The organism is Pseudomonas sp. HN8-3 (assembly GCF_020790195.1).
GTDB lineage: Bacteria > Pseudomonadota > Gammaproteobacteria > Pseudomonadales > Pseudomonadaceae > Aquipseudomonas > Aquipseudomonas synxantha_A.
Map to the genome: position 1 here is coordinate 3,431,419 of NZ_CP086206.1, position 106,908 is coordinate 3,538,326.

Annotated in this window: 137 protein-coding genes and 1 tRNA gene; 50 read left to right on the forward strand and 88 right to left on the reverse strand. The window is 58.1% G+C overall.

Annotation, left to right across the window (positions count from 1 at the left end; genetic code table 11):
* Positions 1 to 2 precede the first annotated feature (2 nt).
* The 8 genes from LJX92_RS14890 to LJX92_RS14925 form a co-directional block, all read right to left on the reverse strand.
* Positions 3 to 278 (reverse strand): type II toxin-antitoxin system RelE/ParE family toxin, encoded by a 276-nt coding sequence (locus LJX92_RS14890; RefSeq protein WP_032880728.1) that lies wholly within the window; start codon positions 276 to 278, stop codon positions 3 to 5.
* On the reverse strand, positions 278 to 472 hold the full coding sequence (locus tag LJX92_RS14895) for a stability determinant (RefSeq protein ID WP_228308503.1): 195 nt from the start codon (positions 470 to 472) through the stop codon (positions 278 to 280). Before LJX92_RS14895 ends, LJX92_RS14890 begins: the two co-directional genes overlap by 1 nt.
* A gap of 148 nt (positions 473 to 620) precedes the next feature.
* Positions 621 to 2,363 carry an ABC transporter substrate-binding protein gene (locus LJX92_RS14900; protein ID WP_003192009.1) on the reverse strand — a complete coding sequence of 581 codons (1,743 nt, stop codon included), beginning with the start codon at positions 2,361 to 2,363 and terminating at the stop codon, positions 621 to 623.
* A 32-nt stretch (positions 2,364 to 2,395) separates the two neighbouring features.
* Entirely contained in the window at positions 2,396 to 2,668 is a 273-nt protein-coding gene (locus tag LJX92_RS14905) for a DUF2160 domain-containing protein (RefSeq protein ID WP_003192011.1), read from the reverse strand.
* Positions 2,669 to 2,679: 11 nt separating this feature from the next.
* A complete protein-coding gene (locus LJX92_RS14910) occupies positions 2,680 to 3,480 on the reverse strand; it encodes a carbohydrate ABC transporter permease (RefSeq protein WP_003232361.1) in 801 nt (266 codons plus the stop codon).
* Between the two features lie 10 nt (positions 3,481 to 3,490).
* The gene (locus LJX92_RS14915) at positions 3,491 to 4,357 is read right to left on the reverse strand and encodes a carbohydrate ABC transporter permease (RefSeq protein ID WP_005789024.1); all 867 of its coding nucleotides are present in this window, start codon (positions 4,355 to 4,357) and stop codon (positions 3,491 to 3,493) included.
* Positions 4,354 to 5,451 carry an ABC transporter ATP-binding protein gene (locus LJX92_RS14920; RefSeq protein ID WP_148853871.1) on the reverse strand — a complete coding sequence of 366 codons (1,098 nt, stop codon included), beginning with the start codon at positions 5,449 to 5,451 and terminating at the stop codon, positions 4,354 to 4,356. Before LJX92_RS14920 ends, LJX92_RS14915 begins: the two co-directional genes overlap by 4 nt.
* Complete coding sequence (locus LJX92_RS14925; RefSeq protein WP_057703149.1) at positions 5,451 to 6,545, reverse strand: ABC transporter ATP-binding protein; 1,095 nt, start codon at positions 6,543 to 6,545, stop codon at positions 5,451 to 5,453. Before LJX92_RS14925 ends, LJX92_RS14920 begins: the two co-directional genes overlap by 1 nt.
* Before the next feature lie 366 nt (positions 6,546 to 6,911).
* Between LJX92_RS14925 and LJX92_RS14930 the strand changes: the two genes are divergently transcribed.
* Positions 6,912 to 8,726 carry a sigma-54-dependent Fis family transcriptional regulator gene (locus LJX92_RS14930; RefSeq protein WP_148853870.1) on the forward strand — a complete coding sequence of 605 codons (1,815 nt, stop codon included), beginning with the start codon at positions 6,912 to 6,914 and terminating at the stop codon, positions 8,724 to 8,726.
* Position 8,727: 1 nt separating this feature from the next.
* Here the strand turns inward: LJX92_RS14930 and LJX92_RS14935 are convergent, their stop codons facing one another.
* From LJX92_RS14935 to LJX92_RS14950, 4 genes are all read right to left on the reverse strand, one after another.
* Positions 8,728 to 10,845, reverse strand: coding sequence for a TonB-dependent receptor family protein (locus LJX92_RS14935; protein WP_228308504.1), 2,118 nt, complete (start codon positions 10,843 to 10,845; stop codon positions 8,728 to 8,730).
* Between the two features lie 135 nt (positions 10,846 to 10,980).
* Entirely contained in the window at positions 10,981 to 11,250 is a 270-nt protein-coding gene (locus LJX92_RS14940; protein WP_050549417.1) for a hypothetical protein, read from the reverse strand.
* Positions 11,251 to 11,382: 132 nt separating this feature from the next.
* The gene (locus LJX92_RS14945) at positions 11,383 to 12,123 is read right to left on the reverse strand and encodes a hypothetical protein (protein ID WP_005789034.1); all 741 of its coding nucleotides are present in this window, start codon (positions 12,121 to 12,123) and stop codon (positions 11,383 to 11,385) included.
* 601 nt (positions 12,124 to 12,724) lie between these two features.
* Positions 12,725 to 13,141 (reverse strand): Ivy family c-type lysozyme inhibitor, encoded by a 417-nt coding sequence (locus LJX92_RS14950; protein ID WP_228308505.1) that lies wholly within the window; start codon positions 13,139 to 13,141, stop codon positions 12,725 to 12,727.
* Positions 13,142 to 13,415: 274 nt separating this feature from the next.
* Here LJX92_RS14950 and LJX92_RS14955 point away from each other — a divergent pair, with 274 nt between their 5' ends.
* The 3 genes from LJX92_RS14955 to LJX92_RS14965 all read left to right on the forward strand — a co-directional run bounded on the left by LJX92_RS14955 (position 13,416) and on the right by LJX92_RS14965 (position 15,062).
* A complete protein-coding gene (locus tag LJX92_RS14955; protein WP_148853867.1) occupies positions 13,416 to 14,192 on the forward strand; it encodes a hypothetical protein in 777 nt (258 codons plus the stop codon).
* 376 nt (positions 14,193 to 14,568) lie between these two features.
* Complete coding sequence (locus LJX92_RS14960) at positions 14,569 to 14,745, forward strand: DUF3606 domain-containing protein (protein WP_065952667.1); 177 nt, start codon at positions 14,569 to 14,571, stop codon at positions 14,743 to 14,745.
* A gap of 107 nt (positions 14,746 to 14,852) precedes the next feature.
* On the forward strand, positions 14,853 to 15,062 hold the full coding sequence (locus tag LJX92_RS14965; RefSeq protein WP_032880719.1) for a hypothetical protein: 210 nt from the start codon (positions 14,853 to 14,855) through the stop codon (positions 15,060 to 15,062).
* A gap of 3 nt (positions 15,063 to 15,065) precedes the next feature.
* Here the strand turns inward: LJX92_RS14965 and umuC are convergent, their stop codons facing one another.
* The 3 genes from umuC to LJX92_RS14980 all read right to left on the reverse strand — a co-directional run bounded on the left by umuC (position 15,066) and on the right by LJX92_RS14980 (position 17,064).
* Positions 15,066 to 16,340, reverse strand: a complete 1,275-nt coding sequence (gene umuC, locus LJX92_RS14970; RefSeq protein ID WP_228308506.1) for a translesion error-prone DNA polymerase V subunit UmuC — start codon at positions 16,338 to 16,340, stop codon at positions 15,066 to 15,068.
* Entirely contained in the window at positions 16,333 to 16,758 is a 426-nt protein-coding gene (locus LJX92_RS14975) for a LexA family protein (protein WP_032880717.1), read from the reverse strand. Before LJX92_RS14975 ends, umuC begins: the two co-directional genes overlap by 8 nt.
* Positions 16,759 to 16,854: 96 nt before the next feature.
* Positions 16,855 to 17,064 (reverse strand): hypothetical protein, encoded by a 210-nt coding sequence (locus LJX92_RS14980; protein ID WP_032880716.1) that lies wholly within the window; start codon positions 17,062 to 17,064, stop codon positions 16,855 to 16,857.
* Positions 17,065 to 17,147: 83 nt separating this feature from the next.
* Between LJX92_RS14980 and LJX92_RS14985 the strand changes: the two genes are divergently transcribed.
* Positions 17,148 to 17,831, forward strand: a complete 684-nt coding sequence (locus LJX92_RS14985; protein ID WP_228308507.1) for an SOS response-associated peptidase family protein — start codon at positions 17,148 to 17,150, stop codon at positions 17,829 to 17,831.
* A 321-nt stretch (positions 17,832 to 18,152) separates the two neighbouring features.
* Positions 18,153 to 18,932, forward strand: a complete 780-nt coding sequence (locus LJX92_RS14990; protein ID WP_228308508.1) for a hypothetical protein — start codon at positions 18,153 to 18,155, stop codon at positions 18,930 to 18,932.
* 46 nt (positions 18,933 to 18,978) lie between these two features.
* Here the strand turns inward: LJX92_RS14990 and LJX92_RS14995 are convergent, their stop codons facing one another.
* From LJX92_RS14995 to LJX92_RS15015, 5 genes are all read right to left on the reverse strand, one after another.
* The gene (locus tag LJX92_RS14995; protein WP_228308509.1) at positions 18,979 to 19,503 is read right to left on the reverse strand and encodes a lysis system i-spanin subunit Rz; all 525 of its coding nucleotides are present in this window, start codon (positions 19,501 to 19,503) and stop codon (positions 18,979 to 18,981) included.
* The gene (locus tag LJX92_RS15000; protein WP_228308510.1) at positions 19,500 to 19,925 is read right to left on the reverse strand and encodes a structural protein; all 426 of its coding nucleotides are present in this window, start codon (positions 19,923 to 19,925) and stop codon (positions 19,500 to 19,502) included. The genes LJX92_RS14995 and LJX92_RS15000 overlap by 4 nt, the downstream gene beginning before the upstream one ends.
* Before the next feature lie 43 nt (positions 19,926 to 19,968).
* Entirely contained in the window at positions 19,969 to 20,976 is a 1,008-nt protein-coding gene (locus LJX92_RS15005; RefSeq protein ID WP_228308511.1) for a hypothetical protein, read from the reverse strand.
* 28 nt (positions 20,977 to 21,004) lie between these two features.
* The gene (locus LJX92_RS15010) at positions 21,005 to 21,652 is read right to left on the reverse strand and encodes a hypothetical protein (protein WP_228308512.1); all 648 of its coding nucleotides are present in this window, start codon (positions 21,650 to 21,652) and stop codon (positions 21,005 to 21,007) included.
* 331 nt (positions 21,653 to 21,983) lie between these two features.
* Positions 21,984 to 25,817: a phage tail protein gene (locus LJX92_RS15015; RefSeq protein WP_228308513.1), complete on the reverse strand. Its 3,834-nt coding sequence runs from the start codon at positions 25,815 to 25,817 to the stop codon at positions 21,984 to 21,986.
* A 78-nt stretch (positions 25,818 to 25,895) separates the two neighbouring features.
* On the opposite strand from LJX92_RS15015, the gene LJX92_RS15020 reads away from it, so the two are divergent.
* Complete coding sequence (locus LJX92_RS15020) at positions 25,896 to 26,234, forward strand: YceK/YidQ family lipoprotein (protein WP_228308514.1); 339 nt, start codon at positions 25,896 to 25,898, stop codon at positions 26,232 to 26,234.
* 48 nt (positions 26,235 to 26,282) lie between these two features.
* On the opposite strand, the gene LJX92_RS15025 is transcribed toward LJX92_RS15020, so the two are convergent.
* From LJX92_RS15025 to LJX92_RS15060, 8 genes are all read right to left on the reverse strand, one after another.
* Positions 26,283 to 26,876 (reverse strand): tail assembly protein, encoded by a 594-nt coding sequence (locus LJX92_RS15025; RefSeq protein WP_228308515.1) that lies wholly within the window; start codon positions 26,874 to 26,876, stop codon positions 26,283 to 26,285.
* A 54-nt stretch (positions 26,877 to 26,930) separates the two neighbouring features.
* Complete coding sequence (locus LJX92_RS15030; protein ID WP_228308516.1) at positions 26,931 to 27,353, reverse strand: hypothetical protein; 423 nt, start codon at positions 27,351 to 27,353, stop codon at positions 26,931 to 26,933.
* A gap of 188 nt (positions 27,354 to 27,541) precedes the next feature.
* A complete protein-coding gene (locus LJX92_RS15035; protein ID WP_103733770.1) occupies positions 27,542 to 28,366 on the reverse strand; it encodes a methyltransferase domain-containing protein in 825 nt (274 codons plus the stop codon).
* Between the two features lie 16 nt (positions 28,367 to 28,382).
* On the reverse strand, positions 28,383 to 28,775 hold the full coding sequence (locus LJX92_RS15040; RefSeq protein WP_228308517.1) for a hypothetical protein: 393 nt from the start codon (positions 28,773 to 28,775) through the stop codon (positions 28,383 to 28,385).
* Positions 28,776 to 28,801: 26 nt separating this feature from the next.
* Positions 28,802 to 29,992 carry an NAD(P)/FAD-dependent oxidoreductase gene (locus LJX92_RS15045; protein ID WP_228308518.1) on the reverse strand — a complete coding sequence of 397 codons (1,191 nt, stop codon included), beginning with the start codon at positions 29,990 to 29,992 and terminating at the stop codon, positions 28,802 to 28,804.
* 240 nt (positions 29,993 to 30,232) lie between these two features.
* On the reverse strand, positions 30,233 to 30,616 hold the full coding sequence (locus tag LJX92_RS15050; RefSeq protein ID WP_228308519.1) for a Rap1a/Tai family immunity protein: 384 nt from the start codon (positions 30,614 to 30,616) through the stop codon (positions 30,233 to 30,235).
* A 122-nt stretch (positions 30,617 to 30,738) separates the two neighbouring features.
* Complete coding sequence (locus LJX92_RS15055) at positions 30,739 to 30,918, reverse strand: hypothetical protein (RefSeq protein ID WP_228308520.1); 180 nt, start codon at positions 30,916 to 30,918, stop codon at positions 30,739 to 30,741.
* Positions 30,919 to 30,983: 65 nt separating this feature from the next.
* Positions 30,984 to 31,307: a DUF2388 domain-containing protein gene (locus LJX92_RS15060; RefSeq protein WP_228308521.1), complete on the reverse strand. Its 324-nt coding sequence runs from the start codon at positions 31,305 to 31,307 to the stop codon at positions 30,984 to 30,986.
* A gap of 582 nt (positions 31,308 to 31,889) precedes the next feature.
* On the opposite strand from LJX92_RS15060, the gene LJX92_RS15065 reads away from it, so the two are divergent.
* Positions 31,890 to 32,264: a hypothetical protein gene (locus LJX92_RS15065; RefSeq protein WP_228308522.1), complete on the forward strand. Its 375-nt coding sequence runs from the start codon at positions 31,890 to 31,892 to the stop codon at positions 32,262 to 32,264.
* 162 nt (positions 32,265 to 32,426) lie between these two features.
* Here LJX92_RS15065 and LJX92_RS15070 read toward each other — a convergent pair whose 3' ends face one another.
* From LJX92_RS15070 to LJX92_RS15145, 16 genes are all read right to left on the reverse strand, one after another.
* Positions 32,427 to 33,191 carry a C40 family peptidase gene (locus LJX92_RS15070; protein ID WP_228308523.1) on the reverse strand — a complete coding sequence of 255 codons (765 nt, stop codon included), beginning with the start codon at positions 33,189 to 33,191 and terminating at the stop codon, positions 32,427 to 32,429.
* 3 nt (positions 33,192 to 33,194) lie between these two features.
* On the reverse strand, positions 33,195 to 33,947 hold the full coding sequence (locus LJX92_RS15075) for a phage minor tail protein L (RefSeq protein ID WP_228308524.1): 753 nt from the start codon (positions 33,945 to 33,947) through the stop codon (positions 33,195 to 33,197).
* Positions 33,948 to 33,956: 9 nt separating this feature from the next.
* Complete coding sequence (locus tag LJX92_RS15080; protein WP_034136297.1) at positions 33,957 to 34,295, reverse strand: phage tail protein; 339 nt, start codon at positions 34,293 to 34,295, stop codon at positions 33,957 to 33,959.
* Positions 34,295 to 37,630 carry a phage tail tape measure protein gene (locus LJX92_RS15085; protein ID WP_228308525.1) on the reverse strand — a complete coding sequence of 1,112 codons (3,336 nt, stop codon included), beginning with the start codon at positions 37,628 to 37,630 and terminating at the stop codon, positions 34,295 to 34,297. Before LJX92_RS15085 ends, LJX92_RS15080 begins: the two co-directional genes overlap by 1 nt.
* Positions 37,627 to 37,896, reverse strand: coding sequence for a DUF1799 domain-containing protein (locus LJX92_RS15090; RefSeq protein ID WP_103734558.1), 270 nt, complete (start codon positions 37,894 to 37,896; stop codon positions 37,627 to 37,629). Before LJX92_RS15090 ends, LJX92_RS15085 begins: the two co-directional genes overlap by 4 nt.
* A 47-nt stretch (positions 37,897 to 37,943) precedes the next feature.
* Positions 37,944 to 38,324, reverse strand: a complete 381-nt coding sequence (locus LJX92_RS15095) for a phage tail assembly chaperone (RefSeq protein WP_228308526.1) — start codon at positions 38,322 to 38,324, stop codon at positions 37,944 to 37,946.
* A 3-nt stretch (positions 38,325 to 38,327) separates the two neighbouring features.
* On the reverse strand, positions 38,328 to 38,987 hold the full coding sequence (locus LJX92_RS15100) for a phage tail protein (RefSeq protein WP_228308527.1): 660 nt from the start codon (positions 38,985 to 38,987) through the stop codon (positions 38,328 to 38,330).
* Positions 38,988 to 39,059: 72 nt separating this feature from the next.
* The gene (locus LJX92_RS15105) at positions 39,060 to 39,479 is read right to left on the reverse strand and encodes a phage tail terminator-like protein (protein WP_228308528.1); all 420 of its coding nucleotides are present in this window, start codon (positions 39,477 to 39,479) and stop codon (positions 39,060 to 39,062) included.
* Positions 39,476 to 40,132: a hypothetical protein gene (locus LJX92_RS15110; protein WP_228308529.1), complete on the reverse strand. Its 657-nt coding sequence runs from the start codon at positions 40,130 to 40,132 to the stop codon at positions 39,476 to 39,478. Before LJX92_RS15110 ends, LJX92_RS15105 begins: the two co-directional genes overlap by 4 nt.
* Position 40,133: 1 nt before the next feature.
* Positions 40,134 to 40,526 (reverse strand): hypothetical protein, encoded by a 393-nt coding sequence (locus LJX92_RS15115; RefSeq protein WP_228309910.1) that lies wholly within the window; start codon positions 40,524 to 40,526, stop codon positions 40,134 to 40,136.
* A 2-nt stretch (positions 40,527 to 40,528) separates the two neighbouring features.
* Positions 40,529 to 40,906 (reverse strand): DnaT-like ssDNA-binding protein, encoded by a 378-nt coding sequence (locus LJX92_RS15120; protein WP_228308530.1) that lies wholly within the window; start codon positions 40,904 to 40,906, stop codon positions 40,529 to 40,531.
* Positions 40,907 to 40,916: 10 nt separating this feature from the next.
* Positions 40,917 to 41,222 (reverse strand): HeH/LEM domain-containing protein, encoded by a 306-nt coding sequence (locus LJX92_RS15125; protein WP_228308531.1) that lies wholly within the window; start codon positions 41,220 to 41,222, stop codon positions 40,917 to 40,919.
* Positions 41,223 to 41,277: 55 nt separating this feature from the next.
* Positions 41,278 to 42,255 (reverse strand): major capsid protein, encoded by a 978-nt coding sequence (locus LJX92_RS15130; protein ID WP_228308532.1) that lies wholly within the window; start codon positions 42,253 to 42,255, stop codon positions 41,278 to 41,280.
* Between the two features lie 3 nt (positions 42,256 to 42,258).
* The gene (locus LJX92_RS15135) at positions 42,259 to 42,996 is read right to left on the reverse strand and encodes a hypothetical protein (protein ID WP_228308533.1); all 738 of its coding nucleotides are present in this window, start codon (positions 42,994 to 42,996) and stop codon (positions 42,259 to 42,261) included.
* Between the two features lie 89 nt (positions 42,997 to 43,085).
* Entirely contained in the window at positions 43,086 to 43,436 is a 351-nt protein-coding gene (locus LJX92_RS15140; RefSeq protein WP_228308534.1) for a DNA-directed RNA polymerase subunit alpha C-terminal domain-containing protein, read from the reverse strand.
* Positions 43,437 to 43,521: 85 nt separating this feature from the next.
* Entirely contained in the window at positions 43,522 to 43,971 is a 450-nt protein-coding gene (locus LJX92_RS15145; RefSeq protein ID WP_228308535.1) for a DnaT-like ssDNA-binding protein, read from the reverse strand.
* Positions 43,972 to 44,067: 96 nt separating this feature from the next.
* Between LJX92_RS15145 and LJX92_RS15150 the strand changes: the two genes are divergently transcribed.
* Complete coding sequence (locus tag LJX92_RS15150) at positions 44,068 to 44,433, forward strand: hypothetical protein (protein ID WP_228308536.1); 366 nt, start codon at positions 44,068 to 44,070, stop codon at positions 44,431 to 44,433.
* 3 nt (positions 44,434 to 44,436) lie between these two features.
* Here LJX92_RS15150 and LJX92_RS15155 read toward each other — a convergent pair whose 3' ends face one another.
* From LJX92_RS15155 to LJX92_RS15240, 19 genes are all read right to left on the reverse strand, one after another.
* Complete coding sequence (locus LJX92_RS15155) at positions 44,437 to 45,528, reverse strand: minor capsid protein (RefSeq protein WP_416309118.1); 1,092 nt, start codon at positions 45,526 to 45,528, stop codon at positions 44,437 to 44,439.
* Positions 45,446 to 46,903, reverse strand: a complete 1,458-nt coding sequence (locus tag LJX92_RS15160; protein ID WP_228308537.1) for a DUF4055 domain-containing protein — start codon at positions 46,901 to 46,903, stop codon at positions 45,446 to 45,448. The genes LJX92_RS15155 and LJX92_RS15160 overlap by 83 nt, the downstream gene beginning before the upstream one ends.
* A complete protein-coding gene (locus LJX92_RS15165) occupies positions 46,903 to 48,393 on the reverse strand; it encodes a terminase (RefSeq protein ID WP_228308538.1) in 1,491 nt (496 codons plus the stop codon). The genes LJX92_RS15160 and LJX92_RS15165 overlap by 1 nt, the downstream gene beginning before the upstream one ends.
* Position 48,394: 1 nt before the next feature.
* Positions 48,395 to 49,003 (reverse strand): hypothetical protein, encoded by a 609-nt coding sequence (locus LJX92_RS15170; protein WP_228308539.1) that lies wholly within the window; start codon positions 49,001 to 49,003, stop codon positions 48,395 to 48,397.
* A 9-nt stretch (positions 49,004 to 49,012) separates the two neighbouring features.
* Positions 49,013 to 49,264, reverse strand: coding sequence for a hypothetical protein (locus LJX92_RS15175; RefSeq protein ID WP_008431846.1), 252 nt, complete (start codon positions 49,262 to 49,264; stop codon positions 49,013 to 49,015).
* Entirely contained in the window at positions 49,261 to 49,449 is a 189-nt protein-coding gene (locus LJX92_RS15180; RefSeq protein WP_228308540.1) for a hypothetical protein, read from the reverse strand. Before LJX92_RS15180 ends, LJX92_RS15175 begins: the two co-directional genes overlap by 4 nt.
* Positions 49,446 to 49,637 (reverse strand): hypothetical protein, encoded by a 192-nt coding sequence (locus tag LJX92_RS15185; RefSeq protein WP_228308541.1) that lies wholly within the window; start codon positions 49,635 to 49,637, stop codon positions 49,446 to 49,448. Before LJX92_RS15185 ends, LJX92_RS15180 begins: the two co-directional genes overlap by 4 nt.
* Positions 49,638 to 49,686: 49 nt before the next feature.
* On the reverse strand, positions 49,687 to 50,004 hold the full coding sequence (locus LJX92_RS15190) for a hypothetical protein (RefSeq protein ID WP_228308542.1): 318 nt from the start codon (positions 50,002 to 50,004) through the stop codon (positions 49,687 to 49,689).
* Positions 50,004 to 50,375, reverse strand: coding sequence for a chemotaxis protein (locus LJX92_RS15195; RefSeq protein ID WP_025856073.1), 372 nt, complete (start codon positions 50,373 to 50,375; stop codon positions 50,004 to 50,006). The genes LJX92_RS15190 and LJX92_RS15195 overlap by 1 nt, the downstream gene beginning before the upstream one ends.
* A 923-nt stretch (positions 50,376 to 51,298) precedes the next feature.
* Positions 51,299 to 51,844, reverse strand: a complete 546-nt coding sequence (locus LJX92_RS15200) for a hypothetical protein (protein ID WP_228308543.1) — start codon at positions 51,842 to 51,844, stop codon at positions 51,299 to 51,301.
* Complete coding sequence (locus tag LJX92_RS15205) at positions 51,841 to 52,512, reverse strand: recombination protein NinG (RefSeq protein WP_228308544.1); 672 nt, start codon at positions 52,510 to 52,512, stop codon at positions 51,841 to 51,843. Before LJX92_RS15205 ends, LJX92_RS15200 begins: the two co-directional genes overlap by 4 nt.
* Positions 52,509 to 52,640 carry a hypothetical protein gene (locus LJX92_RS27000; RefSeq protein ID WP_256575927.1) on the reverse strand — a complete coding sequence of 44 codons (132 nt, stop codon included), beginning with the start codon at positions 52,638 to 52,640 and terminating at the stop codon, positions 52,509 to 52,511. The genes LJX92_RS15205 and LJX92_RS27000 overlap by 4 nt, the downstream gene beginning before the upstream one ends.
* Before the next feature lie 47 nt (positions 52,641 to 52,687).
* Positions 52,688 to 53,203 (reverse strand): hypothetical protein, encoded by a 516-nt coding sequence (locus tag LJX92_RS15210; RefSeq protein WP_228308545.1) that lies wholly within the window; start codon positions 53,201 to 53,203, stop codon positions 52,688 to 52,690.
* Entirely contained in the window at positions 53,200 to 53,400 is a 201-nt protein-coding gene (locus LJX92_RS15215; RefSeq protein ID WP_228308546.1) for a hypothetical protein, read from the reverse strand. Before LJX92_RS15215 ends, LJX92_RS15210 begins: the two co-directional genes overlap by 4 nt.
* Positions 53,397 to 53,804, reverse strand: a complete 408-nt coding sequence (locus LJX92_RS15220) for a hypothetical protein (RefSeq protein ID WP_228308547.1) — start codon at positions 53,802 to 53,804, stop codon at positions 53,397 to 53,399. The genes LJX92_RS15215 and LJX92_RS15220 overlap by 4 nt, the downstream gene beginning before the upstream one ends.
* Positions 53,801 to 53,989: a DUF1382 family protein gene (locus LJX92_RS15225; RefSeq protein ID WP_228308548.1), complete on the reverse strand. Its 189-nt coding sequence runs from the start codon at positions 53,987 to 53,989 to the stop codon at positions 53,801 to 53,803. The genes LJX92_RS15220 and LJX92_RS15225 overlap by 4 nt, the downstream gene beginning before the upstream one ends.
* Positions 53,989 to 54,795, reverse strand: a complete 807-nt coding sequence (locus LJX92_RS15230) for an ATP-binding protein (protein ID WP_228308549.1) — start codon at positions 54,793 to 54,795, stop codon at positions 53,989 to 53,991. The genes LJX92_RS15225 and LJX92_RS15230 overlap by 1 nt, the downstream gene beginning before the upstream one ends.
* Positions 54,785 to 55,585, reverse strand: a complete 801-nt coding sequence (locus tag LJX92_RS15235) for a replication protein (RefSeq protein WP_416309119.1) — start codon at positions 55,583 to 55,585, stop codon at positions 54,785 to 54,787. Before LJX92_RS15235 ends, LJX92_RS15230 begins: the two co-directional genes overlap by 11 nt.
* A 110-nt stretch (positions 55,586 to 55,695) precedes the next feature.
* Entirely contained in the window at positions 55,696 to 56,313 is a 618-nt protein-coding gene (locus LJX92_RS15240) for a hypothetical protein (protein ID WP_228308551.1), read from the reverse strand.
* A gap of 387 nt (positions 56,314 to 56,700) precedes the next feature.
* Here LJX92_RS15240 and LJX92_RS15250 point away from each other — a divergent pair, with 387 nt between their 5' ends.
* From LJX92_RS15250 to LJX92_RS15295, 10 genes are all read left to right on the forward strand, one after another.
* Positions 56,701 to 57,435, forward strand: a complete 735-nt coding sequence (locus tag LJX92_RS15250; protein WP_228308552.1) for a S24 family peptidase — start codon at positions 56,701 to 56,703, stop codon at positions 57,433 to 57,435.
* Between the two features lie 9 nt (positions 57,436 to 57,444).
* On the forward strand, positions 57,445 to 57,672 hold the full coding sequence (locus tag LJX92_RS15255; protein WP_228308553.1) for a hypothetical protein: 228 nt from the start codon (positions 57,445 to 57,447) through the stop codon (positions 57,670 to 57,672).
* Positions 57,673 to 57,749: 77 nt separating this feature from the next.
* A complete protein-coding gene (locus LJX92_RS15260) occupies positions 57,750 to 58,058 on the forward strand; it encodes a hypothetical protein (protein ID WP_228308554.1) in 309 nt (102 codons plus the stop codon).
* Positions 58,059 to 58,080: 22 nt separating this feature from the next.
* Complete coding sequence (locus LJX92_RS15265) at positions 58,081 to 58,299, forward strand: hypothetical protein (RefSeq protein ID WP_228309912.1); 219 nt, start codon at positions 58,081 to 58,083, stop codon at positions 58,297 to 58,299.
* Positions 58,300 to 58,442: 143 nt separating this feature from the next.
* On the forward strand, positions 58,443 to 59,366 hold the full coding sequence (locus LJX92_RS15270; protein WP_228308555.1) for a hypothetical protein: 924 nt from the start codon (positions 58,443 to 58,445) through the stop codon (positions 59,364 to 59,366).
* 811 nt (positions 59,367 to 60,177) lie between these two features.
* Positions 60,178 to 60,369 (forward strand): hypothetical protein, encoded by a 192-nt coding sequence (locus LJX92_RS15275; protein WP_228308556.1) that lies wholly within the window; start codon positions 60,178 to 60,180, stop codon positions 60,367 to 60,369.
* 72 nt (positions 60,370 to 60,441) lie between these two features.
* Positions 60,442 to 60,615 carry a hypothetical protein gene (locus LJX92_RS15280; RefSeq protein WP_228308557.1) on the forward strand — a complete coding sequence of 58 codons (174 nt, stop codon included), beginning with the start codon at positions 60,442 to 60,444 and terminating at the stop codon, positions 60,613 to 60,615.
* A 491-nt stretch (positions 60,616 to 61,106) separates the two neighbouring features.
* Positions 61,107 to 61,529, forward strand: coding sequence for a hypothetical protein (locus tag LJX92_RS15285; protein WP_228308558.1), 423 nt, complete (start codon positions 61,107 to 61,109; stop codon positions 61,527 to 61,529).
* A complete protein-coding gene (locus LJX92_RS15290; RefSeq protein ID WP_228308559.1) occupies positions 61,526 to 61,717 on the forward strand; it encodes a hypothetical protein in 192 nt (63 codons plus the stop codon). Before LJX92_RS15285 ends, LJX92_RS15290 begins: the two co-directional genes overlap by 4 nt.
* Entirely contained in the window at positions 61,714 to 61,905 is a 192-nt protein-coding gene (locus LJX92_RS15295; RefSeq protein ID WP_228308560.1) for a hypothetical protein, read from the forward strand. Before LJX92_RS15290 ends, LJX92_RS15295 begins: the two co-directional genes overlap by 4 nt.
* Here LJX92_RS15295 and ykgO read toward each other — a convergent pair whose 3' ends face one another.
* Positions 61,906 to 62,061, reverse strand: a complete 156-nt coding sequence (ykgO, locus tag LJX92_RS15300) for a type B 50S ribosomal protein L36 (RefSeq protein ID WP_019816741.1) — start codon at positions 62,059 to 62,061, stop codon at positions 61,906 to 61,908.
* 125 nt (positions 62,062 to 62,186) lie between these two features.
* Here ykgO and LJX92_RS15305 point away from each other — a divergent pair, with 125 nt between their 5' ends.
* The 5 genes from LJX92_RS15305 (at position 62,187) to LJX92_RS15325 (ending at position 64,612) form a co-directional block, all read left to right on the forward strand.
* A complete protein-coding gene (locus LJX92_RS15305) occupies positions 62,187 to 62,930 on the forward strand; it encodes a hypothetical protein (RefSeq protein ID WP_194438046.1) in 744 nt (247 codons plus the stop codon).
* Complete coding sequence (locus LJX92_RS15310) at positions 62,927 to 63,490, forward strand: siphovirus Gp157 family protein (RefSeq protein WP_194438044.1); 564 nt, start codon at positions 62,927 to 62,929, stop codon at positions 63,488 to 63,490. Before LJX92_RS15305 ends, LJX92_RS15310 begins: the two co-directional genes overlap by 4 nt.
* 7 nt (positions 63,491 to 63,497) lie before the next feature.
* Positions 63,498 to 63,740 (forward strand): hypothetical protein, encoded by a 243-nt coding sequence (locus LJX92_RS15315; RefSeq protein ID WP_194438042.1) that lies wholly within the window; start codon positions 63,498 to 63,500, stop codon positions 63,738 to 63,740.
* The gene (locus LJX92_RS15320; protein WP_194438040.1) at positions 63,737 to 64,207 is read left to right on the forward strand and encodes a hypothetical protein; all 471 of its coding nucleotides are present in this window, start codon (positions 63,737 to 63,739) and stop codon (positions 64,205 to 64,207) included. Before LJX92_RS15315 ends, LJX92_RS15320 begins: the two co-directional genes overlap by 4 nt.
* Before the next feature lie 69 nt (positions 64,208 to 64,276).
* Positions 64,277 to 64,612 carry a hypothetical protein gene (locus LJX92_RS15325; RefSeq protein ID WP_228308561.1) on the forward strand — a complete coding sequence of 112 codons (336 nt, stop codon included), beginning with the start codon at positions 64,277 to 64,279 and terminating at the stop codon, positions 64,610 to 64,612.
* Here LJX92_RS15325 and LJX92_RS15330 read toward each other — a convergent pair.
* Together LJX92_RS15330 and LJX92_RS15335 are read right to left on the reverse strand one after the other, a co-directional pair.
* Positions 64,567 to 65,136 (reverse strand): hypothetical protein, encoded by a 570-nt coding sequence (locus tag LJX92_RS15330; RefSeq protein WP_194438036.1) that lies wholly within the window; start codon positions 65,134 to 65,136, stop codon positions 64,567 to 64,569. The genes LJX92_RS15325 and LJX92_RS15330 overlap by 46 nt on opposite strands.
* Before the next feature lie 69 nt (positions 65,137 to 65,205).
* Entirely contained in the window at positions 65,206 to 65,778 is a 573-nt protein-coding gene (locus LJX92_RS15335) for a riboflavin synthase subunit alpha (RefSeq protein ID WP_242462670.1), read from the reverse strand.
* Between the two features lie 432 nt (positions 65,779 to 66,210).
* On the opposite strand from LJX92_RS15335, the gene LJX92_RS15340 reads away from it, so the two are divergent.
* The 3 genes from LJX92_RS15340 (at position 66,211) to LJX92_RS15350 (ending at position 69,449) form a co-directional block, all read left to right on the forward strand.
* On the forward strand, positions 66,211 to 68,271 hold the full coding sequence (locus tag LJX92_RS15340) for a DNA cytosine methyltransferase (RefSeq protein ID WP_228308562.1): 2,061 nt from the start codon (positions 66,211 to 66,213) through the stop codon (positions 68,269 to 68,271).
* A 255-nt stretch (positions 68,272 to 68,526) separates the two neighbouring features.
* A complete protein-coding gene (locus LJX92_RS15345; RefSeq protein WP_228308563.1) occupies positions 68,527 to 69,123 on the forward strand; it encodes a hypothetical protein in 597 nt (198 codons plus the stop codon).
* On the forward strand, positions 69,120 to 69,449 hold the full coding sequence (locus LJX92_RS15350) for a DUF4406 domain-containing protein (protein WP_228308564.1): 330 nt from the start codon (positions 69,120 to 69,122) through the stop codon (positions 69,447 to 69,449). Before LJX92_RS15345 ends, LJX92_RS15350 begins: the two co-directional genes overlap by 4 nt.
* Before the next feature lie 13 nt (positions 69,450 to 69,462).
* Here the strand turns inward: LJX92_RS15350 and LJX92_RS15355 are convergent, their stop codons facing one another.
* Positions 69,463 to 70,266 (reverse strand): hypothetical protein, encoded by an 804-nt coding sequence (locus LJX92_RS15355; RefSeq protein WP_228308565.1) that lies wholly within the window; start codon positions 70,264 to 70,266, stop codon positions 69,463 to 69,465.
* A 144-nt stretch (positions 70,267 to 70,410) separates the two neighbouring features.
* Between LJX92_RS15355 and LJX92_RS15360 the strand changes: the two genes are divergently transcribed.
* From LJX92_RS15360 to LJX92_RS15385, 6 genes are read left to right on the forward strand one after another with little or no spacing between them, the layout of a single operon-like run.
* On the forward strand, positions 70,411 to 70,599 hold the full coding sequence (locus LJX92_RS15360; protein ID WP_228308566.1) for a hypothetical protein: 189 nt from the start codon (positions 70,411 to 70,413) through the stop codon (positions 70,597 to 70,599).
* Positions 70,600 to 70,648: 49 nt separating this feature from the next.
* The gene (locus LJX92_RS15365) at positions 70,649 to 71,071 is read left to right on the forward strand and encodes a hypothetical protein (protein WP_228308567.1); all 423 of its coding nucleotides are present in this window, start codon (positions 70,649 to 70,651) and stop codon (positions 71,069 to 71,071) included.
* Positions 71,072 to 71,120: 49 nt separating this feature from the next.
* The gene (locus LJX92_RS15370; RefSeq protein WP_228308568.1) at positions 71,121 to 71,552 is read left to right on the forward strand and encodes a hypothetical protein; all 432 of its coding nucleotides are present in this window, start codon (positions 71,121 to 71,123) and stop codon (positions 71,550 to 71,552) included.
* A 41-nt stretch (positions 71,553 to 71,593) separates the two neighbouring features.
* Entirely contained in the window at positions 71,594 to 71,815 is a 222-nt protein-coding gene (locus tag LJX92_RS15375; RefSeq protein WP_228308569.1) for a hypothetical protein, read from the forward strand.
* 2 nt (positions 71,816 to 71,817) lie between these two features.
* The gene (locus LJX92_RS15380; protein WP_060773012.1) at positions 71,818 to 72,060 is read left to right on the forward strand and encodes a DUF4224 domain-containing protein; all 243 of its coding nucleotides are present in this window, start codon (positions 71,818 to 71,820) and stop codon (positions 72,058 to 72,060) included.
* Position 72,061: 1 nt separating this feature from the next.
* Positions 72,062 to 73,111 (forward strand): tyrosine-type recombinase/integrase, encoded by a 1,050-nt coding sequence (locus LJX92_RS15385; RefSeq protein ID WP_228308570.1) that lies wholly within the window; start codon positions 72,062 to 72,064, stop codon positions 73,109 to 73,111.
* Positions 73,112 to 73,227: 116 nt separating this feature from the next.
* Here LJX92_RS15385 and LJX92_RS15390 read toward each other — a convergent pair.
* A tRNA-Ser gene (locus tag LJX92_RS15390) sits at positions 73,228 to 73,318 on the reverse strand.
* A gap of 152 nt (positions 73,319 to 73,470) precedes the next feature.
* Here LJX92_RS15390 and LJX92_RS15395 point away from each other — a divergent pair.
* Positions 73,471 to 74,142 carry a Bax inhibitor-1/YccA family protein gene (locus tag LJX92_RS15395; protein ID WP_003192030.1) on the forward strand — a complete coding sequence of 224 codons (672 nt, stop codon included), beginning with the start codon at positions 73,471 to 73,473 and terminating at the stop codon, positions 74,140 to 74,142.
* Positions 74,143 to 74,211: 69 nt separating this feature from the next.
* Here LJX92_RS15395 and murB read toward each other — a convergent pair whose 3' ends face one another.
* From murB to LJX92_RS15435, 8 genes are all read right to left on the reverse strand, one after another.
* Positions 74,212 to 75,231 (reverse strand): UDP-N-acetylmuramate dehydrogenase, encoded by a 1,020-nt coding sequence (gene murB, locus LJX92_RS15400; RefSeq protein WP_228308571.1) that lies wholly within the window; start codon positions 75,229 to 75,231, stop codon positions 74,212 to 74,214.
* Entirely contained in the window at positions 75,228 to 75,692 is a 465-nt protein-coding gene (locus LJX92_RS15405) for a low molecular weight protein-tyrosine-phosphatase (RefSeq protein ID WP_078821648.1), read from the reverse strand. Before LJX92_RS15405 ends, murB begins: the two co-directional genes overlap by 4 nt.
* Positions 75,692 to 76,456, reverse strand: a complete 765-nt coding sequence (gene kdsB, locus LJX92_RS15410; protein WP_032880648.1) for a 3-deoxy-manno-octulosonate cytidylyltransferase — start codon at positions 76,454 to 76,456, stop codon at positions 75,692 to 75,694. Before kdsB ends, LJX92_RS15405 begins: the two co-directional genes overlap by 1 nt.
* Positions 76,453 to 76,638, reverse strand: a complete 186-nt coding sequence (locus LJX92_RS15415) for a Trm112 family protein (RefSeq protein WP_003174668.1) — start codon at positions 76,636 to 76,638, stop codon at positions 76,453 to 76,455. Before LJX92_RS15415 ends, kdsB begins: the two co-directional genes overlap by 4 nt.
* Before the next feature lie 22 nt (positions 76,639 to 76,660).
* Entirely contained in the window at positions 76,661 to 77,671 is a 1,011-nt protein-coding gene (gene lpxK, locus LJX92_RS15420) for a tetraacyldisaccharide 4'-kinase (RefSeq protein WP_228308572.1), read from the reverse strand.
* On the reverse strand, positions 77,671 to 78,099 hold the full coding sequence (locus LJX92_RS15425) for an ExbD/TolR family protein (protein WP_032880645.1): 429 nt from the start codon (positions 78,097 to 78,099) through the stop codon (positions 77,671 to 77,673). The genes lpxK and LJX92_RS15425 overlap by 1 nt, the downstream gene beginning before the upstream one ends.
* A complete protein-coding gene (locus LJX92_RS15430; RefSeq protein WP_005789055.1) occupies positions 78,096 to 78,731 on the reverse strand; it encodes a MotA/TolQ/ExbB proton channel family protein in 636 nt (211 codons plus the stop codon). The genes LJX92_RS15425 and LJX92_RS15430 overlap by 4 nt, the downstream gene beginning before the upstream one ends.
* A gap of 109 nt (positions 78,732 to 78,840) precedes the next feature.
* Entirely contained in the window at positions 78,841 to 81,066 is a 2,226-nt protein-coding gene (locus LJX92_RS15435) for a DNA internalization-related competence protein ComEC/Rec2 (protein ID WP_228308573.1), read from the reverse strand.
* 135 nt (positions 81,067 to 81,201) lie between these two features.
* Between LJX92_RS15435 and LJX92_RS15440 the strand changes: the two genes are divergently transcribed.
* On the forward strand, positions 81,202 to 81,717 hold the full coding sequence (locus tag LJX92_RS15440) for a DUF2062 domain-containing protein (RefSeq protein ID WP_005789057.1): 516 nt from the start codon (positions 81,202 to 81,204) through the stop codon (positions 81,715 to 81,717).
* 3 nt (positions 81,718 to 81,720) lie between these two features.
* Here the strand turns inward: LJX92_RS15440 and LJX92_RS15445 are convergent, their stop codons facing one another.
* Both LJX92_RS15445 and LJX92_RS15450 read right to left on the reverse strand, forming a co-directional pair.
* On the reverse strand, positions 81,721 to 83,079 hold the full coding sequence (locus tag LJX92_RS15445; protein ID WP_078821650.1) for a sensor histidine kinase: 1,359 nt from the start codon (positions 83,077 to 83,079) through the stop codon (positions 81,721 to 81,723).
* Positions 83,066 to 83,794 carry a response regulator transcription factor gene (locus LJX92_RS15450; protein WP_005789059.1) on the reverse strand — a complete coding sequence of 243 codons (729 nt, stop codon included), beginning with the start codon at positions 83,792 to 83,794 and terminating at the stop codon, positions 83,066 to 83,068. Before LJX92_RS15450 ends, LJX92_RS15445 begins: the two co-directional genes overlap by 14 nt.
* 205 nt (positions 83,795 to 83,999) lie before the next feature.
* On the opposite strand from LJX92_RS15450, the gene LJX92_RS15455 reads away from it, so the two are divergent.
* From LJX92_RS15455 to LJX92_RS15470, 4 genes are all read left to right on the forward strand, one after another.
* Entirely contained in the window at positions 84,000 to 86,753 is a 2,754-nt protein-coding gene (locus tag LJX92_RS15455; RefSeq protein ID WP_032880641.1) for a response regulator, read from the forward strand.
* 97 nt (positions 86,754 to 86,850) lie between these two features.
* Positions 86,851 to 87,840: a 2-hydroxyacid dehydrogenase gene (locus LJX92_RS15460; protein WP_032880640.1), complete on the forward strand. Its 990-nt coding sequence runs from the start codon at positions 86,851 to 86,853 to the stop codon at positions 87,838 to 87,840.
* 71 nt (positions 87,841 to 87,911) lie between these two features.
* A complete protein-coding gene (locus LJX92_RS15465; RefSeq protein WP_078821651.1) occupies positions 87,912 to 88,352 on the forward strand; it encodes a hypothetical protein in 441 nt (146 codons plus the stop codon).
* The gene (locus LJX92_RS15470) at positions 88,349 to 88,753 is read left to right on the forward strand and encodes an META domain-containing protein (RefSeq protein ID WP_228308574.1); all 405 of its coding nucleotides are present in this window, start codon (positions 88,349 to 88,351) and stop codon (positions 88,751 to 88,753) included. The genes LJX92_RS15465 and LJX92_RS15470 overlap by 4 nt, the downstream gene beginning before the upstream one ends.
* A 141-nt stretch (positions 88,754 to 88,894) precedes the next feature.
* On the opposite strand, the gene LJX92_RS15475 is transcribed toward LJX92_RS15470, so the two are convergent.
* A complete protein-coding gene (locus tag LJX92_RS15475; protein WP_005789064.1) occupies positions 88,895 to 89,356 on the reverse strand; it encodes a TlpA disulfide reductase family protein in 462 nt (153 codons plus the stop codon).
* A 115-nt stretch (positions 89,357 to 89,471) separates the two neighbouring features.
* Between LJX92_RS15475 and arsC the strand changes: the two genes are divergently transcribed.
* From arsC to LJX92_RS15490, 3 genes are read left to right on the forward strand one after another with little or no spacing between them, the layout of a single operon-like run.
* Positions 89,472 to 89,825, forward strand: a complete 354-nt coding sequence (gene arsC / locus LJX92_RS15480) for an arsenate reductase (glutaredoxin) (protein ID WP_228308575.1) — start codon at positions 89,472 to 89,474, stop codon at positions 89,823 to 89,825.
* The gene (gene wrbA / locus LJX92_RS15485) at positions 89,822 to 90,436 is read left to right on the forward strand and encodes an NAD(P)H:quinone oxidoreductase (RefSeq protein WP_032880636.1); all 615 of its coding nucleotides are present in this window, start codon (positions 89,822 to 89,824) and stop codon (positions 90,434 to 90,436) included. The genes arsC and wrbA overlap by 4 nt, the downstream gene beginning before the upstream one ends.
* Positions 90,420 to 90,839, forward strand: a complete 420-nt coding sequence (locus tag LJX92_RS15490; protein ID WP_032880635.1) for a DUF2069 domain-containing protein — start codon at positions 90,420 to 90,422, stop codon at positions 90,837 to 90,839. The genes wrbA and LJX92_RS15490 overlap by 17 nt, the downstream gene beginning before the upstream one ends.
* A 95-nt stretch (positions 90,840 to 90,934) precedes the next feature.
* On the opposite strand, the gene LJX92_RS15495 is transcribed toward LJX92_RS15490, so the two are convergent.
* Together LJX92_RS15495 and ttcA are read right to left on the reverse strand one after the other, a co-directional pair.
* Positions 90,935 to 91,606, reverse strand: a complete 672-nt coding sequence (locus tag LJX92_RS15495) for a DNA-3-methyladenine glycosylase I (protein WP_228308576.1) — start codon at positions 91,604 to 91,606, stop codon at positions 90,935 to 90,937.
* Positions 91,607 to 91,673: 67 nt separating this feature from the next.
* Positions 91,674 to 92,498 (reverse strand): tRNA 2-thiocytidine(32) synthetase TtcA, encoded by an 825-nt coding sequence (gene ttcA, locus LJX92_RS15500; RefSeq protein WP_044274647.1) that lies wholly within the window; start codon positions 92,496 to 92,498, stop codon positions 91,674 to 91,676.
* A gap of 348 nt (positions 92,499 to 92,846) precedes the next feature.
* Between ttcA and LJX92_RS15505 the strand changes: the two genes are divergently transcribed.
* Both LJX92_RS15505 and LJX92_RS15510 read left to right on the forward strand, forming a co-directional pair.
* Entirely contained in the window at positions 92,847 to 93,449 is a 603-nt protein-coding gene (locus LJX92_RS15505; protein ID WP_005789070.1) for a Yip1 family protein, read from the forward strand.
* Between the two features lie 128 nt (positions 93,450 to 93,577).
* Complete coding sequence (locus LJX92_RS15510; RefSeq protein ID WP_003192067.1) at positions 93,578 to 94,072, forward strand: SprT family zinc-dependent metalloprotease; 495 nt, start codon at positions 93,578 to 93,580, stop codon at positions 94,070 to 94,072.
* Between the two features lie 93 nt (positions 94,073 to 94,165).
* Here LJX92_RS15510 and LJX92_RS15515 read toward each other — a convergent pair whose 3' ends face one another.
* Positions 94,166 to 95,341 (reverse strand): CaiB/BaiF CoA transferase family protein, encoded by a 1,176-nt coding sequence (locus tag LJX92_RS15515; RefSeq protein WP_228308577.1) that lies wholly within the window; start codon positions 95,339 to 95,341, stop codon positions 94,166 to 94,168.
* Between the two features lie 157 nt (positions 95,342 to 95,498).
* Here LJX92_RS15515 and tusD point away from each other — a divergent pair, with 157 nt between their 5' ends.
* The 6 genes from tusD (at position 95,499) to LJX92_RS15545 (ending at position 98,935) form a co-directional block, all read left to right on the forward strand.
* Positions 95,499 to 95,891 (forward strand): sulfurtransferase complex subunit TusD, encoded by a 393-nt coding sequence (gene tusD / locus LJX92_RS15520; RefSeq protein WP_005789072.1) that lies wholly within the window; start codon positions 95,499 to 95,501, stop codon positions 95,889 to 95,891.
* Position 95,892: 1 nt separating this feature from the next.
* Entirely contained in the window at positions 95,893 to 96,243 is a 351-nt protein-coding gene (tusC, locus tag LJX92_RS15525) for a sulfurtransferase complex subunit TusC (RefSeq protein WP_228308578.1), read from the forward strand.
* The gene (gene tusB, locus LJX92_RS15530) at positions 96,243 to 96,521 is read left to right on the forward strand and encodes a sulfurtransferase complex subunit TusB (protein ID WP_005789074.1); all 279 of its coding nucleotides are present in this window, start codon (positions 96,243 to 96,245) and stop codon (positions 96,519 to 96,521) included. The genes tusC and tusB overlap by 1 nt, the downstream gene beginning before the upstream one ends.
* Positions 96,518 to 96,853 (forward strand): TusE/DsrC/DsvC family sulfur relay protein, encoded by a 336-nt coding sequence (locus tag LJX92_RS15535; protein WP_032880630.1) that lies wholly within the window; start codon positions 96,518 to 96,520, stop codon positions 96,851 to 96,853. Before tusB ends, LJX92_RS15535 begins: the two co-directional genes overlap by 4 nt.
* Positions 96,850 to 97,851, forward strand: coding sequence for a glycosyl transferase family protein (locus LJX92_RS15540; protein WP_032880629.1), 1,002 nt, complete (start codon positions 96,850 to 96,852; stop codon positions 97,849 to 97,851). The genes LJX92_RS15535 and LJX92_RS15540 overlap by 4 nt, the downstream gene beginning before the upstream one ends.
* A gap of 88 nt (positions 97,852 to 97,939) precedes the next feature.
* A complete protein-coding gene (locus tag LJX92_RS15545; RefSeq protein WP_148853505.1) occupies positions 97,940 to 98,935 on the forward strand; it encodes a glutathione S-transferase family protein in 996 nt (331 codons plus the stop codon).
* Between the two features lie 114 nt (positions 98,936 to 99,049).
* Here LJX92_RS15545 and cysG read toward each other — a convergent pair whose 3' ends face one another.
* Genes cysG through LJX92_RS15575 form a run of 6 tightly spaced genes read right to left on the reverse strand, consistent with a single transcriptional unit; the run spans position 99,050 to position 106,553 of the window.
* Positions 99,050 to 100,444, reverse strand: coding sequence for a siroheme synthase CysG (cysG, locus tag LJX92_RS15550; protein ID WP_032880627.1), 1,395 nt, complete (start codon positions 100,442 to 100,444; stop codon positions 99,050 to 99,052).
* Positions 100,445 to 101,725 carry a serine--tRNA ligase gene (gene serS / locus LJX92_RS15555; protein ID WP_228308579.1) on the reverse strand — a complete coding sequence of 427 codons (1,281 nt, stop codon included), beginning with the start codon at positions 101,723 to 101,725 and terminating at the stop codon, positions 100,445 to 100,447. It abuts the gene before it with no gap.
* Between the two features lie 15 nt (positions 101,726 to 101,740).
* Complete coding sequence (crcB, locus tag LJX92_RS15560; RefSeq protein ID WP_005789082.1) at positions 101,741 to 102,115, reverse strand: fluoride efflux transporter CrcB; 375 nt, start codon at positions 102,113 to 102,115, stop codon at positions 101,741 to 101,743.
* Complete coding sequence (locus LJX92_RS15565) at positions 102,115 to 103,437, reverse strand: replication-associated recombination protein A (RefSeq protein WP_032880626.1); 1,323 nt, start codon at positions 103,435 to 103,437, stop codon at positions 102,115 to 102,117. Before LJX92_RS15565 ends, crcB begins: the two co-directional genes overlap by 1 nt.
* 27 nt (positions 103,438 to 103,464) lie before the next feature.
* Positions 103,465 to 104,088, reverse strand: a complete 624-nt coding sequence (gene lolA / locus LJX92_RS15570) for an outer membrane lipoprotein chaperone LolA (protein WP_223018501.1) — start codon at positions 104,086 to 104,088, stop codon at positions 103,465 to 103,467.
* A 56-nt stretch (positions 104,089 to 104,144) separates the two neighbouring features.
* Positions 104,145 to 106,553 carry a DNA translocase FtsK gene (locus LJX92_RS15575; protein ID WP_005789085.1) on the reverse strand — a complete coding sequence of 803 codons (2,409 nt, stop codon included), beginning with the start codon at positions 106,551 to 106,553 and terminating at the stop codon, positions 104,145 to 104,147.
* Positions 106,554 to 106,908 lie beyond the last annotated feature (355 nt).

The window sequence follows — 106,908 nt, forward strand, 5'->3', positions numbered from 1 at the left end:
GCTCAGGGATATTCTTGCCGGGCGTGCAATACGTTGACTATTTCGATCCGCTCAGCAGTCACTCTATACACCAGCACATAATTGGGATGTACAACCACCTCACGAGTACCTGGGACCCGGCCGCACGGATACAGATAGGGGTGCTCAGCCAATGGTAGAGGCGCGCCTTCCAGGCGGGTCTTGATGCGTCGTGCAGCGCCGGGGTTTTCTGCTGCGATAAAAGTCACGATATCAATCAGGTCGCCGATGGCTTCGTCAAGCCAAACAACGGCCAACATCAAGCCTTGGCCCGCTGCTCAAGCTCTGCTTTCAGAATAATCGCCTCAACTCGTGCCATGACCTCGTCATGAGGTACACCGGGGCCGGGGTTGGCCAAGCTTTTTTCGACTTTTTTACGAAACCAGAGATCATGACTACTCGCCTGCTCTTCGGTTTCAAACTCGGAAACAATTGGGGAAAGTGGAACACCCATCAGATAACCTCCTGTATGAATGCTCAGCAGTTTAGTCGTAACCTGGCAGGCTGTCTCGAACCACCGGATGAAATGCAGGGTGTCGCACTTCAAGCTTCAAACAAAACGGCACGTAAACGTGCCGTTGCGTCGTACTCACTCAGCGCTGTTACTTGCGCGCCGCCTCCCACTGTTTAAGCAGATCGTTGTAGTTCACGGTTTCACCCTTGGGCTTCTCGTTTGCCAGTTTCGGCTTCGGCGCGCCCGGCTGGTCGAACCAGTATTGCGCGTCACGCTCGGGGTTCATTTTCGGGCCGCACACCGGTTGCACCTTGGAGCGTTCCAGGCGCGTCATGATCGCGTCCTGCTCCTTGGCCAGATTGTCCAGCGCCTGTTGCGGGGTTTTCTCGCCGCTGGCGGCGGCGGCGATGTTGCTCCACCACAATTGCGCCAGGCGTGGGTAGTCCGGCACGTTGGTGCCGGTTGGCGACCACTCGGTGCGCGCCGGGCTGCGGTAGAACTCCACCAGGCCACCGAGCTTGGGCGCCATGTCGGTCATGGCTTGGGAGTTGATATCAGACTCCCGAATCGGCGTCAGGCCAACGATGGTCTTCTTCAGCGACACGGTTTTGGAGGTCACGAACTGCGCGTACAGCCAGGCCGCGAGTTTCTGTTTTTCAGGCGTGGACTTGAGGAAGGTCCAGGAGCCTACGTCCTGATAGCCCTTCTTCATGCCCTTTTCCCAGTACGGCCCGACCGGCGACGGCGCCATGCGCCATTTCGGCGTACCGTCGGCATTCACCACCGGCAAGCCCGGCTTGACCATGTCGGCGGTAAACGCGGTGTACCAGAAGATCTGCTGGGCAATGTTGCCCTGGGACGGCACCGGGCCGGATTCGGAGAAGGTCATGCCCGCCGCTTCCGGCGGCGCGTAGGCTTTCATCCAATCCACATATTTTTGTGTGGCGAACACCGCCGCCGGGCCGTTGGTGTCGCCGCCGCGGGTCACGCTGGAACCCACCGGGTGGCAGTCCTCCACACGAATGCCCCACTCGTCCACCGGCAAGCCGTTGGGCAAACCCTTGTCACCGCCGCCGGCCATGGAAAACCACGCATCGGTAAAGCGCCAGCCCAGGGACGGGTCTTTCTTGCCGTAGTCCATGTGCCCGTAGATGCGCTTTCCGTCGATTTCCTTGACGTCTTCGCTGAAGAATTTGGCGATGTCTTCATAGGCCGACCAGTTCACCGGGACGCCGAGGTCGTAGCCGTATTTTTCCTTGAACTTGGCTTTCAGCTCCGGGCGTTCGAACCAGTCGGCGCGGAACCAGTAGAGGTTGGCGAACTGCTGGTCGGGCAGCTGATAGATCTTGCCGTCCGGCGCGGTGGTGAAGGACAGGCCGATAAAGTCCTTGAGGTCCAGGGTTGGCGAGGTGAAGTCCTTGCCTTCGTTGGCCATCAGGTCGGTGATGGACTCGGTCTTGCCGTAGCGAAAGTGCGTACCGATCAGGTCCGAGTCATTGACCCAGCCGTCATAGATATTCTTGTCGGACTGCATCTGGGTTTGCAGCTTCTCCACCACGTCGCCTTCCTGCAGCAGGTCGTGGGTCAGCTTGATCCCGGTAATTTCACTGAACGCCTTGGCCAGTACCTTGGATTCGTACTCGTGGGTGGTGAGGGTTTCCGACACCACGTTGATCTTCATCCCACGGAAGGGCTCCGACGCCTTGATAAACCACTTCAACTCCTCAAGCTGTTGGGCTTCGGTGAGGGTCGAGGGTTTGAACTCGCTGCCGATCCATTTTTTCGCGGCATCTTCATACGCATCGGCCCAGGCCGAAGCGCTCAAACCGCTGAGGGCCAGTACGGCGGCCAATGAAATGCTATGTCGCAGCTTATTGTTTTTATTCAACATAGAGACCTCCTGGTTGTTTATTCATAAGGGCATTAGCCCCAACGCATCACACTCAACAGCCATAACAGGGAGAGCGCGGACGCCACCCAGATGCTCCAGTCGGTAACGCCGATGACCAGCAAATGCAGGTAGGCGCTGCCGAGAAGACCGATAAACAAGCGATCACCACGGGTGGTGCTGATCGGCAGCAACCCGCGCCGAGGAATGCTCGGCGAACGCAGTTCCCAGGTGGTCATGCCCGCCAGAATCAGGGCGATGCCACCAAAGAACAGCGCAGTGGGGGTGGTCCAGGCCATCCATTCCATCATCGATTCCTCTAGACCCGGCCCAGGGCAAAGCCCTTGGCCACGTGGTTGCGAACAAACCAGATCACCAACATGCCCGGGAGGATAGTCAATACCCCCGCTGCCGCCAGTACCCCCCAATCAATACCCGACGCAGAGACCGTGCGGGTCATTACCGCCGCGATGGGCTTGGCGTTGACCGAAGTCAGCGTGCGCGCCAGCAGCAGTTCGACCCAGGAAAACATAAAGCAGAAAAACGCAGTCACCCCGATGCCGGAGCCGATCAACGGAATAAAGATCTTCACGAAGAACTTGGGAAAACTATAGCCATCGATGTAGGCGGTTTCGTCGATTTCCTTGGGCACGCCGGACATGAAGCCTTCAAGGATCCACACCGCCAACGGCACGTTGAACAGGCAGTGAGCCAGGGCCACGGCGATGTGCGTATCGAACAGGCCGATGGAGGAATACAGCTGGAAAAACGGCAGCAGAAACACCGCCGGCGGCGCCATGCGGTTGGTCAGCAGCCAGAAGAACAGGTGCTTGTCACCCAGGAAGCGGTAGCGCGAGAACGCATAGGCCGCCGGCAGCGCCACGCTCAGAGAGATCACCGTGTTCAGGCTCACGTAGTACAGCGAGTTGAGATAGCCGGTGTACCAGCTCGGGTCGGTGAAGATCACTTTGTAGTTGGCCAGGGTGAAATCCTGGGGAAACAGGGTCAGGCCGCCGAGGATTTCGGTGTTGCTCTTGAACGACATGTTCAGCAGCCAGTAGATCGGCACCAGCAGGAACAGGATATAAATCAGTAACGGAATAAGCTTGCGCTTGCTCATGTTGGCGGCCTCAGCGGTTGGCGTCGGAATGGGTCATGGCGGTGTAGAACAGCCAGGACACCAACAGGATGATCAGGAAATACACCAGCGAAAACGCCGCCGCCGGGCCCAGGTCGAATTGGCCTACGGCCATCTGGGTGAGCGTCTGACTCAAGAAAGTGGTGGCGTTCCCCGGGCCGCCCCCCGTGAGTACGAAAGGCTCGGTGTAGATCATGAAACTGTCCATGAAGCGCAGCATCACCGCGATCAACAGCACGCTTTTCATCTTCGGCAACTGGATATGTCGGAACACTGCCCAGGCCGATGCACGATCAATCCGCGCGGCCTGATAGTAGACATCCGGAATGGCCCTTAAACCCGAGTAGCACAGCAGCGCCACCAACGAGGTCCAGTGCCACACATCCATCACCAGCACGGTGACCCAGGCGTCCATGGTGTTGGCCGCATAGTTGTAGCTGATGCCCATGGCGTTGAGGGTCGAACCCAGCAGGCCGATGTCGGCACGGCCAAAGATCTGCCAGATGGTGCCGACCACGTTCCATGGAATCAGCAGCGGAATGGCGAGGATAATCAGCACCAGTGATGACCAGCGTCCTTTGGTCGGCATGGTCAAGGCGATGGCGATGCCCAGCGGGATTTCAATCAGCAGCACGCAGGCCGAGTAGATGAACTGGCGCAGCAACGAGTCGTGCAGGCGCGGATCAAGCAGCACCTGCTTGTACCAGTCGGCCCCGACGAAGTAGCGGCTGGACTGGTCGAAAATATCCTGCACCGAGTAATTGACCACGGTCATCATCGGGATCACCGCACTGAACGCCACCAGCAGGAACACCGGCAACACCAGCCACCAGGCCTTGTTGTTCTGCACCTTGTTCATGGCGCCACCTCCAGCAGGTAATCGTCGGCGTAAAGCATCAGCCATTGCGCGGGGAAGCTGATGGACGCCCTGCCCTCCGGCACCGGTTTGTCTTCGGCCAGGCGCACTTTGAGCGTGGCGCCGTCGAGGTTGAGGGTCATGATCTTGTAGGTGCCCAAGTCCTCCACATGCGTGACGTCGGCTTGCAGGGCGTCAGGGTTGTGGTCATCCCATACATGGATAAATTCCGGGCGGATGCCAACCTGGAGTTTTTTGCAGTCGGTCGCATGGATACGTTGCTGCAACGCGTCGGACAACGGCAGCAGTGTGTTGGCAAAGCCTACGCCGCCAGGCTTGGCCTGCACTTCGATCAGATTCATCCCAGGGCTGCCGATGAAATAGCCGACAAAGGTGTGGCTCGGCCGCTCGAACAACTCACGCGGTGTGCCGAACTGCACGATCTGCCCGCCGTACATCACCGCGATCTTGTCGGCGAAGGTGGAGGCTTCCAGTTGGTCGTGGGTGACGTAGACCATGGTGATATTGAACTGCTCATGGATCTGCTTGAGCTTGCGCCGCAGTTTCCATTTCAGGTGCGGGTCGATCACCGTCAGCGGCTCGTCGAACAGGATCGCCGACACGTCATCGCGCACCAGACCACGGCCCATGGAGACTTTCTGCTTTTCGTCGGCGGTGAGGTTGCGGGCTTTTTTGCTCAGCAGGGTTTGCAGGTCCAGCACTTCGGCAATTTCCTGCACCTTGCTGTGGATTTTCGCCTCGGCCATGCCCTGGTTTCGCAGCGGGAAGGCCAGGTTATCGAACACCGTCATGGTGTCGTACACCACCGGGAACTGGAATACCTGGGCGATATTGCGTTTCTCCGGAGTGAGGTCGTTGACCACCTGGGTATCGAACAGCACCTGGCCTTCAGAGGGGCTGAGCAGGCCGGAGATGATATTGAGCAACGTGGACTTGCCGCAGCCCGACGGCCCGAGCAACGCGTAGGCACCGCCCTGCTCCCACACATGGTTCATTTCCCGAATGGCGTAGTCGTCAGGCCCTTTTGGCGTGGGGCTATAGCTATGGGCCAGGTTACGCAAATGGATCTCGGCCATCAGGCAACCCTCGCAACACGGCGCCCGGGGGCCTGGACCAAACGGCCCTGTCCATCGAACACAAACAGTTTATGGGTGGGGATATACACGCGGATCGGCGCGTCCACATCGTACTCATGCACCCCCGGCAAGTGCAGCACCAGCAGGAAGTGCTCGCTGCGCACATGCAGGAAGGTTTCCGAGCCGCTGATCTCGGCGACTTCCACGGTCACCGCCAGCTCCAGGTCATCGTCATTGCTCGGTACCAGGCTGATATGGCTGGGACGCACGCCGAAACGGAACTCGCCCTCGCCGATGGGGCGCAGGTCGACGTTGAGTGGGAAATGCACGAAATTGGCGAAGCTCACTTCGTTGCCGCTGATGCGCCCTGGCATCAGGTTGATCGGCGGTTCGGAGAACAGCTCAGCGGCCAGAACGGTTTGCGGCTGGTGATAGACCTCGGCGGCCTTGCCGCTCTGGATCACCCGGCCTTCGTGAAGAATGGTGGTGGTGCCACCCAGGGCCAGGGCCTCGTTGGGTTCGGTGGTAGCGTAAATGGCGATGGTGTGGCGCGCTTTGAACAGTTCGCGCATTTCCTGACGCAGCTCTTCGCGCAGTTTGTAGTCCAGGTTCACCAGGGGCTCATCGAACAGAATCAGTTCGGCGTCTTTGACCAGGGCGCGGGCCATGGCGGTGCGCTGCTGCTGGCCACCGGACAGTTCCAGCGGGTGGCGTTGCAGGAACTTCTCGATGCGCAGCATCCTGGCGGTTTCCAGCACCTTGCTCTGGATCAGCTCGTTGGACACACCGGCCTGGCGCAACGGCGAGGCGATGTTCTCGAATACGGTCATGGTGGGATAGTTGATGAACTGCTGGTAGACCATCGACACATTGCGCAGGCGTACCGGCTTTTGCGTAACGTCTACGCCGTTCATCAGGATGCGGCCGCTGTCGGGCTTGTCCAGACCGGCCATCAGGCGCATCAGACTGGTTTTGCCGGACAGGGTGCGACCGAGCAAGACGTTGAAAGAGCCGGCTTCAAAACGCAGGTTGGCGTCGTCGATCCAGGTTTGGCCGTCGACAACGCGGGAGACATGTTCCAGGGTCAATGACATGACACGACCTTTTTATTATTGGAATGAATCTGGCCAGGTGTCAGAGCGAGTTTCGTGCCAAAACTGCAAGCGCTTGATGCGTAAGGGAATGGGCTAATGGTGATGTTCAGGAGTGAACAAAGTGGCTGAACAACTGAACACTTTCGGGGTTGACAATGAACAGTTCTGAACAACACTCTCATGACCAACAGAGGATAAAAATGTGGGAGGGGGCTTGCTCCCGATAGCGGTGTGTCAGTGAAAAAATGCTGACTGACACACCGCTATCGGGAGCAAGTCGAATCGTCGCACCGCCCCTCCCACACTTGAACTCATTTCAATGGTTGAATGTGCACATCCAATAACAATAAAAATGAAGGTCGCACCATGGCCGAACCACTGGCACACGACACCCTTATCCAGGAATCCTGGCGACGTTGCCGCGCCTTCGGCCTGGACCACCAGAGCACGCCAAGCTTTGATCAACTGCCCGCCGAAGGCATCAGTCAACTCCTGGAAAGCCAGCATTCACTGGTGCAGACCACGCACCAGGAAGTACTGCCCTACTATGAAAACATCCTCAGCAACTCCAACTGCCTGATCATGCTGGCTGACAATCAGGGCCAGGTCCTGACGTCGTGGGGCACCCAGCGGTTTATCGAACCCAAGCTGGCCCGTGGCTTCAGCCCCGGCGCCAGCTGGATGGAACGTGCCAGCGGCACCAATGCCATCGGCACCGCGCTGGCCTGCGCCCAGGCCGTGCATATCGAGCACGATGAACACTTCCTAAAGGCCAACCGTTTCATGACCGGTTCCGCGGCGCCTATTTTCGACGCCCAGCGCGAAATCATCGCGGTGCTGGATGTGTCCAGCGACAGCTACCTGCCGCCCTCCCATACCCTGGGCATGGTCAAGATGATGAGTCAGACCGTGGAAAACCGGCTGATCCTCAACCTGTTCCGTGGCGAACATTTCCAACTGACCTTCAACACCGGCTTGAGCAACCTCGACAGCCAGTGGGCCGGCCTGCTGATCTTTGATGAAAGCGGCCAGGTACTATCAGCCAATCGGCGTGCGGATAACCTGCTGGGCATCAGCCTGTCGCGGGTGATGATCGACAGTCTGTTCAAGGTGTCGCTGCTGGAGTTGCTCAACCAGCCCGAAGGGTTGCCCTTTGCGTTGCAGGCGGCTGGGCGCAACCGCTTCCAGTGCCTGTTGAAGCGACCCAGGCAGATGCCAGTGCAGGCCCGGGTGTTCAGCCAACCGCCGCCAGCGCTGCCCTCGATCAACCTCAAGACCCTGCACTTTGGCGATGTGCGCATGGAGAAAGCGGTGCGCCAGGCCGAACGCCTGCTGGAAAAGGACATTCCATTGCTGATTCACGGCGAGACTGGGGTGGGCAAAGAGGTGTTCGTCAAAGCCCTGCATCAGGCCAGCTCGCGCAGCCGACAGGCATTGATCGCTGTGAACTGTGCGGCGATTCCGGCTGAGCTGGTGGAATCGGAACTGTTCGGCTACGAAAAAGGCGCCTTCACCGGCGCCAATCAGAAAGGCAGCATTGGCCTGATTCGCAAGGCGGACAAGGGCACGCTGTTTCTCGACGAGATCGGTGATATGCCGTTGCCGACCCAGGCGCGCCTGTTGCGGGTGTTGCAGGAGCGCTGTGTGCAACCGGTGGGCAGCAGTGAGGCGTTCCCGGTGGATTTGCGCATCATCTCGGCGACCAACCGCGCACTGCGCGAGCTGGTGCAGGCCGGGCGCTTTCGCGAGGATTTGTACTACCGCATCGGTGGCCTGACCCTGGAGTTGCCGCCATTGCGCGAGCGCACCGACAAGCAAGCGTTATTCCAGCAACTGTGGCAGCAACATCGCGAGCCGAACCAGTGGGCCGGGCTGAGTGCCGAGGTGCTGGGCTTATTCGAGCAACATCCGTGGCCGGGCAATTTGCGTCAGGTGAGCAGCGTGTTACAGGTGGCGCTGGCGATGGCCGAGGAGCAGCCGATCCGCGCAGAACATCTGCCCGATGATTTTTTTACCGATTTGAAGCAAACGGCGCCGCTGCCCACCTGCGAGCGCCTGGATGAAAACCTTGACCTCAACCAACGCCTGCAAGCCGTGGGCGGCAATATTTCCCACCTTGCGCGGGAGTTGGGAGTGAGCCGCAACACCCTGTACAAGCGCCTGCGCCAGCACGAAGGTTGATTTAACGCCAGCTCCACGACACGCCGGTGTAGATACCCCGCCCATCGGCAGGGGTAGAACGTGCTGCGTCCACGCCTTTGTCGTCGTACCCCGGCGTAACGGTATTGGCATAGCGACGGTTGGTCAGGTTGCGCAGATCGACCCAGGCTTGCCAGTCTTGCTTGGGCGCGTCATAGCCGAACGTGGCGCCGAGGGTGGTGTAGGCCGCGGCGTAGTAGGAGTTGGCGTAGTCCACCGCTACCCGCGAGGCATGTTCGGTGTTGAGGCTGGTGTAGAAACCCGTCGGGTGGCTGTAGCGCACCTGCGCCTGATAGTAATGCTTGGGGATGCCGGGCAAGGTGTTGTCGCCGAAACGGTCATCGTCACGGTAGTGGAAGTCGCTGAAGGTATAGGCCTGGCGCAGGTCGAGCTTGCCGTTGCGGCCGCCGTCCCATAGCGGGCTGAGCAGGCTCAGTTCCACGCCCTGGTGCATGGTGGGGCTGGCGTTGGATTCGGCGATGATCGCGCTGCTGTTGGCAGTCTGGGCCTGGGTTTCCACGGAAAGCAGTTCGTGGCGTACTTCAGAGCGGTAGAGGGCCAGGTCCCACTGGCCGAGCCACGCTTCGCCGCGCCCGCCGATTTCCAGGGTGGTGGCGGTCTGATTGCGTAACTTCACACCTTCGCGCTGTAGCCCCGTAGCCGCGCCGCTGCCCGGACCGAAGTATTTGTTGGAACCCCAGATCATCGACCAGGCGTGCGGCGGTTCTACCGAGCGGCTCAGGTTGGCGTATACCTGCAATTGCGGGGTGAAGTCGTAACGCAGACCGATGCGCGGTGCGTAGTCCCAGTCATGTTGACTGAGCGGCGCCTGGCCATCGGGGTAAGTCACCTGGGTTTCGCGGCGGGTGTAGATCGCGGCAAGGCCGGTGGTGAGCCACAGATCCTCCAGCAGTTCCAGCTCATTGCCTACATGCAGCACGGTGTCGGAGCCCAGGTAGCTGTAATCGCGGGTCTTGGTGCCGGGGGAATAAATGGCGGTGTTGCCTGCAGGGATGCGGACATATTCCGACGCGCCATTATTGGGCATCGCCTGGGTGGTACGCAGGCCGACGGTGGTTTTGCTGGCATGGCCGAACAGGCTGTCCTGACGGATGTAGTTCAGGGTGCCGCTGATATCGGTGTAGGCGACCTTGAGGCGGTTGGTGCCCTCGCGCAGATCCATCGGGTAGTCGTGATAGGCCAGCCCGACTTCCACTCGGGCGTTGTCGTCCAGTTGCAAGGTGGTCTTGTTGGCGATCCAGGTAGAGCCCGGTTGCAGGCGTTTTGAATCGCGGGCGGCGTTGAGGCTGTTGGCGGCACGCGGGTCATGGCTGATCTGGTAGCGCGTGAGCTTGCCGGGGGAATCGTTGGTGGTTTCGCGGTAGCGCAGGTAGAAGCGCGTTTCCAGGTCCGGGTTGAAGCGGTAGCCAAAGTTGGCGGCGATGCCCTTGCCGGTCCCGGCGCTCTGGTGCTGGTAGCCGTCGGACTCGGAATCGGTGAGGCTGATGTAGTAATCGGCATCCCCCAGCACCTGGCCGGAACTGACCTCCCGCTGAGCATAGCCGCGGCTACCGACCTCATAGCGCACTTGCAGCTTGGGCGCGTCGTAGCCGGTGTGGGTCACGTAATTGACCGAACCGCCCAGGGCCAACGCGCCCTGATCGAAGCCATTGGCGCCCCGCAGCACTTCCACGCGGCTTTGCCACAGCGGGTCCTTGAGCTCATAAGGTGTACCGCCCGGGCCCGTGAGCGGCAGACCGTCGAACATTTCATACAGGCCGGACGCGTGGGCACCCGGGCTGCGGTTCAGGCCCGAACCGCGAATGGACAGCTTCACGCCTTCGTTATTCGCCGCCTTGGCGTACACCCCGGCCTGGTACTTGAACACATCTTCGTTACTGCTCACCCGCCCCTGTTGCACGCTGCTCATATCAATGTAATTGCTGCCGCCGGGCACGCGCTGTAGCTGTGCCTGGGCAATTTCGCCGGCACTGGCTTCAGTGGTGGTGACTTCGACTGGCGCCAGTTGCAGGCCTTCGGCCTGTACCAGCGAGCTGAGAGTCAGGGCGGCAAAAAGAAAGGGCGGGTGGCGCAGCAGCATTGGGGCGGGTCCTTGGGATTACGGAACGTGGCAGGCCAGGCCCACCACGCGAACAGTGATGGGAAGGCAGGCACGCCCGTCAGGTCACGCCTTATTGACGAACCATGACCCTGGCAAAACAGTACCTGGCAGGTTTCAGCCGTCCGGCTTCGCCAATTCCCGCATCAGATCATCCGCATCGGAACCCGGCGCAAAGCGGAAACCGTACATTTCATCGGTAGCCAGAATCTCGTCCAGGGCATCAAGCAGCTGGGCTTGCGAGGGTGAGTTGCGCAGCAGCGTGTGCGCCGGCAACAGCAACTCGGCAGAGACGCCCTGAGCAGTCGCGGCGTCGATGACCGCGAACAGGATAAACCGCAAACGTATTTCGCGATCCGTGGGCCAAACCGTTTTTCGTTTACCCAAGGGAGGGCCTCGTGTTTAAGAAAAATCCGAGGCTATTGCTCGCAGGCAAGCGTTTCAAGCAGCGAGAGGCAAGATAGGCACCTTCCTACAGCAGAAAGGGAAACACCCCACTGATTGTTCGATGGATGCGCCTCACTGCACCGGCAGGAAGTTCATCAGCAATAAACTTTGCGCGTAATTGAGGCCAATGCGTCGGTAACGCTCATCGAGGATTTGGGTAAGCAAGTCCAGGCGCGCAACGATCTTGCCAAACTCAACGGCAAAACTGAGGTTACTGCCCTCCTCCGATATTTCATTGGAAAACAACAGCAGCACGCCGTTGGCATCCTGGCGCTGGCTGAGCAGCCAGGTGGCCTTTTCGATATTGCGCGCCGCATTGCTGACAAACTGCGGGTTGATCGAGTCGGTCACATAAAACTGCGTACGCCCGCCGTGGGCGGTCACGAGCATACTGCCAATCGCGTAGATAAACGCGCCGACACGGTCACCACGAAAGTCGGGACTCAGGGAGTAACTCAGGGCGGCCAGATCACGCCGGTCTCCCAGTGCGGGCAAGGGTTGACGGTTTTCGATGGCCTGGCGAATGACCCGGGCGGCGCTCACCGCATCCGGATAGCCCGACTGACGCCACTGGCTGGGATTGCGCAGGTAAAGCTTGCTCATCAGCAGGTAGAGGCTTTGCAGGTTGTCGCGCATCCCCAGGGTGGCCATGCGATCGACACTGGTCTGGAAGAACTCATCGGGCTTGCCATCGCTGAATTGCCTGGCGATATCGCGGCCTTGTTGTTGGCTGCAACCCACTGCGCAGAGCGCGAGCAGCGCAGCCAGCAACAGCGGCCATAGAGAGGTAAAAACAGTTGACGTTCGATCCATCGGCACCGGGTCTGATTCTGTGGGCCACGTGCGGGAGTCGAGTGGCCGGGACAGGGGTAGATCAGCAAAATGGAAAAAAGTGCAGCGGTGCGGGTCGGATCAGCATCGGCTTACAGCCACAAGGAGGTGAACGAGACCACGATGACCAGCAGACGAAGCCCGGCACAGGGCCGTAATGCCGTTCAGAAGGTTTTTTGTAGGAACGAGCTTGCTCGCGAAAAATCACAGGCGCCGCGTTCAATCAGGACACGCGTTATCGTTGACGTTTTTCGCGAGCAAGCTCGCTCCTACAGAGGGCGATTGAGAGGCTGCAAGGGGATTGAGAGTGCCAGGCGTTAGACAAATGGCGTTTAGTAGGCAGTTGGGGTGAAAGAAAAACTGCTGCCGTGCTGAGAAATTCTGCGGCGAACAAGATCTCCCGGCTTCATATCAATTTCTGATTCGATGATTCTTGAGGTGCCGAAAAGCATGTATTTCGAGACACCAAGAATATGCTTGCCAGGGGCCAGCCCAAACCTGGCAACCTCCCCAGGGTGAAACTCGGCAGCCGGTTGGTAGTTCTACCCACCCACCGCTTGCCGCAGCAGAGCGAAACCGCTCATCAATCCTCGGGATTGTTATCAGCAAACGACTTATTCAGCAGGCCCTGGACGACACTGTCGGGCCCACCCAGCAATTGCTTACTGAACGCCTCTCCATCGGCTGGTCGAGTCGCGAGTAACCCCCAGGACTTTGTTCCATCTGCGTTGAAGACCACGATTAGCTGATTGTCTGCACAGTCATGTGGCTTACACAAGTGGCCTACCGTAAAGCGCTTCCCATCAGCCGAAACCGTCTCGACTGGCGACGCTGTGCCCTGAGCTTTGCTGACCCAGTCCGGATAACTGAGCATCTCTGCGTAGGCTTTTTTGTAAGGCCCCTTGCTGGCGATCTCAGGCAGATATTGCTCAGCCCAGGCGCCTCCAGCCGCTAGCACCAGGGAGGCACCCGCCAACATTGAAAGGCTCGATATTTTCATTCGAATTACTCCATCTCGGTGTTTTTTCAGCAGCTTTTTCGCAGGTTGCACTTAAACGCCGGTATGAAGGCTCGGACAGGACACTGTTTTGGAAGTTCGACCTTTCACCTAACAAAGAAGCTTGAAATCATGAGGCAGGGCGAGGACACCTGCACGGTGACAGCGCCATACGGATTCAAGTAAGACAATATGGTGTTGTAGAAAACGTGGTGTTATGACGGCGGTCATACGCTTTGCGTCATTTCGACCCGCACTTCACTTACGGATGAGTATCATGAATGATGATTTGAAGCAGTCAGGCTCTACTACCACCTCGCAAACCACTACCTCGCTGGATCAGGTTAAAACCGGCAGGGCCCTGGATTTTGCCTGGGCGCCAAACGCCAACACCACGACCACCATCGTCTCGGCAGACTTTGTCGACTACAAGGTCGACACTGCCCAGGGCAGCCCAACTGGCGACAGCCACTCCATTGCACGATTTACCTATGTCCAGGGCAAAGGCGGTGGCCAGATCAGCCAGCTTTTTCTGGAAGAAATGCGTGCTGGGGTACGCGCCAACACCCAGATCGGACTGATGGTAGGACGCAAATGGGTGCTGGACCCCAACGGGGAAGTCTCCGGCAGCATTGGTACTTACGTGGTCGAGCAATTCGACGACATGCGCGCCAGTGTGAATTATGTCGGTTCCTTCGCCCGGGTCTTCGCTGATCCGAGAATGGTCAGCTACCACGCCGGCGGACATGTGCACACCAATGTCTCTATCACCGGGAGCAGGTCCTTGACCATGGCGGACTCAGGCAAGTCGATCCTGGTTATCAGCGATACAGATGTCACGCTGACAATCGGTGATGATGTGATTGAAGGGTTCAAGGTGAATCTAATTCAGGCGGCCGCCGGCAAGGTCAACATCGTTGTATCGAGCAGCCATGTGATCTACAGCAACGCTGGAAGCCGCACGCACACGCTCAATCCACTGGATGAGCTGGAAGTCAGTACCTTCCCGTTCGGGCCGGTGTTCCTGGCTTTTCGAGTTAGGCCTACAGCCTGAGTAACCCGGCATAACCAAACCCCAGAAACGCAAAAGCCCCGCTTTCGCGGGGCTTTTGTGTAAATCTTGGCGGGAAACCAGGGATTCGAACCCTGGAGACGCTATTAACGTCCGCCGGTTTTCAAGACCGCTATGCAAATGCAAGCGGGCCGCGGCCTTGAATGTCTTAGGCGTTCCATTACTCGTCTTCACCGAGCAAGCTACAGGCCGCATTCTACAAGGGGTGCGATTTTAGTTTTGGAACTCTTTTCACCCTTCTCCCGGCGTCCTGCCGAACGAATATCCCACCTTTTATTCAGACCAAACCACCGTCCTGTACTAACGTTCTATCGAGATAGGCTTGGGCGCTTCCAAGCCATCCCGCAAGGAGCTAATTATGTCTGACGATTTGAAAAACCGTGGCCCGCAGGATCGTGCTCGAGTAAACACCTCGGAAGCTTGGGAGGTGAAGCATTGGACCAAAGAGTTTGGTGTAACTGAGCAACAGCTCAAAGATGCAGTGAAAGCTGTTGGTCCAATGGTTGACGACGTACGCAAGAAACTCGGTAAGTGAAGAGTGGTAACGCCCCGCGTTCTAGCGGGGCTGTTTCCTGAACCTCATTGTCGTTATTGCGCTGCCAGCACTCCCTGCTACGCTGTTTACCTCACGGAGAACTAGCCATGCCCAATTCCGATTTGATCCCTTCCCTGCTTTCCAAACTCTACGAAAACCAACTCGCACTTGAGGCGTCCATCATGGAATTATCCAACTGGGTGGAGCAGCGTGGCTCTGCCGAGATAGCGGATAATGTTCGTGGCGCCCTTCAAGCCATCGACGATAACGAGGAGTTCATCAAACTGACTCTGGCGGTACTGATGAGTCCTGAATAACAGCTACTTGCAGGCTACGGCCCAAAGCTGGTCCAGCTTGGTGGTGTAACTCTGGCTCATCATCTCCCGACGCATACCCCAGTCAGGATTGGTGGGCACGCTAGCAGAACGAAGCGTTCCCCTACCCCACCTCTCGTTGATCTGATCAAGGACGGTCATGACCTGGGTTGCCTCGGTCGGCTGCGATATTGCAAAAAGATCATCGGTGTATTCGCCTGGCTGACACAGGCTGAGCAGCATCACTTCGGCCTTGCTGTATTTGAAACCCGGCCGAAAAATCCTGTCGAGCGCATCGACAGCGGCTTTCGTGAGCAGGCGCACGTCATCGGTGGGGTATGGCATATCCACCACCACGCCGTTGGCGTACTTCGCCTCCTCCGGATTGAACATGCCTGTGCGGATGCAGACGCGGACCTTTTTGCAAAGTGAGTTTTGGGCGCGGAGCTTCTCTGACGCCCGCATCATGTAGGTGGCCACCGCTTCCTTGATCGGCGGCAGATCGGTCAGCCGTTTGCCGAACATCCGACTGCAACAGATTTCCTGCTTTGGTGGGTCGGGCTCATCAAGCTCCAGGCACGACGTGCCGGCCAGTTCACGCGCCGTCTTCTCGATCACTACGCTGAATTTCTTGCGCAGCGTCCAATGATCCGCCTTGGCGAGGTCCATCGCTGATTTTATGCCCATAGCGTCGAGATGGAGTTTCATTTTGCGGCCCACGCCCCACACTTCGCAGACGTCAGTATTACGCAGCACCCAGTCGCGCTTGACCGGATCGGTGATGTTCACCACGCCACCGGTCTGAGCTTGCAGTCGCTTTGCCGTGTGATTGGCCAGCTTGGCTAAGGTCTTGGTGCTCGCTATTCCAACTCCCACCGGTATGCCAGTGCAGCGCAACACCCGCGCCCGGATCTGACGCCCCAAAGCATCCAGCTCGAGAATACCCGACAGGTCAGCAAACGCCTCATCGATACTGTAAATCTCAACGGCAGGAACCATCGATTCGATCAGGGTCATCACTCGCTCGCTCATGTCGCCATAGAGCGCGTAGTTGGATGAAAAAGGAACAATGCCATGCTGCTTCAGCTTGTGTTTGATCTGGAAATACGGCTCGCCCATCTTGATAAAAGGCTTGGCGTCGTAGCTGCGGGCAATGACGCACCCATCGTTATTGCTCAGTACGACGATAGGCACCTTTGCCAGATCCGGACGAAATACCCGTTCGCAGCTTGCATAGAAACTGTTGCAGTCAATCAGCGCGAAGACCGGCGCATTACACATGACTACGCACCGTGCTCGTGATCACGCCCCAGATCGATAGCTCGTCCCCCTCCAATACATACCGCGCTGGATATTTCGGATTCTCCGACAGAAGAATGACCTCTTTCCCACGCTTGCACAGTCGCTTACAGACGGGATCATTATTCAAGAGAGCGACAACGATGTGCCCGTGGACCGGCTCAATTGACCGGTCCACAACGGCCAAGTCTCCCTCAAAAATTCCCGCCCCTTGCATACTTTCGCCAGTAATCGCGATGAGATAGACATGCGGCGCCCTGATATTTAGGACCTCATCCAATGAGATGTGCTGCTCGATGTGATCGGCCGCCGGCGATGGAAAGCCGGCGGGCACCCGAAAAGAGCAAAAGGGCAGCTTCGTGCCACCCTCGGCGATAGGACCTAAAATTGAGAAGCTCATGACGCAGCCTTTTACAGATACTGTACGAATGTACAGTTAATAGCGCAGATGGCTTGCGGTCAATTTGGTGTAAGAGGTATCTGACAAGCGGCCGCGTCAGACCAATTCATCTGCGTATGCGGCGACTGCCTCTTCCGTCAGCTCCCGCCACTCAGACTCATCTATCAGGCCCTGCTGCTTCAAGTCATCCGCCAGGGCCAGCCGTGATTCGTAGCGCTCCTCAGGTGTCGCCGATATGAATGCGGGATCATTGCGGAGTGCAAACCACGCCTCCATTGCGTTCACCTGTTCAATGTTGGTCGCCATGACGAATACCTCGGGCCAGTGTCTACAGTGTAGAGATTGGCCGGGGACCGGCTGTTCATCGGCGCCGACGAGCGGAGATGCTTATGTGCGGGAGACTTTCACAGTACCGGGGAATCCACGACTTCGTTGCAGCGCTGAGTATGCCCAATGCGCTTGCGAACTCCGTGGGCGATCAGCCAATTGAACGGTACAACGTGGCACCGACAACCGCGGTTGCACTGCTGCACCTGCAGGGCGAGTTGCTTTACGCTGATCCGGTACGCTGGGGATGGCGCCCGCACTGGGCGAAAGACCGGGCAGCACCTATCAACGCACGCGTGGAAAAAGTGGCGCATGGTCCGTTCTTCAGGGCGATCTGGCCGCACCGGGCGATCACTCCAATCGACAACTGGTTTGAGTGGGTGGATGAAGGCGGGCCCAAGAAGCAGCCCTACCTAATCCGCCGGCGGGATGGTGCACCGATATACTGCGCTGCTATCGGCCAGCTACCAGATCCTGATGAAGGCCCGGGCGAGCATGACGGCTTTGTGATAATCACCGCCGACAGCGCTGGGGGCATGGTGGACATTCATGACCGCAGGCCTGTGGTGCTAACTGCCGACTTGGCGCGGGAATGGCTGGACCCGTCCACGCCCAAGGAGCGCGCCGAACAGATGGTGTTGCACCAGGGCGAACCGTCCGAGGCTTTCGAATGGTTCAAGGTCGGTATGGCCGTGGGCAACGTTAGGAGCAAGGGGCCGGAGCTAATCCAACCAACCAACGTATAGTATGGAATATGTCGCAGCCAATTGGTTGGCAGGTCGATCAAAGCGCCATGAAGCTAGGTTGACAAAACCCTGAATTCACCATAACGGGAATTTTCTTCATGCAATTCAGGTAACGGGATTAGGTTCGAGCAGGCAACATCACCTTTCATGATATCTTCCCGCCACACCCGATTTTATTGAACAATGGGGTAGAAATAGAAACCTCGAAGGTCAGGCGAGTTCGGGTTTTCGACTGCTTATGGCGATAATGTGCAAATGATTGGGGGCAGCGGCCCTCACCCTAAAAAACATTCCTACTGCGATTGAAGTGGAGAATTGATAATGAGTAACTCATATCGTAGCATGCCAACTATTAAAACAACCTTAAAGCCAAAAATATATTTATCAGGCCTTTTACTCTTACTTATAAGCAGCTCTGTTTTTGCGAACTCCAGCACATCTTTTGCCGATGAAAATCTCGACATGTATGACGCAAAAAACCTAATAGAACAGGGAAAGTATAAAGAGGCAGAGACCATACTACTAAGAGAAGAAAAAACCATAACCGATATTGGAAAACTATGCTCCATATACAGCTCAATGCTAGGCATAGCATCAATAAGCGACAACAAAGAAGAAGGAGCAAAATATGCCAAATTATTTCAAAAATGCTATAAAGAAAACAGTACGCCATATATTTTTCTTGGGGCCATGGCTATCTATTACAAAGGAGAGCACGGAAGAGCATTACGCATCATGGACGAACTCTTAGGCAAGATAAACAATGAGCTTACCGAGAAAAAAATATCAGACTTCCAAATTTTCGCGAACAAGAATATAACATCTGCTATCTATAGACTTAAAGCCTCTGACCTTCTGATCCGCCAAGATCCACAAAAAGTGAAAGCCGCTATTATTTCATTTGCAGAAAAATCTTATGAAGCAACACCATTTGGTGACGCCGAAGTCTTCTTAGCTGCTATTTACAAACTTTATGGCGATACTGAGCGCTCGAAATCAATTATAGAAAAAAGTGATGGAAGAACTACAGAGGCACACACCGTTGATGTAATTTTAAAATCAATCAAGCAGAAAGTAGATAATGCTTCAGTCTCACCTTAAGGACGTTGACTTGGAAAATTGTGGCAACTTTCAAAAACAACTTAACTTACCGAGACACCTCCCTGACATACGCTTGGCACGCCCGTAGCGCGATCAATCCTTGGTCTCCGGCATCGGTGATGCCAATAATTCTTTGAGCATGCGCTGGGTCAAGTTGGGCTCGACGGGCTGCATGAACCACGCCTGCGGTGCCGGGGGTGGTAGGCACGTTGCAGCCACTGGCTGAATCCTCGATGAGGACTGACAGCCTGACATCAGCAGTAGCAAGCTGGTCACGCAGGCGAGCCTGGTTGCGCTGGGCATCGGATAATTCCTTGGTGTGTTGTTGGTCCTGGAGCGCGAGCTGTTGCTCAGTGGCCAGGCGCTTGTCCTGCTCGGCCTTCTGCTGCCGCCAGGCCTCACTGGTAATGGTGTCGAGTTGGCCCTGGTGCGCGGCGTTCTGCGCGGATAGCTGTTCAGACAGCTTCTTGCCCATGCGCCAGTCTTGGATCTGCCACGCGACGCCAGCAGAACCCGCCATAAGCAGCAGGATCAGCACCAACAGGCCGGCCAGCCTCTGTACCGGCGTCATGCCAGCGCCCGCCGCACGCCTTCGGCCAACACCGCATCAGGGTAGGCATAGCCGGAGTTCTCGTGATGGATGATGGCTTTGACAAAGCCAGCCATAACCACTGGCTTGACCAGGTCGATCTCGGCGCCAGGCCGGGTGCCGGTATTCGCTTCGACCGCGCGCACATACGCTGCAGTGTCGTTCTCTACCGACGGCGCCCACCGGCTGATGATCGCCTTCACAGTTTTCAGGCCATGTTTGCGCTGATAAGTCAGCAGCAGCTTGCCCAGGGCGCGAATACCATTCTCGGGCGTATCGAACCTGGCGAAGCGCTTCTCTAACGCAGGGTCAGGCTTCAACTGGCCCTGCCACTGGTTGGCCGGGTTGTAATCGATATTTCCGGGGTTTTTGTTGCGTACCCCGCGAGTTTCGGTGGTCGACATGCTTTTCTCCAGGCGTAAAAAAGCCCGCTCAGTTGGCGGGCTGCTATTCTTCGGTCGATCTGAGTGGCGGCGGCGTATCGACCTTGGGCATTTCAAGCCGCACATCGATCCAGCTATTCGGCGGAACATCCATTGGCGCCCCCCGGCCCGGCACCATCTCCCCGTCATCAGTGAGCGTCCAGCGCTGCTTGAAAAGACGGATTACGACAGCCCCGCCATCGGCCTGCTCGCTTTCGGTTATGCCCAGTGCACGACCTCCATCAGGCGAGTGCGGATCTTGTGTGCGCCAGCCCTCCAGTGCCAGGCCAAGGCTTCCCGTCACCCGATACTCGCCAACGCCGAGGCGCTCAACAATAACGCCGCGCGCTTCATCGTTGGCCACACCCCATTCGCCGGCAGGGAGAAACGATTCCTCTTGGAGGTCGCGGCGCTCGCTGGCGGACACATTAGCAATTCTCAGGATGGGTGAAGCCGCCGAAAGCGCACCGCCGGAACCGCGGGTGGTGTTGCCTGTGTGGTAAACGCTATACGTGGGGCCGAACGTGCCGGCAGCTCCCGGCGTAGTCCTGAAGTGTAGCGATCCAGTACCTTGCGATACAGGAATGAAAATCTGCGCCTCATACCCGGTGTTGTAAGGGATTCTAATGAGAGTGGAGTAGCTAAGCCCTGAAGAAGATCCGTCATTAAGGAACTTGTAAAAAGCTCCCGGCTGACCAGGCTCAGCGGGCCTGTCATATTGGTAAGCGTCACGAGCAACGCTAGAGAACATACCGCTTAAAACGCCGGCAGGAATAAGTTGAGCTTCTTGGATACCTGAGTTCGCAGTTGAAGCAGTGCCAAGTCCTAAACCTTGTCGACCAGTAAGCTCCGTAGTCCCACCCGTGCCGCCTTTTGCAACGGGCAGCGCCGCAGGCAACTGTCCGTTAGCCGGAGCCCCAAGGGCAGTATAAAGCTCGTTCGAGTTGTCGTTATTCTTCTGGCTGGCAGTACGAAACGTATCGCCGCCTTGACCTGTCGGTGCCGTGCCGAGATTAATGCTTTGTCTTGCCATTAAATTAAACCCCTATTTTAAAAGACAATTAAACAGCCAGCTTCCCAAATACCGCAGCGAGCGAAAAGTATGTTGGATTTGTCACGGTAGTGACGCTAAATCTGATAAGCCCGGCCGGAAAATCATATCGCAGACCTGTTGCTCTGGACTCATTATTTCCCGCCATCATTGGCATCCTGCCGTTGTTCACCATTAAGTAATCACCAAGCTGATAACTCATTGGAACAGAGTACCAATTTGTCGGTAGTCCCTGAGTGCTATAGGTTGTATGTGTATAGGTCCAATTCTGAAGGGCTCTCGTAAACACAGCCGCCTGTGTAGCAGAGTCAAATATCTGCTTGCCATCAGCGCCCCACATCCTCAACCCATATGTAGCGAGGGGCTTAGATGAAAAGGCCGCTACGAATAGGCTGCCAGAGTGAACTTGTCCCGATGTCACGGTAGCGCCCGTCCATGCCCCCGCTGAACCTTCAAGAAGAACGCCCAGCTGAATCAGTGAGCCATTATTCGGCGGCCTTATAAAAACAAGCGGTGGCTCCTGCTTGTCGACTACGTTTTGAAAGACAACAGACGTCCCCGAGTTATAAGTGCCTTTATGAAAAACGCATAACCTTGCATATTCAGAGTCGAGGGATATAGCGCCAGAATCATTTACCACTTGCAACCCGTAATTCATCACGCCCACCTTGCAACAATGAGACGCATAGTTGCAGTAGAAACAGAATCGCTTGGCCTAGCCGCAAGGAAATTTCTAACATACACCTCATTCGTTCCCATTTCACATTCAAGCTGATTGTTAGACGACACCTGTGAGGTATCGTTATTAATTGGCAGCAAGAAACAAATTGCATTATTTACATTGCAATTAGGCGCGGCAAATGTTCTGGTTCTTGGTCCTGATGATCCTGGCGAATAAGAGACAAGCACTGATAGAACAATGCGATATGTAGATAGGCTTGTATCAAACTCTAGTGTTCCGTTAGAGGACCACATTCTTAGGCCTGAGCTCATTCTGTTTGGTCTCCTAGCTGCACTCGCTTGACACCGTTAGCGTCCCAGAACCGCAGAGATCGATTTGTCATGATCGACCGTCCCTGACCCGGGACGACGCCGTTGATTTCGAAGGTTCCATCTTTGTTCAGGATCCAACCCTGCTGTCCGGCGATGTAATTCGTCGAACTGATGTATGCCCCAATCTTCGCATTGGTGATCGTCCCATCCTGGATGAATGCCGACTTGATGTAGGTTTCTGTCCCGTTGACCGCGAATGGCACGCTCGACCCTGCCGCCCCTACCGCGCCGTTGTAGATTGCAAACTGGTCGGCTTGGATAACGAAGCGTGAAGTAACTTGACCGTTAGCACCGGTTTCAATGCCAAGTCCTACCCCGGTTGAGTAAGGCGAACCGTTCACGTCGAACTTGAATCGGAACGAGTAGGTGCCGGTGATCTTTCCGTTTACGTCTTGGTTGATGCTCGCTTGTTGCTGGAACTGCTGCGTGTGTCCGTTAACGGTTGTTTGCAGCTGAGTGGTCTGGCTTGCGGTGGCTGACGCCTGATCGGATACCGTCTTAATCTGCGTCTGTACGGTGGCTTTGTTCCCGTCAAAATCGGAGCGAAGAGCCGTTACCTGGTTGGTCGTAGCAGTCTGCTGGTTGACGAGCGCGGTCGTTGTCTCCTCATATGTGGCGTAGTTTTTGATGACCTGAGCTTCGACAGTTTGAGTGAGCTTGCCCTGGGCGAAGTCACCATCGGTAATGGCAGACTGGATAGACCAAACGCCCGCATAGCCCTGTGCTCCGCCAGCAAGGTCATTCTCAGAGCCAGCCATAGGCGCATTGATTTCAGCGTAAACGCCATCAATTCGCTCCGTCTGCGCGGTCAACTTGTCATCGACGTTGTCTACTCGCTGATTCACTTGGGTAACGTTATTTGCCGTAGCCGCCAGGCCTGTTGCCGGGTCATTTACCTTTGTCTGGAGCTGGGTAAGCTGGTCCTGAGTGGCAATCACCTTTCCATCGACTACGGTGATTTTCTGGTCAAGGTTATCAACCCGAATTGCCAAAGCGTTCGCATCAGTTAGGATGTCGCCTACGTCTTTCCAGTTTGCGCTGGGCGGCTGAGAGCCACTATTGGCCGCCAGGGCTTGGTACAGCTTGCTTCCCTGGCGAACGATGTCTCCCTTGGCGTAAGCCTTTGCTGCGTCCCACAACAGCGCATCAACATATGGCTTGATTTGAGCCTCGAGATCCATTCTAAGCTGCTCATTTCGAGCGTTCACGGACCCAGGCCCATCGCCGTCGATCAGATTGATGCGTCCATTGAGGGCCGGAGCCAGCGATGATTCATCAATCTGCCCCTTGACCTGCTCAAGGAGCGGCCAAGCATCCGAAACAGACTGGCCCATCACTCCGTTTACGGTCGGATAGAACGGGCCAATGTTCCCGGTGCGATCCACCAGGCGCGCCCAGAAGAACAGCGTTGCCCCTGACAGAAGCGACTGCATACGGTAGTCGGCCTGCGGGTATGCAAGGTCGGCCAGCTTCGTCGCCGCCTCCAGGTTGTTCGCTGGTCCATACCACAGCTCGGTCCGCTGGGTATCCTCGGCGCCAGCAGGGAAGCCCCACTTGATGCTGATCCCGAACAGTTCGCCTTTAGTGGTGAGGGACGACACCGCCGGCGGCAGGCCTACCTTCCCTTCTAGGTTGGTCAGGTTGGAGCTTTTCCAGATCGAAGAAATTTCGAAAGCGCTCACCGAGCGAACACGGGCCAGGTAGCCGCCCGAATAGATGCCGGTGACGTCCACGCTCGTCGAGCCAGTACGCTGCACCTTGATCCAGTTGCCGCTGTCCTTGCGCCACTCCACGTCATAAGCGACGGCGCCAGCAACAGCGGGCCATGAGATGTTCATGGTGCTGATGGCTATGCCCTGATCTACCGCGTAACTCGACGTGAGCGTAACGCTGGCCGGCGGCGGTACCACGGTGATCGGGATTACGCTGATCGGGCGTTCTTCAAGGCGCGCACCGGTATCGATGTGCGCGAACTTGCTCGGGTCGTACTGCACGGCCGAGATTTCGAACACGCCAGGCTCTGGCCGCGCAACGCTGACCACCCTGTAAAGCGGGACGGCCAAGTCATCAGCATCCAGTGCCCACACAAGTTCCGGCTCAGGCGTCACTGAGTAGGCCACGGTGACCGTGACTTGCCGACCGCTGACCACTTCCACGGTACGCCCCTCGCACTTGCCGTCAGGCAGGTTGAGGATCAGTCGGTCTCCGGGCTTGGCCTGGGTGTCGCGGTCCAGCTTGATGACCTTGCCGTTAACAGCTGAGATACGGCCGCCAATGGCACGGCCGGCCAGCAGTTCGTCAGCAATCGGGATCACGTAGCCAGGCAGCGGGATACGGCCATCCAGGCCAACCTTGAAGGTTACGGCCCGATCCTTGGAGTTGGTCAGCAGCGCCCACTTGCCGCGGCGCTGGGCCTCGGATTCGCGGGTGCAGCCGATAGCGCTGATCTCCAGCGGATTGTCGCCGTAGCGCCGCTGCAGCTTCTGATCGGTCACGGCGGTGACGTCCGTGTCGTAGTTGTTCAACGGGTTGTCGTAGCTGACCAGCGCCCGGGTATAGCGTGTGCGCTCTGACGCACTGGAATAGGTGAACTTGCCGTCAATGACGTTTGCCCGGGTGTAGGCAAAGTCGAAGTCCGTTGCGCGTGGCATATCCGAGAGAGTGAACACCTGGCCCTGGGCCCAGTAGCTCATGCCTCGGTAGATCGCCGAGATATCGCGCAGCAGTGACCATGCATCGGCTTTGCTCTGCAGGTTCAAGTTGCAGATGAAGCGCGGTTCCTGGCCACCCTTCCCGTCCGGCACAAGCTGGTCGCAGTATTGCGAAATCCGGTACAGCTCCCACTTGTCTACCATCCAGGGCTTGATACGGCGACCCAGGCCGAAGCGGTCGGCCGTAGTGATGTCGTAGGTCATCCAGGCAGCGTTGTCGGTCCAGGCCTGTTTGAAGGTGCCGTCCCAAACGCCCGAGTAAGTCCGAGACACAGGGTCGTAGTTGCTCGGCACCTGCATTTTTTTCAGCTTGGTCTCGACCGTCACGGCCGGGATGCTGCGGAACTGCTCAGCGGAAAACTCGATGTAGAGCAGCGCCGTGTTTGGGTAGCGGATCTTCGCGTCGATCACCTCGGTAAAACCGGCGATCTGCATGGTGTCCGAGATTTTGTTGTTGTTCTGGTTTGGTGTGATGCGGGTGATGCGCATCAACCAGCCGGTCGTGGCTTTGGGTAAATCGATACGGCGAGTGCGCTCGTACACGCTGGTGGTCTTGCCATCGACAGCTTCGCTCAGCACCTGCTGGTAGGCGCCGCCATCAGTGGCCAGTTCAACCTTGTATTCAATCCGGTACCCGTTGATGTTGCCCCCGGCGTCCACGGACTGAAGCGCCGGCCAGGCAAACCGCACGCGCATAGCGGAAAGCTGGGTGTTGTTGATCGCCCTAACCCATGGGGTGCCGCTCCTTAGTTCGGTGCTGATGGTGGTCTCGTTCTCGACAGACGGGATACCCTGGATATAGGTCTGATCCACGGCCCCGGTGCGCCACTCCCATTTCACATTCGGGAAGTTCATGTTCCCCTGTGTGTCTTGCAGCGGCGTGTTGTCGAGGTAGATGTCACGGGCCGTTGGCGTCCCTTCGAACTCACCCTCGCCCACGGCGATCAGCATTTTGGCGATGGCTACCGAGCGCAGACTATCCGGGGCTTCTGTCGGCGTTTTTGGTTTCTCCTCGCCGCCCTTGGCGCCGTGGATGTCGAACTTGCGTGCTGCGCCCATTCTTTTCTCCAGGCAATAAAAAACCGCGATATCGCGGCTTCGGTTAACCTCAAACTTTTCTGGCAAGGAGCCAATGTGATGAAGCTCAAAAACGCTTTGGTGCTTGTAGCGGCGATATCAGGCACAGGCTGTGGAACTGTCAATACCACTTTCCGAGACGACACCGTCGCGAGCAATAAGCTGGCTCGTTGGCGTTCGAGCTGCGATTCGGTACCTAGAATCTATAGCGGTGCCGTTTTTGATTACTGCACACTCGATGCAGCGCCACGTCAGAGCACCGGGTTTGACGGATACCCATCTGCGTCATTAATTTTGCTAGATATGGGGCTGTCTGGAATTGCAGACACCCTCATTTTGCCCTACACAATTTACCTACAGAGCAAGCACGGAGACATAGAAAAGGAGCGATTCGAATAGCCGCACACTCGCAAACTTCTAGTGACCAGTAGCTTGCTCCGGTCATTGCTACATCTGGTCCTCGGCGTAAATGGCAGCGCTAATGATCGCCCCGCCGACACGGCGCTTGCCGTAGCAAAGCGGTACCGGGTTACCCGACGCCGTGGTGTTCTTGGCGCTGCCGAACGCGTAGCCGGGGGTGTTCTCTGGGGCAGCGCTGGTCTTGAGTCCACCAGCCTGGGGGCTGAGCATTTGGATCACGCCGCCAGCGACAAGCCCGATGCCTGCACCTATGAGCGGTGTGCCGAAAGGTGTAGCCGAGAAGATGACCCCGACCACGATCAGAATTGCGCCGACAATCGTTTGGAGAATGCCGCCGCGCTTGCTGCCCACTACTACCGGGGCAATTCGAATGTCACCGGCACCGTTGTAGGTCAGTTCCTTTTCTCCGATGTTTCGCCTGTCGCGAAAGACTGCGAACTCGAGCCCGCGCGACTTAGCGTTCGACAGAAATCGCTCGAAACCAGGGATCTGGACGCAAAGCGCCTTAATCGCTTCGGCCGGCGACTTTACGGCGAGCCTGAACGACTCCCCGAACTGCCGAAGTTGCCCGTGCAGGCGGATGGTTGTCATTGGTTGGTAATTGATTGCTGAGGTCTGCATAGCTTTCTCCTGGCGTAAAAAAACCGCCCGGAGGCGGCTTCATCTATTTCGCTTTCAGTTGTAGTCGACATAGGGGCCAATGTAGAAGCCGCCTGTATCGCCACTAATTCTGTATAGGCTCTCCTTTCCAGGCTGAACTGTCGCTGCAATAGTTCGGATCGCAGCGCCGACACACAAGCCCGAGCCAGCAAGACCAGCGCCCAAATTTGGTGAACCTGGAGGCAGATAGAATGTGGCCCGCTGACCGGTGCCAATTTTGGCCGCCATGCGCCCGTCGACGTAAACAACAATATCGCAGCCTGAGCCGAAGGCTCCTGAGTCTCGTACAACCGTGATCTTTCCGCTTTCACCGGCCGGCTTTACCTGAAAAGCATAAACCTCGTCCGATGGAACCGGCTTTGCATCTTTAACCGAGATCACCGATGAAGCACACCCTGCCAGCATCGCCACCGCTACCGCCGCTATCAAAACCCGCATGTCGATCCCTCTTTGGTTTCGCGGGACTGTAGCACTGGGGAGCAGATGCACAAAGCCCAGTACGGGGCTGGGCTATACCGAGGAGAGCTTTCGGCCAATAGCGGCACATCAAGTGACGATGACTGTAAACACCATTGATTGCAAAAGATGAGCAAAGACACACATTAACTGCGCTCCGTCATAAATACTCAGACGGTAGCGAGAATAAAGATGCGTTTGAACGGAAACAACGTTCGCCCGTCCCCCTCTGGCGGGTAATACTCATGAACCAGCTTCAGGAAGTGATCTAGGAAACACTGCCGCTCGAACTCATCCAGCGCCAAGAGCACCGGCCGTAGAGCCGAAACCTTGACCCAATCGAAAATTGGCGACTGACCTTCCACCACCTGTAGGTGTTCGGTCTCCCAGATATCCAAATCCTTGGTCAATGGTGCCAGCAGACGGTAATAACGATCCAGCGATAACACCGGGCGCTCAGCCATGAACCGACGTAACTCGGCTGTACCCAATGGGCCGCCATCGAGTCCTGCGTGATCAAGGGTTTCTAGCATCAATTGATACCACAGCGCGTCACGCCAATTAGGCATGTGTGCTGCCAGACAACCTCCAGGGTTGAGTTGTCGCAGCAGGCGTGGCAGCAACACGTCGTGACCACTGATGAAATGCAGTACTGCAGCAGCAAACAGTAGGTCAGCAGGTTGCCCGGCCTGCCAACTCTGTAAGTCGCTTTTATGCCAAAGGGCCTTGATCGGCAGATAGCTGGCCTCACCAAGCATCTCTGCCGAGCTATCGACTCCTGTCAGATCGGCGTGCGGCCAGCGCTTGGCCAGGAGGTGAGTGGCAATGCCAGTACCGCATCCCAAGTCATAGATTCGTTCTGGGTTTTCCAAGCAAATATGGTCCAGTAACTCGACCACCGGACGCTCCCGTAATCGAGCAAATTTCAGATAGGCCTGAGGGTCCCATTGAGTATTACCAGGCCTTGCCGTGGACGGCTGAGGCTTAATGTCCATACGTGATTCCTTCCGATCAGAGTTGTCTTCCGATGACATTCAACGTTCTGAGGAGCAGTGCAACGCCACAGCGGGTGTCCGTTTCGCGGAGGAGCGACAGCAACCCATAGAGGTTGGGGGGCGCCGCCTCTGCGGCAGTCTCGGCCGTGGCCATGCGTAGCGCATTTCCAAAACCCCAGGTGACGGCGGTGGTGCTCTCGAACAACCTGGCGAGTTTTTCCACAGTGGCGAGGTCAAGCAGGTCTACGGTGTCGGATATCAGTGACAGCAGGTCAACCAGGTTGTCCAGACGCCCACCATCCAGAAGCGGTTTCAGCTTGTCCAGTAATGCCTCTATCCCAGCATTCTGGCCTAGCGAGTCGGTATTACCATCTGCACTCTTTGCGAGTGACTCATTGAAGACATCCATGTGAATTTACTCCTCCCTGTGCGTGGTCAAAGCATTCCGCGAGCCACAGCCCAGTAAAGGCCGCGGTTGAATCCATTGCGCAGAAGGCCGCCCAGTTTACTTTGCGGGGTCGGCATCACGTCGTGGGCATAGTCGTACCAAAGTGGCATCCCAGCATTTAGGCCCATCTGGGCCACAGCTTGGACACGCCCGTCATACACTGCATTGGGGCTACCCAAGCGGATTTCAGCAGCAATATTGTTGGCGATCACCGGCGCCTGGTTATGGCAAGCCCCACCCGCCTTACTGACTGGTAGATCGACCGTGTCACCGATCACATAAACGCCTTCAAGCCCATAAACCTGTAGCGTCTCATGATGAGTTGGCAGCCAGCCTTCATTGTTCTGAGCCTGTGAAACGCCCGACTCAAGCACCACGTCAACTGCACGAATCGGAGGGGTCGCCATCAGAATGTCGAACGGCTGTGCATCTCCCTCTTCCGAGTAAGCTATTCGTTGTTCCGGGTCGACTCTGCTCAGTGTGAAGCCCCGTTGAAAGCGAATATTCTTCTGTTCGAAGATTCCCGGCAAAATCTCGCCGGTGGGTCGTTGTAGGAATAAGCAATTGCGCAACAACTGGGCGGTGGTGGGATAGGTGTAAATGATTTCTACCTTGTCCCGGACGCCGCGACGACGAAGGAAGTCATCAAGCATCAACGTGGTTTCGATGGGAGCGATGCCGCACTGATGCGGTACATTGGGGGTCTGGGGAAAAGAAACCGTGACAAAAATTCGACCCTTTTCAATGGTGCTTAGACGGTGAGCCAGTTGTCGCGCTGGTTCGTATTGGTAGAAGTGGTCACCGGCCTCCTTGAGGCCTTCGATACGTTCCGGAGCAGGAACGCAACCGGTGGCGATCACCAGAAAATCATAGCCATGACGCTTGCCACTAAGTGTTCTCAGCTCTTGTCTGGCGAAGTCAAAACGAATTACCTCGTCGACTTGAAAATCTATTTCCGGACGTAACAATGAGCGCTCTGGACGTTTGAGCTCTTCCTGAAAAAACAGATTGAATGCAACGTACATGAAGGCGGGTTTGTAGAAGTGGTCCTCAGAGTTAGAGAGCAGGACGATCTTCAGCTGCCCCCGCAGAATTTCAGGATAGAGCTTGGTGACTAGTTGATTGGCAAGCATCGTGCCGCCCATGCCACCGCCCACGATAATTATCCGTTTCTGCATATTCCGCCCTCCATGGCGTATGCAATACCCATTCGACATTGAATGGTAGTCGAGAACGGCGAGGAGCTAGGATGAAGTCGCGATAAGAAAAAGTGCTCTAATCGCCAAGTGAATATGTTCTCCACAAACGCCGTAAATCGTCCTTAATTTTTTAAATAATGATCGACCGCTTCGGCCGATTGCAGCCTTCCGCGAATGACAGCTTTGTGTCGGAGCTAGGCATCCAGGGTGGATGCGGTGCTACTTACAGGGGTACTCAGCTTTGAGTGCGAGCAATGCCATTAGCGTAGGTCTTTTCGTAGATAGATCAGAATGACCTTCAGAGTACTTGACGATTGCCTGCATGCCCATTTGATCAACGTAGTTTTCAGGCAAGCAAACACCTGGAAACTTGTTCACAACCCCTCCGGTAAGATATTGGAGAGTTTCACGCACCCCAGCAACAACACCCACGCAGTAACCCATATCAACTTGACTGTCGTCCGCAGCCATATGCGTCGTTTCAAAAAAGCGTAAGGCAAACTTGCATCCGTTTAAAAACCTTGCTCCGGCATTACTTTCCGCGAATACCGCATTGCTTGCCAGCGATCCAATTATCACCACCGCCGCTATCAAACTCCGCATGTCGTTCCCTCTTTGGTTTAGCGAGAACACTATCATGTACAAAAGAGCGACGCGAAAACCCATGCTGACGCAGCCCAGCGATTCGCTGCCAGAATGCCGGTGTGACTCTCAAAGCTCTCGGACTATTTCTTCTGCATGGCAGCGGAATTCGCTTTCCTCAAACGCTCGCTCATAACTTTTTTATCGTAGGCGTCCCTGGCTTTCATCGTTTCACCTGCTGCATTGATCCAGTTAGTGGCAGTGCAACCAGATATCACGGCTGTGTTGCTAAATACCATAGCAAGTAATAGGGCTCTTTTCATTGGATGCTCCAGAGATAAGACTCAAACATATATACGTTATTGATTTATTGAGATTTTCAAGTCCTCTAAGGACGCATACTCACCTGCTGCGTACGCACCAGTATAGATTTGGCCAGATCAATGTCGCTTATCAAAATTTCCGGATGCGAGTTACGAAATTCCATCATAGAAGCCTCAAGATATGGGCCTCTAATAGCCCCATCACTGGCTACGAAGCAGTTAGCATCGTCTTCGGTGGCTAAAACCAACTTTTTATCTCGCGAAGTCAAATAGGTAGTAGCTGAGGTTGTTCCGGAGGATATCGTTTCAGCCCAAAAATCATTGATAGCCATCGCGGACCCCGGCAACAGCATAAAAGAACAGCCAAATACAGCAAAGAACTTATGCATAAGCACCCTCTTCTAACTTATCCTTGAGAAAATTCGTACAGCCACACTTTAACGACTTATAGATCAATCCAACCCACCTCTACAAATCATCCAGAACTGTATCTAAAACCAAGCAAGCCACTCCAAAAGCCTCAACTAGTATCCAATGTTTGAATTCACCAGTTATGGCTGTGACCGCAAATGATATCCCGCAAGCGCCAATCAGAAGCTTCGGCCAAAGTCGCTGGTATGCCAGCCACAACTTGCTACGTTCAGTTGATGGAGCGGATTGCTCCGTCCGTTTGGGCCGCAGTCTGCCGTATTCCATAGCGTCATCGAAAACCGTATGAGCGTTTACCCCCTCTTTGGGATTTACCCTCAAAGAGCCTCTTTTCAGTCCTGCCCAAAGGAACAGACCTTGCCGCTGCTCACTGAGCTAGTACCAGCGGCTTCAGAGTGCAGCTCCATCAAGCCTTGCAAGATGAATCGATTCATCGTTATAGTATAACGCTCGCTAAGCCTTGACAACCCTAAGGTGATGAGAGTGAAAAACCTGGGATTGCCACTGGCGAGAGCTGTTTTCTTGGATAAGGATTAATCAATATGAAGTCGGCACAAATACTGGCAGCATCAGCTTTAACCACACTTATGCTAAGTGGTTGTTCAATATTAGACGCAGTGGATACACTGAGGTCTTTCAGTTCGGACCCACTTGTGAAAGCTGCTACTGAAGATGAAAGAGCTACAAAAAAATCTGTCATGGCCGTAGGAAAACAACCAACTAAAACCCAACCTACGAAGATGATTCAGGGCACGTGCTACGACTTCACATTAACAAACGGAGAGAAAACCTCCCCTTTTTACGTAGCATTTAACAAAAAGGATCAGGTGGTAGCAGCATCCTTTATAACCTGCGCTGAAGCGGAATCTAAAGGCGTAATTAATAATGAATTACCCCATATAGAACGAAAGAAATAATTTTTCCGCGCGTGATGGTCATGCGTACCTCCGCCACGAACTACCCCAGTTTCGGAGACATGACCGTCACTTATATCTAGCAAAGCTCAGCGTTCCAAATTTGCATCTCGCTTACGTAGTGTTGTGAGGTTTGCTTGCCCCTCTCCCTGTGACCATGCAGCGTCATTTTCGTTGTTTGGCTTCTTTGTGCCTGAGGATTAGGCGAGTTCTATCTGCCCATGGTCCGCCAAAAACTATGATTTCGGACGGCCTGCCGTAAAGGTGATGTAGCAAGAATGGTCCAGGACCAAAAGTAGCCGCATCTTCGCCAGGTAGCGCCGGATCGGTGCCCAGATATATGCCTGCGTGGTTTGGATGCGCCGTCCGGCCCACCTGCATAACGATCATGTCACCGCGCTGAGGACTGTCTACGCGCACGAAGCCGGCAGCATCGTATTGCCCTTCGTAGAGACTGGCGTTTTCTGCTAGCTCCCACCAGCCTTCGGTGCGCTGGAACGATTCGAACTCAAGCCCCCATTCACGCTGGTACCAGTCAGCGCATACCTGCCAGCAATCCCAGGCGCCGTGCACGAAAGGCCGCTTGAGCAGCGGTGTGCTACCCGTTGGTGTGATCGTGCGCAGATCGCCCTCTGGCCAGGACAATATGTGCCATGGCAGCGCCGTGGCCTCGCACATGGCCAGGTCATGCGGTGACGGCCTGCTGGTGGCGTCCGGGTGGGAGTGAACGATGCCGATCACTTCGCCCAAGTCTTCCGCCGCAGCGTAGTCCGCGGGATCGAGCCGGAACTCTTCGTTCGGATCCGTGGCGATGTTTCGGCAGGGGAAATACTTCTGGGCGCGTCCCATGGCAAGCAACAGACCGCAGCACTCTTTCGGGTACTCGGCGGCAGCGTGCACCTGGATGGCGGCGATGATGTGTTTGCGCATTCTTCAGCTCCGGGCAATGAGTGACACAGCGGGAAATCCACCGAATGAGTTTTCGTTGTTCTCGCCGAAGCGCAGCTTGCAGGACGATAGGCAGCCCTTGCATTGGTCCCGGGCGGGATCGGTCGTTGGGTTATCCTCGTCGTCGAACATGGCCGCGCCGGTGTAGCCGCAGTCCGGCCCCCGGTAACCATTGGTCATTGCCCAGTGGCAGAACGTCGTCATTTGGCGGCCAGGCAGCCCGTGGTTATCGATCTCGCCCGGGGAGGACAGCTCCCAGACCACGGCTTCTCCGTCCTCGCTGGTTTTCTGGTCGATGTACCATATCTCCAGCGCCTCCTGGGTAGGGTCGGCCGTTGGGTTGCCTTCTGGAAAGTTCACCGCATCCAGGTACTTGGCCAGGGTTTCGCGAACGGTCAACTTGAACTTCAGCAGGTCCTCGAAAGCCAGGCACAGCGCGGTGACGCGACCGTTGATGTTGCCGGCGGCGAACGTCGGGCGAGAGGCGGTGCCGTCGCTACTGGAAGAAATCCCTTCGATCTGGACCGGCCAGGCCGCGTATTCGGCGCCCTGCCACCAAATCGACTTAGCCGGCAGATCCGCTTCCGAGCCTTCATACGCCAGCAGTTCCTCGGGCGTGTGAGGGATGGCGTGGCCGTGAAAGCGCAGGTAATCCGCGCCGTACTCGGTCCCGTCAATTTCGAACAGGCGAATTTCGCCGCCGGGCTCCAGCTTCTGGATGTCCGTGATCAGTGCCATGGGTAGGTCTCAGGGATGAAAGGTTTGTTCGAAAGTGGCGGTGATAGCGTAGACCTGGCCCCCGCGGTGCACTGGCTTGTAGCCGTTGCACTTGTAGAGGCCCAGATCTCCCAGGGGTGGTTCCCATAGGAAACCCTTTGCCCCTTTGTGTCGATCGAGGAAAGCCATGATGTCCTTGATGCGGGGCTTGAGCCCGGTAAAGGTCACCGGCCAGGACTGCGATCGGTTGTTGATTCCGTCCTCCACCGACTGGGTGTACCCATCGCCAAACTGCTTGGTCCGGACACGCTGAGTTATTTCACCCTCCACGCCCTTCTCTGTTGCCCACGTAAATCGTTCGATTGCCATCAGCGCCCCTTGATTGCTTTGTTGATGACGCCGCCCTGGCCCATGTCCTTGTTGCGCATCTGCTGATACTTCTGCTCAACGAACGCGGCCAGTTCTTTGCCAAAGAGGTCATAGCCAGGTGTATCCGCATTCGATGAGGCGTTACCGTCGCCATCGATGTGCACCTCGACGTTGATCTGCGTACTGCCGGCCCCTCCGCCACCCATTGCTATTACGCCGAGCTTGCCGCTCGACGTTCGGCTCAGCGGCATAATCGCCTCTTCCCCGGCCTCACCCATTACACCGGTTTTGCCGTTGGCCATACCGAATGAGGTGGGTTTGCTGACGATGGTGTTGGTGAAGGCTCCCCCGTCGGCGAACATTTGCACACCGCCCGACCAAGCGCCGCCATTGGCCTGGGTAACGCCAGACCAGCCCGCCAAAACATCAGGGCTGTACCCTGCCGCGGTCGAGCCTGCTGACGTGGTAGCCCCGCCGCCAAAGTACGAGCCAGCGGCAGATATACCGAGCCCTACAAGTGAGCCGAGAAGCCCGGAGGCTGCTTGCCGGGTAGCGATGCGCGCCAGGTCCGCGAGAACCGACTTCGTGAAGTCAGCGAACGAGAACTTACCAGTCGTGGCGAAGTTCACTACTGCATCTTCCATGGAGCTGAACGCATTGCCGAATAGACTCTTGGTCTGCCCTGCTACGTTCTGCGCTGAATCCAGATAGTTGGCCCAGGCCGATGTCGCGCCCTTCGTCCAGTCGCCTTGGGCTGCCTCCACATCCGCGTAGTTCTGCCGGATTTGGTCGGTAGCCTTCTTATTCGCATCTGCGAGAGCTTGCGACTTGCGGGCAAACTCTTCATCCGACATGTTCCGCGACGGGTCGGAGCGCTGGTTTTCCAGTTCCAGCGATTGCTGAGCAAACCGATCTTGCTGGCTGTTCAACTGCCCGCTCAACGCGTTCTCGCGGTCACCCTGGCCTACACCCAATACGGCACGCTGCCCAGCGAGCTCCAGGGCGCGCTGTTGCTGACCCAGTGCTTGCACGTAGGAGCTGATCGCCCGCTCTTGCTTTGCCAGACGCCCGGTCTCATTGGTCGCCAGCACTTCAAGCTGGCTGTCAGCGTCTTTCTGCGCCTTGACCATCCCTGCGCGCGCGTCAGTGATCTTCTGGTCAAGCTGGATACTTTGCGCGGCCGATGTCGTCTTCTTGGCCTTGGTAGCTGCTAGGGCCGAGATCTCGGCCTCGTAGGCTGCCGTCACCTGGTCACGCTCGTTGCCTATCAGCGCCTGGCGACGGAGCAGGTAGTCAGCTTCGGAGACAAGCCCGGCCTTCTGCGCGGCCTCCAGCTCCTTCTGGTAGTTCTTGTAGGTATCGGTGATTGCGGCCAGGTCGTTCTTGGCGATGTTGAAGCTGGTCAGGTCGACCTGGTTTGAGGCGCCTTTCGGGTCTCTGTTCTTGTCCTGGAGTCCTTTAACCAGCGTGTCGTAAGCGCCACCAGAGAACTTGCTGCCGTCGTAGTTGACACCATCGAGCAGCGGCGACTTCTGACCGGTTTTCTCGGCACTCTCATATAGCGCCCGGAACTGGTCGTTGAGCTTCTTCAGTCCCGCCTGGCGCTTTGCCAGTGGGTTGACGTTATCGAGTTGCGCGTCCAGAGCTTTCTGAGCATCTATGGCCTTCTGGTTCGCATCGGTGTTTTCACCCGTGGCGATTGCCAGATTAGCGCTTGCCGTCTGTCTGGCCTTGAGTTCAACAAGTTTTTTCTCAAGCGCCTCAGTTGAGTCGTCATGCTCACCGGTGCCAAGACCAAGAGCCGAGTTCAAAGAACTCAGCCCGTTAGAGATGGCCCCCGCAAACCCGCCGCCCTTGCGCGTATCCAGCACTCGCTGAGTGATCTCGATCTGCTTTGCCAGGTCTGGGAATATCTCCGACCGGACTTCGGCGTAAGCGCCCTTGATGGCGTTCTTGATGTTGTCCCAATCGCGCTCTACGTCGGATAACGACTCGCGGTAGGTCTTCAGGCGCGTCAAGGCGGCCTGATTCAAATTTTCGCTGAGCACATCCAGGGCACGCTGGCTGTCGCCCTGGTCATCCAGCCCCTTGATCACCTGGTACTGCTCAAGGGTGATCAATCCGTACTGACTGCTGATCTTGCTGGCGGCTTCAGTTGCTGTATCGCCAGCGCTGGCAAAGGACTTGGCAAGTTCGCCAGCGCCCTGCCCGGTTACTTCACTCACGGCCGCAGCAGCTTCAGCCAGATTACGCATCTGCGTACCGCTTGTAGCTGCTCCGGATGCAAGCGAAACGACTGCCTCGCGCGCGCCGGACAGGTTGCCGGTGACGCGCCCGGCGCCGTCGGCCATGTCCTTAAGGCTGGCGATGGTCTGCCCAGCACCATTCGTACCGCCATTGATCGCGGCATTGAACTCGCGCGCCTGCTTCATCGCATCGAAGTAGGCGTAGCCCAGCGACCCAATTACAGCGACCAAAAGGCCGGCCGGGATCAGCATCCCTGCAAGGCTTTTCGCTGACTCACCAGCGCCGGCGCCCAATTGAGCAATGGCTCGCGCCCCGCTACCCAGGTCGCCAGCCTGAATGGCGTTGACGAGCTGCATTACGTTTTCCTGAGCCTGGCGGGTGCCGAGCTTCAGTTTGTCGAATGCACCGGCCGCCTCGGTGAGCCCTGCCCTATCCTTGCCGATCTTGGCCAAGGCTTCGTTGTAACGATCGGCGTCGATCTGACCCGTTTTATGCAGGTCGTTTAGCGCCTTCTCCTGCGCCTCCAGCTTCGCCAACTTGGCGGTCACTGGATCAATACCGTTGACGGTGCGCTTCAGTGCCTCAATCTGGCGATTCTCAGCCTCGATCAGCTTTTGCTTCTGGACCAGCTCTTTGGCTTCCGCCTTTTCAATCTTGTCGTAGGCCTTACCCAGGTGATCCTGGTACTTCGCCTGCTCCTCGATGGTGACCAATCCGCCCTTGCGGGCGCGCTCCAGCAAACCTTCGGCCTGAACCAGTGACTCCATGCTTGAGATATTGCCCGTCATCGCCTTGTCGAGTTGACTGATGACGGAGATTTCCGCTACTGCGCTGTCAGTTGCTTTGCGACTTGCTCCGGCTTGACGGTCCCTTGCCGCCGTCGATTTATCGATGCCTTGCGCAATGTCCGCTTCTGCCTGGGAAAGCTTTTTACCGGTGTTGGCCAGGCCTTCGCCTGTTTTGCCCAAGTCATCAATGGCCTTCTGGGCGCCTTCAGCGGAATCGACCAGTTTATCCAGATCATCAGCAGCCTTTGCGGCCTGCGACGACTCGACCGCAATACCCAGGGAAGCGAAATTGATGCTCATTTGTTTTCTCTCTGTTCCGCCATCACCTGCAGGGCTTCAGCCTCCATCCGCCGGAAGTCGCTGAAAATGGTTTGTCGCTGGCTGATCGGTACGCCGCACATCCGAATCACACCGGATAGAACGCTGTAGTCCATGCCTGTTGCGCCGCACGCGCCTGTGCGCCACTGGGTGCTCATGGCCTCGAAGACTTTGAAGGCCTCCCAGTTGTCGGGCCAGATTCCGACTTCCCTGTCGGGGATGTCCTGGCGCGATAAACCGAAGGCCATCAGATCTGCATCTGACGGCCCTGGCTCATACAGTACGCGCGAGGCGCTTAGGAGTTTCCCAAGCGGGCTTCGCTGAAGGCCTCGGCGTACGCGTTCAGCACTGCCTTGGGCGCCGAGTTGATCGAGTTAACGAGGATGCGCACGTTTTCAGGCGTGAAATCCTCTTCGATATCCCAGCCCACCACTACGTCCAGCAGCTGGTCTGCTTGCAGGGCGATCTGGGCAGCGGTGAAAGCCTTGAGGTCCATGTCGCCGACCAGCTTGCTCAGCTCGTCGTGCCGCTCGTTCCAGCCGGTATACAGCTCGGCAAGCGCGGTGCGGTCCAGGTACTTGAACTCAAACTCAACCTTTTCAGCGTTGTAGCCCGCGCGCTGGATCATCACCGGCGCCTTGAAAGTCGGCTTTTGGATCAGCTTGAACTTGGCCATGGGTTACACCACTGCTGCCGCATAGCGGGTTGGGCGGCCGGTCAGCGCCAGACTGATAACGCGGGTCATAAGATTGTTGCGGGACATGGTCGGCGTCGACGTGATCGACACGTAGCCGTTGTAGATGATGCTGCTGCCGCCAGGAAGGTTGAGCCGGAGCAGGCGCGCTTGCTTGTCGTCGTCGGCGGCCTCGCAGACCTCCACATAGGGCTTGGAAGGATCGTCAGCGACGGTGATGGTCAGCGTGATCGGATTTTTGGTGGTCGGCATCTGACGATCATCGTCGTCGGCCAGGAAGCCAAAGATCAGAAACTGCTGATCGCCGCCGCTGGAGTTCAGCTCGGTGATTTGCGAGATCTCGGTGAAACCGGTCACCTCCCGCACCGAGCCAATGCCTGAGCCGGCCGGATACTGCTGGACGTTGACGGTATTAACATTTTCCAGCGCGAAAGTGCCGCTGGCGATCTCGCCGACACGAACGCCTCGCCCTTCAAGGCGAGTCCAGCCGGAGTTGACGGCGATGACATCGCCTTCGGCCAGGCCATGCGCTGCAGCGGTAGCGACGGCTGGATTGGCGTTCGTCAAGGCGCTGAATGGGATCGCGGGGCCGTAGGTGGCTGCAATCTCGAAGGTAGCGCCGTTGGGCATTTGGATGCCGGCCATGGGTGTTTCCTCTTTTCAGAAATGACAAAACCCGCGCAGAGGCGGGTTTCGGGGTTTGCCCAACGGGCGTATTCAGGTGCCGATGTCGGCTCGATACTCGAACGACACCGGCACGGTATATGTGGGCGGATCAGGAATGCCCGGACCAGTATCAACTGGCGACATAGTAACGACAGTGAGGCCTGCCTTTGTGTCTCGCGCATAAAGCGGGAATAGCGTGGTCAACTCAGCCACAAGTGGGTTCGTCTTGGTCTTGCCGGTGCCGGCCGGGGCCACGATGCTGACCTGGTAGACGCCGATGAAAGCGCGGTGGTCGCCAGCAAGCGTATTGCTAGCGGTGTCGCCCGGGAGCATGAACGCCCGCAGATAGGTCTCAGCATCCGCCGGGTCGTACTGAGTATTTTCGAACACGACCTTGATGGGTACCGTCCGGGCCTTGCTCCAGGCAATCAGCTTGGCCTCGTAGATCGAAGCAATAATGGCGTGACTCATACCTGGTTGTTCCTTGTGGCTTCGTCGACGATCTGTTGGAAGCGGGCCAGAGTGATTCGGACCATGCCGCCGGGCGCCTGGGTTGAATGCCCATACTCCAGCGGGACGCCGTACGGAAGATTGTTCACGATGTAGGCTGTCTCGCCAGCCGTGAGCGCCTGGACCTGTAGTCGCAGCTTCGCCAGCGTTACACCACCAACCGGGTCGACCTGGTTAAGGGTGCCCTCCGCCGGCGTACCGATGGAAAACTGCCAGTTCCCACGAAACCGCCCACCGACGTAGTCCCTGCCCACGACCAACCCGTTCACGTTGAAGTTCTGGTCTCGCTCGGTCTTAGTCAGGGGCTTGGCGTACTTGACGCCGCGCCGCAGCTTACCGGCCTTGGTGAAGTTTGATTCGTTGAGGTTGATAATCGTGTTGCGCACTGCAACCTTGAAGTCGTAGTCGTCGGCTGCGCGGGTGTTGGTCTGGCGGTGAACAACGTTGGCTGCCCATATCTCTGGATTGCCCACCGGCGACATGCGGATGACGCTGCTGCCGATCTCGATCACAATCTCGCGGATGGTTGCATCGATACCAGCCTGAGCGCGCTCGGCGAAGTCGCGAATGTTCTCGGCAAAACTGCCGTTCATGCTCGCGTATTTGTTCGCCATGTCACTTCCTCAACTGAGCTGTCCAGGTGGCATCTGCCGGATCGGCAGACACATTCATCACCCGCAGGCCGTTGACGATATCGCCAATGGCCGGGGCAGCCGGTACCGCCGTCGGCACTCCAGCCTCAGACACGAACAGTTCGTTCTGCAGAGCCAGAAGCTTTTTGTCAGTGGTCTGGATGAGGGAGCCGTCGATTTCTTTGGACAGGTAGCTGCCCAGAACACCGCGCCCTGTGTACGTCACAGTGGTCTCCGGTGTTTCGCCTCCCAGGTCCGGGTCATACTCGCCAGCTACCTTGCGTACGCCTGTCACCGGCTTGACTGCATCGGCCAAGCCGTCGGGATCGTCGAACGCTTCAGCCAGTTCAGCCTGGATCTCTTCGCGCATGCCCATGATCAGATCCTTTTCAGCATCATCACGCCGGAACGCTTGATCCATGGCTCCAGCAGAGCCAGGGCGAAGTTGACGCTGGCCGACTGATCGGTGGAGCCGGCCACGTAGGTCTTGCTCACAGAGGTTCCGGACTGGGCTGATACCGTCTTGCTCTGCACTTCCTTCTGCGTGGACGTGTACAGCTTGCCCGCCGCCGCCTCTTTGGCGACCTGAGCGCCGGCTGTTTTGATCTCGGTCGGGACCGGATCGGGAACAACCCGCTTAATCTTGGCCGTGAGCCAGGCGTTGGCCATGGCCACAGCAAGGACCGGATCACCGGTGCCCGCCCAGTCAGGACCGAGCTGGGCGTCAACATCGGCAACGGTGATGAAGTCGGTCATGTGCTTGTCCTTATTCCGCTGGCACCAGGGCCTGCAGGTCTTCTTTCTTGGCAGTCGCGTCGAAGGCAATACCCTTCGCGGTCAACCACTCTTTCAGCTCGGGGACCTTCATTTTCAGAGGGTCGGTTTCAGGGGATTCCTGCTCCTTGCCGTCGGACACCTGGATGCCGACCGCTTGGTAAGCGTCAAAAATTTCCGGGGCATCGCCATCAACGACCACTTCGGTCGCGGAGCCGATTACGCCGAAAAACTCGCTCAGCAGGCGGTAGCACACGCCGCGCTCTTTGCCCGGCTTGTCCGTGTAGATCACTTTCATGAGTCACCTCAAAAGCACCCCGGCGCCATAAGGGCGCCAGGCTGTGTGGGCCAAGTTACGGCGTGGTGGTACCGCTGATCACAGCGGCGAACGGAACCTGCTTGCGGCTGAACACGCGCTGCCAGTTGGCAGCAGCGGCGTATTGGGTCGCGGTCGGGCTTAGGTTCTGAGCCTCGGAGCCCTTCCAGCTGAAGCCGGCAGGCTGGAGGATGTAAGTCTTCCGCTCCCACAGCACTTCGGCACCGCCACCGTTACCGCCGCCCGGCTTACGCTCCAGCTCTACCGGCACCTTCGGCGTGCCTTCGCCGTAACCGAAAGCGCCTTGGCCGAAGAACACGGACAGGTACTTGCCCGCGCCATATACCAGGGCATCGTCCATGAACACCGGCTTACCCAGGTAGGTGGCCAGGATGATCTTGCCGTCGGAGTCGCGCAGGTACTCGATGAGGTCCTGCTTGACCATCTGGTTCATCACCACCGAGTGCACGCCGATCGCGCCGAACTGGTCAGCGGCATCGCCAGCGGTGAACGCAGCATCCTGGAAGGCGTTCGCGCTGATGGTCGCGCCCGCGTCGATGACCATGTCACCGCCGTTGTTCGCGATGTTCGAGGCGATGATGCCGCGAGCCGCGCCGAGGGTGTAACGCTGCCACTGGCGGGTCCAGTAGGTGCCGAAGCGGTTGCGGATCTGCTGCTGAGGCTCGCTGTTCGCCAGCTCAGCGGTCAGGTCGGTGACGCCATAGCCTTTGTTGAGGTACAGGACGCGGGCACGCATGCTGTCTTGGGCAACCTTACCGACTTCGCCTTGGTCATTCGGGTCGTCGTTGCTGATGTTCGGTGCTTCATCAGCGTTCAGATCCTGCCAGTAGCTGATCTCGGCGGTACCCTGGCTGCCGGAGGCGATCGCGTCCAGCACAGGAGAGCGAGTCACGATGCCCGACTCGTATACAGCAGTCTTTTCCGGGCTGTTAACCGGCGCCAGCGAGGCGTAGTAGTCGCCGACGAAAATGTCGGTCAGTTGGGTAGTTGGCATGGATTAGGTTCCTTTGGTGGCCTGGATTTTCTTGAAGAGCTCAGGGTTGTCACGGGCGATCGCAGCGCGCTCGGTTTCCGTGTACTCGCCCCACTTTTTCGTGGCCTTGCCACCGTTGTCGCCGGTCTGCCCGGCACCCTGAGCCCTTGGCCATAGGTGTGTTGCTGTTTCACGCAGCGATTCCGCCCATTCGAGCGGCGACAGCGGGGTTTTCCCGTCCTTCCCGTAAACGACCTCGCCGTCACGGTCGGTGGCAATCGCCTCCCCATCTTCACTTAGTTTGAAAGTGCCCCGGGCGCGCAGGATGATGTCCTCGGCAGCCTCGGGGAGTGCGCCGGCCTTAATGGCAGCAGCGCGAATGGAGTCAGCCAGCACCTTGTCGCTGTATTTCGCAGCGAAGGCCTCGGCCTTGTCGGCTCGGGTCTTCTCCGCGGCGAGCTTGGTGTCGTAGTCCGTGCGCAGGCGCTCGGTACGTTTGGTGATGACCTCGTCGAGCTTGCCCTCAGCCAGCAACCGAGTTTCCTCGTCCTGCCCGACCTTGGTGAGCAAGGCCTTCACCGCATTGATGTCCAGTCCTTCGAACTGGGTCTTGAAGCCGTCCAGCTCTGTTTTAGTGGTCCGGAGCGAGCCAAGCAGCTCGGTGTTTTTGTTCTTGAGGCCCAGAGTGGCCGCTTCGACCGCCTCGGCGATCGCGGATTTAACTGCCGGGTCTTCAAGATCAATCTGGTTTTCGTCTGCCACTTGGTACACCCCTTGCGTTTGGTCGGCCCGCTTTGCAGGCATAAAAAAACCCCGGCAGGGCCGAGGTTATTGATAACTCAGAATTATTTTCAGTCCTGGCGAAGACCGCCATATGGCGCGACAGCAACTTGAATAGCTACCCTCCCTGCCAGTCCTATGCTCGGAAAATTAGCGATGTCTTTACCTGATAAATTGCGTAGGTCTCCAACAGTCTTGATGCCCTCATTGAGCAACGACATCCGCCAGCGCTTCTGGATACCTAGCTCATCAATGCTGATATCCGATAATGCGTCATGTCGGTCAGATTGTTCGATTAGCGCGGAGAGAATAGATTGCGCAGCTTTTTTACTGTCAGCTTCGACCAAGGCTTGCGTAGATGTCCCGTCATGCCTGGTGATTACGTAGCGGGTAACTTCACGAATTTTGTATTCGGGCTTCATAATGTCTTCTCCGGCCTGCGCACAGGCTGAGTAATGGGATGGCGACTTGACATCGCAAATCCAGCGTACTCCCTCACCAGAAAACCTACAAACGCTTTCCATTCTCCACCACACAGAGCCCGCGCAAGACCAAGTAATCGGCAAATTGCGTCCTGCTCGGCGCATAGGGCGGCGGCCGCATGCGAAAGCCTGGCGTATCTCGGTTGAGCCGCGTGCGCCGGCCATTGGGCTCAGTGCAATGCGTCGGCTCTTCGATCTTGAAGCTCTGCTCGGCGGCATATAGCTCGACCGCCAGCCGTACCTGGCCCCACTCAAGCTCAAAGGGCACGAACGTCTCGGATAGCGTCTGGTATTCGATCTTGCAGTCACGCCGAGGCCAGGCCATTGCCTGGTCAGGATTGGCCTTGCGCCCTCTCCACTGGCGACCGTTGATATCGACCGTAGCGCGCAGCAGAAGTTCGACCTGGTCAGCCTCAGCTTCAGGTATCCGGAACCCGTAGTAGTCGCGGTAGAAGGTCAGCTTCTCGAGCGGCACGAAGCTATTAGAAAACCTACTCCCCTGACCATGCTCGACTACCAGCACTCGTTCAGATATAAGCATCTCGCCAAAATACTCAATTAAGGAAGAAAAATGTACCGCTTTGTCTTAAGCGAACTTTACCCCACAAAAGGCTGTGAAGATGGCGCACTTCTTTTCTGCATACGCCACAAATCCGGCCTGAAAACTCTCATCGGATTCCAAGGCGTCTTGACACAGTCAAGCGCCCCTGTAGTGGTTCAGCTTACTGAAGAGTGTTCGCCGCTCATTCTGAATGAGGCACGGTGCGAGGTTGGAATTGCTACTTATGAGTTCCAAGAAGGAGAAGACCCGCACGTACTGATGCGCTCTGACATTCCCGGAGATTACAAAGTCGGATCCCTACAAATTTTTATCGGGAAAGAACCTCCCATGCTCAATAACGTATCGCGTGATTGGCCAGGTAGCATCTTAGGCTGACACCTAAAGATTCGCGCGTATGAACATGTCTGGCTCGGCCGCCCTCAGTTGTGCCAGGCTCAACGGTTTGAACGATTTATCAAGTTGCAGCTTGGCGAACTTCTCCGGCGTCAACCCACCGTCGCGGAACAACTTACCCCGGACCGGCCCTAGGGCATGATCCTGGAAGCTCGCCGATTGCGTTGCCAGCCACTCGTAATAATTCAGGCCTGCGTCGACTTGGGCCCCGCCATTATCGCCCACCGAGGAGCGCGTGGCGTCCTTCGCGAACATCTCCGAAAGCCTGGTGGTCGGCACCGTAGTTGACCGGCAGTTGATGTGCGCCGGTGGCAGCGGACCTTTGCCCAGGTCGAAGCGCATCCCGTCCAAGCCCTTGCACTGCTGCGAGGTCTTGCGGTCGAGCGTCGACACCCAGCGATAGCCCAGCACCACGTCGCTGTTGGCCTTTAGCGTCTCCATTCGTGCCGTGGTGGCTACGTGCTGGATTGCCGTCCGCACCACGGCAGCAGCATTGCGGTTGCTCACCGCCAGGACGCCATCCGTGAAGTTCTGCCCCGCCGTGCCGCGAATCGCTTGGATGATCTGAGCATTGGTCTGGCCCTGGCCGAAGCCTAGCCGGATCGTGTTCGTGACGCGCATCGTCTCGGTCCGCGTCCAGCCGCTGACGAAGCTCTTCAGCAGCTTGCCGCCGTCGATGCCCTTCACCTGCAGCGGATAGGAGAACACCGCCGCGCGGATCACCGCGTTGCTCGGCACCACGGCGTCGATGGAGAGCGCATTGCTTAGGCTGTTGGCCTCGAAGGTCGACTCATACAGAGCAATGTCGACCAGATCAGCCTGCACCAGGTCGCCGTAGGCCTTGTAGATATCCAGCAGCTTGCCATCCACCCGGGCCAGGAACTGCTCCAGGCGGTCCCGGCTGTAGGTGGTCAGCTCCTTGCGGGTCAACTGCTCCCGCACCACCGTGTCGATCTGGCGCAGGTACTTCTCGAACTTTTTGACCTCGCCAGCCTTAAGCCGCTCCAGCATTACCCAGTGGCGCGTCGTCTGCTCCAGCAGTTGGCTGTCCGCCTGCACCAGGTTTGTCGATGGCATCGTCTTTGTCCAAGTTGATGCCGGCCGACTCGCGCTCATCGCTGATCAGTTCGGCTTCGTCTTCGTATGGGCGCTCCGGCAACTTGCCGGTGGTGAGGTACTGCCAGTAGGTGTCGGCGCTGATCGTGCCGGCCATCACGCCTTTCAGCAGCTCAGCGAGCACCTGGGCGTCGACCACCGGGGTAACGAACTCAGGGTTAACCTTGAACTTGACCTGCTTGGGGTCGTAGCCCTTCCACTCGGCGGCGTATCGAAGGCCCTGCTCCACCGCCTCGGCCACAGTGATGACGATGCTGTGCAACGTGGCGTGCTGGTCGTTCTGGCGCGTCTTCCGGGCCTCCCCCGACTCAGTGCCGCCCACGTCCATGACCTTGGCGCCGGCTTCAAGCGCGGCGTTCTTTTGGTCATCCATTGCCTTGCGGACAGCTTCGATGCCGGCGCCCTGAAACTCAAGGTAGCCGCAGGAGCCCGTCGGACCAAGATCCCAAGCAGCGGATGGGCCGGTGACGCTCAGCTCCACATCATCCATCCCTGCTACCCACGGCTGTGGATGGCTGGTGTAGTGCAACGACGTGAAGTAGTCAGCGCTCAACTGGTAGGACTTCAGCGCGGCCCGTGCCATGGTCAGCAACGGTACCTCGTCGACGTCCGGCGAGTTGTCGGTCGATCCGCAGTAGATCACCGGCAAGTACGACAGGCCTTTGACCAGGCGGTTGTCCGTACCTGTTGTGCCCAGTGGTTTCTCATCCTCGACGAGCTCACCGCCCTCATTACGCACAGCAGTGTGGCAAACGTCGCCCTGCATGAAGAACTCTCGGAACACCGTGTCGCAATCATGGCTGTAGCGATCCCCGCCTTTCTTGCGGAACTCGCGGAACACCGAAAGCACCAGGTCTTGCCGGCCACCTTGATCAGCGGTATCCCAGTTAATCGCGTTGCGGGTGGCGTACGTGGAGAAATACGGCTCGCCGCTCTCATCAATGTTCACCACCAGCGGCACCCGGCCGTGGGAAATGGCCTGGCGCACCATGCGGAAGAACAATTGCTTCAGGCCGAAGCCATCCGCCGTAGCGTTGTCCTCCAACCCCTTCAGACCGGAAGGCAGCTCAATCTCAGGGATAAGCCTGGAGACCAGGCCCATCATCGAGCGCAGCGAGTCGCGCACCCAGTGCTCGTACTGAGCCCGATTGGTGTAGTTCTGATACAGGTACTTGTTGCCGACGCCGTCGAGCTTTTCAGCCTCAACCATGCCGCTCGGCTTTGGCAGATTGCGCTCATTGCGCTTCACGGCGCACTCGCCCTCGAGCGCGTCGTCCATCATCTCCCACTCGGCAATGTGCGCGTCGTAGTCGGGGTTTGTCGATTGCACTGGCATCAGGCCAAGCCTCCAATTCGGCGTGTTCCGCCTGTGCGTTTGCGTCGGCCCATCGAGACGGCGAAGTAGCGGAAGGCGTCCGCGCCGTGCGATGACCAGTCGTGAAGTGGTTTGTCTTTCCAGCAGCCCCGCTTGTCGTCCCACTCCTTTCGGTAGTTCTCCAGACAGGAAATACCCAGCTCGCACTTGGACTCATCGAAGGCACAGGCCGGAAGGATCTCCCGAACCTGCTCAATGCCTTCGTCGATGCCGAGCTTTGGAACAACGCTGAACTTGAGGCTGTATTTATGTCCGTCGATCTCGTAGCCCTCACGGGCCAGTTCGCGCCGGGTCTTGCCGTCGCTGCCGAATTCGCGGTTGTCGATGTCGTGCGGGCCCCAGTGATCGCCATACGTGTATTTGCGATCCTTGAGCACCTTCATGTAGTGCCGCAGGCCTTCGCCGCTGTTCTCGTAGAAATCGATGACGTGGTATTCCTCGCCGACGATCCGAACGAACCAGATGGCCGTGGAGTCGCCGACGCCGATATCCCAAATCGTGTGGACCGGCAGATGACTGTTGTCCGGTAGCGGGCCGATCCTCTGCGCGCCATACAGCTTGGTGAACTGCTTGGCATAGTAGGCGCCCTCGATCGACTGCTGAAAGGCTTCCGCCGGCAGTGACGGGTATTCCCGCTTCATGTCGTCGCCAAGAGTCTTCTCCTTGGCGGCGTACCAGGCTCGCTGGCCTGGGTTCGTGTCAATGCCGTGCTTCGCGAACAGCTCGTTGAAGTAGTCGGTCAGGCGCTGCGGGAGGACAACGTCAGTCGGGTCAAGCCAGTAGGCCTTGTTCTTCCACCAGGAGAAGAAGAAAAACTTCCAATCCAGCTTGCCGAGCGGTGCACCGGCCAGTTGCTGCCGTTCCGCGCTCTGCGAGTAATCGAAGAAGTAGCCCGCCCGGCCCTCCGCCGTCGATTCAATCGTGACAAAGCAATCGGTGGCGACGGCCTCGAAGGCGCCGGTGACGATCTCCCGCGCCTTGTGCGGAAACTTGGCGCAGATCTTCCCGAACTCGGATACGTGCAGATACCGTAGAGTCCCGCCCCGGAAGGACGTGGACACGTAGAGCGATCCGCCCTTGCTAAACACAAGCTCACCAGCAGCATCGTTAGAAGCAGGGTTGGCAGCGCGTATCTCAGCAGGAAGGTTGTCGTAGGCATATTTGACCTTCTCCCGGAACAGGCGCTTTGCGTCGTTCAGGGTGTGAGCGATCAGGGCGCACTTGGCGGACTCGAACAGGGCCGCGTCGAGCTGGATGATGCAGCACTCTGTTGTGAAGCCGAGCTGCCGGGCCTTCAGAATGATGTTCCGAGTGTGCATCCCGTCGAAGTATTCGATCTGCTCATCCGTCATCCGGAAGCGGACCTTCTTGCCCTGCTTGTCCGTGATGAAGTAGAGGTTGTTCAACCGCCAGCGCTTATCCCGGAGCAGCTTCAAGTGCTCGGGCTTCATGTCAGGCTTCCTTCGATAGATCGTCCATCAGTTTCGAGAGCGCGTCGGCGTCGCTGTTGCCGCCTTTGGTGTCGAGGTCATAGGCCTGGCGTTCCAGGGCAACCAGCGTCTTCAGGGTTTCGGCCAGTTCCTTCATCGTCTTAGTTCGGCCTGGTAGGCTGATCACCTTGCTATACAAATCGTTGCGCTTATCGAAGCCGTTGTCATCCGGGTCGCGCATCAGCTCGCCCAGTTGGTCATACAGCTCGCGGTTATCTGTCAGGCCTTCTAGTTCGTCCAGCAGCTTGTTGGTGAGCCGCCGGCCGCGAGAGATGTCGCCCCGGTGAGCCATCCGCACATTGGCGATGACCTCGGCGTTAACCTCGATGATCTCTCTTTCGGTATCCGCCTGTTTGGTGGATACCTCAGTGGATACCGTGCGTTTGGATACCAGCGAATCAGCCTTAGCCTGGATCTTCGCCTTGAGGTCTCGCTCCCATCCATCCCGCTTGGCGCGCTTGTTGATTGCTCCGTGAGTGATGCCTTGGGTTGATGCGATCTCACGAATAGAAAGCAGACCGGCCCGGTAGGCACGTTCGATCGCCTCCCAGTCGGGCTGCTTGGTTGTCATGGGGAATCCTTAGTCTTGGCTGTCCAGCAGCACATCAATCAGCTTCTGCTCACCCAGGCGCATAGCCCCAAGACATTGCAGGTCGTCACACTTTGGGCCGAGACCGAACACGGTCACCTCTCCCTTGGCGCCGATCAAGGTCAGCGCACCCACTGTGCATTCGGGATGCTCGCCGGCATCAAGGTCATCGGCGATCTTGCGCAGGGTCTTGGCGGCATCGCGCCAGTCCTCCCGTTTGAACTCCAGAACCTTCACGGTCATGCAATCACCTGCTGAAGCCACTCTTCAATGATCCGCTGCACTACTGGCTCGGTCAGGATGGACGAAGGCTTGTTGCCATCAATCACCGACTGCACCAGGGCGTGCGGGAGTACGTGAGCACCATCACTGGCTACCACCATAAGGTGCGGGCGCTGCTCAGCGATGTCATGGATGGTCGCGGTCATTGCGTCACCATCTGGTGTGTCTGTGCATGGGCGTGACCGTGGAGCAATCCAACGATCAGGCCTTGGGGCAGACCGGCTTCCTTGGCGGCATCTACAGCGTCGGCAATGGCCTTGTCGAGAGCGCTTACCGCAGCGTTTATGTCCGGACTCATTGGCAGTGCGTGGCGCAGCCGGGTGACGTTGCTCATCTGTAAAACCTCGCGCCACGATTTGGCGCATTCGAAAACGTGGCGCGCATTACTGAGCTGCCCGATTGAGAGCTTCATCCGCTTTATCAACGGCTTGGGCGGCGGTAGTAGCAGCCTTGGTGGCCTTGTCGGCGGCAGTGCCGGTCTTGCGGGTCAGCTCTTCAAGGCGCTTGTCCCGCTCCTCCATCGCTGTGTCGTAGGCCTTGCGAACATCAGTGATCTGGTTGCTCTGCTTATCAGCGAGTGCCCAGTAAGCAGCCTGGTAGCCAAGGACAGCACCACCACCTACCAGCAGCAAAGCAATAGCCCAGACCTCAGTCCGCCTCCACCAACGCCGTGCGATGAACTCCAATGCGCATCTATCCATCAGGCGATACCTCCCAGCTTGGTGCGCAGGCGAGTGATCTCGTCGCTCTGTTGCGTCACGCGGTCAGTGAGTTGAGCGACCTGGCTGGTCAGCGCCTCGATCTTGCCTTCCATGCGCCCAACAGCGGCCGCCAAGTCATTCCGCTCTTTCGCGAATTGATCGGCGCGGGCCTCGGCTTCTTTGCGTGCGGCGCGCTCCTGGTTCAGCAGCTCGTTCAGGCGCTTGAGTGTGCCGATATCGGCGCTGTCCATCGCGCGGTCAGTCGCATCCTTTGAAAGGAACCGGCGCAGCCATAGCAGGCCGCCCAGCACAACGGTGGCACTACCGCCCAGCCAGGTAGCTGTGCCTGGGCCGAGGTCAGTAGGATCCATCGTCGCTCCATGAAGAAAATGGCCTTGGCCAGAATAGGTCAGCCCCAACTGCACTTTCAGCAATGAATATGGGTGTGGTAGGACCGAAAACGAAAAGCCCCAAAAAATGGGGCTAAAATTTTGATTAAAGTGCCTAAAATGCAGCGAGAACCTGTTGGAATTACTTTGGCTTTTGTAGCCCTGGCCCTTTCCTGATACTCACCGAATCATCAGGTTCAGGGTCCGGATGTAGCAGTTTCTCCAGCGACTCCAAGTAAGCAATTTCCTTTTCGGCGTCGTCCTCTGAAGAGAATATCCGAAACGTAACCCCGTCTTTGAGCACGGCCCAAACATAAACCCCATATCCAAGGGGAAAGGGTTCAACGAAAACGTCTTTTGTTAATTTCTCTTGTGCCTTATATCTCGACATTTGCAGATATCCTTATGCGCTGGGTTATTTTTCAACTCCTCCAGCATAAAGAAAAACCCGGCGCTTGGCCGGACTCTGATACTTGCACTCTCTCAATTCTACTTCGCGCCGCCGTTGTCGCGATGAGTTTGAGCGTCTTGATCAGATCCTGGATTACCCGGCGGAGGATTCCAATCCTCCGGCTTGTCACCAGTTCCCTGCTTGGGCTCCGACTCAGCTTGCTCAAGACCGGAGTCATGACCCTCGCCCGTCTCAGGCATATCCTCTTTTGGTCCAGGATATGGCGCTGCAGGACCGTTATTGTCATCCACCATAAATCACCTCCTGTCTGTAGCGCGGGGTTGCGCATATAACTGGGAGGGACTGATTAGACAGAAAGTGCTTCTGCCTCGACGAGCGGACGAAAAAAAGCCTCGTGCAGTGACGAGGCTTTCTAGTGTCAATCCCTAACGCGCAAGATCGACAGGATGGGTAAATGTTCTCTCACTTTCTCACCCAATGCAATCGCTATTTACTATGCCGCGCAAGTTTCTATCAGCCCCTCTGCGTCGAGCAGTTCCTGAGCAGCAGTGAGCGCCTCGTTCACCTGGTCATCCAGTGTCTTGCGAATCGTCGAGCGCCACCGGTACCGAGTTGATTCTGGCTTGCCGTCGTTGTCCCAATTGGTGATGTCGTACCAGGCGGCTGGCAGCACCGCGGCGGAGCGCTTGCCTTCGGCACCGGCAACTGGTGGAATGGCCCAGGTCAGCACCGCGCATTCCCGGAAGCGTTTCGGCGCTGGCGTCTTCACAGAGCTCAGCAGCTCCAGTATGGCGCCGTGCTTGCGCTCTTCATGAGTGGAGTACTTCGCCACCAGCGCGCGCCAGTGCGCAGGGGTGAGCGCCTTGTGCAGACGCCCGAACACCCAGCAGTCAGTCAGGAAAGCAGCCTCCTTGCCGACGATCTCGCCCTTTTGCTTGGCGCACTGCACCTTGGGCTCGAAGTCGCAGCCGCCGGCGGAGTTAATGGTTTCGGCCGCAAGGGCTCGAACTACTGCTGAAACAACGTTGCGATAGGTCATGCTGCAGCCCTCTTGAGTTCTCTGGTCTTTGCCCGGTATTCGGCGGTGATGGCTTTCAGTTGTTCTACTGTTTCTTTGCGTGGCGTGTGGTCGGCTTCCAGCGCCTCGACAGCCTCCAGGCCAATCCTGGCGATCAACCCAGTACGGAAACCCTGGGAAACCGTCTCCCCTTTGCGGGCGAACTTAGATGATCCCGCGTTACAGCTTTTGCACTGGAGCCAGATATTGGTGGGCACCAGCCTTAACTCTGGCCGGGCGCCCTTGCCGAGGAAGTGGCCCGCATCGAATGCCCCGCCAGTCTTCCAGCCCTGGGCCTGGAGGATTGATTCCTGCGACTCGCCACAGCTGATGCAGCCACTGCCAATACTCAGTTCATAGGTGCGTCGATAGTCGCGTACGGCCTTCTCAGCATCTTTCATGTGGTCGGCACGACTCTTCAAAGCCTCCTTGCGGACCTTGATCTCCCGGCGCCCTACCTCTGCCAGCGCCTTGCGAGCGGTCGCTTTCCCCCTCTCGGACTGTCCATGAGCGATCGCGCATTCGATCTCACCGCAAACCGCCTGCGAGTCACGGGCAGGCGCGAACATCACTCGGCACTCTGGGCAGCGCTTGCGGCGTGATCCACCAGACTTGAGCGGGGTTTTGCGTTGCAGCGGGGTGCGCTTCATACAGCCTCCTTGGCTGTCTGCCGGTTGTTACCGAACAATGGCGCCTGCCCTTGGGCCAGCTTCCAGTCGAACTTCTCCTTGCAGCCTGTAGCGCACTGGCGCTTGTTCAGGCTTGGCATGTTGCTCATAGGCTCGCCGCAATTAGGGCAAGGCTTTCCGTATCCGTTGTCGTGACTCATGCAACCTCCTTGAATGCTTCAAACTCTGCCATTTCGGTCAGGCGCTCTTCCGTGAGCGTTGGCCAGTCATGCAGCACCAGGTACGCGCAGCACTGGCGCCAAAAATCTTGGAATGTCTCCTCCCCCATCGAATCGTAGGAAAGGCTGCGGGGTGTTTTTCGGGTGAGCTGGCCCAGGCCAGGGATGTCGAACAGTTCCTCGTCGCAGTAGACGCCCGACTCCAGTTGCAACGCCTTGATGGCGTCGTGTGACTGCTTGCCTGAGAACCGATCGATGTTCTGGCTCAACACTCGGCCCAGGCCATGGACCAAGCCATTGAACCGTGGATTACGTGGCTGCTTGAGGTCGGCGCGGATCTTCGCGTTCATCTTGAATTCACGCTCGCGCAGGATCGACCGGTCGGCATCGGAGGACGGTACGAAAGCGGCCACCTCCTTGCCGGAGGCCGGATCTACCAGGCGGCGCAGAACCAGGTAAACGGGCATTGGCCGGGGTTTGGCTGGCTTGGTCATGGCTTCACCAGAAAGAATTCAATTTCGAATGGACCGACGTAAACCCGGACGGCAGGCTTGGAGGCGAGTTTCGTGAAATAGAAATGCCAGTTGAGCGGGCGGAACCCGAAAAGCAGCCATCCCCGCTTGAACCCGAAGCTGATCATGTAGCCGTTGCCACGGTATTCGTCAGTGAATTTTCCGTAGTTGGTTTTCATGACTGCTCTCCCTGGCCCAGGGCGGCGCGATATCCAGAAACCTCCGCAATATCTCGGTCGTACTCGCGGCGCGTTAATGGGTACATGTCTTCCGGCAGTTGGCCACCGAACTTCTGGAGCATTTCCCCTTGCAGGTAATTGGTGCACTCCATCAGTGCATTACGCAGCGCCTCCTTCTCGGTCTTGAGCTGGTCGAGTTGGCGTCCCTGAACCTTGAACTCAGCCCAGCAAGCCTTGCGATCAGCATCGACTTTCTTCAACTCAGCTTTGAGTCGTTCGTTATCGGCCTTTAGCTGGTCGTAGGCTGAAGCCATTACAACCTCCGGCCCGTGCGGTTCGTAACTGATGCGATTGCCGCTCTCTGAAAGCATTTTCACGACTCTGTAGCGATGAACTTCAGTCATGTCCGCTTCTCCGCTGCTTCTGCGATCAATGCCATGCGCTCAAAGCGCTCAGCGGCTTGGCTGGCGAGATTGGCCAAGTCCGCCTCATCCACCACCGGCACGCACACGAAACGGATGCCGTGCTTGACCATGGTGTTCGCCATCTCAAGGGATTGGCGTAGCTGTGCTGGGTTTGCCCGCTTCATCAGAAGCCCTCCTTGCCGCGCTGCGATTCCCATTCGAACGGAATGACGATCACCCCACCCTCTCGCAACCGATCAATGCAGCGCTCGCCTAATGCGTCCGGCAAAGTCTTGGCGTCGAGATTGGAGACGATCACAGTCGGGCGCATTTGCTCGTACCGACCGTTGATGATTGCGAAAAGTGTGGTCAGCTCGAAGTCGCTGGGCTTTTCCTTGCTGACGCCGATCTCGTCCAAAATGAGCAGCGAGGGGCTGATCAGGCTCGACAGGATTTGGCTTTCGCTCTGGTCACTGGAGTGGTCGTAGGTGGCACGAATGGACTGAAGGACGGCGCCGATGGTTCGGTACACCGCAGTTGCGCTGGACTTGGCCATGATCTCGTTGGCGATGGCGACAGACAGGTGTGTCTTGCCGGTACCGGGCTTGCCCAGCAGCAGCAGGCAGCGGCCCGATTCGGCGATCTGCGCGAACTCAGCGGCATACCGGCGGCAGGTGTTCAGCGCTTTCCGCTGCTCGGTGCTGGTAGCAACGTACCCGTCCAGGGTCTTGCTGGCGAAGCGTTTTGGGATCAGCGCGGCGCCGAGCTTTCGCTCCATGGCCATGCGTAGCTCCATCGCCTTGTTGGCCAGCTCAGCAGCTTCAGCCTTCTCGCGAATGATCCGACTGCACTCAGGGCAACCACTTCTCAGCTCTTTGCCGAGTACTGGGAAGACCTTCTGTTCGTACTGGCCGTGGGTCTCGCACTCAGCGGGCTGAATGCGGGTGCCCGGCGGTAGTTCAGGCGCTGGGGGAATTGGCTCAGATCGCATAGGAACCATCCTCACGCTGGATCAGACCATCGGTGTAGTTGCGTTCAGCAAATCCGGTGTGGCGCGACTGAGGGGCCGGCACCGGTGCGGACTCCGCCAAACGCTTAATCACCCAAGACGCCTTGAAGCCCTGCCAGCCAGAATTGAGCGCTTCGGTGATTGCAACGTCTGCGGTGAAACCAGCCTCGGCGCACTTGGCCAACTCGGTGTTCACGGTTGACCAAACGGTGGCAGTCACTGCTGCGCGCTTGGTCTTGCGCTGGGTCAGCCAGTCGGCCAGCAGTTGCTCCGGGACGTTGTGCGGGTTGTCGGCCAGCAGTTGGGCCATGCCGAACGAAGCCTTGCGATTAGGCTTTGGAGGTTCGGCTAGTTCCTGGGGCGGATTAATCTCTTTCGTAGAAAGAGTTAATAGGGGTTCTTTCTTTGTATAAAGAAGGGAGTCGTCGGTTTTGGTCTGTTTCGCGGCTGAGCCGATTCGGACCACTTGAGCCGAATCAGACGATATGGTCAGTTTCGGCTTTACTACGAAGATCCACTCTTTCGGGTCGCAAACGCCGATATCACCGCGTGCACCGCCTTCTCTGTAAAGCACGCGACGGCGCAGCAGGCCGGAGATAGCCTTCGACACCGTGTCGGGGTGGATGTGGGTTGCCTTGGCAATATCGACCGCTGGGATGCGATGAGCACCCGTGCTGAAGTTCAGGGTCGCCTTGGCCACGTACAGAACGATCTTCATTTCGCGCGCTGACAAGTCGATGGCCATCAAGCCATCCATCATCTGGTTGTCCATTCGGGTGAACCCCCGAGGGTTGTGTATCGGAACAATGTTTGGCATGATTTCTCTCGCTTACCGCTGTAGAAGAAGCCGACCTCGACCGTCGGCTTTTTTGTGCCTGTAATTCAGGCGATGGATTTCAAATTCGGCCGGGCGTCCTTCATCAACTGCTCAGCCTTGCGCCCCAGCTCCCCCGCCTTCGCCTCAACCTGGCGGCACTGCTTGGCGAACGCCGGTAGGTGCGGCAGGTCCTGCTCGCACATCACCTGGTCGTCAAACACTTCGCTGCCGGTATCAATCACATCGCCCAGGGCGCGGATCAGTGCGCCGAAGCTTTTATTGGCACATTGGTCGCTGGTCATCTGGCGGGCGCCGGTCAAGCCGTGACGGCTGGCAAGCTCGTTCACGCAGTGGTCGCGGAATTCGGGTTCAAGGGCTTTCACCCACGACTCTTCCAGCCAGGAAGGCATCTCCTGGTCACCGGACAGCCAGCGCTGAACACGTTTGAGCCAGCGGCCGGTAGCCTTCACAAACTCATTTACGTCGGCGGTCAGTTCCAAAGAGTTGAAGTCAGGAACGTCTTTCTTCTGGGCGCGCTTCGGGATCGACAGGTGCAGCTCGCGGCTCAACGCCTGGGCAAAGTCGTCCTGGCTCAGGCTGGTACGCGCGATCTGATTTGCAGCGTGGGCGACCAGTACCTGATCACGGGTTTGTACGGTGTGTCTGGAACTGGACGTTTGCATGGGGACTGCTCTCTTCTAATCTGGCTTCAATGGAACGGCGGACAGGGATGTCAGGCGGCGGAGGCAAGCTCTGGCCAAATCAGATTCCAATCAGCGGGACGCAACGACCGGCGACTCAGGGTGCCCGCCGACTCACGCTCAAGCGAAACCGCAAGCGCGGCGGATGCTTGCTTGTTCCCATACGCAATTTGTTTCAAGTAGCCGCGAGAGGTCCCGGTGCGCTCGACGGCGTCATCGGAAGCGCTTTTGAGCCACTCCAAAAGCTGGGTGTGCTTAGTTCGCATCACGGTTCTCCTCTGTGATACGCAATTATTACCGCACGGTAACCATTTAATCAATACCGAATGGTCATTTACCAATGAGTAATGACCCGTAGAGAATCGCAAGATGGATATTCGCGAAGTGCGCAGGCACAACCTAAAAAAGCTGATGGATACCGAGTACGGGGTTGGCGCTCGCGGCGCACAGTCGCGCCTAGCAGAAAAGTTGAAGAAGCCTCAAAACTTCATATCGAGATGTCTTTTTGATCCAGAAAAAAATGGAGCAAAAACCATCGGAGAAGACTTCGCTAGGGAAATCGAGATCGAGTTTGGGCTCGCCAGATATGCGCTAGATGCGCCGATTGGTGACGGTCATGCCAAGGAGAGCAACGTGATTCCCATCGATTCTCGTCGAAAATCTCATGACGCCAATTTCATCACCATTCCCCAGCTTGACGTAGCTGGTTCGATGGGGCCGGGGCGGGTTCCGCCAGACCATATCGAGGTCATCAGGAATATTACCGTCCACCTTGACTGGCTTAAGACTCAGGGCTTGTCATATTCGAAGCTGGAGAACCTGGCCATCATCGATGGCGACGGTGACAGTATGGAGGGCACGTTCCGTAACGGCGACGCTCTGCTGGTAGATCGTGGCATCACCGAGATCCGAACCGATGCGATCTATGTCTTCACGCTGGAGGGCGAGCTCTTCATTAAGCGGCTTCAGCGCCTGACTGGCGGCTCCCTGCGCATGATTTCAGATAACCCTGTGTACCCCGCAATCATGATTGAGGGCGATATGCTCGCCAAAGTGCATATTCAGGCTCGTGTTCTGCTTGTCTGGAATGCGCGGAAGTTATAGGCCGACGCCATGTCCCTCACCAAACCCAACCAGCAGCTACGTCGCGATCTGAAGGCTATTGCCTTCAACCTTGAGCAGTCCTGTATCGACCTAGTCAAGCTCGCCGAAAAGCTCAGTGATGCCGACGCCATAGCCCTGATGGGGTTGGTGGGTACGCTCTATGAGGAGTCAGATAGGCTGGTGGGTTATGCGGATGAGGTGAAGGCGGGGCAAATAAATCGAAACAAGCCCGAATAGACACCTGGTCGGGCGCGACAACCTAAATAGAACTACCGCGAGCTGAGCAGGGCTCATATGCGCAAGGGAATGTACTGATGAATGCCTTACGGATAGCCGCTCTCATAGCTGCGCCACTTCTTTTCGCCGGCTGCTACAGCATGCCAAAAGAAAAAACCGAGTACGAAAAAAAGATTGACGCAGTACCAATGCCCGTAACAGAGGCTGATCGTTTAAAGCAATGTCGCAATTTCAAGCGAGTCGCTGATGATCAAGAGCTTGACGTCGTTTTGCGAATCGGACTGCAACCCAATCTCAGCGCCTCGGATTTTGACTATACGAAAACTTTAGCGCTTAAACGTCGCCTCAGAGCCATGAAGTGTCCTGGGTATGGATGGTTTTCCTGACGCTGCCGCCCAGAGTGAACCAATGACTGCATGGCGAGAGCAGAGTTTCTGGAGCAAGGCTGGAGTCATTGCTTGCCTGACTTTCCTTATGATGCTCCCCGGCTATTCCGACGTCGCTGGGCTGGGTGGAGACTCGTCCGGCCGCAAACGAGTCTTCAGCCCCGGTTTCGTTGTACTCTGCGTTTTCGTAGCTGTGTTTGAGCTGATAGCGCTGAACCACTTCTATGGTGCGGACGGATGAGGTGAAGGCGGGAAGGATTGTGCGGGGGAAGGCTGAGTAGGTGGTGCGGCGGGAATTTGTCAGGGCTATATCAAGGTTTTGGCTTAGCAATATTGGACATCTTGAACGCCATGTCCTTTTGCTTATATATCAGGGAGTTAATGATGAAAAACCAAGGCAAGAACGCCACCCCCAAACAGATTGTTTTGGACCTGGGAGTCGAGGTTCAAAGAGATGTAAACGGAATAGAGATGGGCGTTCTGGAAAACGGAATACCATTCCTCACCCAGCGCGGATTAGCTCTTGCCGCCGGGGCGCCAAGAAAAGCCTTACATGAGATATCTCAAGAATGGGTAGAGCATTTTGATGACGAAGTGATCACAAAAGATCGAATTTCATTCATCAAAACGTACCTTTTTGGCCAGGGCTACACCGACCGATCTCTTTATATCGAGGTCATGCGAGATGGTCAGCCGCACTATGCGTATCCAGACGTGGTCTGCATGGCAATTTTGGAGTACTACGCCTTTGAGTCCCGATCTCCCAATCAGCAGGCAAGGGATACGTACAGGGCATTCGCAACTCTTGGATTGCGCAGGTTCATTTATGAATCGCTGAATTATACGCCTGGTGATAAGTGGCAATACCATAACGAACGAGTTTCAATCCTAAATAACTCTTCCCCTCTGGGTTATTTCATTATTTTCAATGAGATAACTGGCCTGATAGTCGATCTGATAAACGCTGACCTGACGGTGAACGACAAAACCATTCCAGACATCAGCGTTGGGCAGATGTGGGCCAAACACTGGAAAGAATTCAACTATTCATCCATTTACGGTGAGCGCGTACCGTGCCAGCATAATTATCCGCCCAGATATCCTCAGGCAAAAAGCAATCCGCAGGAAGCCAGTGCATACCCCAATGACGCCCTTGGTGAGTTCCGAAGGTGGTTTAGGTACGACTATCTGGTTACGAAATTTCCTGAGTACATTTTGAAGAAGGCGCCAATGCTCAAGGGCGGAAAAGACGAGGCCTTGAAGATCGGAACGATGTATTCACCTAAGAAGCCGAAAGTAATTAAGTAAGCCAACATCACCGAGCTCATCCCGACGCCCTACCTAGCGCCGGGCTTCTTGTATCTGCCCTTTCACGACCTTTTCACAGTGGAGCGCCTATGGTGGCCACAGCTCCTTGTGAAGTTCCTTTAAGCCCGCTATCCCCCATCGCGGGCTTTTCTTTGCCTTCAATTCCGTGGTCTACGCTCTCTAGACCCTCAATTGGAGACGACGCAATGCCTTCCCCCTACTCCCTTCCCGATATGCTCGAACGCATCTACGAGAATCAACTCGCCCTGTGCGCGGCACGCTCTTCACCATCGGCGAGAACGCCGGGCACATCAAGCAGGCCCTGGCCAAGCTGAAGACCCAAGGTCCCGACTGACGCATCGCGCCTCCAAGCAGCCCGCCACTGAGCGGGCTTTTTTGTGGGCGCAACAATTTAATTACCAATCGGTATTGACTTAAACAATTACCGTACGGTAATGTTTGTTCATCGAGACGGTATCCCCCCTCAACAGGAGGCGGCCAATCGACCCGCTCTTTAAAAACTTGATGGACGCCGAGCTGGCCGATGCATAGCCAGCGGACGTACCGCGCAACGGTACGCAGCGATTCGACCTAATGTCGGCGCTGGGCATAGGAGACCTCATTCGGGGGGCGTAGCTGGAGAGGCTGCGTGGTGGAGAGTAAGCGTTTGGCTTTGGGGCCTTGATCCCGTGTCGCGCTGAAAGACATCAACGGGAAAGCGACCGTTGGCCTATGCAAGAGAACGCTACAAACAGATTTCCTCGATGCCCCTCTCACGAGGGGCATCAGGGAAAATGAACGGAGATAGCTCATGATAGTTGAAACATATGCCGCAATTGATCCTGTTACGAAGCGCTGCCGGGCGATTGGCGAAGTTGATGTAGAGCTGATCATGGAGTCCTTCAACGAAGGCTGGATCATTGTCCCGGTCACCGTTGAGACGGCTCGCCAAATATGGGGGAAGGAGCCAATCGACGTGTTTGAGATTGCTCAGAAATCTTGATTGGAACACCCACAGATTTCCTCGATGACCTTGGCGACAGGGTCATCCGGAAAATCAAACCGGAGAAAGGAAATGAACGAAGCGCAGATTGAACGAGTTCGGAAAATAGTTCAGGAGATCGCGGCTGACGAAAGCATCGGCTTTGACGAGGCCTTCTCACTCGCGATGGAGATGCTGAAGTTTCATGCCGACGGAATGCCTAAAGGAAGAAAGGCATCCGGCGGCGGATCAAATCAGGCCTCGTAAAGAAATGCCGACCATTCCTGATCTTGTACGCGACAGAGAAAGATAGACGCTGACTGTCGAGAGGTCAGTGGGTCTGAAATAGATTTCACTCTATCTCTTAATGCCAAGGTGCTCAGGACGCTTGTTCCGAAGTACGTCCCTATGGGCATGTCGTAAGTTTTTCCGTCAGCGAATCGAACCGTTCTTTTCAGGCCTAACGCTTCCATCTTTTCGTGAAGGTCGGCGTAGTCCTCTCCGCTCGCCCTGAACAACTCAACTCGCACCATGTATTCCGCCATAACTGCATTCCTTGTTTCGACTGTGGAAGCCGAAGCATATGGTTTTCCCTCGACTGTGGAAAGCGAGGAAACAGGGTGCCTGCCCCTGCAAAAACAGGCGCTCCCCTTTCCACCTTTACCCGTCAGCACTCCTCCCCCGCGCCCATCGGCAACCAGCGGGAGGCATGAGTGTTGACGAATACAGGTGAACAACCCGCCACTTTGGAGGCGACCATGTCAGCACTACGCAAACCTCAGTTTGAGCACGACGAACAACTGCCGCCTCCGGCGAGCGAAAACTTTCAGCAATTGGCTCGCAGCGAGTGGCTGTACAACGCCGCCGAAGAGCTGGCCAGAGGTGGCAGTGTGGTGTTCAAGCGACACCTACACCCACAGCAAGGCGTCACGGCCTACCAGTTCGCACTGGCTGTCGATGAGTACGCCAACAACCTTCTGGCCAACTGCGGCGTCGACACTCCAGCCCTGGGCTACTTACTGATCGCAGGGATGGCGGGTTCGAGGGTGAAATCGGAAGCTCTGGAGCTACTCGGCCGGAGCGACCATCCACTGGGAAAACTAGGCGAGATTGCCGAACGCCTCCTTCAACCTTTGGCTGATGACGCTCTTATCGCCCAGGCCGAGGACAACGAACTGTGAGCCCATACGTTGAGATCGATAAAGCGTTGTTTGCGCTTGAAGATCCAGATAAGCCCGCTCTCGACGAGATCTTGGCTGAGGGTTTGATCGTCCGCCACTTTACTTCGGGCGCCATCAACGCAGAAGAATTCCACTGGTATAGCGCCCGTCTACTGGATGTCAGCCGGCGGCGTAAGGAGGTTCAATGAGTACTGCACCGGTTAAATCGCTTATCGACGAGCAGCTCGAAGACATCAGCGCTCACAACCTGCGCGAGGCCTACAGCCTTGCCGAACGGCGCGGCTTCTTCGGCCCACCGGTTGAGCAATACGCAGAACCTGGCTATGGCGGTCGAGTGCTCCAGGTCCTGCGCTACCGAGTTGAGCGGCAGAGCTGATCAGCCTTTGCCTTTGTTCTTGTTCTTCGCACTGCCCTGTCGCGCTTTGAATTTCGGATTGGATTTGCAGATCACGTAGATCCGGCCGCGGCGCATAACTATCTGGCAGTCACGGTGACGGTTTTTAGCTTCTTTGAGTGAGGACAGCACTTTCATAGGTGAGGCTCCTTGCGATGAATTGAAATGTTATTACGTATCTTAAATACGAATAAGAATGTTTATCAACTTTTATTTCCCTCCCCCCCTACTCACTGCTGCGATCGTCGCGGCAAGGATTTCTCATGGCCACAAACACGCGAATTTGGGACCAGGTCGACACGACCGACCCTGATGCGACTAAAAAATACACTGGCGCAGGTGGTTTTAAGGGCACTGCGATCAGGCCAACCTATCTCATGCGCAAGGCGACCGAAATTTTCGGCCCATGTGGTGAGGGTTGGGGTTGGAACGTCCTTGAGGATCGATTTGACGAAGGTGCACCGCTCCAGGGGCCCACGAAAGAGTGGCCAGAGGCTCCGATGATCTGCGCGAAGCTACACACCGTAAAAATCGAACTTTGGTACTTGGGCAACGCTGGGCAGAAATGCACGGTTCAGCACTACGGCCATACGCCATTTATCTACCTGCAGCAGGGAAAAATTCTTACCGACTGGGACGCGGCGAAAAAATCGTTGACTGACGCCATCGGTAAATGCCTGCAGCCTCTGGGGTTCGCCGCCGACATCTACATGGGCATGTTCGACGATCCAACCTACGTCGACACCATCACCGAAGAGTTCAAGCTTGAAAAGGCCGAGGACAAGGACGCCGAGATACTTCGCCAAAAACAAGAGCGTGTCGACTGGCTTGCCTCAGCGGTCGAAACCATCGGCAAGGCCGTCACGACTCACGAACTCAAGCTTCTGAACGTGAAATACATCCGCGAGGCAACTCGCCGCAACGAACCCACCTTCATCGCGCGAATCACACGAGCATTCGAGGAGCGCAAAGCTGTGCTTGAAAAAGGCACGGAGGCCGCAGCATGACTCAACTCTACGCACTCACCGGCAAGCTCGCCGAACTCCAGGCAATGGCCGACACCGATGACGAAGGCTTGAAAGAGGCCCTGCAGCACGCCATGGACGAGGTTCAAGGCGACTTCAACGACAAGGCCGACAACATCGTCATGCTGCGCCGCAATATCGAAAGCGACGTGACGGCCATCGACAACGAAATCGAGCGCCTGGCTGAACTCAAGCGGATCAAGTCCAACAGCGTGTCGCAGATCAGCGACTACCTGCGCCGCAACATGGAAGCCGCCAACATCAAGTCGATCAAGCGTCCGCTCTTCACCATCACTCTGGCCATGGGCATCGAACGGGTCATCGTGGACAACGAAGACGCCGTGCCGGACGAACTGACGTCGGTGAAATCGAGCATCACCCCCGACAAAAAGGCCATCGCCGCCAAGCTTAAAGAGATCCGCGAGCATAACGAAGCGGTGCGCAAGCGCATGACAGCCGGTGAAGACGCTGAACACGAACTTCTACCCGAACCTACCTGGGCCCACTTGGAGCGCGGCGACAGTTCAATCAGAATTAAGTGAGGCAGCCATGATCAGCAACCACCTCAACCTGGTCGAACAGCAACGCCAGCACGCCGACTCAATATCGGAGCGCACCGCACAGTTCCTGGCCGCTGGCGGAACGATCTACCAGGGCGATAGCCCATCTATCAACCCGCCACCGCCGAAGCGTTCTGCCAAGATCGACCCCGACACCATCCTCAAGCGCCGCAAGCCGCCCATCACCCGGGCCGAGCGTGAAGCGCTGCGCAAACTCGCGGAGGCTTTATGAGCAAGCGCAAGCCGCACAACCTCAAAGCGCGCATTGACCGATCCTGCCGGTCGCTGCTGGCCGCCAATCACGTCGCAGTGGTCAACATCGACCCCAGCGGCCGCCAGGGCATGATCAATTACAAGTCGCTGAAGAACATCGCGCCGGGGAGGATCGGCCAGGCCGTCTGCGGTATTCCCCACCGGTGGACGATCTACCTCAGCGCGCTTTGTATCGACGCCCGCGGCGACCGCTACAGCAAATCGGTGGAGGTGGCGCCCGAAGGCGTCTACCTCTCCGACCACCTGGAAGACGTGATCGAGCATTGCTACAAGAAGCTGCGCGGCGAGGCCAATCAAAGCCAGATGGTGGCTTCGGGCTGGATCGCCATACCTGAAGCGATATCGCTGGACGAGGCGCACGCCGCGCGGATCTTCGAAGCGGTCGGCGCCTGGCACCAGGTAAAGGTCGACTCATGCGCCGCATAGCCCGCATCCAGCAACGCAAACGTCAAACCTGGCTCGCACTGCCGGCCAGCGGAATAGAAGAGGTAGGCCATGGCAGCAGTACCGCAGAAAGAGCGCTCGGCCAAGTCTGCCAGGAAGCGCGTGGCGAATGCCGAGGAAGAGTTGAGGCTCAGGATTCGCCCAGGCACACGGCAGGCGCTGGCCGACCTGATGGAGTGGTCAGGCATTACTGAGCAGGGAGAGGCGATGACGTTGATGATTCATCACCTGCACGCGCTGGGTTCCGCAAAGTGCCAGCCTCTACTCAATCCGCCGCGCCACGAAATCGCAATCTCTGAAAACGTGGCTCGGGAGTTTCACATGAAGAGCATGCAAATAATTCAGCAAGATCCAGGGGACGAGGTGTTGTCGCCGAGCTTGAGCTGACTCAGTGCCTGCCGATGGTTAACTGCTGCCGACCCATCGAAGTAACCGATCCAGAACTGCCAAACTTCACCGGCAATGCGACACATGTCGTAGAGTTCGCCATCAAGCGCGAGCATGTGGATTTCAAAGATCTCATACCTCCCTTCTTGGTCGTACTCTGGATCTCGCGGCCTGGTACGCGCCTCTTGGATTCGCTTCATTTCGTGCTTAGCGTCGTTGGCGAAGTGTCGACAGGCATGGAGTTTCAGCCCGATTTCTTTATCAGACTTTGCTATCAGATCCATGAATTTGTTTCCGCCATCCAGACCATGTAGCGGGGCGACCTTGTCAGCCTGATGGTTGAGCAACAGCGCCGCGCATAGAAGTCTTCGGTAAACACGTAAAAGATGCTTTACGTCAGGCTGAATATCTTTCTGATACTCAGTCCAGAACTCATCGTAAGCTTCTGCGGAAAGATCTCGCCAATAGCCTCGCGCATCATCAAGAAGTAATTCTGCCACAGCCATCTCCATTTCCGGCTCCATGCCGGTCACCCGTAATACCCCATATCACTGAACAGCGCCAGCCGGCGAAGTCGTAGCTCAAAATAAGTACTAATGTAACGGCCTCAGCGTTGCGGATATAGCATCGACCATCACGCGAGTGGCATGATCAACTTCGATATTGACAAATGAGCCCTTACGCAGAAGCCTGAAATTTGTCAGGCGTATTGTCTCTGGAATTAGACTAACGCTCAAATGATTCTTTTGTCTATCGACATCATGAACTGTCAGACTAGCGCCATGCATCCCGATAAAACCCTTGGAGAAGAAATATTTAATAGCGAGCGGAGGAAGCTTCAGTATCATATCCACCGTCTCCCCACGACTCTTAAGTTCAACTATCTCAGCGACACCCTCAATATGGCCATAGAGACTGTGCCCGCCGTTCTCAGAGCCGGTAATGTGCGATCGCTCTATATTCACCTCATCGCCAATGCTCAAATATTGCATTGAGGTATTTAGATTCGTCTTATCCGAAACATCAAAAGTAACGGAGTTTACAAAGACAGAAGTAACAGTTAAGCACACTCCATCGATAGCTACACTTGCTCCGACGAAAGCATCATTGAACAATCCACCTAGATTACTAACAAGCAGACTCTTAAAGCCATCGCCAGATCTCACATCCAAGACTATTCCAGTGCCCTGCACTATCCCCGTATACATAGATTCAACCCCTATATTGAATAAATCGGCAAAACCTCATTTTCCCGACGGACAATTATTTTAGAGATGCCTGCCCCCAACCTCAAACACTTGGACTTAAGCAAAAAACGTTATCTATTTCAAGGTTCAGCGCACCTAGTCTGCCTCTAAGGCCCGCGGCTTCATGTTAACACTCACAACTGCGCTAGGTCAGCGATCAGCTTAAGAACCCAAGCGAACTCTGGCTCCGAGCGCATCAGCAGGCCGACTAATCATCCGCACGACCTCATCACCTATCAGACGTATCTCTACTACATCAATTTACATACTCACCGCAGTCACCATCAGGTTTTTGCTGAGTGCAGATCATCAATCCAATTAACGAATCACGCCAGCCGGCGAGGATCCCCTATGTCCGCACAACAGAAGAAACACCCCTTCGATTTCAAAACCCAATACGGACTCGGCTTCAACCCTCAGGACGATGAGATCGTTGTCGACTTCTTCTGTGGTGGTGGCGGCGCCGGTACCGGGTTGGAAATGGGCCTGGGCCGCACAGTGAACGTGGCGAAGAACCACAGCCCGCAGGCGATCAGTATGCACACCGTCAACCACCCAGGCGCCACGCACTTCACCACCGACGTGTTCGATGGTGACCCGGACATCGAATGTGGCGGCAAAGCCGTGGGCTGGTTCCACATGTCGCCGGATTGCACCCACCACAGTCAGGCTGCTGGAGGCCAGCCGCGCAAGCGCGAGATCCGCAACCTGTCGTGGATCGGCTTGAAGTGGGGAGGCAAGAAGCGGCCCCGGGTCATCAGCCTGGAGAACGTGAAGCAGATCCTGCAGTGGGGCCGCCTGATCGCCAAGCGCGACAAGGTCACCGGACGAGTAGTGAAGCTTGACGGCAATATCGCGGCACCTGGCGAGGTGGTGCCGGTTGGTCAGCAGTTCCTGATCCCAGACCCAAAGCAGCGTGGCCGCACCTGGCGCCGCTTCGTCGACTTGCTGGAAGGCATGGGCTATGTCGTTGAGTGGAAAGTCATCAAAGCCTGCGACTTCGGCGCGCCGACCAGCCGGGAACGCCTGTTCATGATCGCCCGGTGCGACGGTCAGCCGATCGTATGGCCGGAGCCAACCCACGCCAAGAACCCCGCCAAGGGCCAGTTGAAGTGGAAAACAGCCGCCGACTGCATCGACTTCAGCGACCTGGGCAAAAGCATATTCGGCCGCAAGAAAGACCTGGCCCCGGCCACACTGCGCCGTGTTGCCAAGGGCATGAAAAAGTTCGTCATCGACAGCGCGGCGCCGTTCATTGTGCCGATTGCCAACTGGTCGGGCGAGACGGTGCAGTCTGCCGACGAGCCGCTGCGCACCATCACCTCCTACCCAAAGGGCGGCGCCTTCTCGGTGGTGAGCCCAATCATCGCACCGGCAACGCATCAGGGCAGCGATCGTATCAATGACCCGCTTGATCCTTTGCCCACGGTGACTTGCGCGAATCGCGGTGAGCTGACGCTGATCAGCCCAACGCTGATTCAGTCGGGATACGGCGAGCGCGCAGGGCAAGAGCTACGGGTGCCGGGTCTGGATCAGCCGCTGGGGACGGTTGTCGCCGGGGGCGTCAAGCACGCACTGGCTTCCGCCTGCATCGTCCAGGCCGGGCACGGCGAGGGCTCTGGGGCAAACAAGCGCCGTTCCCACGGGGTGAACGACATCTGCGGGCCGATCGGCACTGTCACTGCCAGCGGCGGCGGGCAATCCGTCAGCGCAGCGGTGATGATCCAGGCCAATGGGGGATTCAACACCACGCACGCCAAGGGCATGCACGAACCCATGACCACGGTGACCAACACCGGCAGCCAGCAGCAACTGGCAGTCGCGAACCTGGTGCACTTGCGCGGCAACTGCGATGCGCGGGACGTCAATGACCCGCTGCACACCGTCAGCGCGGGCGGCCAGCACCACGGGCTGGTCAGCGCATTCATGGAGCGGGCATTCGGCGCCAGTGTTGGCCAGGGCCTGGATGATCCGGCACCGACGATTACCGCCGGCGGCGGTGGCAAGAGTTCGCTGGTGTCACTCACGCTCTCGCCTGAGCATGAAGCCGGGGCCCTGCGGGTCGCGGCGTTCCTGATCAGCTACTACGGAACCGAGAACATCAGCGCCTGTGACTCGCCGGCGCCGACGATCACCACAAAGGACCGTCTGGCAATGGTCACCGTCATGGTGAAGGGAACGCCCTACGTGATCGTCGATATCTGCCTGCGGATGCTGAAGCCGTCCGAGCTGTACAAGGCCCAGGGCTTCCCGGCCGACTACATCATCAGCCACGGCGCCGACGGCAAACCGTTCACCAAGACACAGCAGGTTCATATGTGCGGCAACAGCGTCAGCCCGCCGCCGATGGCAGCACTGGCGAGAGCCAATGATCCATGGCGTGCCGAACAGCGGCAGTCGGCTGCGGCATAACTCATAACCACGGCACTGCCGCCATCCACTCCGCCAGACGCATGAGCATCTGACCAAGCAGTTCAATCAGGACCTGGAAAATCAGGTTTTCAATAAGCTGTTTCATTTTGAGCTTCCTATGAAGACTCAAAGCCAACGATATGGCTTCGTAGTCTATAAGTGCCCAATTAATTCAAAGCTCGGCCCACCCTTCCTCTTGGGTTTTTTCCAACTCCCCCACTCCACCGCCCGGGCATGGCCCGGCAAGGACTCCCCGTGCCTACAGAAAACAAAATCGCTGAGCCCGTGCCGAGCCTGGCAACCGGCCTCGGCCTCGACGCTGCTACCTGGGCCGACTTCGTGAACCGCCTGCGCTACGACTGCAACGGTAAACGTGTCCATGATCACTGCACTCGCGATGCGATATTCATCGTCGAAGCTCGGCGCATCGTCTGCGGTCTGGACATGGACTACACCGAACAACGCGTGGTGTATTGGGACAGCGGCGAATCGGCTGCATATTCGGTCAAAGAGTATTGGGACGGCCTGTCCCGCTACCAGAAAAGCCAGCTGAATAAAAAAATGCAGGCTTGGTCTGAGTGCCAATTTATGAAGGCCGACGAGTCGGATCAGTGGTATTTGCTCGGCGAACTACCGGACCACACCGTCACGGGCTGGGACGACCGCTGGGTATACGTCAACGCCCACTTCACCCACGCGGCCGCGGAAGCCTTCATCAAGCGCAAGAAGCACGACTACCGCGAGGGCATGAGGGTTTATGTCGAATCCCAGTATTACGCCTGGGAGTTCAACGCTATCAAGGAAGCGATCCTCGACGGCACGCTGACCTACACGCCGAAGGAGGAAGCATGAAGCGCATCTACCTCAGCGGCCCCATGAGCGGCTTGCCCGGGCTGAACTTCCCCAACTTCCACAGCATGACCGCCAGCCTCCGCGCCAGCGGCCACACAGTCACCAACCCCGCCGAGATAAACCCAGAAGGCGGCACCTGGACCGACTGTATACGCCGCGACATTGCCGCCCTGATGGACTGCTACACCGTGGCCACCCTGCCCGGTTGGGAGAACTCAAAGGGTGCTCGACTCGAAGTGCACATTGCCCGCGAGCTAGGCGTGCCTATAGTGAATGCCCATGATCTGGCATTGATATCACTATACGACTCGACAATATTTAACTAACCAAACGACAAGATCAATTTTCAGTGAACAATTTGACTTGCGATATACCGTCTCCTCCCACAACAGTCCTTAACATATTCGCGTCATACACATGTAACAAATTATATTTAACTCCGCGTGGAAGCTCACCTTGCTGGTATATATGATGATGCCTTGCAATAAAGTCCAACATTGAATCAACTGCCTGCTCGGAGTCTACAACCATCCATGATTCCAATTTTGTGTCAAACAATTGCCCCAAGCGGCTTCCAAGCTCGCATACCTCCGAAATGAGAAGCTTTGGCACCTCGTACAAAACCGCTTCATTGGCAGACTGTGTATCTTTAGCAAAAAGTAAATAATTAAAAATAGGAACCACTTGTTTCATTTTCCAAACCGCCTCTGTCGCTAAAGGCATTAGGTCTTTACCAAGGCCGGCATTACAAAGATGTATTGACTCCTCAAATCTCTGAATGTGAGCAATGAATTTTTTTAAGAAAATTAAACGCATCTGAGTGTGTTGGTGCTCCGGACTTACACCTTCCGTTTTGAAGCAGTGATAACCTGCATGCGTCATCCAGGCAATGGCGAGAGTCCCGTTTTCTGATACCAATCTACGAGCAGGCTCCCATTTTTTATCATCCCGCACCTCAAGTATGTAGGACACTCCTATAACTACAACAAACACATCAATTACAAGCGTCAATAAATTCCACTTCATTTCATCCCAAAATGTAACCAGTGCCGCATGTGAAGCGGAGGGATACTCAAGACTAATAAGCAAAAAAAATGCAACAAACAGCAATAACACGACCACTAATCCCAATGCGGCTTTCATTAACCCACCCCTACTTATCCACCGTCCTATTCAGAATAGCTAAGGCTGGCATTTTGCCTACATGTATTCAAGAAATTTCCACAAACAACGAACATCAGTCCCCCTTCAAAGTCAGCCGCTATAGCGGCAAGGACGAACTCGCCCATGAAAAGAACAGTCGTGCTCACCGGCAAGGCAGTCGTGAACTTCCGAAAGGTCATTGAGAACGTCGATGACGATGAAGTGGAGGAGCTGCTGACAAGCAATGACCATCGGGAAATGCAGATCGACGACGATGACCTACTCGATATCGAATGGATTCACGACGATGTCGATATCAAGGTGAAGCCATGATCGCCACCCTCTGGTTCGCCTACGTCTTCATCTACAAGGGGCCGAGGCCATGATCATCAAGATCGCTTTTGACCCAGACAACTTGAAACCAGACGATGAAGCCTACCCCGCATTCCAGGCCGGCGGCATCACGCTCAAGGTTTGGGCTCTCTACAAAAAGCACTTCATAACCTGCCAATACTTCCGGGAAAACCTGATCGCGATGGCAGAACTGTTCGAGCGAATGCTTGATATCGAAGACCACGACATTCTCCCGTACACAAACATTGATGAGTTCGTGGCCTACCTGGGCGCCTGTGGAATTTACGGAACAACCGCTGGCCCACGACACAAAGAGATGGTCGGGTGGGTTGTTCGGTACTGGGACTATTTCAACCTGGCCACCCAGTGGTCTTTGAGCCTTCAGTACAAAGTCGTGAAGGAGGTTGACGAAACCTTGACCATTCGCGGCTTCCACACCGCAACAGCCTAACCCCAATCCCCCTACATGCCTGCCGGTGAGCGGCGGGCGAGGTATTCGCATGTCTGAGAAAACTGTTAAAGCCATCATGGAACAAGCCCAGGTATTCGCCAGCAGTTGGTCAATGGTGGGCGGTCCGTTTGCCGACGACGACCAGCTCGAGCGCGCCGAAGATGAAAAATTGGAGCTGGAGAAGATCGTCAAAGGCGCGCTGGAGGGCTCAGTAGGAGCGCCGCAGGATGTCGGCGAGATGATCGAAGCGCTGCTTGCCTGGCATAAACGGCAGACCGATCAACTGCAGATCCTTACGGACAACTCCAAAGAAGGCACGACCCTTTCCCTGGGCACCGATGATCCAGTCGACATCACCCTGACAAAAGATATGGCCAAGGGCTTGCGCATCGGGCTCGTCCTGGCAATGGATCGCCTTGGCAAACTGCCCATCAGCGTCAGCCATGGCGATGATGAAGATCCTGACTACGACGACGAATAACCCAGCCCACCTTCTGCCGCCCAGCGCGGCAAGGACACCCCATGTTCGCTATGAAACTCACCCTGATACTGCTGGGCGCTTTTCTGTACCTGGCAGGAACCATCGGCTGGTTCGGCTGGCTCGGGCTCGGCCTGCTGGACGCCGGCACCACCGAGGCACTGCTCTACGCATTCGCCGGCACATGCGCCTGGCTGCTGATCACCTTCGGCCTGGCCATCCACATCATTAAGACAGCACGGCCCACCCTGGGCGGCGGGAGCTAGATATGCAGGCTGAAATACTGTCGGACGATGAGCTCGCCGACCTTACCGGTTACAAGCGTCGATGTGATCAGCGCAAATGGCTCAAGGATCGCAACTGGGTGTACGTCGAGAGCCGCGGCGGCCGGCCACTGGTTGGTCGGATGTTCGCCCGCATGAAGCTGGGCATGGTCAACGCCACAATTGCTGATCCAAACCCGTCGCCGCCGCGACCGGCTTGGACGCCTGACTTCTCCAGAGTGAACTGATATGCGCCCTCGGAACACGGAAAACAGGGACTTGCCACCAGGAATGGTGCGCCGTAAGCGCCCAAGGAAGAATGGCAAGATCTGGATCGGCTACTACTACCGTGACTCAGCGGGAAAAGAGATTCCGCTTGGAACAGACCTGAGCAAAGCCCGGCTGAAGTGGGCCGAAATGGAGGCCAAAGAAAAACCTGCCGACCTCACAACGATGAAGGGCATCTTCGACCGGTACGTGCGCGACGTCATCCCAAAAAAGGGGGAGCGGACCCAGAAGGACAACATGGCCGAACTGAAACAGCTTCGTCCTACGTTTGATGAGGCGCCCATCGATTCAATTACGCCGTTCAACATCGCCGGTTACCGTGATGCCCGCTCAGCGAAGGTTCGTGCCAACCGCGAGATCGCGCTCCTGTCCCACGTTTTCAACATGGCCAGGGAGTGGGGCCTCACGGAGCGGGAGAACCCTTGCCAGGGCATCAGGAAGAACAAGGAGGTGCCGCGTGATTACTACGCCAACGCGGCTGTTTGGGATGCCGTCTACGCGGTTGCCGAACAAGAACTCAAGGAGGCCATGGACCTGGCCTATTTGACCGGACAGCGGCCTGCTGACGTGCTGATCATGCGCAGCGACGATACAGAGGGTGACTACTTCCTGGTAACGCAGGGCAAGACTGGCCAGAAGCTTCGAATCCTGATGCGTACGGAAGCCGGGGAAAACAGCTTGGGGAGATTGGTCAGGGAGATTGGCGAAAGGAATGTCGGTCATTCATCTAAGTACCTGTTGATCAACAGGAATGGAAAGCGAATGACGAAGGGGATGTTGCGCTTGCGCTGGGACAAGGCTCGGGAAAAAGCCCAGCAGAACGCCATCGAACAAGGCGACCCGCTGCTCGCGGCCAAGATTGGAGGGTTTCAGTTCCGCGACATCCGGCCGAAGGCTGCATCGGAAATCATCGATATCGGGGATGCCAGCCTGCTGCTGGGACACAGCAAACAGGAGATCACAAAGCGGGTTTACAGGAGGATTGGCGCCACCGCGAAACCGTCCAAATAGGCAAAGTTTCGGAACTCCTACCCAAAAGTTTCGGAACTCCCGCCGAAAGCAGAAGAAACATTCTCAAACCCCAGAAACACAAAAGCCCCGCAATCGCGGGGCTTTCGTTTAAATCTTGGCGGGAAACCAGGGATTCGAACCCTGGGAACGCTATTAACGTTCGCCGGTTTTCAAGACCGGTGCATTCAACCACTCTGCCAATTTCCCTTGTGCATCACAGGATTATAGTAGCCCATCCCGTGTCAGCGGGCGCCATAATACCCGAATGAAACACACTGTCAAACTCTCTGCATCGCTTGTTACAGAGCGTCTGTTATGATCTTTGCGACTGAACGTTTCAAAACTGAAGGAGTGTCGCCATGCGCGAACAGAATTACGCAGTGAATGGCAACGCGCAGGCTGAGCAGCTTGAAGTCAGCCGCGTGTTGCGCAATACGTACGGCTTGCTCGCCTTGACGCTCGCATTCAGCGGCGTGATGGCGTATGTGGCCCAACAGATGCGCGTTGGTTATCCGAATATCTTTGTCGTGCTGATCGGCTTCTATGGTCTGTTCTTCCTGACCAACAAGCTGCGCGATTCGGCCTGGGGCCTGGTGTCGGCGTTTGCCTTGACCGGTTTCATGGGCTTTATCCTCGGCCCGATCCTCAACCGTTACCTCGGCATGGCCGGCGGTGCGGAAGTGGTCAGTTCGGCGTTTGCCATGACGGCGCTGGTATTTGGTGGCCTGTCGGCCTACGTGCTGATCAGCCGTAAGGACATGAGCTTCCTGGGTGGCTTCATCACCGCAGGCTTCTTCGTGTTGCTGGCGGCGGTGGTGGCCAGCATGTTCTTCCAGATCAGCGGCCTGCAACTGGCGATCAGCGCAGGTTTTGTGCTGTTTTCCTCGGTGTGCATCCTGTTCCAGACCAGCGCCATCATCCACGGTGGTGAGCGTAACTACATCATGGCCACCATCAGCCTGTATGTATCGATCTACAACCTGTTTATCAGCCTGTTGCAGATCTTCGGCATCATGAGCCGCGACGACTGATCAACCAGCGCAATAAAAAATGCCCCGTATCGCAAGATACGGGGCATTTTCATTTCCAGGCCTGAAAGATCAGTACTGGTTGGGTTCCATCTCCAGCTCAACCTTGAAACGCTTGAAGATATCCTGCTGGATACGTAGCGCCAGGTTGGCAATCTCGCGCCCTGTGGCTGCGCCGTAGTTGACCAGCACCAGCGCCTGCATCTTGTGTACCCCCGCATCGCCGTCTCGAAAGCCCTTCCACCCTGCCTTGTCGATCAGCCAGCCGGCGGCGAGTTTCATTTGCCCGTCGGCCTGAGGGTATGCGACCAAGTCCGGGTATTGGCTTTGCAGTTCGGCAGCGAGGGCCTGGGACACCAGTGGGTTCTTGAAGAAGCTGCCGGCATTGCCCAACTCTGCCGGGTCCGGCAGTTTCTCGCGGCGAATGCTGCAAATCGCCCGGCTCACATCGCTTGGTGTAGCGTGGGTGATGCCCTGCGCGGTCAGGCGCTGTTGCACCGGGCCGTAGTCGAGTTTCAGGTGATTGGTGCGGCTGAGGGCAAAGCGTACCCGCAGGATCAACCACCGCCCGACTTCATGCTTGAACAGGCTGTCACGGTAAGCAAAGTTGCATTCGTCCAGGCTGAAATCCCGCAGTTCGCCTGTCTGGCGATCCAGGGCGGTGAGGCCAGCGAAGACATCCTTGATCTCCACGCCATAGGCCCCGATGTTCTGCATGGGTGCGGCGCCGACGGTGCCGGGGATCAGGCTGAGGTTTTCCAGGCCGCAGAAGCCGTGTTCAAGGGTCCACAAAACGAACGGGTGCCAGGCTTCGCCCGCTTCTGCTTCGACCAGCACGTGCACGCCATCGTCGTGCAGCACGCGAATGCCTTCTGTTGCCATGCGCAACACCAACGCCGGGACATCCTGGGTCAATAGCAAATTGCTGCCGCCACCGATCACCAGCAACGGCACCGCGTGTGCAGCAGCATAGGCAATGGCCTCGCGAACCTCGGCATCGCTGTGGGCCTCGGCGAATAATTGAGCGCGCACATCAATGCCGAAGCTGTTGAATGGCTTGAGCGATACCTGCGCAAGCACTTGCAAGGTCATAACCGCCCCTTCAATTCGATCACCAATAAATCACAGGCGCGCTCGATCAGGTCCAGGACCCGTTCGAAACCTTGTTCACCTTCGTAGTAAGGGTCTGGCACTTCGTCCACTTCGCCGTCAAAGCGGCGCAGGAACAAGTCCAGTTCCGCCTTGCCCTGACCCGGCTGCATGGCCTTGAGGTTGCGCAGGTTGCTGTGGTCCATGGCCAGGATCAGGTCATAGCGCGCAAAGTCGGCGCGGCTAACCTGCTGGGCACGCTGGGATGACAGGTCGTAACCACGCCCCAGTGCCGCACGCTGGCTGCGCTGGTCCGGCGGGTTGCCGATATGCCATTCACCGGTGCCGGCAGACGCCACCTCGATCTGGCCGGCCAAGCCCGCCTCGCGCAATTTATGGCGCAGGACGCCTTCAGCGGTTGGCGAGCGGCAGATATTGCCCAGGCATACAAACAGAACTTCCATCAGGCGCCCAGCAGGCGACGGACGCGTTCGAGATCTTCCTGAGTGTCGACACCCGCCGGCGGCGCTTCCAACGCATCGCCCACATGGATGCGCACGCCGTGCCACAGGGCACGCAGTTGTTCGAGGGATTCGGTGTTTTCCAGCCAGCACGGGCCCCAGCTGACAAAATCATGCAGGAAACCCGCGCGGTAGGCGTAGATGCCGATATGGCGGCGATACGGCACGCCTTCCGGCAACACGTCGCGACTCCTGGCAAAGGCATCCCGCGCCCACGGCAAGGTAGAGCGACTGAAGGTCAGTGCCAGGCCGTTGATGTCGCTGACCACTTTCACCACGTTCGGGTTGAACAGCGTCTCGATGTCTTCGATCGGTTCGGCCAGGGTCGCCATACGCGCCTCGCCATGGGCCGCGAGGTTGGCGGCGACCTGGTCGATGACACCCGGCGGTATCAATGGCTCGTCACCTTGCACGTTGACCACGATGGCGTCGGGCGCCAGGCCAAGCTTGGTCGCCACCTCGGCCAGACGATCAGTGCCGGAGTTATGGTCTTCGCGGGTCAGGACGGCTTCGGCACCGAACCCTTTGCACGCCTCGATGATACGCGGGTCATCGGTGGCCACCACTACCCGCTCGGCGCTGCTCTTGCACGCTTGTTCCCACACCAGCTGGATCATCGGCTTGGTGCCGATCATTTGCAGCGGTTTGCCCGGCAGGCGCGTCGAGGCATAGCGCGAGGGAATGACGACGGTAAAGGCGGTGGTCATTTATCCAGGCGCTCATCGGTGGTCAGGGTACGGGCTTCGCTTTCAAGCATCACCGGGATGCCATCACGTATCGGGTAAGCCAGGCCGGCACCTTTGCTGATCAGCTCGGTTTTGTCGGCGCTGAGCTTGAGCGGGCCTTTGCAGATCGGGCAAGCGAGGATGTCGAGCAGTTTGGTGTCCATGAGTGATTCCTGGAAAGAAGCGTTAAGGCAATAGACGGTTGGGCAGCAGACGCATCAGCTGCGTGTCGAACCAGGCGACAAACGCCGGCGACGGCACCGCATCCACCGCAAGGTACCACCAGTCGGGCTGGGCAAAGGCGCGGCACTTCACCGCGTCCTTTTCGGTCATGACCAGCGGCAATGACGGGGTAAAATTCAAGACCTCGGCGCTGTAGGGCGCGTGATCGGCAAAAGCATGGGGCAGCGGCTGCCAGTGTAGCGTTTCAAGGGTATTGAAGAAACGTTGCGGATTGCCGATACCGGCGACCGCATGCACCTGTTGGCCCGGCGCAAAGTGCGTGACGGGCTGGCGCTCGCCGCTGTGCAGGTTGACCAGCGCGGTGGGCTGCAGCCGGAAGGCAAAACCATCCTTACGGTCCGAACCTGCACCGTTATAGAGCAACGCATCCACACTTTGCAGGCGCTCCACCGGCTCGCGCAACGGCCCGGCCGGCAGGCAGCGACGATTGCCGAGGCCACGGGCAGCGTCGATCAGCACCAGTTCGAGATCGCGGGCCAGGCGGTAATGCTGCAGGCCGTCGTCGGAAAGGATCAAGTCCAGGGGTTCACTGGCCAAGAGGGCCTTTACCGCGCGGCTGCGGTCGGGGTCGATCATCAGCGCTACGCCGCTGCGCTGCACGATCAGCAAGGGCTCGTCGCCGGCCACCTCGGCACTGTGGCTGGCCTCGACCCGCCACGGCAACTGCGGCGGCTTGGCACCGTAGCCACGGCTGACCACGCCCACGCGCAAACCGCTACGACGGCAATGCTCGATCAACCACAGGATCAGCGGCGTCTTGCCGGTGCCTCCCACGGTGATATTGCCGACCACCACCACCGGCACCGGCGATTGATAAATCTCGCCCTCACCTGCCACGAAGCGCGCACGCTTGCGTTGCACCACCCGGCGATACAGTGACTCCAGCGGCCGCAACAGCACCAATGCCGGATGGCCCTCGTACCAGGCCTTGAGCAAACGATCGGAAATGGCCATCAGGGCGGGCTCGCCGCCTCGACGGTGGTCATGCGCAAATGGCTGAAGCCGAGCTTGCCGGCCGCGTCCATGGCGGTGATCACCGCTTGGTGCTGGGTCTTGCCATCAGCACTGATCGACAGCGGTAGCTGGGTGTCGCCACCGGACTCTTTCTGCAAGGCCTCCATCAGGCTGGCGAGGTCGTTTTTCTGCAGCAATTGGTTATTCACTGAAAATACGCCGTCTGCGCTGATGGCGATATCCAGTTGCTTGACCTGCTGGTCTTCGGCAGGTGAACCGCTCACCGCCTCGGGCAAGTCGACACGCAGTTGGGTTTCCCGGGTGAAGGTGGTGGTCACGACAAAGAACAGCAGCAGGATGAACACCACGTCGATCAATGACGCGAGGTTGATATCGACATTTTCCCGTTGCTTGCGGCGAAATTTCACGCTTTGCCCTCGACCAGGTCTACGTCACGATCGCCCTGCACCACTTCCACCAGCTTGATGGCCTCCTGTTCCATGCCAACCACCAGTTCGTCGATGCGACGCTGCAGGAAGCGGTGGAAGAACACCGAAGGAATCCCCACCATCAGGCCGGCGGCGGTGGTGATCAATGCCTTGGAAATCCCCCCGGCCAATACTGCCGCGTTGGTGGTCATGCCCGAACCCATGAACGAGCTGAAGATATCGATCATGCCCAGCACCGTGCCGAGCAAACCGAGCAGCGGTGCCATGGCGGCAATGGTGCCGAGGGCATTGATGTAGCGCTCCAGTTCATGGATAACCCGGGCAGCCGCTTCTTCGATGCACTCTTTCATGATCTCGCGACCATGCTTGGAATTGGCCAGGCCGGCAGCGAGGATTTCACCCAGCGGCGAATTGGCGCGCAGCTCCTTGAGTTTTTGCTTGTCGAGCTGTTTGTTCTTGATCCAGCCCCAGACCTGCCCCAGCAGGTGTTCAGGGGTTACGCGACTGGCGCGCAGGGTCCACAGGCGTTCGGCGACGATGCCGAGTGCGGCGATGGAGCTCAGAATGATCGGCAACATCATCCAGCCGCCGGATTTGACCAATTCCCACACAGTGAATGTCCCCTCGAAAAAGTGCGCCACTTTACCATATAGGTTCGGCAGCGGGGTTCGTCGGCAACAGGCCCGCCTGTCGCGCCCCTGAGTCTTTGGTAACGCTGGGTTACGGTAACGGTTCGCGCCAGAAACGACGTTGACTGCGCGCAACCGTTGGTGGCGTGAATGCCCCCAGGCGCAGCTGTACAGCGCCTTGCTCGGCACTGTCATATACCCGGCTACCCAGCGCCTGATAGCGCTCCAGCACCTGCGGATGCGGATGACCGAACGCGTTGCCGCGCCCCCGGGAAATCAGCACCGCGGTTGGCGCCAGCCGCTGCAGGAAAGGCCAGGACGAAGAACTGCGGCTGCCATGGTGCGGGGCTTGCAGCCAGTCGGTCGGAACCGCCAGCGGCGAGGCCAGAAATGCTTGCTCGGCGGCGCGATCGATATCACCGGTGAGCAGCAAGCGTTCACCGTTGGCCTGGACCTGCAATACACAGGATTTCGGATTGCCCTCGATAGCACCAGGCCATTGCCACAGTTCGAATGCCACGCCGTCCCACTCCCAATGTTCACCGCTCCTGCAGGGTTGCGTAGCAAGAAACGCTGGCAGCCCTTCGGTTTCACCGCCTACTACACGCTTTATGGGCAGGCCACGGCCCACCGCCGTCGCACCTCCGGCATGATCGGCATCGGCATGACTGAGCAGCATCATGTCCAACCGCCCTACCCCGAGCTTCTGCAACGACGGCAAGACCACGCGCGCGCCCAGATCGACAGGCCCCGAGCGCGGGCCGGCATCGTAGAGCAAGGTGTGATGGCGGGTACGCAGGATCAGTGCCTGGCCCTGGCCGACATCCAGTTGCAACACCTCCACCTGGCCATGGGGCACCCCATCCCTGGGTGGAAACACTGCCACCAACAGCATGGGCCAACCCAGCACTCGGAACGGCAGCCCCTTGGGCAACAACACAATCACTGCGCCCGCCAGGCTCACCAGCCAATACCTCAAAGGTACCTCAGCCGGTACCCAGGCCGGCAGTTGTGCAGCGAGCAGCGCCAGGCCCTTGAACAATCCGTCCAGTGCGCCACCGGCCAGCCACAACACGCCCTCGCCGACCAACGGCACCCACAGCAGCGCCGTGCCCAGCAGCGCCAAAGGCAGTACCACCAGGCTGATCCAGGGCACGGCGACCAGATTGGCCACGGGGGCACTGAGGCTGATGGGCAACCCCAACACCAGCAGGACCGGAAACAAGCCAATTGCGATCAACCACTGTGGACGGGTCCAGATTTGCCAGACGCTCCACGGTCCCAGGCGCCCGCTGAATGCCAACACCAACACCGCGACCGCCGCAAACGACAACCAGAACCCCGGCTGTAGACTGGCCAAGGGCTCGATGAGCAACACGCCATTCAATGCCAGCAACAACGGCCACCACACCCCCAAATGGCGAAAACGCAAACGCCACAGCAGCACCAGGCCCACCATCACACAAGCCCGCTGCACCGGCACGCCGAACCCTGCCAGCAGGCCATAGCCCAACGCCCCGGCAAACGCCAAGCCGCACGCCCATGGCAGCCATGGCCAGCCTCGCGGCCAGCAGCCATAGCGCGCCAACATAGAGATCAAGCCGTAGATCAACCCCGCCAACAAACCAATGTGCTGTCCGGAAATCACCAGCAGATGCACCGTGCCGGTGTTCTGCAACACCTGCCAATCCTCAGGTGCAAGCCCGGAACCGTCGCCCAGCACCAACGCCGCCAGGCCCGCCTCGCGGCCGTGCGCTTCCACGGCCATCAGGCGCTGGCGAACGGCATCGCGCCAGGCATTGCGCGCCGGCGCCAGGCGCTCACCATCCTTCACCGTCGCGCTGGCGCCGATACGCTGGGCCAGCAGCCAGGCTTCGTGGTCAAAGCCATGAAAATTGAGCAGGCCGGCGGGCCGCTTGAGCGTCAGTGCCAGACGCCAGTACTCGCCGCTGTTTACGGTCGGCCCGCCGTGCCAGGACACCCGGATACGTTTGGGCAGCCGTGCATTGCGCGCCCGACTGTCGGCCAACTCGAATCGCACGCCCGTGCCGGTCTGCTGCGGCAAGCCGATGACACGCCCTTGTACCCAGCGCGTCTGCCCGTCCAGCGCCGGTTGCAATCGATCATCCAGCGCCCACTGTGCGCTGATGCAGGCCCAACTCAGGCCGACCAGAAAAAACGCCACAGGATAGGTACGAAAAGGCAGCAGCATCAAGGCCAGTATCAGCATAGCCAGCAACCCGGCGCCAGACGGCAATGCGGGTAACCAGCGCAATACCAGCAACCCCAGCGCCAGCGCGAACATCCCTGTTTTCATGAATCATCCTTTTCCAGTGATCCATTCAGTCTTAGCCGGCTGACCGAGAGCGCCTATGATGTTTTGTCACAAAGTCTGAATTTTCTGTTTATAGAATCCGGGCATACTTGCCCTTCAAATTGACCTGGACCCCTTATGCCCCGGCGCTTATTCAAACGGTACATGCCCGATCCCAGCAGCATCAGGGAACACAAGTCATTACAGTTTCTTGGCACCCTGCTGCATGATCCGAACCTCTGGCACCTGAACCGGCATTCGGTGGCTCGCGCCATGGCGGTGGGTTTATTCGCGGCGTTTATACCGATTCCGTTGCAGATGCTGCTTGCGGCGATCCTGGCGATCACCGTGCGCGGCAATATGCCGATCGCGGTCAGCCTGGTGTGGCTGACCAATCCGGTCACCATGCCGGTGGTATTCGTCTGTACCTACCTGACCGGCGCCTGGCTGATGAATGTGCCGCCACGCAGCCTACCTGACGATTTGACATGGGAATGGATCAGCGGCCAGTTGAGCACGCTCTGGCAACCGTTTCTGCTGGGTTCGGTGGTACTGGGGCTGGTGCTGGGGGCGCTGGCTTATTGCTTGACCATGGCCTACTGGCGCTGGTGGGTCGCGCACCAGTGGAAGAAACGCAAGCTGCGTCGCCGTTGACGGTTAACGGGCCGGCAAGCGTATATGTACGCGCAAACCCGGCCCGCAGTTCTGCGCCCATAAGCGCCCGCCCTGACGCTGCACGGCGTTGCGGGCAATGCTCAAGCCCAGACCGAACCCGCCGTCGCCGGGCCGCGAGCCGTCCAACCGGGTAAAGGGCGCGAAGATAGTTTCCAAATCCTGCTCATCAATACCGCCGCCCTGGTCCTGCAGCCAGATATGCCAATAGTCTCCTTCGCGGCAGCCGTCGAGTAGCACGGTACCCTCGGCTGGCGAGTGGCGTATGGCGTTGCGCAGGATATTCTCCAGGGCCTGGGCCAGTGCATTCAGGTTGCCGCGCACCCAACTGTCCGGCGGTAATAAGCACGGCAAGCGCGACGCCGGCCAGTGGCTTTCGAAACAGGCGTTTTCCCGCAACATGTCCCACAGCGCCTGGAGCTGAATGTCTTCCTGGGGCAGCGGCGCTGTTTCACTGTCGAGCCAGGCCAGTTGCAGGCTGTCTTCCACCAGGCGCTGCATGGCGTCGATTTCCCGACCCAGGCGCTCACGCAGCCTGGCCGGGTCTTGCTCGCTGTCGCAAGCCACCCGCAGGCGACTCAAAGGCGTGCGCAATTCATGGGACATGTCGCGCAGCAACTGCTGTTGCAAGCGCACCGTGCCCTGCAAGCGTTCAGACATATGGTCAAAGGCGCGCCCCAATTCCCCCAGTTCGTCCTGGCGACTGGTCGCATCCCGGGACATCCGCGTATTCAATTGATCCGCACGCCAGGCATTGGCCTGCTCGCGCAATTGATTGAGGGGCATGATCAGCAGCCGATAGAGGCCGATGCACAGCAACAAGGTAAACAGCCCCGGGATGACGCCATTGGTCACCACCCGCCAGAACAGTTGATAACGCCCCGGCATAAAGCGCTGCGGCAACTCGATCACCAGCGACCCCATCCCAGGATCAACCGGAAACGGTACCTTCATCCACGGCAAACCGATGACATGTCGGCTGACCGGCCAATCCAACCCGCGTAAGAAGGTCAGGCGCTGGCTTTCCTTGTCGCTGAGCGGCGTGCTGCCCAGGGATTGCAAATCGTTGCCGATCACACCCACCCAGGTGGTTTCACGCTTGGCCATCAGTTGCAACCAGGCATCCACGCCGGCGCGGCCTTGTGTACTCCACGCCAGTTCGGCACCTGCAGCGTAACCGCTGAGGATCTCCCGCGACTTGTCGGACAGGTAAGCACTCTGCTGCTCCATGTAGCGGCCCCACGACCAACTGAGCCAAATCATCAGCAAACAGAAGGCGATCAACAGGCAGGCCAGCTTCCAGAACAATGAGTGTTTGCCAGGCAGCCGCTCAAAGCCCTTCATCATGACCGCTCAGCACATAGCCCTTGCCCCACACTGTACGCACTTCACGCTCGGCGTAGCCGATGGCCTTGAGTTTGCGGCGAATCTGACTGACGTGCATGTCGAGGCTGCGGTCATGGGGTGCATAACCGCGCTGCAGCACGTGTTGATACAGGAAGGCTTTGCTGAGCACTTCTTCAACATTGCGCTGCAGGGTTTCCAGCAGCCGGTATTCGCTGCGCGTCAACCCGGCCCAGTGTTGCTGGCAGGCCACATCACAGCGCTCATCGTCAAACTGCAACACCCGGGCATCCTCACGCATCACCGGGCGCGGCGGCTCGGGTCGGCGATCCAGGGCCACGCGGCGCAGGATGGCTTCAATGCGCACACGCAGCTCTACCATGCTGAACGGTTTGGGCAGGTAGTCGTCCGCCCCCAGGCGAAAACCGCTGATGCGATCGGCTTCAGCGCCCAGGGCCGACATCAGGATCACCGGCATGGCATGGCTCTTGCGCAAATGGGTGAGGATCGACAAGCCGTCGAGCCCCGGCAGCAGGATGTCCATCAACACCAGGTCGAACGCCTGCTCGCAAGCCATTTGCAGGCCCTGTTGGCCGTTGCGGCACCACGTCACCTGAAAACCACTGCGGCCAAGTTGCTCATGCACGTAGGCACCCAGCACAGGGTCATCTTCGATGGTCAGGATTGTGGGTAGGCCAACTGCTGCGGGAGTCATTAGCGTCTGCAAGTCATTCTCAATCACTGATTATTCAAGATTAAACGTTCACAGGCAATCGCCACCCGGCGCCGAATGGCCCGAAGATTGCCGCATGTCATTAATTTGCAAGATTCCAGGCCGTGCAAATGGCTACACTGCGCAGGTGGCGCGGGCCGGATGCCTGTGTGGATAATGGATAACAACGTGGTAGCAGGAGAGTGGCGTGCTTAGAAGAATGGGGATAAAAGGCCGCGTACTGTTGCTGACCTTATTACCGACCAGCCTGATGGCTCTGTTGTTGGGAGGCTATTTCACCTGGATGCAACTTTCGGAGTTGCAGAGCCAGTTGCTGCAGCGCGGCGAAATGATTGCCGAGCAATTGGCGCCATTGGTAGCGCCGGCCCTGGGCCACAAGAACGCCGAGCTGCTGGAGCGCATCGCCACCCAGTCCCTGGAGCAACCGGACGTGCGCGCAGTGTCGTTCCTGGCGCCAGACCGTTCGTCCCTGGCCCACGCCGGCCCGACCATGCTCAACCCACCACCCACCGGCAACAGTTCGCGCCTGTTGCAGCGCACCGGCAACGATGCCACCCGCTATCTGCTGCCGGTATTCGGCCGTCATCGCAACCTCGCCGGCGACGTGATCCCGGATGAGGCAGACCGCCTGCTGGGCTGGGTCGAAGTGGAGCTGTCCCACAATGGCATGTTGCTGCGCGGCTACCGCAGCCTGTTCGCCAGCCTGTTGTTGATCGCCATCGGCCTGATGTTCACCGCAGCGCTCGCCCTGCGGATCAGCCGCACCATCAATTCGCCGATTGGCCAGATCAAGCAAGCCGTGGCCCAGCTCAAGGACGGCAACCTGGAAACACGCCTGCCGCCCCTGGGCAGCCAGGAACTGGACCAGCTCGCATCGGGCATCAACCGCATGGCCGAAACCCTGCAAAACGCCCAGGAAGAACTGCAACACAGCATCGACCAGGCCACCGAGGACGTACGCCAGAACCTGGAGACCATCGAGATCCAGAACATCGAGCTGGACCTGGCGCGCAAGGAGGCCCTGGAGGCCAGCCGCATCAAGTCCGAGTTCCTGGCCAATATGAGCCATGAGATCCGCACGCCGCTCAACGGCATCCTCGGTTTTACTCATCTGCTGCAAAAAAGCGAGCTGTCGCCGCGCCAGCTGGATTACCTGGGCACTATTGAAAAATCCGCCGATAACCTGCTGGGCATCATCAACGAAATCCTCGACTTCTCAAAGATCGAGGCCGGCAAGCTGGTGCTCGACAGCGTGCCCTTCAACCTGCGGGACTTGCTGCAAGACACCCTGACCATCCTCGCCCCCGCCGCCCATGCCAAGCAGCTTGAACTGGTGAGCCTGGTGTACCGCGATACGCCGCTGGCGTTGGTGGGCGACCCGCTGCGGCTCAAGCAGATCCTGACCAACCTGATCAGCAACGCGATCAAGTTCACCCGCGAAGGCACCATCGTCGCCCGGGCGATGGTCGAGGACGAACAGGAGGACAGCGTGCAATTGCGCATCAGCGTGCAAGACACCGGCATAGGCCTGTCCAACCAGGATGTGCGCGCGCTGTTCCAGGCGTTCAGCCAGGCCGACAACTCGCTGTCGCGCCAACCTGGCGGCACCGGCCTGGGCCTGGTGATTTCCAAGCGTTTGATCGAGCAGATGGGCGGTGAAATCGGCGTCGACAGCACGCCGGGTGAAGGCTCGGAATTCTGGATCAGCCTGAACCTGCCCAAGACCCGCGACGACGTCGAAGACCTGCCCGCCCCGCCGCTGCTGGGTCGCCGCGTGGCCGTACTGGAAAACCACGAGCTGGCGCGCCAGGCCCTGCAACACCAACTGGAAGACTGCGGCCTGGAAGTCACGCCCTTCAATACCCTGGAAAGCCTGACCAACGGCATCACCAGTGCGCACCAGACCGAGCAGGCCATCAGCCTGGCGGTGCTCGGCGTGACGGCCAATGACATTCCGCCCGAGCGTCTTAACCAGCACTTGTGGGACCTTGAACACCTGGGTTGCAAAGTGCTGGTGCTGTGCCCGACCACCGAACAGATGCTGTTCAACCAATCGGTACCCAACCCCAACAGCCAATTGCAGGCCAAGCCGGCCTGTACACGCAAGCTGCGCCGCTCCCTGGCCGACCTGATCAGCCCGCGCCCTTCACGCAGCGAGCCGGGAGAGCCGCTGTCCAGCCGTGCGCCGCGTGTACTGTGCGTGGACGACAACCCGGCCAACCTGTTGCTGGTACAAACCCTGCTGGAAGACATGGGCGCCAAGGTGCAGGCGGTCGAGAGCGGTTACGCGGCCATTGATGCGGTGAAGCAGGAAACCTTCGATCTGGTATTGATGGATGTACAAATGCCCGGCATGGACGGCCGCCAAAGCACTGAGGCGATCCGCCAGTGGGAAAGCGAGCGCCACGGTACGCCGCTGCCGGTGGTGGCCCTCACGGCACACGCCATGGCCAATGAAAAACGCGCCCTGCTGCAAAGCGGCATGGACGACTACCTGACCAAGCCCATCAGCGAGCGGCAACTGGCCCAGGTGGTGTTGAAGTGGACCGGCCTGGCCCTGCGTAACCAGGGCCCGGAACGCGTCAACGACGGCCCGGCTCAAGGTGTGCAACTGCTGGTGCTCGACCACGAGGAGGGCCTGCGCCTGGCCGCCAACAAGGCCGACCTCGCCGCCGACATGCTCGCCATGCTGCTGGCCTCCCTGGAAGCCGACCGCCTGGCGATTACCGTCGCCCGCGAAGCCAATGACAATCACGCCCTGATCGAACGCGTGCACCGTTTGCACGGCGCCACGCGCTACTGTGGCGTGCCGCAACTGCGCGCGGCGTGCCAACGCGCTGAAACCCTGCTCAAGCAGGACGATGCCAAGGCCATGGCCGCGCTGGATGAACTGGACATGGCGATTGCGCGGCTGGCCAGTGAAGCCAGAGTCAGCGCCTGACGCAACTTTATGGACAACACCAATCAAAATGTGGGAGCAAGCCCCCTCCCGCATTTAGTCAGCATTTCCATCGTGTAAATTGCAGGGAGCCTTCTTGATGCGCGTCATTCTTTTCAGCAGCCAGACCTACGACCGTGACAGTTTTCTCGGTGAACCGCTCCCCTCGGCCCTGGAGCTGCAATTCCAACCCGCCCGCCTCAACCTCGACACCGTAGCCCTGGCCGAACACCATGAGGTGGTCTGCGCCTTTATCAATGACGACCTCAGCGCCCCGGTGCTGGAGCAACTGGCCAAGGGCGGTACACGCCTGATTGCCCTGCGTTCGGCCGGCTACAACCATGTCGATTTGGTCGCCGCCAAACGCCTGGGCCTGAGCATCGTGCGCGTGCCCGCCTATTCGCCCCACGCCGTGGCCGAACACGCCGTGGCGCTGATCCTGGCTCTCAACCGCCGCCTGCACCGTGCCTACAACCGTACCCGTGATGGCGACTTCAGCCTGCATGGGCTCACCGGTTTCGATCTGGTCGGCAAAACCGTCGGCGTGGTCGGCACCGGGCAGATCGGCGCGACCTTCGCCAAGATCATGGCCGGCTTCGGCTGCCAATTACTGGCTTATGACCCCTTCCCCAACCCACACGTCCAGGCCCTGGGCGCTCGCTACGTCAGCCTGCCCGACTTGCTGGCCGAGGCGCAGATCATCAGCCTGCACTGCCCGTTGACTGCCGACAGCAAACACCTGATCAACGCCCGTTCCCTGGCGCACATGCAGCCCGGTGCAATGCTGATCAACACCGGCCGCGGTGGCTTGGTCGATACGCCCGCGCTGATCGAAGCCCTCAAGGAGGGCCAATTGGGCTACCTGGGGCTGGACGTTTATGAAGAAGAAGCCCAGCTGTTTTTCGAGGACCGCTCGGACCTGCCCCTGCAAGACGACGTACTCGCGCGTCTGCTGACCTTCCCCAACGTGATCATCACTGCGCACCAGGCATTTCTCACTCGTGAAGCCCTGGCGGCGATCGCCGGTACGACGCTGGCCAACATTGTGGCGTGGGCCGATGGTCGGCCACAGAACCTGGTCGAGGGTTGATCAGCGGTCACATACCAGGCTCATGATGGGCCGGCACCCGTGATAGGATGCCGCGCCTATTTGGAGGATCCATGGCCGAACACGATTTCCGCTTCAGCTTGCTGAGCCCGCAACACACCCTGATCGAATGCCGCGCCCTTGTGCCGGGCCGTTACCAGGTCACCGGCAACGGTGGTTCGATCAAGCACGGTGACGTGCTGATCGTCACCCTGCGCGGCAGTAAAACCCTGTCGATGCGCCTGACCGTCGAAGGTGACGCACGCTACTCCATACGCCCGGCGGGCCAATGGGTCGCCATGGCCCAGGGGCCGAAGTTCGGCGAACTGGAAATTCACACCTGGAAGGTCAACTGCGACAGCTGCGACGTCGTGCTGGAGTTTGAATTTTCGGTGGAAACCAAGCTGACCAAAGAGCCGCTGCAACCGGCCGCCAACGCACGCATCAAAGAACTCGGCTGGGCCAGTGAAGGCGACAAGCACCGCTGCCCGAAATGCCAGCAGGCCGCACAATGAAGGGCCCGCTGCTGCTCGCCGCAATCGGCGCGGCTCTGACGGGTTGTGCTGCCGACGGCCCGAAGCTCGAACGCGACCACAGCTACGTGGTGGAGTGGATCGGTGAGCGCCCGCTGATGGACTACGCGCACCTGACAGTCACCCTTGGCGCTGATGGCCGCGCCTACGGCAACGGCGGCTGCAATCACTGGTTTGCACCGTATACCGTCGAGGGTGACAAGCTCAGCTTCGGACCTATCGGCAGCACCCGCAAAATGTGCGCCGAGGCGTTGATGGAGCAGGAGCACCGCTTCTTCCAGGCCTTGCAAGGCGTGCAGCGCTGGGACATCTCGCCGATCGAACAGCCGCGGTTTTGGCCGGCCGAGGGCAAGCCGATTCGTTTGTGGCTTGAAGAGGGCTGATATCCCCAGTCTTTGGATTGATGGGATCTCAATGTGGGAGGGGGCTTGCTCCCGATAGCAGTGTGTCAGTCAATACATCAATTGACTGTTACACCGCTATCGGGAGCAAGCCCCCTCCCACACTTTCTCTGAGGTGTTGCTTTAACCGCGCAGGGCCTTGAGCTTGGCCAGCACCCCTTCTGCAGTCTGCTCACCCATCAACTGCTCACGCACCTTGCCCTTGTCGTCGATGATGTAGGTCACCGGCAACGCCTCGCTGCGTGGAATCTCGAAGATCCCGTCCGGGTTCTGGGCCAGGACCGTGAACTTGATCCCCAGCTTGTCGCTGGCGGCCTTCAGTTCCTCACCCTGCACATTGTCGAAGTTAACCCCGAATACCTCCACACCCTGCCCTTTCAGTTGCTCGGCCAAGGCATTGAGCTCGGGGATTTCCGTGCGGCACGGGCCACACCATTCGGCCCAGTAATTGACCACCAGCCACTGTTTGTCCAGGCGTTCGGCCGCCACTTTCTGGCCATATTGGTCAACGCCGTAATCGTTACCGCAGCCGCTGAGCAGCAGGGTTGTGATGATCGCCAATGCACCGATCAGTCGCCTTGTCATGGGGTATTCCTTCGCAAAAATGAACGTTGGCTGCGACCTATCGCCTCTTACGGTTTAAGGACAGGCGCCAGCGCAGGTAGAATACCCGCCACCTTACGCAAGATGCGACCCGCACATGACCGATCTGACGCTTTATCACAACCCGCGCTGCTCGAAATCCCGCGGTGCGCTCGAACTGCTTGAAGCTCGCGGCCTCAACCCGACCGTGGTGCGCTACCTGGAAACCCCGCTGGACGCCGCGCAAATCCAGGCCCTGCTCAAAAAACTGGGGATCAGCGCGCGCCAACTGCTGCGCACCGGCGAAGAGGAATACAAAACCCTCAACCTGGCCGATGCCAACTTGAGCGAAGCGCAATTGATCGCCGCTATCGCCGGGCACCCCAATCTGATGGAACGCCCGATCCTGGCAACTGCCGACAAAGCCATCATTGGCCGCCCACCCGAGAACGTATTGGAGATTCTGCCGTGACCACGCCCTATGTGCTGGTGCTGTATTACAGCCGCAACGGCTCGGTAAGCGAAATGGCCCGGCAGATTGCCCGGGGGATCGAGCAAGGCGGCATGGAAGCACGTCTGCGCACCGTGCCGGCGATTTCCACCGAGTGCGAAGCGGTGGCGCCGAGCATTCCCGAGGAAGGCGCGCTGTATGCCAGCCTGGATGATCTGAAGCACTGTTCAGGCCTGGCCCTGGGCAGCCCGACACGCTTTGGCAACATGGCTGCACCGCTCAAGTACTTCCTCGACGGCACCAGCAACCTGTGGCTCACCGGTGCTCTGGTCGGCAAGCCCGCCGGCGTGTTCACCTCTACCGCCAGCCTGCATGGCGGCCAGGAAACCACGCTGATGTCGATGTTGCTGCCGCTGCTGCACCACGGCATGTTGATCACCGGCCTGCCTTACAGCGAACAGGCACTGCTTGATACCCAGGGCGGCGGCACGCCATACGGCGCCAGCCACCATTCCGGGCCTGACGGCAAGCGGATGCTCGATCAACACGAAATCACCCTGTGCCGGGCCCTGGGCCTGCGCCTGGCCAAGACCGCCACGCTGCTGGAGCACGGCCGTGGCCAGGAAGCCTAAAGTCCTGCCGCCCCAGGCGTGGCTGGAACCGCGGGTAAACATTGCACGCGCACTGAGCCTGCTGGCGTTTTTTGCCCTGGTGGGCTTGTTGTGCGTGTACTACCTGTTCATCGCCGACCTGCATGGGGCGCGCCCATGGGTGATCCTGCTGATCGAACTGGTGCCGCTGCTGGTACTGGCGCCAGGGATGATGATCGGCAGTGCGCGCGGGCATTCGTGGATGTGCTTTGTGGTGAATCTGTATTTCATCAAGGGCGCGCTGGCGGCGTACGACCCGAACCGCCAGTGGTTCGGGGTGTTGGAGATGCTGGCGAGCCTGGCGGTGTTTTGCACGGCGCTGTTGTATGTGCGTTGGCGGCATCAGTTGAATCGGCGGTTGGCTGCAGAACCTGTATCGGCCTGAAGTCCGCTATCGCAGGCAAGCCAGCTCCCACATGTTGATAGGCGGCGCGGTCAAAATGTGCGGGCTGGCTTGCTCGCGAAGGCGTCACCTGGGTCTCAATGGTTGACGGTGTACGCCAACATCATCGACAACTGGCACATCGGCCGCCCACTCTCGGCATGCCACTGGTTGAAGGCGCCCTGTACTGTGGCCAAATCCCGCAGGCTGGTCGGCGCCTTGTCGACGATCTTCTGCGCATTCAACGCCGCCACCACGTCATAGCTCGGCACAAACGTATCCTTGCCCACCATGCGCAGGAAACGCGGTGCCGACAGCCCGCCCAGTTGGTGGCCATGCTTGCTCAGGTATTTCCATAGCCCGACGATATCGGTGACCGGCCAATCGGCGACAAACGCACCGAAGCTGCCCTTTTCCTGCTCGATATCCAGGATCATCTGCGCATTGCGCGGCACACTCTTGAGTTTGCCCAGGTGGCGGATGATGCGGGCGTCCTGCATCAGGCGTTCCAAGTGCTCGGCGCCCATCAGCACGACTTTTTCCGGATCGAAGCCGAAAAAAACCTGCTCAAACGCCGGCCACTTGGCATCGACCACACTGTGCTTCAAGCCCGCACGAAACACCCGTAGCGCCAAAGTCGACAGGTAACGGTCATCGGTGATCTTGCGCAATTGCGCCGGGGTCTTGGGCACAGGCAGGTGGGCTTCCAGCTCGGCCGCCGAACCGAAGCGGTTCAGACAATATTCGTGCAGCCACTTGTAATCGCGCATGCCCTCTCCTGGCAGTTGAATTGAAAACGGCGCCCGCAAGCGCCGTTTACTAGAGCCTCGACGAGGCTTAGAGGTTCACTACATTGACGAAACGCGATGCGGCCGTCTCATCGATTTTCAAGCTGGTGAAATCGAACAGGTTGCGATCAGCCAGTTGAGACGGGATCACATTTTGCAGGCTGCGGAAGATGCTCTCGGTACGCCCGGGGGTCTTGCGCTCCCAGTCCAGCAGCATTTCCTTGACCACCTGGCGCTGCAGGTTTTCCTGGGAGCCGCACAGGTTGCAGGGGATGATCGGGAATTGCTTGAAGTCGGAGTACGCTTGGATGTCCTTCTCGTTGCAATACGCCAGCGGGCGGATTACCACATTGCGCCCGTCATCGGCGCGCAGCTTGGGCGGCATGGCCTTGAGCGAGCCATTGAAGAACATATTCAGGAAGAAGGTCTCGACGATGTCATCGCGGTGATGACCCAGGGCCATCTTGGTCGCGCCGATCTCGTCGGCAAAGGTGTAGAGCGTGCCACGGCGCAGGCGCGAGCACAGCGAGCAGGTGGTCTTGCCTTCCGGGATCAGCTCCTTGACCACCGAGTAGGTGTCTTTCTCGACGATGTGGTATTCAACGCCCAATTCCTTGAGGTAGGCCGGCAATACGTGCTCGGGGAAGCCGGGTTGCTTCTGGTCCATGTTCACCGCCACGATCTCGAACTTGATCGGCGCGACCTTTTGCAAGTGCAGCAATACGTCGAGCATGGTGTAGCTGTCTTTGCCACCAGAGAGGCAGACCATGACCTTGTCGCCGTCCTCGATCATGTTGAAATCGGCGACCGCTTCACCGGCCAGGCGACGCAGGCGTTTTTGCAGTTTGTTCTGGTTGACCGTAAGAGTGCCCATGGCGCTTGGATCCGCTGAAGGTGTGTGACTAAAAGCCGGGTATTTTAGCGATGTCGAGTACCTACATTCAATGTGAGAGGGGGCTTGCTCCCGATAGCGGTGCATCAGCCACCACTTGTAGTGCCTGGCACACCGCTATCGGGAGCAAGCCCCCTCCCACATTTGACAGACCCCACCGCGATTAAGCGCCCTGTTTACAGCGCAATTTGCTCTAAAGGCCCTACAGTTATTCCGGTCATCACTTCCTATACTGCGACTTGAGGTCGCACACATATCCAGACCTTTAGGCCATCTGGCCGGTGGGCGCTCCGATGGGGGGCGATGGTAATAACGACAGGAGTGACTGGCATGATCCATCACGTCGTGGGGCTTTTTACCCATCCCGACCAGGAATGGCGGGAAATCCGTGGCGATAAAGAAGAAAGTATCGGCCACATGTACCTCACTCACACCCTGATTCTCGCGGCGATCCCCGCCGTGTCCGCCTTTATCGGCACCACCCAGGTTGGCTGGGTCATCGGCAACCGGGCGCCGGTGATGTTGACCCAGGAAAGCGCACTGTGGATGACGCTCATGTCGTACGCGGCCATGCTTGGCGGCGTGGCGGTGATGGGCGCGTTCATTCACTGGATGGCCCGCACCTACGACGCCAGCCCCAGCATGGCACGCTGCGTGGCCTTCGCCACCTATACCGCAACACCACTGTTTGTCGGCGGGCTGGCGGCACTCTACCCGCATATGTGGCTGGGCATGGTGGTCGGCACGGCGGCCATTTGCTACACGGTGTACCTGCTGTATGTGGGGCTGCCGACCTTCATGAGTATCGACCCGGACGAAGGCTTCCTGTTTTCCAGTTCGGTATTGGCCGTGGGCCTGGTGGTACTGGTGGCGATCATGGCGTTTACCGTGATTGTGTGGGGCCTGGGCGTAGGGCCCATCTACACCAACTAGGCAACTCAACCCGCAGGCAAGGCCACCGCAAGGTGGCTTTGTGCGTTATGCATGACCATTCGGCGCCTGACAGATTCGGAAACACCCTGCTTTGCGGCATACTGGGCGTCTCTGGAGATTTGTACAGCATGCCCGAGCAACTCAATACCCGCGTCGAAGATTGTTTCCTGCAAGCCGAATCCTTTTTCAAACGAAGCTTCAAACGCCCCCAGGTCAGCCTCAAGCTGCGGGGCCAGAAAGCCGGTGTCGCGCATTTGCACGAGAACCTGCTGCGCTTCAACCCTCAGTTGTACCGTGAAAACAGCCAGCATTTTCTCAAGCAAACCGTGGCCCACGAAGTGGCGCACCTGATTGCCCACCAGTTGTTTGGCGAGCGTATACAGCCCCATGGCGAGGAATGGCAGTTGATCATGCGTGGGGTTTACGAATTGCCGCCGGACCGCTGCCATACCTATGAGGTCAAGCGCCGCCAGGTGACCCGTTATATCTACCGCTGCCCGTGCGCGGACAGTGACTTCCCGTTCTCGCCGCAGCGCCATGGCCTGGTGAACCAGGGGCGGCGGTATTTGTGTCGGCGGTGTCGGCAGACTCTGGTGTTCACCGGGGAAACTCGGGTGGAATGAGGGCCTCTTCGCAGGCAAGCCAGCTCCCACATCTGGATCTGTGAACGCAATCAAAATGTGGGAGCTGGCTTGCCTGCGAAAGCGTCGGCTCAGTCAACCTACAACCTTGGCCTGACGCAATTCATCTATCCGCTGAGCACTGATCCCCAACTCCACCAACACCTCATCACTATGCGCCCCCACCGCCACCCCAATATGCCTGGGGGCCGGCAACCCTTCTGAGAACTTCAGCGGGCAGGCCAATTGCGCTTGTGTCGAGCCATCCTCCCGGGGCACATAGCTGACCAACTCCCGCGCCTTCAACTGCGGATGCTCAACAGCCTCCGCCAGGCTCAACACCGGTTCCACACACGCATCCACCCCGGCAAACAACTCACACAATTCTTCAAAACTGCGCTTCTCGAATTCCACCTGCAGGGCCTGCTTGAGCACTGCCTGCTGCTCTGGCTTCACGCTGTGGGCCGCCAGCTCCGGCCTGCCCAGTGCCTCGCACAACTGCTGCATAAAGGCCGGCTCCAAACTCCCCACCGACATCCAGCGCCCATCGCGAGTGCGATAGTAATCGTAAAAACTGCCACCATTGAGTACATGGTTCTCCCACTCCGGCTCCACTCCGCAGGCTAGATAGCCAGCCCCGACCATGGCGTTCAGGCTGAACGAACAATCGGTCATGCTCACATCCAGGTATTGCCCCACTCCGCTCTGCTGCCTGGCAATCACCGCCGCCAGCAAGCCCACCACCGCATGCAGCGAACCACCTGCCACGTCCGCCAGTTGCACGCCCAGCGGCAACGGCCCGCTGTCCCTCCGCCCGGTGTGACTGGCCACACCGGCCAACGCCAGGTAATTGATATCGTGCCCGGCGCGGTCCTTGTAAGGGCCGGTCTGGCCGTAGCCGGTAATCGACACATAAATCAACCCGGGATTGATCGCCTTCAGCGCCTCATAACCCAGTCCCAGGCGCTCCATAACCCCAGGGCGAAACTGTTCGAGCAGGATGTCATGACTCTTGACCAGCTCACGCACGATCTCCACCGCCTCGGCCTGCTTGAGGTCCAGGGCCAGGCTGCGCTTGTTGCGGTTCAAATACGCGTGGCTCGCCGAGGTACCGCGGTCATGGGGCGGCAACACCCGCAACAGGTCCATGCGCGTGGGCGATTCGATACGCAGCACCTGGGCGCCCATGTCTGCCAGCATCAACGAGGCAAACGGGCCAGGCAGCAAGGTGGAAAAATCCAGCACTTTAAGGGACGCCAAGGGACCTGACATACGGACTCCATCCGGGTTGCGAATCCCCACAGACTAGGCAGCCTTGCGCCTGCCGGCAATCGTCAGAACGATCAGCGACAGTGACCGTTTTGATCACGGCGGGCTTTTTCGCGGCGGCGGCTTTATCATTGGCCGACGTTTGTTGGCAGAGTCTCCCATGAAGTTCGCGATTGCACTGTATAGCGCCGCCCACGCGCCCTCCTCGCGCCGCGCCCTGCTGTTCGCACAAGCAGCGCTGGCGGGCGGGCATGAGATTGTGCGGCTGTTTTTTTATCAGGATGGCGTGTACAGCGCGTCCAATAACATCGTAGCGCCCCAGGACGAGCCAGACATTGCGCGCCAATGGCGCGAGTTTGTCAGCCAGCACCAGCTCGACGGCGTGGTGTGCATCGCCGCCGCCTTGCGCCGTGGTGTGCTGAACGCCGAGGAGGCCGCACGCTATCAACGCAGCGCGGTCAATCTGCAGGCGCCATGGGCGTTATCGGGCCTTGGGCAATTGCATGACGCGATCCAGGATGCCGACCGCCTGATCTGTTTTGGAGGGCCGTGAGATGTCCAAATCCTTATTGGTGATCAGCCGACAGGCGCCGTGGTCCGGGCCAAGTGCGCGGGAAGCACTGGATATCGTGCTGGCTGGTGGCGCGTTTGATCTGCCCATTGGTCTGCTGTTTCTGGATGACGGTGTGTTCCAGCTGGCGCCGCATCAGGCCGCCAAGGCCGTGCAACAAAAAGACCTGAGCGCCAACCTGCAGGCATTGGGCCTGTTCGGCATTGATGACGTGTTCGCCTGCGGCCACAGCCTGTCCGCACGCGGGTTGCTGCCGCCCGCCCATGCGCAGACGCTGCACAGCCAAGCCATTTGCGAGCTGATTGATCGTTACGACCAGGTGATTACCCTCTGATGTCGACTCTACATGTGGTGTCTCACTCTCCCTTTACCGACAGCCGCCTCGACAGCTGCCTGCGCATCTGCGGCGCTCAGGACGCAATCCTGCTGTGTGGCGACGGTGCCTACGCGCTGCACACGCCCGCCCTGCAAAGCAAAGGCGTGAAGGTCTTTGTACTGGCCGAAGACATGCAGGCGCGCAACCTGCCGCTTCCCGACTGGGCTGACAGCGTGGATTATCCAGGTTTCGTGCAACTGTCGATCGACTACGACAAGGTCAACACCTGGCTATGAACACCCTGACCGTCGGCACACGCAGCCTCGAACTGGACAAGGACGGTTACCTCGTCGACCTCAATGACTGGTCCGATGAGGTGGCGCACGCCCTGGCCGCTGCCGAAGCCCTGGAGCTGACCGCGGATCACTGGGAAATCCTCAAGCTGCTGCGCCAGTTCTATACCGAATTCCAGCTGTCCCCTGCCACACGCCCGCTGATCAAGTACACCGCCTTGAAACTGGGCCCGGAAAAGGGCAACAGCCTGCATCTAAACAAACTGTTCAACGGCACTCCCGCCAAACTCGCCGCCAAGTTGGCGGGCCTGCCCAGGCCGACGAATTGCTTATGACCGACTTCGCCCCCTTGACCCTCAACACGCCCGAAGAGCACCCTTTTGCCCAGTTCGTACGCATCCTCGGCAAAGGCAAGCGCGGCGCACGCAACCTCACCCGCGAAGAAGCGCGGCAAGCCATGGGCATGTTGCTCGACGAAAAGGTCGAAGACACCCAGCTCGGCGCCTTTTTGATGCTGCTGCGTCACAAAGAAGAGAGCCCGGAAGAACTCGCCGGTTTCACCGAAGCGGTACGTGAACGCCTGGATGCACCGGCGTTGAACGTGGATATCGACTGGCCGACTTACGCCGGCAAAAAGCGCCATCTGCCGTGGTTTCTGTTGGCGGCCAAGTGCCTGGCGCAAAACGGTGTGCGCATTCTGATGCACGGCGGCGGTGCCCACACGGCGGGCCGGCTGTACACCGAGCAACTGCTGGAGACGCTGCAGATCCCGCTGTGCCGCAATTGGCAGCAGGTGGGAAGCGCCTTCGAGCAGGGCAACCTGGCCTTTATCCCGCTGGGCGACTGGGCGCCGCAATTGCAACGCATGATCGACCTGCGCAACACCCTCGGCCTGCGCTCGCCCATTCATTCCCTGGCGCGGCTGCTTAACCCGCTGAATGCGCGCTGCGGCCTGCAAAGCATCTTCCACCCGGGCTACCAGGGCGTACACCGCGATGCCAGCGGCCTGCTCGGGGACAATGTGATCGTGGTCAAGGGCGACGGCGGCGAGATCGAAATCAACCCCGACACCCTCAGTCACCTGTATGGCACCACCGGCGGCCAGAGTTGGGACGAAGAGTGGCCCGCGCTCTCCGCCCAGCGTCACGTCAAACCGGCGACGCTTGAGCCTGAACAGTTGAAAGCGTTGTGGCGTGGCGAAGTCGAGGACAGCTACCCGCAACTGGCGCTGATCGCCACCATGGCCCTGGCGTTGCGCGGTCTCGGCCACCCGCGGCAACAGGCCTTCGAACTGGCCCAGCAATACTGGGATGCACGGGATAAATCGATTTAGTCGATCATTCACCCCCGGTCTTTGCGCTTTTAGTTCGAACTCATCCCTTTAGACTGGACTCCAACGTTTAACAGCCAAGGAGCCAGTCATGGGTTTGCTGATTGAAGGACAGTGGAAAGACCAGTGGTATGAAAGTAGCGCAGATGGCGCTTTCCAACGGGAACAGGCACAACGCCGCAACTGGGTGACCGCCGATGGCGCGCCCGGCCCGAGTGGCGAAGGTGGCTTCAAGGCTGAGGCTGGCCGCTATCACCTCTATGTGTCACTGGCCTGCCCCTGGGCGCACCGCACCTTGATCCTGCGCAAGCTCAAAGGCCTGGAAAGCCTGATCGACGTGTCAGTGGTCAGCTGGTTGATGCTGGAAAACGGCTGGACCTTCGACAAGGCCCACGGCTCCAGCGGTGACAAACTGGACGATCTGGCCTTCATGCACCAGCGCTACACCGCCGATACGGCCGACTACACCGGGCGCGTCACCGTGCCGGTGCTGTGGGACAAAAAACTCAAGCGCATCGTCAGCAATGAATCGGCGGAAATCATCCGCATGTTCAACAACGCGTTCAACGGGCTGACCGGCAATACGCTGGATTTTTATCCCGACACGCTGCGTCCGACCATCGACGCCCTGAACGAGCGTATCTACCCGGCCGTGAACAACGGCGTATACCGCGCAGGTTTTGCCACGTCACAACAGGCGTATGAACGTGCGTTTGATGATGTGTTTGCCGAGCTGGATCATTTGGAACAACACCTGGGCCAGCATCGTTATCTGGCCGGTGAGTACCTGACAGAGGCGGATGTGCGGCTGTTTACCACGTTGATTCGCTTTGACGCGGTGTATTACAGCCACTTCAAGTGCAACCTGCGGCGGATTGCCGATTATGCGAATTTGTCGAATTGGCTAAGGGAGATGTATCAGTGGCCGGACGTGGCCGAGACGGTGGACTTTGCCCATATCAAGGGGCATTACTATGCCAGCCATCGCACGATCAACCCGACGGGGATTGTGCCGAAGGGGCCGTTGCAAGAGTTTGACAACAGCCATGATCGGGCGCGACTTTCAGGTAAAGGTGTCTTTAGCTGATCTGGATTATCGGTTGTATTTGATGGCCTCATCGGGAGCAAGCCCCCTCCCACATTTTGACTGTGTTCACAAACCAAAATGTGGGAGGGGGCTTGCTCCCGATGCTTTTAAGGCTCAGACCTGAGACTGAGCCCCTTCGAACCATTTGAGCTTCTCGCGCAGTACCACTACCTCACCCACGATCACCAGCGTCGGCGCATGCACTTCATGCTCCGCCACCATGCGCGGCAAGTCCGCCAGGGTGCCGGTAAACACACGCTGGTTGGAAGTGGTGCCCTGCTGGATCAAAGCGGCCGGTGTGTCCGCCGAGCGCCCGTGCTTGATCAGCTGCTCGCAAATGATCGGCAAGCCAATCAAGCCCATGTAGAACACCAGGGTCTGCGACGGCCCGACCAAGTCCTGCCAGGGCAGATCCGACGTATTGTTCTTCAGGTGCCCGGTGATGAAGCGCACCGATTGCGCATAGTCACGGTGCGTCAGCGGAATCCCGGCATACGCGGCACAACCACTGGCCGCCGTGATCCCTGGCACCACCTGGAACGGGATGCCATGGGCCGCCAATTCCTCGATCTCTTCACCACCGCGCCCAAAAATGAACGGATCGCCGCCCTTGAGGCGCAGCACGCGCTTGCCTTGCTTGGCTAGGTCGACCAGTTGCTGGTTGATCTTATCCTGAGGCACCGCGTGGTCGGCACGCCGCTTGCCGACGTAAACCCGCTCGGCATCACGACGGCACAGTTCCAGGATCGCCGGCGCCACCAGACGGTCGTACAGCACCACGTCGGCCTGCTGCATCAGGCGCAGGGCGCGAAAAGTGAGCAAATCCGGGTCACCCGGGCCTGCACCCACCAGGTACACCTCGCCGGGTGCATAAGGTGGCGCGCCATTGACCTTTTCGATCAACAGGCGCTCAGCTTCATCGCCCTGCCCGGCCAGTTGACGGTCGGCAATCGGCCCTTGGAACACCTCTTCCCAGAACGCACGGCGCTGCTGCACATCCGGGTACAAACCTTTGACCTGGGCGCGAAAACGCGCGGCCAAACCGGCCAATTGGCCGTAGGTGGACGGAATCCAGGTTTCCAGCTTGGCGCGGATCAAGCGCGCCAGCACCGGCGCGTCGCCGCCGCTGGACACCGCAATTACCAACGGCGAACGGTCGACAATCGCCGGGAAGATCACGCTGCACAAGGCCGGCGCATCTACAACATTGACCGGCACGCAACGGCGCTTGGCCTCACTGGACACTTGCGCGTTCAGCGGCTCGTCGTCCGTTGCCGCGATGATCAGGGTGCAACCCTCCAGGTCAGCCTCCTGATAACCGCGCAAAATCAGTTCCCCGCCACTGCCCAGTACCAGTTCACGCAACTGGTCTTCGATCTGGGGAGCAACCACCCGCAGCAACGCACCGGCGTCGGCCAGCAGCCGGGATTTGCGCAAGGCAATCTCCCCACCACCGACGACCAACACTCGACTGCCGCGCAGGTTATGAAACAGCGGCAGAAATTCCATTTAGGCGATGACCTCAACGCCGCCCATGTACGGCTTGAGCACCTCAGGTACACGGATCGAACCGTCAGCCTGCTGGTAGTTTTCCAGCACGGCCACCAAGGTACGGCCTACGGCCAGGCCCGAACCGTTAAGGGTGTGCACCAACTCCGGCTTGCCGGTTTCCGGGTTGCGGAAACGCGCCTGCATACGACGGGCCTGGAAATCACCGCAGTTGGAGCACGACGAAATTTCGCGGTACTTGTCCTGGCTCGGTACCCACACTTCCAAATCGTAGGTCTTCACAGCGCTGAAGCCCATGTCGCCGGTGCACAGCGCCAGTACGCGGTACGGCAGCTCCAACAGTTGCAGAACGCGTTCGGCATTGGCGGTCAGGCCTTCCAGGGCTTCCATGGAGGTCGACGGCTCGACCACCTGCACCATCTCGACCTTGTCGAACTGGTGTTGGCGGATCATGCCGCGCGTATCGCGACCCGATGCGCCGGCTTCACTACGAAAGCACGGGCTGTGGGCAACCAGCTTCAACGGCAGTTGCTTGGCATCGAGGATTTCGCCGGCGACGATATTGGTCAGCGACACCTCGGCGGTCGGGATCAGGTACAGATCGGCTTCGCCGTCGCGAGTGATCTTGAACAGGTCTTCTTCGAATTTCGGCAACTGGCTGGTACCCATCAGCGCCGGCGCTTGGACCAGGTACGGGGTGTAGGCTTCTTCGTAGCCATGCTCACCGGTGTGCAGGTTGATCATGAACTGCGCCAGCGCACGGTGCATACGGGCGATCGGGCCACGCAGCAAAGCGAAACGGGCACCGGACATTTTTGCCGCGGTCTCGAAATCCAGGCCACCGGTCAATTCGCCCAGGGCCACATGGTCCTTGATCTCGAAATCGAAGGTTTTGGGCGTGCCCCAGCGGCGTACTTCAACGTTGCCGTCTTCGTCTTCGCCTACCGGCACGGATTCGTGGGGCAGGTTCGGAATGCCCAGCAGGATCGAGTCCAGCTCGGTCTGGATGCCTTCCAGCTCGGTTTTGCCGTTGGACAGCTCAGTGCCCATACGCTCGACATCCGCCATCAGCGGTGCGATGTCTTCGCCGCGCTGTTTGGCCTGGCCAATGGACTTGGAACGCGCATTACGCTCAGCCTGCAGTGCTTCGGTGCGGGTCTGGACGGTCTTGCGCTGTTCTTCCAGCGCTTCGATGCGCGCAACATCCAAGGCAAAGCCACGGGATGCCAGGCGGTCCGCTACGTCCTGAAGGTTGCTACGTAACAGTTTGGAATCGAGCATGTCGGTCTCTCGTTATCAAAGTTTGGTCAAGGACAGGCCGGCCCAGGTGGCGAGCAGCCCGCCGAACACGCTGATGCCCAGGTACCCGAAGGCGACCAGGGCCTGCCCGCTTTCCAGCAGGCGCAGCGTATCCAGTGAAAAGGATGAAAAGGTCGTCAGACCGCCTACAAAACCGACAATCAAGCCGGCACGAATTTCAATCGGCACTTCCGGGCGCAACAGGAACCAGCCGTACAACAGCCCGATAATCAAACAGCCCACCAGGTTGACTGCCAGGGTCGCCGCATAAAAATGCTTCGGCCACTGGGCGCTGACCCAGGTGCTGGTGGCGAAACGCAATAATGTACCAGCGATGCCGGCTGCGGACACGGCAAGAATCGTCTTGAGCACTACTTTCTCCGCTGACGGGGGCTGAGACGGTCGAGTTGGGCCAGATGGTTGAGCTTTTCGCCGATCTTCAGCTCCAGCCCACGGGGCACTGGCTGGTAGAGCGGCAACGGTTCCAGCGCATCGGGGAAGTAGTCTTCGCCGGCTGCATAGGCATCCGGTTCGTCATGAGCGTAGCGATATTCGTCACCGTAACCCAGCTGCTTCATCAGTTTGGTCGGCGCGTTGCGCAAGTGCATCGGCACTTCCAGCGAACCATGTTCAGCCGCCGCTCGCAGCGCCGACTTGAAGCCCATGTACACCGCGTTGCTTTTCGGTGCGCAGGCCAGGTAGGTGATGGCCTGGGCCACCGCCAACTCGCCTTCCGGGCTGCCGAGGCGCTCCTGCACCTCCCAAGCCGCCAGGCACAGGCTCAGGGCTCGCGGGTCGGCATTGCCGATGTCTTCGCTGGCCATGCGCACCACGCGACGGGCCAGGTACAACGGATCGCAACCGCCGTCGATCATGCGTGCGAACCAGTACAGCGCACCGTCCGGGTTGGAGCCGCGCACGGACTTGTGCAGCGCGGAAATCTGGTCGTAGAAAGCTTCACCGCCCTTGTCGAATCGCCGGCGCGTATCACCCAGCAGGCTTTGCAGCAGATCGACGCCAATTTCACCGCCGTCTTCAGCCAGGTCCGAAGCGTTTTCCAGCAGGTTGAGAAAACGCCTGCCATCGCCATCTGCGGCGGTGAGCAGGATCTTGAAGCCTTCTTCACTGACGCTCAGATGGCGCTTGCCCAGGCCCTTGTCTTCATTCAAGGCCCGCTGCAGCAGCTTTTGCATCGCCGCCTCGTCCAGGCTTTTGAGCACGTAGACACGCGCTCGCGACAACAAGGCGTTGTTGAGTTCAAACGAAGGGTTTTCAGTGGTGGCGCCGATAAAGATCAAGGTGCCGTCTTCAACATACGGCAGGAACGCATCCTGCTGCGACTTGTTGAAGCGATGCACTTCGTCGACAAACAGGATGGTGCGCTTGCCGTACTGGCCGGCCTGCTGCTTGGCGACTTCCACCGCCTGGCGGATTTCCTTGACCCCGGCAAGCACCGCCGAGACCGTTTCAAAGTGGGCATCCGAGACTTTCGCCAGCAGCCGCGCCAGGGTGGTCTTGCCCACGCCCGGCGGGCCCCAGAAAATCATCGAGTGCAGCGCGCCCTGCTCCAGCGCTTCGCGCAAGGGCTTGCCGCGAGCGAGCAGGTGTTCCTGACCGACGTACTCATCCAGGTTGGTCGAACGCAAGCGTGCGGCCAGGGGCTGGGCAATCGGGTCACTTCGAAACAGATCCATGGGCAGCGCTTGAAACCTCTCGGCAGGTTATTCCTGGATCACGTCGGCACCCTTGGGGATGGCGAACTTGAACTTGGACGCGGGCACCGGCTGGTTGGCCTTGACCCCGGAAAACAGGATATCGGTGCGCTGGCCAACGCTGTCGACCAGGCGCATGTTATTGATCACACCGTTGCCGAACGACAGGGACAGCGTGTCAAACAGCGTGTCCTTGGATTTTGGCTTGAGGGTGAACTCGATCACGTTGCTGGTCTGTTTGGAAGTGATGTCGAAGCTGTCGTTGATTTTCGACACGTCACCCGACAGCAGCAGTGCGGGTGTCTGGTTCAGGCGTGGATCGAGCTTCTTGATGGTCGCCTGTTCCAGGTCCGGGTCCCACAGGGTGACCTTCTGGCCATCGGAAACGATGGTCTGCTCAGCCTTGCCTTCGGTATGCCAGTAGAACAACCCAGGGCGCTGCACAGCCATCTCACCGGCGGTTTCCTGCAACTGGGTGCCACCGGCATCCAGGGTCAGTTGGGAGAAGCGCGCGGTCAGGGTCTGGGATTTGTCCAACAGATTCTTCAGGCTGGCGACGGAAGCCGGGTCAGCGTGAGCCGAAACAGCGGTCAGGGCCAGTGCCGGCAACAACAGCATGCGGATAAAGCGCATGGGAGTCCTCATTGAGTAGTCAGGGCGGTGCCGCGTGTTACCACGCGGCACCGGGGTCAGTCGCGCATCTGCCCGGGGGCGATGATTTCACGCGAGCCGTTGGTGTTCATTGCGGTGACGACGCCGGCGTGTTCCATGGCTTCGATCATGCGGGCAGCGCGGTTGTAGCCGATTTTCAACTTGCGTTGCACTGCGGAGATAGAGGCGCGACGGCTTTCCAGCACGAAGGCCACGGCCTCATCGTACAGCGCGTCGGTTTCGGCATCATCGTCGCCACCGCCGCTGCCACCGTCAAAACCGCTGCCGGCCTCTTCGACGCCTGCGAGGATGTCGTCGTTGTATTCCGGGGCGCCGCGCAGTTTCCAGGCTTCGACCACGCGGTGTACTTCGTCATCGGACACAAAGGCACCGTGAACGCGAATCGGCAGGCTGGTGCCCGGCGGCATGTAGAGCATGTCACCGTGGCCCAGCAGTTGCTCGGCGCCACCCTGGTCGATGATGGTCCGTGAGTCGATCTTGCTCGATACCTGGAACGCCATGCGTGTCGGGATGTTGGCCTTGATCAGGCCGGTGATCACATCCACCGACGGGCGCTGAGTCGCGAGGATCAAGTGAATCCCGGCGGCACGTGCCTTCTGGGCAATACGCGCGATCAGTTCTTCGACCTTCTTGCCGACGATCATCATCATGTCGGCGAATTCGTCGACCACCACCACGATGGTCGGCAGCTTGGTCAGCAGCGGGGCCTCGTCATGAATGTTTTCGCGTTTGTACAGCGGGTCGGTCAGCGGTTCGCCGGCGTCCTGGGCTTCCTTGACCTTGGCGTTGAAGCCCGACAGGTTACGTACGCCCATCTTGGCCATCAGCTTGTAGCGGCGCTCCATCTCGGCAACGCTCCAACGCAGGGCGTTGGCGGCGTCCTTCATGTCGGTAACCACCGGGCACAACAGGTGCGGAATGCCTTCGTAGATCGACAGTTCCAACATCTTCGGGTCGATCATGATCAGCTTGGCGTCATCCGGCCCGGACTTGAACAGGATCGACAGGATCATTGCGTTCACACCCACCGACTTACCGGAACCGGTGGTACCGGCTACCAGCAGGTGAGGCATTTTCGCCAGGTCGGTGATCACCGGCTTGCCGCCGATGTCATGGCCGAGGGCCAGGGTGACCGGCGATTTGAAATTGTCGTACTCGGGGGTCGACAGCACTTCGGAGAAACGCACGATCTGGCGGTCTTCGTTGGGAATCTCGATACCCACGGTGGTCTTGCCCGGGATCACTTCCACCACGCGAACGCTGGTCACGGCCAGGGAACGGGCCAAGTCTTTGGCCAGGTTGGAAATACGGCTGACTTTTACACCGGCGGCCGGCTGGATTTCGTAACGGGTAATCACCGGGCCGGGATGGATCGAATCCACCGACACTTCGACGCCGAACTCCTTGAGCTTGATTTCCAGCAAGTGGCCGACGGCCGCCAGGGATTCCGGGGAATAATTGAGCTGTTTCTTTTCTGCCGGGTCGAGAATCGAGATCGGCGGCAAGGTGCCTTCCACGGCGCTGTCGATAAACAGCGGGGCCTGTTTCTCTTTCTGTACGCGATGGCTGGGTTCTGGCGCCTTGGGCGGTGCCGGAGCGATCACTGGCGGTACCTGCTTCTCGCGGTCCGACATGTGCTTGCTCAGGGCTTGCTCACGCTCGATCAAGCGCTCCTTGACCTTGGCCTGCTCGCGCCGATCCGGCGTGCTCGGGGCCACCACCTCGTTGACACGAGTGTCCACCTCGCGAAGCTGCGCAACCATCTGCTTGCGCTCCACACGGGCAGCCCACCAGCGGTTGGCGGCGCCTTGGAACAATTCGAACAGATCAAGGGTGATCTTGCCGGTCACGTCCATCACCTTGAACCATGACAGGTCGGTGAACACCGTGAGGCCGAACAGGAACAGCGCGATGAACATCAAGGTGCTGCCCTGGATATTCAGCGTGCGGCGCGCCAGGTCACCGAGGCTTTCGCCCAGCGCCCCGCCCGCACCCGCCGGCAGACCGGTGGGCGCATGGAAGTGAATATGCGCCAGCGCCGCGCCGGACAGCACTAGGAACACCAGGCCGATCAGGCGCCAGGAAAACAGCCAGCCGCTCCACTGCCACGGCTCGTGACGCTGGCGGAAGATCTGCCAGGTCTTGATCGCCAGCAGCAGCGGGAAAATGTACGCGAAATAACCCAGGATCATGAACAGGATATCGGCGCTGTAGGACCCTACCGGCCCACCGAAATTCTGCACGTCGTCGATCTTGCTGTTATGGCTCCAGCCTGGATCGTCCTTGCCATAGGTGAGCAAGGCCATCATCAGGAACAGGCACAGGGCACCGATGGCAATCAGTGCGCCTTCCTTGAGTCGGTAATGCAGGTGCTGGCGCCAGGCCGGTACGACTGCTGCTTTAGGTGCTGCGGCGGATTTCTTCAAAACGGGTCTTTTCCTGCGCCTTTAGCGCGTCCATCTGTTGAATGACTACACATGACTGCCCTATCCCGAGCAGCTGAAAAATGAACGTATGTTGCTGAATCTACTTTTAACACCAGGTCACGGATAGGTGAAATGGCGATAACGCCACAATGGGCGCATTGTACGGGTTTGCGTGCGCGATGCCACACACTTGCCCTCCACCTGGCAGCCTTGGCAATCGAAGTGTCAAAGGCTGTTCAATTTGAGCATGCATTGCCTTTGCTGACAAAGGCTTATGAGCTGTATCTGGCAATCCAGGCCAACTTGGCAAATGGCTGGCATGTGCCAGCCCCGATTACGACCGCGCCTTATGCGC

Coding starts and splice junctions, on each gene's coding strand:
- LJX92_RS14890 (WP_032880728.1), bottom strand. CDS start 278: ATGTTGGCCGTTGTTTGGCTTGACGAAGCCATCGGCGACCTGATTGAT.
- LJX92_RS14895 (WP_228308503.1), bottom strand. CDS start 472: ATGGGTGTTCCACTTTCCCCAATTGTTTCCGAGTTTGAAACCGAAGAG.
- LJX92_RS14900 (WP_003192009.1), bottom strand. CDS start 2,363: ATGTTGAATAAAAACAATAAGCTGCGACATAGCATTTCATTGGCCGCC.
- LJX92_RS14905 (WP_003192011.1), bottom strand. CDS start 2,668: ATGGAATGGATGGCCTGGACCACCCCCACTGCGCTGTTCTTTGGTGGC.
- LJX92_RS14910 (WP_003232361.1), bottom strand. CDS start 3,480: ATGAGCAAGCGCAAGCTTATTCCGTTACTGATTTATATCCTGTTCCTG.
- LJX92_RS14915 (WP_005789024.1), bottom strand. CDS start 4,357: ATGAACAAGGTGCAGAACAACAAGGCCTGGTGGCTGGTGTTGCCGGTG.
- LJX92_RS14920 (WP_148853871.1), bottom strand. CDS start 5,451: ATGGCCGAGATCCATTTGCGTAACCTGGCCCATAGCTATAGCCCCACG.
- LJX92_RS14925 (WP_057703149.1), bottom strand. CDS start 6,545: ATGTCATTGACCCTGGAACATGTCTCCCGCGTTGTCGACGGCCAAACC.
- LJX92_RS14930 (WP_148853870.1), top strand. CDS start 6,912: ATGGCCGAACCACTGGCACACGACACCCTTATCCAGGAATCCTGGCGA.
- LJX92_RS14935 (WP_228308504.1), bottom strand. CDS start 10,845: ATGCTGCTGCGCCACCCGCCCTTTCTTTTTGCCGCCCTGACTCTCAGC.
- LJX92_RS14945 (WP_005789034.1), bottom strand. CDS start 12,123: ATGGATCGAACGTCAACTGTTTTTACCTCTCTATGGCCGCTGTTGCTG.
- LJX92_RS14950 (WP_228308505.1), bottom strand. CDS start 13,141: ATGAAAATATCGAGCCTTTCAATGTTGGCGGGTGCCTCCCTGGTGCTA.
- LJX92_RS14955 (WP_148853867.1), top strand. CDS start 13,416: ATGAATGATGATTTGAAGCAGTCAGGCTCTACTACCACCTCGCAAACC.
- LJX92_RS14960 (WP_065952667.1), top strand. CDS start 14,569: ATGTCTGACGATTTGAAAAACCGTGGCCCGCAGGATCGTGCTCGAGTA.
- LJX92_RS14965 (WP_032880719.1), top strand. CDS start 14,853: ATGCCCAATTCCGATTTGATCCCTTCCCTGCTTTCCAAACTCTACGAA.
- umuC (WP_228308506.1), bottom strand. CDS start 16,340: ATGTGTAATGCGCCGGTCTTCGCGCTGATTGACTGCAACAGTTTCTAT.
- LJX92_RS14975 (WP_032880717.1), bottom strand. CDS start 16,758: ATGAGCTTCTCAATTTTAGGTCCTATCGCCGAGGGTGGCACGAAGCTG.
- LJX92_RS14980 (WP_032880716.1), bottom strand. CDS start 17,064: ATGGCGACCAACATTGAACAGGTGAACGCAATGGAGGCGTGGTTTGCA.
- LJX92_RS14985 (WP_228308507.1), top strand. CDS start 17,148: ATGTGCGGGAGACTTTCACAGTACCGGGGAATCCACGACTTCGTTGCA.
- LJX92_RS14990 (WP_228308508.1), top strand. CDS start 18,153: ATGAGTAACTCATATCGTAGCATGCCAACTATTAAAACAACCTTAAAG.
- LJX92_RS14995 (WP_228308509.1), bottom strand. CDS start 19,503: ATGACGCCGGTACAGAGGCTGGCCGGCCTGTTGGTGCTGATCCTGCTG.
- LJX92_RS15000 (WP_228308510.1), bottom strand. CDS start 19,925: ATGTCGACCACCGAAACTCGCGGGGTACGCAACAAAAACCCCGGAAAT.
- LJX92_RS15005 (WP_228308511.1), bottom strand. CDS start 20,976: ATGGCAAGACAAAGCATTAATCTCGGCACGGCACCGACAGGTCAAGGC.
- LJX92_RS15010 (WP_228308512.1), bottom strand. CDS start 21,652: ATGAATTACGGGTTGCAAGTGGTAAATGATTCTGGCGCTATATCCCTC.
- LJX92_RS15015 (WP_228308513.1), bottom strand. CDS start 25,817: ATGGGCGCAGCACGCAAGTTCGACATCCACGGCGCCAAGGGCGGCGAG.
- LJX92_RS15020 (WP_228308514.1), top strand. CDS start 25,896: ATGAAGCTCAAAAACGCTTTGGTGCTTGTAGCGGCGATATCAGGCACA.
- LJX92_RS15025 (WP_228308515.1), bottom strand. CDS start 26,876: ATGCAGACCTCAGCAATCAATTACCAACCAATGACAACCATCCGCCTG.
- LJX92_RS15030 (WP_228308516.1), bottom strand. CDS start 27,353: ATGCGGGTTTTGATAGCGGCGGTAGCGGTGGCGATGCTGGCAGGGTGT.
- LJX92_RS15035 (WP_103733770.1), bottom strand. CDS start 28,366: ATGGACATTAAGCCTCAGCCGTCCACGGCAAGGCCTGGTAATACTCAA.
- LJX92_RS15040 (WP_228308517.1), bottom strand. CDS start 28,775: ATGGATGTCTTCAATGAGTCACTCGCAAAGAGTGCAGATGGTAATACC.
- LJX92_RS15045 (WP_228308518.1), bottom strand. CDS start 29,992: ATGCAGAAACGGATAATTATCGTGGGCGGTGGCATGGGCGGCACGATG.
- LJX92_RS15050 (WP_228308519.1), bottom strand. CDS start 30,616: ATGCGGAGTTTGATAGCGGCGGTGGTGATAATTGGATCGCTGGCAAGC.
- LJX92_RS15055 (WP_228308520.1), bottom strand. CDS start 30,918: ATGAAAAGAGCCCTATTACTTGCTATGGTATTTAGCAACACAGCCGTG.
- LJX92_RS15060 (WP_228308521.1), bottom strand. CDS start 31,307: ATGCATAAGTTCTTTGCTGTATTTGGCTGTTCTTTTATGCTGTTGCCG.
- LJX92_RS15065 (WP_228308522.1), top strand. CDS start 31,890: ATGAAGTCGGCACAAATACTGGCAGCATCAGCTTTAACCACACTTATG.
- LJX92_RS15070 (WP_228308523.1), bottom strand. CDS start 33,191: ATGCGCAAACACATCATCGCCGCCATCCAGGTGCACGCTGCCGCCGAG.
- LJX92_RS15075 (WP_228308524.1), bottom strand. CDS start 33,947: ATGGCACTGATCACGGACATCCAGAAGCTGGAGCCCGGCGGCGAAATT.
- LJX92_RS15080 (WP_034136297.1), bottom strand. CDS start 34,295: ATGGCAATCGAACGATTTACGTGGGCAACAGAGAAGGGCGTGGAGGGT.
- LJX92_RS15085 (WP_228308525.1), bottom strand. CDS start 37,630: ATGAGCATCAATTTCGCTTCCCTGGGTATTGCGGTCGAGTCGTCGCAG.
- LJX92_RS15090 (WP_103734558.1), bottom strand. CDS start 37,896: ATGGCCTTCGGTTTATCGCGCCAGGACATCCCCGACAGGGAAGTCGGA.
- LJX92_RS15095 (WP_228308526.1), bottom strand. CDS start 38,324: ATGGCCAAGTTCAAGCTGATCCAAAAGCCGACTTTCAAGGCGCCGGTG.
- LJX92_RS15100 (WP_228308527.1), bottom strand. CDS start 38,987: ATGGCCGGCATCCAAATGCCCAACGGCGCTACCTTCGAGATTGCAGCC.
- LJX92_RS15105 (WP_228308528.1), bottom strand. CDS start 39,479: ATGAGTCACGCCATTATTGCTTCGATCTACGAGGCCAAGCTGATTGCC.
- LJX92_RS15110 (WP_228308529.1), bottom strand. CDS start 40,132: ATGGCGAACAAATACGCGAGCATGAACGGCAGTTTTGCCGAGAACATT.
- LJX92_RS15115 (WP_228309910.1), bottom strand. CDS start 40,526: ATGGGCATGCGCGAAGAGATCCAGGCTGAACTGGCTGAAGCGTTCGAC.
- LJX92_RS15120 (WP_228308530.1), bottom strand. CDS start 40,906: ATGACCGACTTCATCACCGTTGCCGATGTTGACGCCCAGCTCGGTCCT.
- LJX92_RS15125 (WP_228308531.1), bottom strand. CDS start 41,222: ATGAAAGTGATCTACACGGACAAGCCGGGCAAAGAGCGCGGCGTGTGC.
- LJX92_RS15130 (WP_228308532.1), bottom strand. CDS start 42,255: ATGCCAACTACCCAACTGACCGACATTTTCGTCGGCGACTACTACGCC.
- LJX92_RS15140 (WP_228308534.1), bottom strand. CDS start 43,436: ATGAAGCCCGAATACAAAATTCGTGAAGTTACCCGCTACGTAATCACC.
- LJX92_RS15150 (WP_228308536.1), top strand. CDS start 44,068: ATGTACCGCTTTGTCTTAAGCGAACTTTACCCCACAAAAGGCTGTGAA.
- LJX92_RS15155 (WP_416309118.1), bottom strand. CDS start 45,528: ATGCCATCGACAAACCTGGTGCAGGCGGACAGCCAACTGCTGGAGCAG.
- LJX92_RS15160 (WP_228308537.1), bottom strand. CDS start 46,903: ATGCCAGTGCAATCGACAAACCCCGACTACGACGCGCACATTGCCGAG.
- LJX92_RS15165 (WP_228308538.1), bottom strand. CDS start 48,393: ATGAAGCCCGAGCACTTGAAGCTGCTCCGGGATAAGCGCTGGCGGTTG.
- LJX92_RS15170 (WP_228308539.1), bottom strand. CDS start 49,003: ATGACAACCAAGCAGCCCGACTGGGAGGCGATCGAACGTGCCTACCGG.
- LJX92_RS15175 (WP_008431846.1), bottom strand. CDS start 49,264: ATGACCGTGAAGGTTCTGGAGTTCAAACGGGAGGACTGGCGCGATGCC.
- LJX92_RS15180 (WP_228308540.1), bottom strand. CDS start 49,449: ATGACCGCGACCATCCATGACATCGCTGAGCAGCGCCCGCACCTTATG.
- LJX92_RS15185 (WP_228308541.1), bottom strand. CDS start 49,637: ATGAGCAACGTCACCCGGCTGCGCCACGCACTGCCAATGAGTCCGGAC.
- LJX92_RS15190 (WP_228308542.1), bottom strand. CDS start 50,004: ATGGATAGATGCGCATTGGAGTTCATCGCACGGCGTTGGTGGAGGCGG.
- LJX92_RS15195 (WP_025856073.1), bottom strand. CDS start 50,375: ATGGATCCTACTGACCTCGGCCCAGGCACAGCTACCTGGCTGGGCGGT.
- LJX92_RS15200 (WP_228308543.1), bottom strand. CDS start 51,844: ATGACCTATCGCAACGTTGTTTCAGCAGTAGTTCGAGCCCTTGCGGCC.
- LJX92_RS15205 (WP_228308544.1), bottom strand. CDS start 52,512: ATGAAGCGCACCCCGCTGCAACGCAAAACCCCGCTCAAGTCTGGTGGA.
- LJX92_RS27000 (WP_256575927.1), bottom strand. CDS start 52,640: ATGAGCAACATGCCAAGCCTGAACAAGCGCCAGTGCGCTACAGGCTGC.
- LJX92_RS15210 (WP_228308545.1), bottom strand. CDS start 53,203: ATGACCAAGCCAGCCAAACCCCGGCCAATGCCCGTTTACCTGGTTCTG.
- LJX92_RS15215 (WP_228308546.1), bottom strand. CDS start 53,400: ATGAAAACCAACTACGGAAAATTCACTGACGAATACCGTGGCAACGGC.
- LJX92_RS15220 (WP_228308547.1), bottom strand. CDS start 53,804: ATGACTGAAGTTCATCGCTACAGAGTCGTGAAAATGCTTTCAGAGAGC.
- LJX92_RS15225 (WP_228308548.1), bottom strand. CDS start 53,989: ATGAAGCGGGCAAACCCAGCACAGCTACGCCAATCCCTTGAGATGGCG.
- LJX92_RS15230 (WP_228308549.1), bottom strand. CDS start 54,795: ATGCGATCTGAGCCAATTCCCCCAGCGCCTGAACTACCGCCGGGCACC.
- LJX92_RS15235 (WP_416309119.1), bottom strand. CDS start 55,585: ATGGACAACCAGATGATGGATGGCTTGATGGCCATCGACTTGTCAGCG.
- LJX92_RS15240 (WP_228308551.1), bottom strand. CDS start 56,313: ATGCAAACGTCCAGTTCCAGACACACCGTACAAACCCGTGATCAGGTA.
- LJX92_RS15250 (WP_228308552.1), top strand. CDS start 56,701: ATGGATATTCGCGAAGTGCGCAGGCACAACCTAAAAAAGCTGATGGAT.
- LJX92_RS15255 (WP_228308553.1), top strand. CDS start 57,445: ATGTCCCTCACCAAACCCAACCAGCAGCTACGTCGCGATCTGAAGGCT.
- LJX92_RS15260 (WP_228308554.1), top strand. CDS start 57,750: ATGAATGCCTTACGGATAGCCGCTCTCATAGCTGCGCCACTTCTTTTC.
- LJX92_RS15265 (WP_228309912.1), top strand. CDS start 58,081: ATGACTGCATGGCGAGAGCAGAGTTTCTGGAGCAAGGCTGGAGTCATT.
- LJX92_RS15270 (WP_228308555.1), top strand. CDS start 58,443: ATGAAAAACCAAGGCAAGAACGCCACCCCCAAACAGATTGTTTTGGAC.
- LJX92_RS15275 (WP_228308556.1), top strand. CDS start 60,178: ATGATAGTTGAAACATATGCCGCAATTGATCCTGTTACGAAGCGCTGC.
- LJX92_RS15280 (WP_228308557.1), top strand. CDS start 60,442: ATGAACGAAGCGCAGATTGAACGAGTTCGGAAAATAGTTCAGGAGATC.
- LJX92_RS15285 (WP_228308558.1), top strand. CDS start 61,107: ATGTCAGCACTACGCAAACCTCAGTTTGAGCACGACGAACAACTGCCG.
- LJX92_RS15295 (WP_228308560.1), top strand. CDS start 61,714: ATGAGTACTGCACCGGTTAAATCGCTTATCGACGAGCAGCTCGAAGAC.
- ykgO (WP_019816741.1), bottom strand. CDS start 62,061: ATGAAAGTGCTGTCCTCACTCAAAGAAGCTAAAAACCGTCACCGTGAC.
- LJX92_RS15305 (WP_194438046.1), top strand. CDS start 62,187: ATGGCCACAAACACGCGAATTTGGGACCAGGTCGACACGACCGACCCT.
- LJX92_RS15310 (WP_194438044.1), top strand. CDS start 62,927: ATGACTCAACTCTACGCACTCACCGGCAAGCTCGCCGAACTCCAGGCA.
- LJX92_RS15315 (WP_194438042.1), top strand. CDS start 63,498: ATGATCAGCAACCACCTCAACCTGGTCGAACAGCAACGCCAGCACGCC.
- LJX92_RS15320 (WP_194438040.1), top strand. CDS start 63,737: ATGAGCAAGCGCAAGCCGCACAACCTCAAAGCGCGCATTGACCGATCC.
- LJX92_RS15325 (WP_228308561.1), top strand. CDS start 64,277: ATGGCAGCAGTACCGCAGAAAGAGCGCTCGGCCAAGTCTGCCAGGAAG.
- LJX92_RS15330 (WP_194438036.1), bottom strand. CDS start 65,136: ATGGAGCCGGAAATGGAGATGGCTGTGGCAGAATTACTTCTTGATGAT.
- LJX92_RS15340 (WP_228308562.1), top strand. CDS start 66,211: ATGTCCGCACAACAGAAGAAACACCCCTTCGATTTCAAAACCCAATAC.
- LJX92_RS15350 (WP_228308564.1), top strand. CDS start 69,120: ATGAAGCGCATCTACCTCAGCGGCCCCATGAGCGGCTTGCCCGGGCTG.
- LJX92_RS15355 (WP_228308565.1), bottom strand. CDS start 70,266: ATGAAAGCCGCATTGGGATTAGTGGTCGTGTTATTGCTGTTTGTTGCA.
- LJX92_RS15360 (WP_228308566.1), top strand. CDS start 70,411: ATGAAAAGAACAGTCGTGCTCACCGGCAAGGCAGTCGTGAACTTCCGA.
- LJX92_RS15365 (WP_228308567.1), top strand. CDS start 70,649: ATGATCATCAAGATCGCTTTTGACCCAGACAACTTGAAACCAGACGAT.
- LJX92_RS15370 (WP_228308568.1), top strand. CDS start 71,121: ATGTCTGAGAAAACTGTTAAAGCCATCATGGAACAAGCCCAGGTATTC.
- LJX92_RS15375 (WP_228308569.1), top strand. CDS start 71,594: ATGTTCGCTATGAAACTCACCCTGATACTGCTGGGCGCTTTTCTGTAC.
- LJX92_RS15380 (WP_060773012.1), top strand. CDS start 71,818: ATGCAGGCTGAAATACTGTCGGACGATGAGCTCGCCGACCTTACCGGT.
- LJX92_RS15385 (WP_228308570.1), top strand. CDS start 72,062: ATGCGCCCTCGGAACACGGAAAACAGGGACTTGCCACCAGGAATGGTG.
- LJX92_RS15395 (WP_003192030.1), top strand. CDS start 73,471: ATGCGCGAACAGAATTACGCAGTGAATGGCAACGCGCAGGCTGAGCAG.
- murB (WP_228308571.1), bottom strand. CDS start 75,231: ATGACCTTGCAAGTGCTTGCGCAGGTATCGCTCAAGCCATTCAACAGC.
- LJX92_RS15405 (WP_078821648.1), bottom strand. CDS start 75,692: ATGGAAGTTCTGTTTGTATGCCTGGGCAATATCTGCCGCTCGCCAACC.
- kdsB (WP_032880648.1), bottom strand. CDS start 76,456: ATGACCACCGCCTTTACCGTCGTCATTCCCTCGCGCTATGCCTCGACG.
- LJX92_RS15415 (WP_003174668.1), bottom strand. CDS start 76,638: ATGGACACCAAACTGCTCGACATCCTCGCTTGCCCGATCTGCAAAGGC.
- lpxK (WP_228308572.1), bottom strand. CDS start 77,671: ATGGCCATTTCCGATCGTTTGCTCAAGGCCTGGTACGAGGGCCATCCG.
- LJX92_RS15435 (WP_228308573.1), bottom strand. CDS start 81,066: ATGAAAACAGGGATGTTCGCGCTGGCGCTGGGGTTGCTGGTATTGCGC.
- LJX92_RS15440 (WP_005789057.1), top strand. CDS start 81,202: ATGCCCCGGCGCTTATTCAAACGGTACATGCCCGATCCCAGCAGCATC.
- LJX92_RS15445 (WP_078821650.1), bottom strand. CDS start 83,079: ATGAAGGGCTTTGAGCGGCTGCCTGGCAAACACTCATTGTTCTGGAAG.
- LJX92_RS15450 (WP_005789059.1), bottom strand. CDS start 83,794: ATGACTCCCGCAGCAGTTGGCCTACCCACAATCCTGACCATCGAAGAT.
- LJX92_RS15460 (WP_032880640.1), top strand. CDS start 86,851: ATGCGCGTCATTCTTTTCAGCAGCCAGACCTACGACCGTGACAGTTTT.
- LJX92_RS15465 (WP_078821651.1), top strand. CDS start 87,912: ATGGCCGAACACGATTTCCGCTTCAGCTTGCTGAGCCCGCAACACACC.
- LJX92_RS15470 (WP_228308574.1), top strand. CDS start 88,349: ATGAAGGGCCCGCTGCTGCTCGCCGCAATCGGCGCGGCTCTGACGGGT.
- LJX92_RS15475 (WP_005789064.1), bottom strand. CDS start 89,356: ATGACAAGGCGACTGATCGGTGCATTGGCGATCATCACAACCCTGCTG.
- arsC (WP_228308575.1), top strand. CDS start 89,472: ATGACCGATCTGACGCTTTATCACAACCCGCGCTGCTCGAAATCCCGC.
- LJX92_RS15495 (WP_228308576.1), bottom strand. CDS start 91,606: ATGCGCGATTACAAGTGGCTGCACGAATATTGTCTGAACCGCTTCGGT.
- ttcA (WP_044274647.1), bottom strand. CDS start 92,498: ATGGGCACTCTTACGGTCAACCAGAACAAACTGCAAAAACGCCTGCGT.
- LJX92_RS15505 (WP_005789070.1), top strand. CDS start 92,847: ATGATCCATCACGTCGTGGGGCTTTTTACCCATCCCGACCAGGAATGG.
- LJX92_RS15510 (WP_003192067.1), top strand. CDS start 93,578: ATGCCCGAGCAACTCAATACCCGCGTCGAAGATTGTTTCCTGCAAGCC.
- LJX92_RS15515 (WP_228308577.1), bottom strand. CDS start 95,341: ATGTCAGGTCCCTTGGCGTCCCTTAAAGTGCTGGATTTTTCCACCTTG.
- tusD (WP_005789072.1), top strand. CDS start 95,499: ATGAAGTTCGCGATTGCACTGTATAGCGCCGCCCACGCGCCCTCCTCG.
- tusC (WP_228308578.1), top strand. CDS start 95,893: ATGTCCAAATCCTTATTGGTGATCAGCCGACAGGCGCCGTGGTCCGGG.
- tusB (WP_005789074.1), top strand. CDS start 96,243: ATGTCGACTCTACATGTGGTGTCTCACTCTCCCTTTACCGACAGCCGC.
- LJX92_RS15535 (WP_032880630.1), top strand. CDS start 96,518: ATGAACACCCTGACCGTCGGCACACGCAGCCTCGAACTGGACAAGGAC.
- LJX92_RS15540 (WP_032880629.1), top strand. CDS start 96,850: ATGACCGACTTCGCCCCCTTGACCCTCAACACGCCCGAAGAGCACCCT.
- LJX92_RS15545 (WP_148853505.1), top strand. CDS start 97,940: ATGGGTTTGCTGATTGAAGGACAGTGGAAAGACCAGTGGTATGAAAGT.
- cysG (WP_032880627.1), bottom strand. CDS start 100,444: ATGGAATTTCTGCCGCTGTTTCATAACCTGCGCGGCAGTCGAGTGTTG.
- serS (WP_228308579.1), bottom strand. CDS start 101,725: ATGCTCGATTCCAAACTGTTACGTAGCAACCTTCAGGACGTAGCGGAC.
- LJX92_RS15565 (WP_032880626.1), bottom strand. CDS start 103,437: ATGGATCTGTTTCGAAGTGACCCGATTGCCCAGCCCCTGGCCGCACGC.
- lolA (WP_223018501.1), bottom strand. CDS start 104,088: ATGCGCTTTATCCGCATGCTGTTGTTGCCGGCACTGGCCCTGACCGCT.